Below are 112766 nucleotides of genomic sequence, written 5' to 3' on the forward strand. Positions count from 1 at the left end.
GTAGCCGAGTACTCTATCCAGCTGAGCTATGAGTCCGCGATTGGTAGTTTTAGACCAGTTACCACTGGTTGATTGAAGCAGCCTTGCAAACAAAGCCACTTCAAAAGTGGCGGACTCAGCAGGATTCGAACCTGCGACCGCTCGGTTCGTAGCCGAGTACTCTATCCAGCTGAGCTATGAGTCCGTGTCCTGCCGCGCATTATAGGTCGCTGAAACATTTTTGCAAGAACGTTTTCGTTTAAAAACAACTACTTAGCGTTCCTACCGTTTACAGCGCCCTACGCAAATAATGGCGGTGAAGGGGGGATTCGAACCCCCGATACCCTTATGAGGTATACTCCCTTAGCAGGGGAGCGCCTTCGGCCACTCGGCCACCTCACCGCAACACGAGGCGAATATTAAACAGGATCTTCCTCGCTTGCAACCCTTTTTTTTAAAAAAACTTCAAAAGAATTAAAGGCTTGGCTCCTCGTCCTTCTCTTTCTTGATCCGCAGGTAGATTTCCTCGCGGTGAACAGCCACTTCTTTCGGGGCGCTGACGCCAATACGCACCTGGTTGCCTTTGACGCCAAGCACCGTCACGGTGATCTCGCCGTCTCCAATGATCAGGCTCTCGGCGCACCGACGAGTCAGAATCAACATAGCTTTCTCCTTACGCAAAACATTCAGGGGTAACAGTCTTTGGTATCAGGGCCTGGTCGTGGACGACGACGAAGCCCCGGTTACTCGCCACACAGGGCAGGACAGGCCATGCGTGGCGAGCAGAAACGCGAAGGGCGCGGCAAGCCGCGCCCTTCCTGGCAGCGCCTTACTCGCCCTGTCGCACAGGTGCGTCGAGCTCGAACGCGGTGTGCAGCGCGCGCACGGCCAGCTCCAGGTACTTCTCTTCGATCACAACCGAAACCTTGATTTCGGAGGTGGAGATCATCTGGATGTTGATGCTCTCCTTGGCCAGCGCTTCGAACATGCGGCTGGCAACACCGGCGTGCGAACGCATGCCGACGCCAACGATCGAGACCTTGGCGATCTTGGTGTCGCCGATCACTTCACGGGCACCGATTTCGCGGGCAGTGTTTTCCAGCACGTTTTTCGCGCTCTCGTACTCGTTGCGGTGTACGGTGAAGGTGAAGTCGGTGGTGTTATCGTGGGCAACGTTCTGCACGATCATGTCGACTTCGATGTTCGAAGCGCTGATCGGGCCGAGGATCTTGAAGGCCACACCTGGGGTGTCCGGCACGCCGCGAATGGTCAGCTTGGCTTCATCACGGTTGAAGGCGATACCGGAAATGATCGGCTGTTCCATGGATTCCTCTTCATCAATGGTAATGAGGGTACCCGGACCCTCCTTGAAGCTGTGCAGCACGCGCAGCGGTACGTTGTACTTGCCGGCGAACTCCACCGAACGGATCTGCAGCACCTTGGAACCGAGGCTGGCCATTTCCAGCATCTCTTCGAAGGTGATCTTCTCCAGGCGACGGGCCTGTGGCACAACGCGCGGGTCGGTGGTGTAGACGCCATCGACGTCGGTGTAGATCTGGCACTCGTCAGCCTTCAGCGCCGCCGCCAGGGCCACGCCAGTGGTGTCGGAGCCGCCACGGCCCAGGGTGGTGATGCTGCCGTGCTCGTCGACGCCCTGGAAGCCTGCTACCACGACCACGCGGCCTTCCTTGAGGTCGGCACGAATCTTCTGGTCGTCGATCTGCAGGATGCGCGCCTTGTTGTGCGAGCTGTCGGTGAGGATGCGCACCTGGTTGCCGGTGTAGGACACCGCTGGCACACCACGCTTGATCAAGGCCATGGTCAGCAGGGCGATGGTGACCTGCTCACCGGTCGACACGATCACGTCCAGTTCACGCGGAACCGGCTGATCGGTGATCTGCTTGGCCAGGTCGATCAGGCGATTGGTTTCACCGCTCATGGCCGACAGCACAACCACCAGGTCGTCGCCCGCTTCACGGTGTTTCTTGACCTTTTCGGCTACCTGCTCGATCCGCTCGATGGAACCGACAGAGGTGCCGCCAAATTTCTGTACGATCAACGCCATTTCAATGGTGCCTCAGCCCATACAGGGCCCCAAAAAACAATCCAACATGAAGAGGCCGGCGACTAGACCGCCGGCCCCTTCATCTCAAAGTCCCTGCTCTGCGAATGGCACGGCCAGCGCCAGGGCCTGGTCCAGTGCAGCGACGTCGACGCCACCACCCTGGGCCATGTCCGGACGGCCACCGCCCTTGCCACCCACCGCCGCAGCGGCTTGTTTCATCAGATCGCCAGCCTTGAGTTGGCTGGAGAGGTCTTTGGTCACGCCGGCCACCAGCACAACCTTGCCCTCATGCTCGCTGCCCAGCAGGATCACTGCGTGGCCGAGCTTGTTCTTCAACTGATCGACCAGGGCCAGCAAGGCCTTGCCGTCCTGCCCATCCAGGCGGGCGGCGAGGACCTTGGCACCCTTGACCTCAACAGCCGCGTTGGAGAGATCGTCCCCGGCGGCGCTGGCGGCTTTGGCCTGCAGCTGTTCCAGCTGCTTCTCCAGCTGGCGGTTGCGCTCGAGCACAGCCGACAGCTTGTCGATCAGGTTGTCGCGGTTACCCTTGACCAGTTGCGCGGCTTCCTTGACCTGCTCTTCGGCAGCGTTCAGGTAGGCCAACGCAGCGGCGCCGGTAACTGCTTCGATACGGCGTACGCCAGAGGCCACGCCGCCTTCGCTGATGATCTTGAACAGGCTGATATCACCGGTGCGCTTGGCGTGGATACCGCCGCACAGCTCTACCGAGAAATCACCACCCATGCTCAGCACACGCACGGTGTCGCCGTACTTCTCGCCGAACAGCGCCATGGCACCTTTGGCCTTGGCGGTTTCGATGTCGGTCAGTTCGGTTGTCACCGGGGTGTTTTTGCGCACTTCGCGGTTGACGATGTCTTCCAGGGCCTTGATCTGCTCTGGCTTCAGCGCCTCGAAGTGGCTGAAGTCGAAACGCAGGCGCTGGCTGTCAACCAGCGAGCCCTTCTGCTGTACGTGCTCGCCCAGCACCTGGCGCAGCGCTTCGTGCAGCAGGTGGGTGGCGGAGTGGTTCAGCGAGGTAGCGTGCTGCACGTCGGCATCGACCTTGGCCTCGACCGGCGAACCGATTACCAGCGCACCGCTGGCGACCACGCCGTGGTGCAGGAAGGCACCGCCAGTCTTGGTGGTGTCGCGCACGTCGAAGCGCGCAGCGCCGGCCTGCAGGAAGCCGGTATCACCCACCTGGCCACCGGATTCGGCGTAGAACGGCGTGCGGTCGAGCACGACCACGCCCTGTTCGCCTTCACCCAACTGGTCGACGGCCTGGCCGTCCTTGTACAGGGCGATGATCTTGCCCTGGCCTTCGGTGGCTTCGTAGCCGAGGAATTCAGTGGCGCTGTCGACCTTGACCACGCTGTTGTAGTCCATGCCGAAGGCGCTGGCGGAACGCGCACGCTCACGCTGGGCGTCCATCTCGCGCTCGAAGCCGGCTTCATCGATGGTCAGCTCGCGCTCACGGGCGATGTCGGCAGTCAGGTCCATCGGGAAGCCGTAGGTGTCATACAGCTTGAACACCACGTCGCCCGGTACCACGTCGCCTTTCAGCTGGGCCAGGTCCTGCTCGAGGATGCGCAGGCCTTGCTCGAGGGTCTTGGCGAACTGCTCTTCTTCAGCTTTCAGTACGCGCTCGATGTGCGCTTGCTGGCTCTTCAGCTCAGGGAAGGCTTCGCCCATTTCGGCGGCCAGTGCGGCAACGATCTGGTAGAAGAAGCTGCCCTTGGCGCCCAGTTTGTTGCCGTGACGGCAGGCACGACGAATGATGCGACGCAGCACATAGCCACGGCCTTCGTTGGACGGCAGCACACCGTCGGCGATCAGGAAACCGCACGAGCGAATGTGGTCGGCGACCACTTTCAGCGACGCCTGGCCATCATTGCTGCAACCGATGGCCTTGGCCGCAGCTGCCAGCAAGTTCTGGAACAGGTCGATCTCGTAGTTCGAGTGCACGTGCTGCAGCACGGCGCTGACGCGCTCCAGGCCCATACCGGTGTCCACCGACGGCGCTGGTAGCGGGTGCAGCACGCCGTCGGCGGTGCGGTTGAACTGCATGAAGACGTTGTTCCAGATCTCGATGTAGCGGTCGCCGTCTTCTTCTGGCGAGCCCGGTGGGCCGCCCCAGATGTCCGCGCCGTGGTCGTAGAAGATCTCGGTGCACGGGCCGCACGGGCCAGTGTCACCCATGGTCCAGAAGTTGTCGGAGGCGTAAGGGGCGCCTTTGTTGTCGCCGATGCGTACCATGCGCTCGGCCGGCACGCCAATTTCCTTGGTCCAGATGTCGTAGGCTTCGTCGTCAGTGGCGTAGACGGTGACCCAGAGCTTTTCCTTGGGCAGGTTCAGCCATTGTGCCGACGTCAGGAAGGTCCAGGCGAACGTGATGGCGTCGCGCTTGAAATAGTCGCCGAAGCTGAAGTTGCCCAGCATTTCGAAGAAGGTATGGTGACGCGCGGTGTAACCGACGTTTTCCAGGTCGTTGTGCTTGCCACCGGCGCGCACGCACTTCTGGCTACTGACAGCACGGGTGTAGGCACGCTTCTCCGCGCCGAGGAAGCAGTCCTTGAACTGGTTCATGCCGGCATTGGTGAACAGCAGGGTCGGGTCGTTGTTCGGGATCAACGAACTGGAGGCGACTCGGGTATGTCCCTGCTCTTCGAAGAAGCGAAGGAAGGCTTCACGGATTTCTGCGCTTTTCATAGGTTCTTCCACGGAAACGGCGGCCGTTTGGGCTGATACGTCGAATCGACGAAACGACGGCAAAGGGCGCCATTATATCCAGCCTGAACGGCGGATGCAGTGTGTTTATACGCCCGAAACGGTCAATCGGCATGAAATCGTCATTTCGGACTTCAAAGTGGAGGCTATACGGTTCAGCGCCTCGTCACAACGCCCCCTCCTCGTCCATCTTGCCCCTAGATAAGTACCACGCCTCGCCTGCACAACCCTTTAGCTTTGGCCGCAGCGACAACCGCCGCCCCCCATCCACAGCAAGCGAGCCTTCTCATGCACCCCAACCCCGTCTATTTCATTTCTGGCAGGACCAGCGGTTTTCAACAGCAGGCAGACACGTCCATCGATGGCCAAGCCGTTCATCGCTTCTACGAATACCGGGACGACAAGATAGACGTCCTTCTGGAACAGGTATGGTTTGATCAGGGCCAGATCCCGGGCAAGCACCACATGGTGATTCAGAGCCATGCCTCGGCGGTCGATGTCGACATTTCCGCCTACGACTGCCACCTCAAAGCCATGGTCGGCAACAAGAGGTTCATCCTCGCGCCTACGCACAGACAAACCCTGATCATCAGAACAGCATCGGGTAAGGCCAACGTCCGCGTGGCGAAGGAAGTGACGACGCCTGTGATCATTCAGGCCGCAAAAGGCCGCGCGCACATCACCACCGGCGGCGGCATCACCGAGGTCTTCACCGGCAGTAGCGATGCACAAATCAACGTGGGCCAGGGGCTGACATTCATCAAGCGCGGCTCGGCGAGCGACCGTATCGGCGGTCATATCCAGGGAATCGACGGTCATATCCTGGTCGACGACCCCCATGAATCAGTCATTTATGCCCGTAACCAGGCGGGTGACGCCCGCTTCGAGCAACCCCTCTCTGCCCCGCTCGCCGCACTCGCCAGCCACACACTCGACATAGAAGGCAGCGATACCTTCAAACAGGCCGTCCACAACCACCTGGTGTTTCTTTGCCACACGGATTGCGGCCAGCAACTTCTGACTCAACTGGCGAAACGGTCCTGGATAAGGCTCACCGAAACACAGCTGGCCACCCGTTTCGACGTCTACAGCTCAGACCCGACCGACAATGACCATTTCCTGCGACGAGACAGCAAACTGGAGTGGGTAGCCGGCTTGCCGGCCGAGGGCGGAAACCTGGCATTCAACCTGACGCGCTCGGACAGCGACAATTTGCCGCTGCTCGACTTTTACCGTTGCTTGTGCGAAGCGTACAGCGCCTTCAAAGGTACGACGGTACCTGGCCACACCTCAATCAGCACTATCGATCGCAGGCAGATCCAGGTCGACAACGCACACCTGCAAGCAATTGGCCTGCCGAGCGGCCCTCTGTACGATTTCGACAATAACCCCGACACGGCGCCAACCGACACCAACCCATCACCCTTCAACGAAAACGCGCTGCGAATGGAACTGGGCCTGCCAGTACGCACCTACTACTGAGCGAGCCCATGTGGTGCGCCGGGACGGGCACCACCTCCGCCATCAGCCCAGCCGCTGCCCCGAATCCGGCACAATGAGAATCCCCGCGCGCAGGCCGTTCTTAACCTTGGGGTTGGGGAAGATGATGCGCGCACCCTCCTCCTCGACCACCCAGCGCGTCTCGGCCAAGTCTTCGGCCAGCAGATAACCCTTGCTCAACTCGGAAAAGTTCTCGATGTCCGCGGGCAAATGCAGGTGGAAACTGTCACTGTGCTTGATGATTTCGCGGGCGACGCTGAACAGCTGCAGGCCATCCAGCGAGCCTTCACCCTCTGGCTCGGTGCCTTCGATGATCTGGATCAGGCGCTGCTCCAGCCGGTCGAGGTTGACCTGCTCGTTCTGGCCAAACGGGCGGGCCTTGCCCAGCTCCAGGGTGAAGGCTTCGGCTTCCAGCTGTTCGTAGGTAAAGGCACTGAAAGTGATGGAGGATTTGCTCTGCAGCAGCACCGCCTCCATGCCGGCTGCCGCCAGGCGCGCCAGTTCGCGACGGGAGTGCTTGCGCCCCTCTTTATAGGGGTACAAGGCGAATTGCTCGATCTTCGAACCGCGGATGGCGGTATGCAGGTCGTAATGCAGGCGGCTACGCCCCGGCTTGCTGAAGAACACCCGGGCGAATTGTTCCAGCTCGGCGGCACGCAAGGCTTCGAAACCACTGGAAAGCTCATGGCGGCCATTGAACAGCCGGTTGATGTCCTGCTCGATGAAGCGCTCACCCTTGCGGATCGCCGCTGGGTTGCCGAACAGGAACAGCAGCCGTGCCTTGGGTTTGATCTTGCCGTTGGCCACGCCGTGCAGCAGTCGTTCGAGCAATTCGATCGGCGCCGTTTCGTTGCCATGGATGCCAGCAGACAACAGCAAGTCCAGCCCGCAATCATCGCTTTCGGCAGGGCGCACTTCGAGCGCGCCCTCCCCCAGCCAGCGCAAACGCACGCCCTTGGGTGTCACTTGGGTCTTCTCGGCCGGTTCGTGAACGGTGAGGGTCAGCTCAAGCAATTTGCCAAGGGCGAGCATAGGGGCTTCCTTAGTGGTGGTGGCCGCAGTCGGGGCCATGGACGTGATCGTCGTCTTCGCCAACCTCGGCCGGCTCCATTTCCAGCTGCAGGCTGACCAGGTTGGTGGCCATCGGGCGCAGCAGCAGGTTGGCGTATTCGGTGTCGTCTTCGTCGACGTCCACACCGATCAGCAGCTGGCCACGGCCGTCCTGCTGAATCCACACTTCCTTGCCTTGCCAAACCACGGCAAAGCGGGTGCAGGAGGTTTCCAGCTGGGTGCCGTCTTCATCTTCGAGGATCAGGCGCAGGGCGTCGGTCATTGCAAAGTCTCTCTTCAAGGTTGGCGTTGGAACGGGTATACCGAGCCCAACTTCAGGATCTGGGTCAATTGGTCCAGTGCCGTACGGCATTCCACCAGCAGTTGCGGGTCAGCCAGGTCCGCTTCGCCCAGGCGATCGCGGTAATGCTTGTCGACCCACTGCACCAGGGTGTCGTACAGCGGGGCGGTCATGATAACGCCTTGGTTGACCGCCGCCAGTTCCGATTCCTTCAACGCCACGCGCAAACGCAGGCAAGCCGGGCCGCCGCCGTTCTGCATGCTTTGCTTGAGGTCGAATACCTTGACCTCCTTCACCGGGCCACCCTGGCTGGTCAGCTGGCCCAGGTAGGCCCAGACCCGCTCATTGTTGCGGCACTCTTCCGGCACCACCAGCAGCATGGAACCGTCATCGCGGCTGAGCAGTTGGCTGTTGAACAGGTAGGAGCGCACGGCATCCTCTACCGCCACCGCTGCCCGCGGTACACAGATGGCCTGGAAGTTGCCACCCTTGCTGGCCAGTTTAGCTCGCAGCTGGCCAAGCACCGCGTCGGTCTCGAGGAAAGCGTCCTCGTGGTAGAACAGCACCTCGCCGTTGCCCACCGAAATCACATCGTTGTGGAACACGCCCTGGTCGATCACTGCAGGGTTCTGTTGAGCGTAGACCACCCCGCCATCGCTCAGCCCATGCAGCCGGGCCACGGCCTGCGAGGCTTCCAGGGTTTGCCGGGCCGGGTATTTCTGCGGCGCCGGGTAACGGCTGTCGAACGCACTGCGGCCATAGACGAAGAACTCCACACCCGCGTCGCCATAGGCACGGCAGAAACGCGTGTGGTTGGCCGCGCCCTCGTCACCGAACTGTGCCACGGCAGGCAATGCTTCGTGGTGGGCAAAGTGTTTCTCGTTGTTGAACATGGCGCCCAGCACACGGCTGGTGGTCGGGTGCTCAATGCTGCGGTGATACTTGCAGTTCAGGTTGGCGGCGGTGAAATGCACGCGGCCATCTGCAGTGTCGGCACTGGGGCTGACCGTGGCGGCATTGGCCACCCACATGCTCGACGCCGAGCAACTGGCCACCAGCAGGGGCATGGCCTCTTTGGCAGCACGCTGGATCACCTCGGCATCGCTGCCGCTAAAGCCCAGGCGGCGCAGCGCAGCCACATCCGGTCGTTCTTGGGGCGCCAACACGCCCTGCTTGAAGCCCATGTCGGCCAGCGCTTTCATTTTCGCCAGGCCCTGGCGCGCGGCTTCGCGCGGGTTGGAACCCTGCTGGCTGTTGCTCTGCGAAGCCACGTTGCCGTAAGACAGGCCGCCATAGTTGTGGGTAGGCCCCACCAGGCCATCAAAATTCACTTCATAGGATTTCATCGGCTAGGCTCCGTGACCTGTTGTTATAGGGTGACGCCCGGCGTCAGGGTCGCCGGCAAGGCAAGGCTGGCGGTCTCCAGCGAAGCCACGGGGTAAGCGCAGTAGTCTGCCGCGTAATAGGCACTGGCCCGATGGTTGCCACTGGCACCCACGCCACCGAACGGCGCACTGCTGGCGGCGCCGGTCAGTTGCTTGTTCCAGTTGACGATACCGGCGCGGCTGCGCAGCCAGAAGTACTGGTAGCGGGCACGCGAGTCGGAGAGCAACCCGGCGGCGAGACCGTACTGGGTGTTGTTGGCTTCATCGATGGCAGCATCGAAATCGGCATAACGGATCACCTGCAGCAGCGGGCCAAAGAACTCTTCGTCCGGGCGCTCGGCCACGGCCGTGACATCGACAATGCCCGGGGTCAGCAACGCAGCACCGGCCTGCGGCTGGGTCATTTCCAGCAGCTTCACGCCACCTTTGGCGGCCAGTTCGGCCTGGGCCGTAATCAGCGCACGCGCCGCCTGCAGCGAAATGACCGAGCCCATGAACGGTGCCGGCTGCTCATCGAACGCCCCCACCGTGATGGTTTTGCACACCTCGACCAGGCGCACGATCAGCGCATCACCCCAGGCGCCTTGGGGCACCAGCAGGCGCCGCGCGCAGGTGCAACGCTGGCCGGCGGAGATGAACGCCGACTGGATGATGGTGTACACCGCAGCGTCCAGGTCCCTCACCTCGTCTACCACGAGCGGGTTGTTGCCGCCCATTTCCAGGGCCAGGATCTTGTCCGGGCGACCGGCGAACTGCTGGTGCAGCAGGTTGCCGGTGCGGCTGGAACCGGTGAAGAACAGGCCATCGATCCCCGGGTTGGCGGCCAGTGCCACACCGGTTTCCCGCGCGCCCTGCACCAGGTTCAGCACGCCCGCCGGCAGGCCGGCGGCGATCCAGCAGTTGACGGTCAGCTCGGCAACCTTGGGCGTCAGCTCGCTGGGCTTGAACACCACGCAGTTACCCGCCAACAGCGCTGGCACGATATGGCCATTGGGCAGATGACCGGGGAAGTTGTAGGGGCCGAACACCGCTACCACGCCATGGGGCTTGTGCCGCAGCACGGCCGTGGCGTCGGCCAGCGGGCCGCTCTTTTCCCCGGTGCGCTCGCGGTAGCTTGGTACCGAGATCGCCACCTTGTTGATCATGCTGGTGACTTCGGTCGCCGATTCCCACAGGGGCTTGCCGGTTTCCTCACCGATGCACTGGGCCAAGGCTTCGGCATGCTTTTTCAGCTGCTCGGCGAACTTCTCCAGCACGTCGATACGCGCTTCCAGGCTCAGTTGCGCCCACGCCGGAAAGGTCTGACGGGCTGCCTGGACGGCGGCGTCCACCTGGCTGGCGTCAGCGCCCTGCCCTTGCCAGATGACAGCCTGGGTCACCGGGTTCAGCGACTGCAGGGCTTCGCCCTGCCCCGCCAGCCAATTGCCTGCGATGTAATGCGTGGTCATTTACTGGGCCTCCCGGCTGGCCGATAGCGGCACGGCACGCACGTTGTCGCCGGCACCCATGCGCAGACGCTTGGCGGTCAACGGGTCGACCACCAAGGTACCGGCGGCCAGCCGCGCAGGCGCGGCAGTGATGCGGCAATCGTCGCGTTTGCGGTTGTGGATGATGTAAGGGGTGGCGTCGTCGCCCGGCGTGCCCACCGCCAGCACCAGCGTCTGGCTCTCGCGCACCGCGCGGATCTTGGCGGTATCACACTCGATGGCCGGGCCTGCGTCAAAGATGTCGACATAGCCCTGGTAGTTGAAGCCTTCCTGCTTGAGCATGGCCAGCGCCGGCTCGGTGTCGACGTGCACGCGGCCGATCACGTCGCGCGCCGCCTCGGACAGGAAGCAGGTGTACAGGGGGAACTTGGGCATCAGCTCGGCGATGAACGACTTGTTGCCAACACCGGTCAGGTAGTCCGCCTGGCTGAACTCCATCTTGAAGAAATGCCGGCCAAGGCTTTCCCAGAAAGGCGAACGCCCCTGCTCGTCGGACATACCGCGCATTTCGGCAATTATCTTCTTGCCAAACAGCTCCGGGAACTCGGCAATGAACAGCATCCGCGCACGCGACAGCAGGCGGCCATTGAGCCCGGAGCGGTGATCGCTGCGCAGGAACAGCGAGCACAGCTCGGAATTACCGGTCAGGTCGTTGGCAAGGAACAGGGTGGGGATTTCGCGATAGATCTTGAGCTCCTGCGAAGCGCTGACGGTAAGGCCGACCCGATAGTTGTACCAAGGCTCGCGCAGGCCGACGGCACCGGCGATGGCACTGATGCCGACCACCAGGCCTTCGTCGTTTTCCAGCACGAACAGGTAATCGGTGTCGCCACGCTCGGCTTCGCCACGGAAGCTCTTTTCCGCCCAGCCAACGCGATGCCCCAGGCGTTCTTCGTTGGCCGGCAGCGTGGTCAGCCCGGTGGTACCGGTGCTGCGTGCCAATTCGATCAACGCAGGCAAATCGCTGCTGCGTACAGGACGAACGATCATGCTATCTCCTTGTGCGGCGGCGTCGGCCGGCGCAAAACTCTTCTAACGCATCAATCCCGAAACGTCTGTTACCAGACCTCAGACCGCGACCAGGCGCACGCTGCCGCCCTCGCCCACACCCAGCGCATCGGCCGCCGCCAGGCTCAGGCACACCGGTTTGCCGGGCACCCAATCCAGGTCCAGCAGCACCGCGCGGTAGTCCTGTAACTGGCCATTGCACACCAGGTACGGACGCCCGCCCTTGCCTGGGGCGTCCTCGATTTTCACCGGCGCCGAGCGGCTCTGGGCAATCGAGCGAATGCCAGAGGTGCGCGCATGCAGGGTCGGGCCACCGTCGAAGATGTCGATGTAGTGCTCGGTTTCGAAGCCTTCGCGCATGAGGATGTCGAAGGTGATCTGCGCGCGCGGGTGCACCTGGCCCATGGCTTCCTGCGCCTCATCGGGCAGCAGCGGCACGTAGATCGGGTAGTGCGGCATCAGTTCGGCGAGGAAGGTTCGGCTCTTCAGGCCACACAGGCGCTCGGCGTCGGAGTAGTTGAGGTCGAAGAAATTGCGGCCGATGGCATCCCAGAACGGCGATTCGCCATTCTCGTCGCTGTAGCCGACGATTTCGGTCACTACCGAGTCGGCGAAACGCTCCGGGTGCGCGGCCATGAACAGCAGGCGACCGCGCGAATTGAGCTCGGCCCAGCCGCTGTTCACCAGCTCCGGCAATACATAGAAGCTGGTCAGCAGGCTGTTGCCGGTCAGGTCATGACACAACGACAGCACGTGGATCTTGTTGTGGATCTTCAGCTCGCGCGAGGCGTGCACGAAGGTCTCGTTACGAAAACTATAGAAAGGCTCGGAATACCCAGCCGAAGCGACAATGGCCGAGCAGCCTGCCAGCTTGCCAGTCTCGCTGTCTTCGAGCACAAAGAAATAGCTTTCCTCGCCGTTGAAGCTGACCTCGGCGGCGAAGGAAGTCTCGGAAGCGGCGATCTTGTCGCCCAGGCGAGCAGCGTCGTCCGGCAGCGAGGTGACACCAATGGGGCTGTCTGCAGCCATGCGCTGCACTTCGTTCAGATCAGCCATTTGCGCGGGGCGCATCACCAGCATGGTGTCACTCCTTTGGAATACGGGCCACTCACGGCGGCACGGAAAAACGGCAGGTACACGGGCACCTGCAGTGGAATCGGGTATCGCCGGCCAGGCCCGGGAATGGCCTTTGCCGGCGAAGGTGGCGCAGGCGGATCAGCCCTTGGTCAGGGTGGCCACGGCGCGCTCGAAGCGGTCCAGGCCTTCGTCGATGTCGGCGTCTTCAACCACCAGGCTTGGCGCAAAACGCACCACGTCCGGGCCGGCCTGCAGCACCATCACGCCTTCTTTCTCGGCGGCGTTGAGCACGTCCTTGGCCTTGCCTTGCCAGGCCTCGGTCAGCACGCAGCCGAGCAGCAGGCCGACACCACGCACCTGAGAGAACAGGCTGTACTTCTGGCCAATCTGTTCCAGGCGGGTCTTGAAACGTGTGTGCTTGGCCTTGATGCCGGCCAGGGTTTCAGGGGTATTGACCACATCCAGCACCGCGCAGGCGACGGCGCAGCCCAGCGGGTTGCCGCCGTAAGTGGTGCCGTGGGTGCCGACGGCCAGGTGCTTGGCCAGTTCGGTGGTGGTCAGCATGGCGCCGATAGGGAAGCCACCGCCCAGGCTCTTGGCACTGGTCAGGATGTCGGGCGTCACGCCGTAGTGCTGGTAGGCATACAGCGAACCGGTACGGCCCACGCCGGTCTGCACTTCGTCGAAGATCAGCAGGGCGTTGTGCTCGTCGCACAGCTTGCGAGCGCCTTCCAGGTAAGCCAGGTCTGCCGGTACCACGCCGCTTTCGCCCTGGATCGGTTCAATCACCACAGCGCAGGTCTTGTCGGAAATCTGGGCTTTCAGTGCTTCCAGGTCGTTGTACGGCACGTGGCTGATGCCGGTGATCTTCGGGCCGAAACCGTCGGAGTACTTAGGCTGGCCACCGACGCTGACGGTGAACAGGGTACGGCCGTGGAAGCTGTTCACGGTGGCGATGATTTCGTGCTTTTCCGGGCCAAAGCGGTCATGGGCGACGCGACGGGCCAGCTTGAACGCGGCCTCGTTGGCCTCGGCGCCGGAGTTGCAGAAGAACGCCCGGTCGGCAAAGGTGGCGTCCACCAGCTTGTGGGCCAGGCGCAGGGCCGGCTCGTTGGTGAACACGTTGGATACGTGCCAGAGGGTGTTGGCCTGGTCGGTCAGGGCCTTGACCAGCGCCGGATGGCAGTGGCCCAGGGCATTTACCGCGATGCCACCGGCAAAGTCGATCAACTCGCGACCCGACTGGTCCCACACACGGGAACCCTCGCCTCGCACAGGAATGAAGGCCGCCGGAGAATAGTTGGGGACCATGACCTGGTCGAAATCGGCACGTTGCACCGGGGCTTGCTCAACGGACATCTGAGTCTCCTGAAGAGGAACGCTGGCCTGGAAGTGGGCGAGCGATGGGGGGATTGTAAGGACTGATCCGCGCCTGTCCTTGCGGCCAAGCGACAACTTGTTACAGCGCAAAACCCAGTTTTGACAAGGCTTTCGGCAATGCGACAAACACTGTCGCAATCGCGCAGTGTACGGGAGAGAGGATGCTGGGTGAACGGGTGTTCACATAGGTTTGTGGGAGACGGGGATGTTCGGCGATGTTGATGTGTTGCCTGTGAGATCGAGCACCGCGCGGGCGGCGCTCGATTTCCGCCCCACCATCACCCCCAAGGCATACACCCCGGGCCCCACGCATCATCAGCCCTTTTCGGCAGGCGCCGAGCTCAGTTCGAACGGGCTGCTGCTACGCCGCTGGTTGCGGTCTTCCCGTGGCGTGGCGCCAAAGAAGTTGCGATAGGCACTGGAAAAATGCGGCCCCGAGGAGAAGCCACAGGACAAGCCGATCTGGATGATCGACTTGCTGGTCTGCATCAGCATCTGCCGCGCCTTGTTCAGCCGCAGCTCCAGGTAGTACTGGCTCGGCACGCGGTTCAGGTACTGCTTGAAGATGCGCTCCAGCTGCCGACGCGACACGCACACATGCTGGGCAATCTCGTCAGTGGTCAGCGGCTCTTCGATGTTGGCCTCCATCAACAGCACCGCCTGGGTCAGTTTGGGATGGCTAGAACCCAGGCGGTTCTGCAGCGGAATGCGCTGACGCTCGCCACCCTCGCGGATGCGCTCCACCACCAGCTCTTCCGACACTGCCCCCGCCAGTTCCGCCCCGTGATCACGGGCCAGCACTGCCAGCAACAGGTCGGCCACGGCGATGCCGCCACAGGCAGTCATGCGATCACGATCCCAGTCGAACAAGTGACTGGTGGCAATGACCTTGGGGAAGCGTTCGGCAAAATCGTCCTGCCAGCGCCAGTGCACCGCAGCCCGGTAACCGTCGAGCAGGCCCAGCATCGCCAGCGGATACACCCCGGCAGCCAGGCCACCGACCGTGCAGCCACTGCGCGCCAGCTGCTTGAGCGCAGTCGACAAAGCAGCCCCTACCGCCGCAGGCGGCTCGTCAGCGAGCAGGAACAGTTTGTGGCAACCCTCCAGGCGGCCGGTCCACGGCTCGCCCGGCAGGCGCCACTCCCCCTCTGGCGCGGGCTCTGCCTGCAGGAAGGCCAGTTCGTAGACCACATCCGGATGCACCCGCTGCGCCACCTGCAACACTTCCTCGGCCAGCGCCAGGGTCAAGGGCCTGGTGCTGGGCCAGATGAGAAAACCGATTCGCTGGGTGGTCATAGGGTGCGGTCCGAAACCTGAGGTCGTTCGAGTCTGTGCGCCGGGTCAGGCTGCGCTCGCAGCGCAGCATGCCCTATTCTGGTGCAAAAATGCAGCTTTTACTTCAGGCTGCCGGAGAGGAACTGCTTCAGGCGCTCCGACTGCGGGTTGGCCAATACTTCGCGTGGGCAGCCCGCCTCTTCCACCAGACCTTTGTGCAGGAACACCAGCTGATTGGAGACCTCGCGAGCAAAGCCCATTTCGTGGGTCACCACCACCATGGTCCGGCCTTCCTGAGCCAGCGCCTGCATGACCTTGAGCACATCACCCACCAGCTCCGGGTCTAGCGCCGAAGTCGGCTCGTCGAACAGCATAACCTCTGGCTCCACGGCCAGGGCCCGGGCAATTGCCACACGCTGTTGCTCACCACCCGACATATGCCCGGGGAAGGCGTCCTTGCGGTGGGAGACACCCACCTTGGCCAGGTAGTGCTCGGCCTTTTCAACGGCTTCTTTCTTGCTCATGCCCAGCACGTGTACCGGCGCCTCGATCACGTTCTCCAGCGCCGTCATGTGCGACCACAGGTTGAAGTGCTGGAACACCATCGACAGGCGCGAGCGCATGCGCTGCAACTGACGCGGGTCGGAGGCCTTCAGCGCGCCGTCCTTGCCGGCCACCAGCTTGAGCTCTTCGTTGTTGAGCAGGATCTTGCCGGCGTGCGGCTGCTCCAGCAGGTTGATGCAGCGCAGGAAGGTCGACTTGCCCGAACCACTGGAGCCGATGATGCTGATGACGTCGCCGGCCTTGGCCGCCAGGGAAACACCCTTGAGCACTTCATGGCTGCCGTAGCGCTTGTGCAGGTCTTGGACTTCGAGTTTGTACATGCTGTCGATTCTCACAAAGCGGTCAGTGCTTGCGCGGCGCCAGGTAGCCGAGCCAGCGGCGTTCGGCCATCTTGAACAGGCGCACCAGGATGAAGGTCAGGCACAGGTAGAACACGCCCGCCGTGATGTAGGCCTCGAAAGGCAGGTAGTACTGGGCATTGACCGTGCGTGCGGCACCGGTGATGTCGATCAGGGTGACGATCGACGCCAGGCTGGTGGTCTGCAGCATCATGATCACTTCGTTGCTGTACTGCGGCAGCGCCCGGCGCAGGGCCGATGGCAGCAGGATGCGCCGGTACATCTTCATGCGCGACATGCCCATGGCCTTGGCCGCCTCGATCTCGCCGTGGGGCGTGGCCTTGAGGCTGCCGGCGATGATTTCTGCGGTGTAGGCACTGGTGTTGACACCGAACGCCAGGCAGGCGCAGAACGTGGCGCTGGACAGCAGCGGCCAGGCGAAGCTTTCACGTATCGCCTCGAACTGCGCCAGGCCGTAGTAGATCAGGAACAGCTGCACCAGCATCGGCGTGCCGCGAATCACGTAGGTGTAGAGCCACGCCACGAGATTGACCACAGGCTGCTTCGACACGCGCATCAGGCCTAGCGGAATGGCCGCCAACAGGCCGAAGAACAGCGAAATCGCCAGCAACTTGAGGGTGGTCAGCAGGCCGCCGAAGTACAACGGCAATGCCTCCCAGACGACGTTGTAGTCGAAGATCATAGTTCAGCCACCTTGACGCCCACCGAGTAGCGGCGCTCGAGATACTTCAGGGCCAGCAGCGAGACGCTGGTCAGCACCAGGTACAGGGCCGCCACCGCCAGGAAGAAGGTGAAAGGCTCGCGGGTGGCGTCGGCCGCCTGCTTGGCCTTGAACATCATGTCCTGCAGGCCGACGACCGAAATCAGCGCGGTGGCCTTGGTAAGCACCAGCCAGTTGTTGGTGAAACCCGGGATCGCCAGGCGAATCATTTGCGGCACCTGGATGCGGAAGAACACCTGGCGGTTGCTCATGCCATACGCCACGCCCGCTTCGGCCTGGCCCTTGGGAATACCGAGGAAGGCACCGCGGAAGGTTTCTGACAGGTACGCGCCAAAGATGAAGCCCAGCGTGCCGATACCCGCCGCCAGCGGGTTCAGGTCGATGTAGTCTTCGTAGCCGAGCAGCGGTGCCACCCGGTTGATGATGTCTTGCCCGCCGTAGAAAATCAGCAGGATCAGGACCAGGTCCGGAATACCACGGATAACGGTGGAATACAGATCGCCCAGCCAGGCCAGCCAGCGCACCGGCGACAAGCGCAGCGCCACACCGATCAGGCCGAGCACGATGGCCAGGGCCATCGACGACAGGGCGAGCTGCAGCGTCAGCCACGCCCCGTCGAGGATGACTGCCCCGTAGCCTTTCAACATGATGAGGTCCTCGACCTAGAGAATGAAAAATGGTGCAAACCTCAGAGCCTCTGCTGTTTGCACCATTGCACAGGTGAAACCCGATGTCTTAGTTCGAGTCTGGACCGTAGATGTCGAAGTTGAAGTACTTCTTCTCGATTTCTTTGTACTTGCCGTTGGCACGGATGGCGTCGATGGCCGCGTTGATGCGCTCGACGTTCGCCTTGTCACCCTTGCGCACGGCAATGCCGATACCGTCACCGAAGTACTTGGCGTCGGTGAAGGCCGGGCCTACGAAGGCAAAACCCTTGCCGGCGTCGGTCTTGAGGAAGCCGTCTTCCAGCAGGGTGGCGTCAGCCACGGTGCCGTCGAGGCGGCCGGCTGCCACGTCCAGGTAGATTTCGTTCTGGGTGCCGTAAGGCACCACGGTGGCACCTTTGGCGCCCAGCACTTCCTTGGCGAAGCGGTCATGGATCGAGCCGCGCTGCACGCCGATCTTCTTGCCTTTGAGCTCATCCAGGCTTTCGCTGACAGCGGTGCCGTCCTTCATGACCAGGCGCGCCGGGGTCAGGTAGTAGCGCTTGGTGAAGTCGACCGACTTCTTGCGGTCTTCAGTGATCGACATGGACGACAGAATGGCGTCGATCTTGCGCACTTTCAGCGCCGGGATCAGGCCGTCGAACTCCTGCTCGACCCAGGTGCACTTGGCTTTCATCTGTTCGCACAGGGCGTTGCCGATGTCGTAGTCGAAACCGGCGATGCTGCCATCGGGCTGCTTGAAGGCGAAGGGTGGGTAGGCAGCTTCAATGCCGATTTTCAGGGGTTTTTCATCGGCCTGCGACACCAGGGAAAACACAGACAGCGCCAGGGCGCCAAGCAGTGCGAGCTTCTTCATCAGGTAACTCCATCGGTACGGGGCAATACAAGGCAGGTAACAACTGCCCGATATGCGAATGGGTACAACGCGAGCCGCGCAGGGTTCGACCAAGGTCGCAGACCACGAGCGAGTGAGTGGCATTTTAGCGACAGCCCGGTAGTCGATATTTCTTCAAAGCGACAACTACTTACAGAAGCGCTTGAAACCGCTGCGGGCGATGTTGACAGCCAGTGCAAAATATGCAAAAGCGCAAGAAATAGAACCTATAGACCTAGCAATTCCTGGGCCTATTATTGGCAAAGCCTTGTACTACGGCAAGTGTAGCGTGCTGTGTTGCAAAAAATGGCTACGGGAACGCACCGAAACGGGCCTGATTTGTTTCTTCGCGCCCCGAACTTGTGCAGCACCGGTGACAGAACAGTTACCGATGAATGTCGGGTAACAGTAAAGCAAAAACCCCGCCGGTTGCCCGGGCGGGGTTTAGTCTGGTCGTGGCGTGTGCAAGCAGCCCTGTGGGAGCGGGCGTGCCCGCGAAGCAGTCAACGCGGTGGATGGCACCGGCTGCGCCGGTGTTCGCGGGCACGCCTGCTCCCACATAAAGCCACTCCCACAAGGGCCCGCGCTCTGCCTCGATATCAGGCCGAAGCCAGGTTCATGGCCTTGTGGGTATCGATCAGGTGCTGCACCACACCCGGGTCAGCCAGTGTCGAGATATCGCCCAGCGCATCGTACTCACCGGTGGCAATCTTGCGCAGGATGCGGCGCATGATCTTGCCCGAACGGGTCTTCGGCAGGCCCGGCGCCCACTGGATCACGTCCGGCGAGGCAATCGGGCCGATTTCCTTGCGCACCCAGTTTTTCAGCTCCAGGCGCAACTGCTCACTGGCCTCGATACCGGAATTGAGGGTGACATACACATAGATGCCCTGGCCCTTGATGTCGTGCGGCACGCCAACCACTGCAGCCTCGGCAACTTTCGAATGCGCGACCATGGCGCTTTCGATTTCGGCAGTACCCATGCGGTGACCGGAGACGTTGAGCACGTCATCCACACGACCGGTGATCCAGTAGTAGCCATCTTCGTCGCGGCGCGCACCGTCGCCGGTGAAGTACATGCCACGGAAGGTCTTGAAGTAGGTGTCGACAAAGCGGTCGTGGTCGCCGTACAGCGAACGCGACTGGCCTGGCCAGGAGTCGAGGATCACCAGGTTGCCTTCGGCCGCACCTTCGATCAGGTTACCCAGGTTGTCCACCAGGGCGGGCACCACACCAAAGAACGGGCGGGTTGCCGAGCCCGGCTTGAGGCCGGTAGCGCCCGGCAGCGGGCTGATCAGGATGCCGCCGGTTTCGGTCTGCCACCAGGTGTCGACGATCGGGCAGCGCTCCTTGCCTACAGTCTTGTAGTACCAGTTCCACGCTTCAGGGTTGATCGGCTCGCCCACCGAGCCAAGCAGACGCAGGCTGGAACCATCGGCCCCTTCAACAGCGGCCTGCCCTTCGGCCATCATCGCGCGGATGGCGGTTGGCGCGGTGTAGAGGATGTTGACCTTGTGCTTGTCGACGATCTTCGAGACGCGGGTAATGTCCGGGTAATTCGGCACGCCTTCGAACAGCAAGGTGGTGGCGCCGTTAGCCAGCGGGCCGTAGACGATGTAGCTGTGGCCAGTGACCCAACCGACGTCGGCGGTGCACCAGTAGACCTCGCCCGGGCGATAGTCGAACACGCGCTCATGGGTCAGCGCGGCATACACCAGGTAACCGCCGGTGGTGTGCAGCACACCCTTCGGCTTGCCCGTGGAGCCAGAGGTATAAAGGATGAACAGCGCTTCTTCAGCACCCATTTCCTTTGGCGCGCAGTGGCTGGAGGCCACTTTCATCAGGTCTTCGTACCAGATGTCGCGGTGCTGGTGCCAGGCAATATCACCACCGGTGCGCTTGCACACGATGATCTTCTGCACGCTTTTGGTTTCAGGGTTGGTCAGCGCCAGGTCGACGTTGGCCTTGAGCGGGGTACGACGGCCGCCACGCACGCCTTCGTCGGCGGTGATCACCACCTTGGACTCGCAATCGATGATGCGGCCGGCCAGCGCTTCAGGGGAGAAGCCACCGAACACCACCGAGTGGATCGCACCAATACGGGCACAGGCCAGCATGGCCACCACGGCCTCGGGGATCATCGGCATGTAGATGGTGACCACGTCACCACGGTGCACGTCCTGGCCACGCAGGGCGTTGGCGAACTTGCAGACCTGCTCGTGCAGTTCACGGTAAGTGATGTTGCGGTGTTCGGAAGGGTCGTCGCCTTCCCAGATGATGGCCAACTGATCACCGCGCTCTTCGAGGTGGCGGTCCAGGCAGTTGGAGGAAACGTTCAGAGTGCCGTCGGCGAACCATTTGATATCGACGTGGTGGTCGTCAAAGGAGGTTTGCTTGACCTTGGTGAACGGTTTGATCCAGTCGATACGCTGGGCCTGCTCGCGCCAGAAGCCGTCCGGGTTGATCACCGATTTCTGGTACATGGCCTTGTAGGTGGCCTCGTCGGTCAGGGTAGTGGCCGCAACCTCGGGACGAACGGGATACAGTGGAGCCGCACTCATCTGTGTTACCTCGGTGTAATAGTTGTTTTTGTATGGAACCGTTTGTAACTGTACCAGAGCGACAAAAGCCATTCGACGTTGGTAGTAATTTGGTACGCCCGTTCCGGCAAAGCCCTCTAGCTCGGGCATTACAGCCGATGAGGGCAAAAAAAAAGGGGGTTAACACGGGATTGTTACAGATTCTGTCAAAACACTTTATCAAAAGACCCACTGTTTCGGCCTTGGCCAGCGCCATAAAATTCACCTCGCCAGCAACGGCAAGGCGATTAACAACTGGTAACAGCCCCCACGAAGGCAAGCGTTAATCTCCATCTAATCCCGATAGTTAAAACTAGCAATACTCGCGGCGCCATAAGCGCCGCGTGCCCCCTCACGACCTTAGACAGGTAAATAGAAAATGAAAGCTTTACTGGTATTGGTACTTGGCAGTCTTTGCGGCGCGGCGATGGCCGGCGAAGCCAAAGATGCCGAGCAGATTCCGGTTGAACAGTACAGTTACTCGCAGCACCTGGACATTGCCCGCGTCATTTCCATGAGCGAAGTGCCCAATGTGTGCGAAGTCGTGCCAGCCCGCATGACCTACGAGGACTCCCAGGGCCAGAAGCACATTCTCGAATACCGCGTGATGGGGAACGGCTGCTCCAACGGCTGATACCTTATGAATTGGGGGCCCTGCGGGCCCCTTCGCGGCACAAGGCCGCTCCTACAGGTATTGCGCAATCCTCAAACCCGCGCCGTACCTGTAGGAGCGGCCTTGCGCCGCGAAAGGACTGCGAAGCAGTCCCAAGTTCTTTGCCCGACAACTAATCCGCGGACTTGCCAAGCGAATAATCCCTTAACTTGTTGGCAATTGTCGTGTGCGAAACACCCAATCTTTTGCCCAAAGCCCGACTACTCGAAAACTCCCCCATCAAACTTTCCAGTACCGCCTTTTCAAAGCGCCCGACAATCTGCGAAAGATCCCCTTCCAGCGAAAACTCACCCAACGGTTGCCGCGCGCCATAATCCGGCAAGCGAATATGCTCGCTTTTGACCACGCCGCCTTCACATAAAGAAACCGCCTGGAACAATACGTTTTCCAACTGCCTTACATTACCTGGCCAATGGTATTGCCCAAGTTTGTCCATTGCGGCCGGCGCCAGGCGGGGCATGGCGCAGCCAATCTGCCGGCTGGCCTGATCGAGAAAGTGCTGTACCAGCCCTTCCAGCCCATCCATGCACTCACGCAAAGGCGGAATGTGCAGCGACAATACGTTGAGGCGGTGATACAGGTCCTGGCGAAACTCGCCACGGGCACACAGCTCGGACAAATCCACCTGGGTCGCGCAAATCACCCGCACATCCAGGTAGACCTCTTCATCGCTGCCTACCCGGCGGAAGCAGCCGTCCTGCAGAAAGCGCAGCAGCTTCACTTGCAGGCGCGGGCTCATCTCCCCTACCCCGTCAAGAAACAGCGTGCCGCCAGCGGTCAGCTCCAGCAACCCCAGCTTGCCCTCCGCCCGCGCCCCTTCGAATGCCCCGGGGCCGTAGCCAAACAGCTCGGTCTCGGCCATCGACTCCGGCAACCCGGCGCAATTGAGCGCCATCAGCGGCGACTGTCCGCGCGGGCTGGCCAGGTGGCAGGCGCGCGCCAGCAGCTCCTTGCCGGTACCGGTCTCGCCTTCAATCAGCAAGGGGGCATCCAGCGGTGCCATGCGCCGCGCCTCACGCACCACGGCGGCCATCACCCGCGAGCTCTGGAAGATGCTGTCGAAACCGCGCAGTTCCTGCTTGCGCACGTTATAGATACGCTCGCCGATGCGGTCAGCCCGGTGCAGGGTAAGTACCGCGCCCGCCAACGCCTCACTGTCATCGTGCTCGGACTGCAACGGCGCGATATCGGCCAGGAACACATCGCCTTTGACCTTGATGCGCATGCCGTTGATGCGCGACTTGTTGGCCCGTACCAGCTCCGGCAGGTCGAAGTCTTCCACGTAGCGCGCCAGCGGCATGCCGGGCACCTCGTCCACCCGCACCCCCAGCAGCTGCGCCGCAGTACGGTTGGCGGCGACGATACTGCCGCCCATGTCGATCGACAGCACCGGGAAATCCAGCGCGCCCAGCAGTGCGTTCAGCTCCATGTGCCTGCGCTCGCTGGGCATCAGCCCCACGCGCTTGACGCCGAATACCCCGGCAATCGCCTCGAACTTGGGCCGCAATGCCTGGAACTGCAGGTTGATCAGGTTCGGGCAATGCAGGTAGATGGCGTTGCCGTGGTCGCCGCCCACCTCACCGCGCAGCACGTTGATGCCGTACTCCACCAGCAGATTGAGGATGTCGCGCAGGATGCCAATACGGTTCTGGCAATGCACTTTGATACGCATGAGGGCTCTCGAAGCGCCAATGTTTTTCAACACCGCGCAGAAAATTCGTAAAGATAAGCTGACAAAAACCGCGCAACCATCAGCCAGATGCCTCGGATTTTCCGACACCTGCTCTATTTTGTAAAATTATCGTTACGAAAGTAGGGGTGACGAGCAACTACAAGCCCTGCCATCCATCGTGCAAACCGACCCGGGTGGGGATATTACTTAGGCATGTCCTGCACATAACAAGAAAAGCCCTCACCAGGAGAGCCTCATGAAACAGACGCAATACGTGGCACGCGAGCCCGATGCGCATGGTTTTATCGATTACCCGCAGCAAGAGCATGCGGTATGGAACACCCTGATCACTCGCCAGCTGAAAGTGATCGAAGGCCGCGCGTGCCAGGAATACCTGGACGGCATCGACCAGCTCAAGCTGCCCCATGACCGTATTCCGCAGCTGGGCGAGGTCAACAAGGTGCTGGGCGCCACCACCGGCTGGCAAGTTGCCCGGGTACCGGCGCTGATCCCCTTCCAGACTTTCTTCGAATTGCTGGCCAGCAAGCGCTTCCCGGTCGCCACCTTCATCCGCACCCCGGAAGAGCTGGACTACCTGCAAGAGCCCGATATCTTCCACGAGATCTTCGGCCACTGCCCGCTGCTGACCAATCCGTGGTTCGCCGAGTTCACCCACACCTACGGCAAGCTCGGCCTGGCTGCGACCAAGGAACAACGCGTGTACCTGGCGCGCCTGTACTGGATGACCATCGAGTTTGGCCTTATGGAAACCCCGCAGGGTCGCAAGATCTATGGCGGCGGCATCCTCTCGTCGCCCAAGGAGACCGTCTACAGTCTGTCTGGCGAGCCCGAGCACCAGGCTTTCGACCCGATCGAGGCGATGCGCACGCCGTACCGCATCGACATCCTGCAGCCGCTGTATTTCGTGCTGCCGAACATGAAGCGCCTGTTCGACCTGGCCCACGAAGACATCATGGGCATGGTCCATAAGGCCATGCAGCTGGGCCTGCACGCGCCGAAGTTTCCACCCAAGGTCGCCGCCTGAGCGACCTTGCCGATAACAACTCGAACTGGAAAGACACCCCATGAATGCCTTGAACCAAGCCCATTGCGAAGCCTGCCGCGCCGACGCACCGAAAGTCTCCGACGAAGAGCTGGCCGAGCTGATTCGCGAAATCCCGGACTGGAACATTGAAGTACGTGACGGCCACATGGAGCTTGAGCGCGTGTTCCTGTTCAAGAACTTCAAGCACGCCTTGGCGTTCACCAACGCCGTGGGCGAAATCGCCGAAGCCGAAGGCCACCACCCAGGGCTGCTGACCGAGTGGGGCAAGGTTACCGTCACTTGGTGGAGCCACTCGATCAAAGGCCTGCACCGCAACGACTTCATCATGTGCGCGCGCACTGACAAGGTGGCTGAATCGGCTGAAGGCCGTAAGTAATCGCTTAGAAACTGGGGTCGCTTCGCGCCCTTCGCGGGCTTGCCCGCTCCCACAAAGACGGCGCGCGCCTCTGGTTTTCGCGGTCCCTGTGGGAGCGGGCAAGCCCGCGAAGGGGCGCGAAGCGGCCCCAATTATTTGCAGGAAAAATGTGCGCTGTTCGCCCGCAAAACCGACAAGCGACCGGTAAAAAATCCAAACTGTCATCCAGACTTGTGTATCCTGCCCCAGCTTTGCGAAGCTTCAACCGCGCCTGGCGCAGACTTTTCACTCACACTTGCGAGGAACGACGAGATGCACGAAATCCCGAATCTTCCCTTCCCAAGCCTGAACCCAGAAGAGCCATCCGTGACCGTTCACGCCGAACCGGCAGCAGCCGTCGAGCAGGATAGTGACGATCAATCCAGCGCTGACCAGGAATAACTGCGCATCCCCGACTGTGTGAAAACGGCTGACCTGCGGGCTACCCCCGTCATCACGTTTTCACACCGTCCTGAACACACGTAGGTCCCCATGCCCGACTCACCGCGCCCCCTTGCGGTCACCCTGCAAGTCGTCTCCATCGTCCTCTTCACCTTCATCGGCTACCTGAACATCGGCATCCCACTGGCCGTGCTGCCCGGCTATGTGCATAACGACCTGGGTTTCAGCGCCGTGGTCGCTGGCCTGGTGATCAGCGTGCAGTACCTGGCCACCTTGCTCAGCCGCCCCACCGCCAGCCGCATCATCGACAACCATGGCAGCAAGAAAGCCGTCATGTATGGCTTGGTCGGCTGCGGGCTTAGCGGGGTGTTCATGCTGGCCTGCGCCTTCCTCACCCACCTGCCATGGCTGAGCCTGACCTGCCTGCTGGTAGGCCGCCTGGTGCTGGGCAGCGCCGAAAGCCTGGTGGGCTCGGGCGCGATTGGCTGGGGCATCGGCAGGGTGGGCGCCGAAAACACCGCCAAGGTCATCTCCTGGAACGGCATCGCCAGCTATGGCGCACTGGCCATCGGCGCGCCCCTGGGTGTGCTGATGGTCAAGGGCCTGGGGCTGTGGAGCATGGGCGTCAGCATCATCCTGCTGTGCGCCCTTGGCCTGCTGCTGGCCTGGCCCAAGCAGGCCGCGCCTATTGTCAGCGGTGTACGCCTGCCGTTCCTGCGGGTGCTGGGCAAGGTGTTCCCGCACGGCTCGGGACTGGCCCTGGGCTCGATCGGCTTTGGCACCATCGCCACCTTCATCACCCTGTACTACGCCAGCCGTGGCTGGGCTGATGCGGCGTTGACCCTGAGCCTGTTCGGCGCCAGCTTCATCAGCGCGCGGCTGCTGTTCGGCAACCTGATCAACCGGATTGGCGGGTTCAGGGTGGCGATTGCCTGCCTGTCGGTGGAAACACTCGGGCTGCTGATGCTGTGGCTGGCCCCCAGTGCCGAACTGGCACTGGCGGGTGCAGCACTGAGCGGGTTTGGTTTCTCACTGGTGTTCCCGGCATTGGGCGTGGAGGCGGTGAACCAGGTGTCGGCGGCCAACCGCGGCGCGGCGGTGGGGGCGTATTCGCTGTTCATCGATTTGTCGCTGGGGGTGACCGGGCCACTGGTGGGCGCGGTGGCGGCGGGGTTCGGGTTTGCTTCGATGTTTCTGTTTGCGGCGGCTGCCGCGGCTTGCGGGCTGGTGTTGAGCCTGTATCTGTACCGGCAGGCGCGGAGTAGCCGCAGCCACTAACAAGCGGGGGCGCTTTGCGCCCCATTCGCGGCACAAGGCCGCTCCTACAGGGGGCACGCTACCACTTGTAGGAGCGGCCTTGTGCCGCGAATGGGCTGCAAAGCAGCCCCGAGGCCCTGAAGATTAACGCTGGGCGTACTGCAACACCACTTCCAGCGGATGGCGCATCTTGCGCTCGGTCATGCGCTTGACCTGGCTACGGCACGAGTAGCCCGTCGCCAACGGCTCCCCTTCCTTGTCCAGCTTGGTCGCCCAGCTCTGCTCGAAGATGGTCCGCGATGTCTCCTGGTTACGTGCCTCATGCCCGTAGGTACCGGACATGCCGCAGCACCCCGTCGCCTCGGTCACCAGCTTCAGGCCCAAACGCTCAAACACCTGCTCCCACTGCCGGGTGCTGGCTGGCACGTTGGTCTTCTCGGTGCAATGCGCCATCAGGCGGAAGTTGCCCGGCGCGGTCGGCGCCTGCTCGGGCAGCACATCCATCAGCCACTCCTGCGGCAACAGCACCTTCGGGCAACCTTCCAGCCCTGGCACTTTCTGGTATTCCTGGCGATACACCAGGGTCATCGCCGGGTCCAGGCCCACCAGGGGCACGCCGCAGTCGGCCAGGGCCTTGAGCTGGGTGGCGTTGCGGATCGCCGCCTTGGCGAATGCACCGAGGAAGCCCTGCACATGCAGCGGTTTGCCGTTGGCGCTGTACGGCGCCAGGAACACCCGATGACCCAGGCGGTGGGCCAGGTCGATAAAGGCTGACAGCAGCGGCGTTTCGAAGTAGCGGGTAAAGGCGTCCTGCACCAGCACGATGCTGCGTTCGCGCTGGGCCGGGGTCAGTTCACGCAGGGCCGGCACACTGGCCACGCCAACGCGGCAGCGGGTCAGGGTGGCCTGGAAGTTGAAACGGCTGATCAGCGGGCTGTCGACCATGCCGATCTTGTCGGCCAGCAGCCTGGTCACCCACTTCGAGCCCATCACCGCGTTGTACAGCCCTGGCGCGTGGGCCAGGTACGGAATGCTGAATTCCAGCGAGCCAATCAGGTAGTCACGCAGCGGGCGCTGGTAGCGGCCGTGGTACAACTCGAGGAAGCGTGAACGGAAGTCCGGCACGTTGACCTTGATCGGGCACTGCCCGGCGCACGACTTGCACGCCAGGCATCCGGCCATGGCGTCGTACACTTCATGGGAGAAATCTTCCTGCCCCTGGCTGCGTGCGCGGTTGTTGCGCAGGCGCGCTGGCAGGCCCTTGAGCCACGACACCTTGTTGCGCGCCGCGGCCAGCACGTCGATGTTCGCCTCGCCCTGCAGGCGCAGCCATTCGCGCATCAGCGAAGCACGGCCCTTGGGCGAATGCTGGCGTTCGCGGGTGGCCTTCCACGACGGGCACATGGCGTCGTTGGGGTCGTAGTTGTAGCAGGCGCCGTTGCCGTTACAGTGCACGGCACTGGGGAAGTCCTGCCACACGCGCTCGTCGATGGTACGGTCGAGGTCGCCGCGCAGGGTCACGCCATCGACCGGGGTCAGGCCTTCGGCGCTGCCTGGCGGGGTGCAGATCTTGCCCGGGTTGAGCTGGTTGTGCGGGTCAAAGGCACCCTTCAGGCGCTGCAGCGCCGGGTACAGCTCGCCGAAGTACTCCGGCACGTATTCGGAGCGCAGGCCTTTGCCGTGCTCGCCCCACAGCAAACCGCCGTAGCTTTTGGTCAGCGCCGCCACCGCATCGGAAATCGGCTTCACCAGCGCAGCCTGGGCCGGGTCTTTCATGTCCAGTGCCGGGCGTACGTGAAGCACGCCAGCATCGACGTGGCCAAACATGCCGTAGGTCAGGCCGTAGCCATCGAGCAGCGCGCGGAAGTCGGCGATGTAGTCGGCCAACTGCTCCGGCGGTACCGCGGTGTCTTCGACAAACGGCTGCGGGCGCACCTCGCCCTCGACGTTACCCAGCAAGCCCACCGAGCGCTTGCGCATGACGTAGACGCGAGTGACCGCCTCGGCGCCTTCTGCCAGGGTATGCCCCAGGCGCTCGACGCTGGTGTCCGCCTGCAAGTGTTCGACAAAAGCCTGCACCCGGGCGTTGACCTCGGCCGGCTCGTCGCCACAGAACTCCACCAGGTTGATGCCCAGGGTGGGGCGCTCGGGGTCGGCCGGGAAGTATTCGGCAACGCTGTGCCAGACGATGTCTTTCATCGCCAGCATCAACACCCTGGAGTCGACGGTCTCGATCGACAGTGGCTTGTGTGCCATCAGCGCGTTGGCGTCGCGCAGGGCATCCATGAAGCTGGTGTAGCGCACGTTGACCAGCACCGCGTACTTGGGGATCGGCAGCACGTTGAGCTTGGCTTCGACCACGTAACCCAGCGAGCCTTCGGCGCCACACAGCACGCTGTTGAGGTTGAAGCGGCCCTGCTCGTCGCGCAGGTGCGCCAGGTCGTAGCCGGTCAGGCAACGGTTGAGTTTGGGGAAGGTGGTTTCGATCAGTTCAGCCTGAGTTTCCTGAATCTCGCGGGCCATGCGGTACACCTCGCCGACCCGGCCGGGCGCGGCGCAGGCCTGCTCCAGCGCGGCATCGTCGATCGGCAGGCTGTGCAGGCGCTCGCCACCGAGCAGCACGCTGTGCAGCTCCAGTACGTGGTCGCGGGTCTTGCCATAGGTGCAGCTGCCTTGGCCGCTGGCGTCGGTGTTGATCATGCCGCCGACCGTGGCGCGGTTGGAGGTGGACAGTTCGGGGGCGAAGAACAGGCCGTGCGGCTTGAGCGCCGCATTGAGCTGGTCCTTGACCGTACCGGCCTGCACCCGCACCCAGCGCTCCTCGACGTTGATTTCGAGGATCTTGTTCATGTGCCGCGACAGGTCGACGACGATGCCGTCGGTCAACGACTGGCCGTTGGTGCCGGTACCACCACCGCGCGGGGTCAGCTTGACGTCCTGGAAGCGTGGGTCACCCATCAGCGTGGCAACCCGCGCCACGTCGTCGGCGTCCAGCGGGAACACCGCCGCCTGAGGCAAGCGCTGGTAGATCGAGTTATCGGTGGCCAGCACGGTACGGGTGCCGTAGTCGGCACTGATCTGGCCACGGAAGCCGCTGCTGCGCAGGGCATCGAGGAATTCGGGGTAGTTGGCGCTCGGTGCAACGGTCGGCAGCTGGGCGATCATCGAAGGATGGCCTCTTGATATTGGCTAATTCACGGGATTCCTGTCGCTCCGGCATAGGTGTTGCCATGCCGGGGTGACGTATAGGCCAATGTTCCTGTAGTTTCGCCTCAGGGGCAAACGGATAATCCTGCCGCTATCAATGACTTTTATGAATGAATTACCGCCACCTGACACCGTCCATGTCGCTGCTGCTGGCATTCGAGGCCGCCGCCCGGCATGAAAGCTACACCCGCGCCGCTGCCGAACTGTCACTGACCCAGAGCGCGGTCAGCCGCCAGGTGCAGGCGCTGGAACAACAACTGGGCCTGACCCTGTTTCGCCGCGAAGGCCGCCAGGTGCAGCTGACCGATGTCGGCCGGCTGTACCAGCGCGAGCTCAGCGAGGCATTGGGGCGCATCCGCAGCGCCACCCTGCAGGCACTGGCCTACCAGTCAGGGGTGGGCACCTTGCGCCTGGCCACCCTGCCCACCTTCGGCTCGAAATGGCTGCTGCCGAGGCTGCATGCGTTCTACAGCGCCCACCCGGGCATGCTGGTGCACATTCATTCACGCATCGAAGCCATCAACTTCGACACAAGCGAAATCGATGCCGCCATCGGTGTGGCCAGCCATGATCTGCCGGGGCTGATCTGCCATCGCCTGCATGCCGAGGAACTGGTGGTGATCCTGCCGCCGGAGGCCGGTGCAGATAGCCAGGGCTGGAGCCCGGCAAGGATCAGTGAAGAGGTGCTGCTGAATGTGGCAAACAACCCCCATGCGTGGGGCGAGTGGTTTTCACACCATGGCCTGCCGCACCGGTCGATGCGCCTGGGGCCGAGCTTTGAGCTGACGTCGCACCTGATTCAGGCCGTACGGGCCGGGATTGGTATCGGCCTTGTGCCGCGCATTCTGGTAGAGGAGGAGTTGGCCAAGGCAGAGCTGTACAGCCCTGGGGTGGCATTTGCCAGCCAGCGTAGTTACTACCTGATCTATCCGCCCCGGAATGAGGCCTTGCCGTCGTTACGGGCATTCAGGGGCTGGTTGCTGGAGCAGATCTGAAGGATACGTTGCCTGTGCCGGCCTCTTCGCAGCGCAAGGCTGCTCCTACACATGGAACGGCGTTCGCCTGTAGGAGCAGCCTTGTGCTGCGAAGAGGCCGGCACAGACAACAAAAAACCCCAAGTCAGTCGCCTGACTTGGGGTTTCTGCTGACTACGTTGCCGAGTTACTTGGCTGCGGTACCCGCAACCCCACCGGCATTCATCCTGCGGCGCGGCTTGACCATGTAGACAACGAACATCGCAAACAGCCACACCGGGATCGCATACACCGAAACCTGGATGCCCGGGATCATCAGCATGATGCCCAGAATCAGCACCACGAAGGCCATTACCACGTAGTTGCCATAGGGATACCACAGCGCCTTGAACAGCGGCTTCTGGCCAGTACGGTCCAGGTGCTGACGGAACTTCAGGTGGGAGTAGCTGATCATCGCCCAGTTGATCACCAGGGTAGCCACTACCAGCGACATCAGCAGCTCCAGGGCGTTCTGCGGCATCAGGTAGTTGAGCAGCACGGCGACAAAGGTAACGGCAGCCGACACCAGGATCGCACGCACTGGCACGCCACGCTTGTCGACCTTGGCCAGCGATGCCGGGGCATCGCCCTGCTCGGCCATGCCCAGCAGCATGCGGGCGTTGCAGTAGGTGCCGCTGTTGTACACCGACAGCGCGGCGGTCAATACCACGAAGTTCAGCAGGTGGGCGGCCACGTCACTGCCCAGCAGCGAGAACACCTGCACGAACGGGCTGCTGCCGTAGCTGCCACCCGAGGCATCGATGCTGGCGACCAGGTTGTCCCACGGGGTCAGCGACAGCAGCACCACCAAGGCACCGACATAGAAGATCAGGATGCGGTAGATGACCTGGTTGATCGCCTTCGGGATCACGGTCTTGGGCTTGTCGGCCTCGGCAGCGGTGAAGCCAAGCATTTCCAGGCCACCGAAGGAGAACATGATGAACGCCAGGGCCATGACCAGCCCGCTGACACCGTTCGGGAAGAAGCCGCCATGGGACCACAGGTTGGCGATGGTGGCGTCCGGGCCACCGCTGCCGCTGGTGAGCAGGTAGGCACCCAGGCCGATCATGCTGACGATGGCCACGACCTTGATGATGGCAAACCAGAATTCGGCTTCACCGAAGAACTTTACGTTCATCAGGTTGATGGCGTTGATCAGCACGAAGAACGCCGCCGCCGTGACCCAGGTAGGGATCTCCGGCCACCAGTAGTGAACATACTTGCCGACCGCCGAAAGCTCCGACATGCCCACCAGGATGTACAGCACCCAGCAGTTCCAGCCCGACAGAAAGCCGGCGAAACCACCCCAGTAAGTGTGGGCAAAGTGGCTGAACGAGCCGGCCACCGGCTCTTCGACAATCATTTCGCCAAGCTGGCGCATGATCATGAAGGCGATGAAGCCGCAAATGGCGTAGCCAAGGATCATTGACGGGCCGGCGGATTTCATCACGCCTGCCGAGCCGAGGAACAGGCCGGTACCAATCGCACCACCAAGGGCGATCAACTGGATGTGGCGGTTCTTCAGGCCCCGCTTGAGCTCGCCTGAATGCATGTTTTGTCCACTCATGAACGAAGTCACCTGCATTGTTTTTATCTGTGACGGAATCGGACCCACCGCGCTCGTGGCGCAGCGGAATGGGCAAGGTGGTTACCTTGGGTTTCTTGACCTCAGGTGCCGCCGGAGCGGGTCAACCAGGCGTGATCAAGAGTGCGCGGTACGCAAGAGGGTCACAGGTAAAACGCGGCGCACTGTATACCCCTGCAAACGCGCAGGCGTCAACGCGTTGCGTCCTTCCATCCGGAAAAAACGCAGCGATCCTGTGGTGTGGGCCTTGAAAGGCGGAGTGATCGGCGTACATGGCGCCTCCATTTGTTGTTTTGTCAGCCCGGCTCTGTGGACGGGCTCTTGCACACGGCAATGGCGGCTATAACACCGTGGGGACGGGGGTTTGGGCAAGGGTGGGAGGGCCCAGGACAGCGGCTTTGGCACCTGGACGCCGGCAAGGTTTGTTTACACGATTGGGCTTGATCTGAAATGCGGACTGAAAACGGCTACATTCGTATAAATTTCTTTACAGGGCGGTTCAGGAACTTGCCAGTCGTCCGAAAAATCTTTTTTGTTCAATATCTTGGGGCCGCTTTGCGGCCCTTTTCGCGGCACAAGGCCGCTCCTACAATGGCCGCGCAAGACCTTATAGACCGGTCGTATGGGCTGCAAAGCAGCCGCCAATTCCCACAGGCATAAAAAAACCAGCCCGAAGGCTGGTTGCTTGATTACCACATTGGCTTATCAGCCACGCGGCTTGCCGCGACCACGGCCTGCCGGCTTGTCACCCTCAGGCTTGCCCGGGCGCTTGCGCATATCGCTTGGGCGCTCGGCCACCGTGCTGCCACGGTTAGGTTTACGCGGAGCCTCTTCACGCGGCTGACGCGCCGGGCGCTCGCCAGTGGCGGCACCTTCGTGAGCCGGGCGCAGGTTGCGCACGCGCTCGCCACGGCCCAGCGGGCGGGTCGACTTGCGCTGCAGGCGCTCCATCTTGTCCTTGGCCTTGAGCTTCATGGCAGGCAGCGCCACTGGCTGCAGGCCCACTTCGGCAGCCAGGATGTCGATTTCGCCCTGGGTCATTTCACGCCAGCGGCCCATCGGCAGGTCGGAGTTGAGGAACACCGGGCCGAAACGCACGCGCTTCAGGCGGCTGACCACCATGCCCTGCGATTCCCACAGGCGACGTACTTCACGGTTACGGCCTTCCATCACCACGCAGTGGTACCAGTGGTTGAAGCCTTCGCCTCCTGGTGCCTTCTGGATGTCGGTGAACTTGGCCGGGCCGTCTTCCAGCATTACGCCGGCTTTCAGGCGCTCGATCATCTCGTCGTCGACCTCACCACGCACACGTACCGCGTACTCACGGTCCATCTCGTAGGACGGGTGCATCAGGCGGTTGGCCAGCTCACCGTCGGTGGTGAACAGCAGCAAGCCGGTGGTGTTGATGTCGAGGCGGCCGATGTTGATCCAGCGGCCTTCTTTTGGCCGTGGCAGGCGGTCAAACACGGTCGGACGGCCTTCCGGGTCGTCACGGGTGCAGATTTCGCCATCGGGCTTGTTGTACATGATCACCCGGCGAGTGGCCTCGGCGGCCTCTTCGCGCTTGATCAGCTTACCGTCTACGGCAATGGCGTCGTGCAGGTCGACGCGCTGGCCAAGGGTGGCTGCGACGCCGTTGACCTTGATGCGGCCCTGGCTGATCCAGGCCTCGACGTCACGGCGCGAACCCACGCCAATGCGCGCCAGCACTTTCTGCAGCTTTTCGCCGGATGGCGGGGTGATTTCGGTATCTTGCAGGTCTTGCTCACTCATCTGGGCACCTCCCGGTGTAGGAATGAAAACAGGTTCTTGGCGACGAACGCGCCAAAAGGCCGCGCATCATACGCGGTTCGGCAATGGAACGCACTGGAGGTTAGAGGGTTTTGCAAGTATTGGGAGCGGTTTCAGCCTAGTGGTCTTGTGTTGAGCTCACTGGCCCTATCGCCGGCACTGCCAAAAGAAGAATCAGGGCTGTAACTTGCCCTCTTCTTCCACGGAAGCCTCTGGCTCCTCCTCGCGCAAGTCATCAAAATCGATCTTCAGCCCCTCCTCCATGGCATCAAGCTCCACCAGCAAGCTACGGAAGCTGGTTTCGTCCTTAGGCTCTTCAACCTCTTCGTCCCCAAGGCTGGCATCCGCCAACGCCTGCAGGTGCGCCGGCACGGGCGCGTCATCCGGGTCGAGCAGCGGCTCCGGCTCCATTTCGCGCAACTCTGCCAAGGCCGGCAGCTCATCCAGGCTCTTTAGGTTGAAATGGTCGAGAAACCCTTTGGTGGTGGCAAACATCGCTGGCCGCCCGGGCACTTCGCGGTAGCCAACCACACGAATCCACTCGCGCTCGACCAGGGTTCTGATGATGTTGCTGTTCACCGCAACGCCCCGTACGTCTTCAATCTCGCCACGGGTGATGGGCTGGCGGTAGGCGATCAGGGCCAGGGTTTCGAGCAGCGCGCGCGAATAACGCTGCGGGCGCTCTTCCCACAGGCGCCCAACCCAGGGCGCAAAGTCTTCGCGGATTTGCAGGCGGTAGCCGCTGGCCACTTCCTTGAGTTCGAAGGCACGGCCGCTGCACGACTTGCCAAGCACCTCAAGGGCCTGCTTGAACACGTGGGGCTCAGGGCGCTCGCCCTCTTCGAGCAGCTCGTACAGGCGCTCCAGGGATTGCGGCTTGCCCGAAGCCAGCAAAAAAGCTTCGATCAGTGACGCCAGGTCGCGGGGGTCATTCAGGTTCATCAGGTTCTTCAACAAGCGCTGGGCGAAGCCGCACGTGGATGGCGGCGAAGGGTTCATTCTGCACCAGTTCGATCAGCGATTCCTTCACCAGTTCGAGCACCGCCATGAAGGTCACCACCACACCCAGCTTGCCCTCTTCGGCGGCAAACAGCGCGCCGAACGGCACAAAAGCACCGCCCTTGAGGCGCTCCAGCACCTGGCTCATGCGCTCGCGGGTAGACAAGGTCTCACGGCTGATCTGGTGGCTTTCGAACAGGTCGTTGCGGCGCATTACCTCGGCCATGGACACCAGCAGCTCTTCGAGGCTGACCTGCGGCAACAGCTTGCGCACCTTGGCCTGCGGTGCTTCCAGGCGCGGCACCACGACATCGCGGCCCACCCGTCGCAGTTCGTCGATGCCTTCGGCTGCGGCCTTGAAACGCTCATACTCCTGCAGGCGGCGGATCAGCTCGGCGCGCGGGTCGCCCTCCTCCTCCTCGACATCGGCTGAACGGGGCAGCAGCATGCGCGACTTGATCTCGGCCAGCATGGCGGCCATCACCAGGTACTCGGCGGCCAGCTCCAGGCGCACGCTCTTCATCAGCTCCACATAGCCCATGTACTGGCGGGTGATTTCCGCCACCGGGATGTCGAGGATGTCGATGTTCTGCTTGCGGATCAGGTACAGCAGCAGGTCCAGCGGCCCTTCGAAGGCTTCGAGGATGACTTCCAGGGCATCCGGCGGGATGTACAGGTCCAGCGGCATTTCGGTCAGGGCTTCGCCGTAGACCAAGGCCAGTTGCAGCTGCCGAGGCGACTCGGCCTGCTCAGCCGGTGCCTCGGGCGTTTCCACCTGGCTCACGCGCTGACCAGAAACGGCGTGGGGTCGCCGCAGCCCTCGCGGATCAGTTCCGGCTCATCGCCGGACAAGTCGATGATGGTCGACGCCTTGAGGTCGCCGAAACCGCCGTCGATCACCAGGTCGACGTGGTGCTCCAGCCGCTCACGGATTTCGTGAGGGTCGGTCATCGGCTCGCTGTCGCCCGGCAGGATCAGGCTCACGCTCATCAGCGGCTCGCCCAACTCGGCCAGCAAGGCCAGCGTGATGGCGTGGGCCGGTACGCGCAGGCCAATGGTGCGACGCTTGTCATGCAACAGCAGCCGCGGCACTTCACGGGTGCCGTTGAGGATGAAGGTATATGGCCCCGGCACATGCGCCTTGAGCAGACGGAAGGTGCCGGTGTCCACCTTGGCGTACAACCCCAGCTGAGACATGTCACAGCACATCAGGGTGAAGTTGTGCGTCTTGTCCAGCCCGCGCAGGCGACGCACCCGCTCAATCGCCGCCTTGTCACCCATCTGGCAGCCCAGCGCGTAGGCCGAGTCGGTCGGGTACACCACCACGCCACCCTTGCGGATGATCTCGACGGCCTGTTTTATCAGGCGCGCCTGGGGGTTCTCCGGATGAATCTGGAAAAATTGGCTCACGTAGTCATCCTGTTCATAGCGCCAAAGGCTGTTCATGGCTGAATCGACGCCACAGAGGTGGCAGGTCCTCGGGCAAAGGCCGGTAGGCACCGATCTCTCCCCAGGTGCCGGGGCCGTGGAAGTCACTGCCAGCGCTTGCCAGCAGGCCGAACTCACGCGTAAGGATGGACATCGTGCCCACCTGCTCGGCCGGCATCATCCCGTTGACCACCTCAAGTGCCTGCCCACCTGCCTGAATATAGTCGGCAATCAGCCTTCTGCGCTTGCTGCGGGTCAGGTCGTAATGCATCGGGTGGGCCAGGCTCACCCATGCTTTGGACTGGCGCAGGGTGGCGACAGTTTCGTCGAGGGTCGGCCAGTGCTGCTTGACGTCGCCCAGCTTGCCGGCACCCAGCCATTTGCGAAACGCCTCACCACGGTCCTTGACGTGCCCGGCACGCACCAGGTACTCGGCAAAATGCGGGCGCGCCGGGGCGTTGCCGCTGTCGCCCAGTTCGTGCTGAACGGCGCGGGCGCCCTCCAGCGTGCCGGGCATGCCTTTGGCGGCCAGCCGCTTGTCGATTTCTTCGGCGCGCAACCAACGCCCCCGATGCAGTGATTCAATCGCTGCCAGCAAGGGCGGCGCGTCCAGCGGGAAGTCATAACCCAGCACATGGATGGTCGCGCCACCCCAGGTGCACGACAATTCCACCCCGCTGACCCAATGCATGCCCCGTTCAGTGCAGGCCTGGCGTGCTTCGACCAGGCCTTCGAGGGTGTCATGGTCAGTCAGTGCCAGCGTTTGCACCCCGTGCTCATGGGCCCGGGCAACCAGTACCGAGGGCGACAGGGCGCCGTCGGAGGCCGTACTGTGACAGTGCAGATCAACATTCATGGAGGAGCGCTTTCGCTGGAATCGATGTTTGTTATTATGCCGTCACATCCCGATTCTGGCTGCCATTGTGAAACAATTCATCGATTTCATCCCGCTGCTGCTGTTCTTCATCGTCTACAAGCTGGACCCGCGCCCCATGGAAGTCGCCGGCCACAGCTTCGAATTCGGCGGTATCTACAGTGCCACGGCCATGCTGATCATCAGCTCGCTGGTGGTGTACGGCGCGCTGTTCCTGCGCCAGCGCAAGCTGGAAAAGGGCCAGTGGCTGACCCTGGTGGCCTGCCTGGTATTTGGCGGCCTGACCCTGACCTTCCACAGTGAAACCTTCCTCAAGTGGAAAGCGCCGGTGGTGAACTGGCTGTTCGCCTTGGGCTTTGCCGGCAGCCACTTCATCGGTGACCGGGTGCTGATCAAGCGCATCATGGGCCATGCCCTGACCCTGCCCGATGCCGTCTGGTCCCGGCTGAACGTTGCCTGGATCGGCTTCTTCCTGTTCTGCGGCGCGGCCAACCTGTTCGTCGCCTTCACCTTCCAGGACTTCTGGGTCGACTTCAAGGTGTTCGGCAGCCTGGGCATGACCGTGATCTTCCTGGTGGCGCAAGGCGTGTACCTGTCGCGCCACCTGCACGACGACCCTTCCATTACCAAACCCAAGGATTGACATGCTCTACGCCATCATCGCCAGCGACGTCGCAAACTCCCTGGAAAAGCGCCTGGCTGCCCGCCCGGCGCACATCGAACGCCTGCAGCAGCTCAAGGCCGAAGGCCGCGTGGTGCTGGCCGGCCCACACCCAGCCATCGACAGCAACGACCCGGGCGAAGCCGGTTTCAGCGGTAGCCTGATCGTTGCCGAATTCGAATCGCTGGCTGCGGCGCAGGCCTGGGCCGATGCCGATCCTTACATTGCTGCAGGCGTGTACGACAAAGTCGTCGTCAAGCCGTTCAAGCAAGTACTTCCTTGACCTGAAACTGAGTCGCCTTCCTCGCGGGCTTGCCCGCGAAGAAGGCGACGCGGTACCCGCAGTTATACGATTGCCATCAGTCTGCGGTATCTTTGCCACTGGCGGGCCGAATAGCCGCCGTCAATGGTTGAATTGAGTGAGTCATGAGCGAGCTGTTACTGATTGATGATGACCAGGAGCTGTGCGAGCTGCTCGGCAGCTGGCTGACCCAGGAAGGGTTCACCGTGCGTGCCTGCCACGATGGCCAGAGCGCACGCCAGGCCCTGGCCGAATACGCGCCGGCGGCCGTGGTACTGGACGTGATGCTGCCCGATGGCAGCGGCCTGGAGCTGCTCAAGCAATTGCGCAGCGAGCATACCGAGCTGCCGGTACTGATGCTCTCTGCACGGGGTGAGCCGCTGGACCGCATTCTCGGCCTGGAACTGGGCGCCGACGACTACCTGGCCAAACCTTGCGATCCGCGCGAGCTCACAGCCCGCCTGCGGGCAGTACTGCGCCGCAGCCACCCCACCGCCACCACCAGCCAGGTGGAACTGGGCGACCTGGTGTACAGCCCGGCACGTGGCGTGGCCAGCATCGACGGCCGTGAAATGACCCTGACCCTGTCGGAAAGCCGCATTCTTGAAGCCCTGCTGCGCCAACCCGGCGAACCGCTGGACAAGCAGGAGCTGGCGCAGATCGGCCTGGGCCGCAAACTGACCCTGTACGACCGCAGCCTGGACATGCATGTCAGCAACCTGCGCAAGAAGATCGGCCCACATGCCGATGGCCGTCCACGCATCGTGGCGCTGCGTAGCCGTGGCTATTACTACTGCCTCTGACCATCTTTACCGAGCCTTTACCATCCGCTGACTGCGCTTGACGGTGATCTCCCTAGACTGTGCTCATCCGGTAACCACCGGCCTATGAAAGGAGAGACACCATGCGCAAGACCCTTATCGCCCTGATGTTCGCCGCCGCCCTGCCGACCGTGGCCATGGCCATGCCTGAAGGCGGCCCGCGTCACGACGGCCCGCATCATCGCGGTGATGCGCCTTTCCATCAACTGGACCTGAGCCGCGACCAGCGCCAGCAGATCGGCAAGCTGATGGGCGAGCAGATGCAGCAGCGCCGTGAAATCAACGAGCGCTACCTGGCCAAGCTGCCAGCCGCCGACCAGAAAGCCATGAAGGACGAGCTGCAAGCCAGCCGCGACAAGACCGACACCGCAGTGCGCAATCTGCTCAAACCTGAGCAGCAGAAGAAGTTCGACGAACTGCAAAAGGAACGCGCCGCAAAGAAAGCCGAGTGGCAGGAGTTCCAGGCCTGGAAAGCTGAAAAAGGCACCAAGGCTCAGTAAGCTGTACGCCCGATGCCCGGCCCGTTTCCCGCGGGCCGGGCTTTTACCGTTTACAGGAGGTGCACTTGCGTTCACTGTTCTGGCGCATTCTGGCCAGTTTCTGGCTGGCCATTACCCTGGTCGCAGGCCTGTCGATCCTGCTGGGCCACATGCTCAACCAGGACGCCTGGATCCTTAGCCGCCACCCGGGCCTGAATACCCTGGCCAGCAAGTGGGCCAAGCATTACGAGCAGGAAGGCCTGGATTCGGCGCAGCACTTTCTGGAACGACGCAAGGATCGCTACAAGATCGACGTGCAGGTGCTCGACGACAGTGGCGAGGCCGTGGTGCCCGGCACCTTCCCACGCCGTGCGGCAGCCTTCGAGGCACGCCAGCACAATGACGAGCGGCGCCTGCCATGGCGCCGGCTGACCGAGGAATACACCAGCCCCGAGACCGGCGATACCTACCTGCTGATCTACCGCATTCCCCATCCGGCGCTGGATGCCTGGCACCGCGAAAGCCTGATGTGGCCGCTCAGTGCCTTGGGGATTGCGCTGGTGGTACTGACCCTGTTCAGCCTGCTGGTCACCCTGTCCATCACCCGCCCGCTAAGCCGCCTGCGCAGCGCGGTGCATGACCTGGGCCAGACCACCTACCAGCAGAACAGCCTGGCGCAACTGGCGGCCCGGCGTGACGAGTTTGGCGTGCTGGCCAAGGACTTCAACAAGATGGGCGCGCGCCTGCAAAGCACCATTGGCAGCCAGCGCCAGTTACTGCGCGATGTATCCCATGAGCTGCGCTCGCCGCTGGCCAGGCTGCGCATCGCGCTGGCCTTGGCCGAGCGCGCCGGGCCCGAGCAGCGCGACACTTTGTGGCCGCGCCTGACCCGCGAGTGCGACCGCCTGGAAGACCTGATCAGCGAAATCCTTGCCTTGGCCCGGGTCGATGCCGAGCAGGCGCATGCCGAGCCGGTCGACCTCAATGCCCTGCTCGGCAGCGTACGCAAGGACGCCCTGCTCAGCGCACCAAACCAGGACGTGCGCCTGGAGGCGCAGCCGGGGTTGACCCTGCAAGGTTGGCCAACGCTGATCGAACGCGCCGTGGACAACCTGCTGCGCAATGCCCTGCGCTTCAACCCGTCGGGTCAGCCGGTGGAAGTGAGCGCCGCGCGTGAGCAGGACCGCATCGTGATCAGCGTGCGTGACCATGGGCCCGGGGCGGCAGCCGAACACCTGCAGCAGCTGGGCGAACCGTTCTTCCGCGCACCGGGGCAGGACGCGCCGGGGCATGGCCTGGGGCTGGCGATCGCGCGCAAGGCGGCAGAGCGCCATGGCGGGAGTCTGGTGCTGGACAACCATCCACAGGGGGGCTTTGTGGCCAGGCTGGAGTTGCCCTTGGCTGAAGCTACTGGCAGTTGATGTGATCTTCGCGGGTGAACCCGTTCCCACAGGGACTGTGCAAGCCTTGAAACTTGCGCCGTACCTGTGGGAGCGGGTTCACCCGCGAAGAGGCCGGAAGCCTCAATGGATCAATCAGCCTGAAACGGATTATTCGCCCCAGGCGCTGACGAACTCGGCAGTGTCCAGCACCGGCGCCGTACGCGGCTCAGTCAGCGGCGTGCCGACATACAGGTAGCCGATCAACTCTTCGTTCTCGGCCAGCCCCAGGCCCTTGTGTACATGAGCATCAAACGCCATGTCCCCGGTGCGCCACACCGCCCCGACGCCTTGCGCATGCGCGGCAATCAGAATGCCGTGGGCTGCACAGCCCGCGGCCAGGCGCTGCTCGGACTTGGGCACCTTGAAGTGGTCCTGCAGCTTGGCAATTACCACGATCAGCAACGGCGCCCGCAGTGGCATCGCACGGGCTTTGTCCAGCGCTGCCTGGCTGGCATCGCCCTTGTTCTGCACGGCCTCAGCGAACAGCTCGCCCAGCTTTTCACGGCCCTGGCCTTCGATGGTGAGGAAACGCCATGGCCGCAGCTGACCATGATCCGGGGCGCGCAAGGCAGCCTGGAACAGCGCCTCGCGCTGGGCGGCATTGGGTGCCGGTTCGGTCAGGCGTGGCACGGAAACACGGTTGAGCAATGCGTCGAGAGCCTCCATCGGCTACCCTCCTGGCAGTTGAATGTGCGGCCATTCTAGCGTTTACATCACCAGACCCATAGGTAGAATGGCGCCCTTCCGTTTCAAGTCAGAGCAGATCACATGGCGTTGCCGACCTTAAGGATCATTGGTTTCATCATCGGCATCTTCCTGATTACCCTCGCCGTCGGCATGGCCGTGCCCATGGCAACCCTGGTGATCTTCGAGCGCACCGGTGACATGCCGTCCTTCCTCTGGTCGAGCCTGATCACCTTCATCGCCGGCCTGGCCCTGGTGGTACCGGGCCGCCCTGAGCATGTGCACCTGCGCCCGCGTGACATGTACCTGCTAACGGTCAGCAGCTGGCTGGTGGTGTGCGTGTTTGCCGCCTTGCCGTTCCTGCTGACCCAGCACATCAGCTACACCGATGCCTTCTTCGAGAGCATGTCGGGCATTACCGCTACCGGCGCTACCGTGCTCAGCGGGCTCGATACCATGTCCCCGGGTATCCTCATGTGGCGCTCGATGCTGCACTGGCTGGGCGGCATCGGCTTCATCGCCATGGCGGTAGCGATCCTGCCATTGCTGCGCATCGGTGGCATGCGCCTGTTCCAGACCGAATCGTCCGACCGTTCGGAAAAGGTAATGCCGCGCTCGCACATGGTCGCCAAGTCGATCGTCGGGGTGTACGTCGGCTTCTCGATCCTCGGCGCGCTGGCCTTCTGGTGGGCGGGCATGAGCCCGTTCGATGCAATCAACCACGCCATGTCGGCCATCTCCACCGGTGGTTTCTCCACCTCCGACCAGTCGCTGGCAAAATGGGATATACCGGCCGTGCACTGGGTCGCGGTGGTGGTCATGATCATGGGCAGCCTGCCGTTCACCCTTTATGTAGCCACCCTGCGCGGCAACCGCAAGGCGCTGATCCGTGACCAGCAGGTGCAGGGTTTGCTGGGCATGCTGCTCGTTACCTGGCTGGTGCTGGGCACCTGGTACTGGTACAGCACCAACCTGCACTGGCTCGACGCCCTGCGCCACGTGGCGTTGAACGTGACCTCGGTGGTCACCACCACAGGCTTCGCCCTGGGCGACTACAGCCTGTGGGGCAACTTCTCGCTGATGCTGTTCTTCTACCTGGGCTTCGTCGGCGGCTGCTCCGGCTCAACGGCAGGCGGTATCAAGATTTTCCGCTTCCAGGTGGCCTACATCCTGCTCAAGGCCAGCCTCAACCAACTGATCCACCCACGCGCGGTGATCAAGCAGAAATACAATGGCCACCGGCTCGACGAAGACATCGTGCGTTCGATTCTGACGTTCTCGTTCTTCTTCGCCATCACCATCTGCGTCATGGCCCTGCTGCTGTCGTTACTGGGCGTGGACTGGATGACCGCATTGACCGGTGCAGCCGGCACGGTGTCGGGTGTGGGCCCGGGCCTGGGTGAAGTGATCGGCCCGTCGGGCAACTATGCCACGCTGCCTGACGCAGCCAAGTGGATCCTGGCGGCGGGCATGCTGCTTGGCCGCCTGGAAATCATTACGGTGCTGGTGCTGTGTATGCCGGCGTTCTGGCGTCACTGACCACTTCGGGATCCGCGCCCAGGCGGGCGCGATACTCGCTGGGGGTAACATCGAACCAGCGGCGGAACGCCCGGTAGAAGTTGCTGGGGTCGGCAAAACCCAGCAGGTAGGCGGTTTCCAGCAGTGTCATGCCCGGCTGGGCCAGGTATTGTTCGGCCAGCTCGCGACGGGTGTCATCGAGCAACGTCTGGAAACTGGTGCCCTCCTCCTGCAGCCGCCGCTGCAAGGTGCGCTGCGACAGGTGCAGGGCCTGAGCCAGGGTTTCGCGCTTGGGCTCGCCCTGCGGCAGGATGCGGCACAACACCTGGCGCACGCGGTGGGTAACCCGGCTTTCGGAAAAGCGTGCCAGGTACTCCCCGGCAAAACGGTCGTGCAACACCGCCATGGCCTCGTTGGCAGTCGGCAGCGGCGCTTCCATGTCGGCCCGCTCGAATACCAGCGCATCGTGCGGCGCACCGAACACCAGGGGTGAATGGAACGCCACCTTGTAGGGCTCGACATTCTTTGGCTGCGGCCCCTGCACCAATACCCGGCGCGGCTGCACCGGCCGACCGCTGAGCCATTTGCACAACGCCAGCGCACAGGCCAGCGATGCTTCGGCACTGTGCCGGGTCGGCGGCAAGTGGTCACCATGCACCGTCAGGATCAGCGAGTAGCCTTCGGCGCCAAGGACAAAACTGAGGTCGGAGCTTTCGGCGATGATGCGCTGGTAACGCACCAGGCGCTGGAAACCCTCGGCCAACGTGCGGCTGGACATCAATGCATAGCCCACCACATGGAACGACGCAGGGCGTACCACCCGCGCCATGTTCAGGCCGATGGCTTCATTGCCCGACAACTCCACCGCCAACTGCCAGAGCCGGGTCATGGAGTCCTGCGGGAAACGTGCATCGGGGTCGTCAAGGGCAGCGAAGTCCAGCCCCAGCTGCTTGAACATGGACGGGCAGTCCAGTCCTTCCAGTTCGAGTGCCTTCACAATCCCTGATGCCCAACTGGCTGACGTGGTTCTTTCGCTCATGACAGGCTTCTTTTTACCGACCGCTCCTGCGGTGAACCCCAAGGATACTCATTTGGCGCCTATTGTCACTGATAGGCCCCGTCAGTCACTCTAGACTCGAATCAGGCTCCACGCCGTGCATCTTGTCCAGAAGTATTAATCCCGGAGCACTGCCATGAACCGCACAGCGCAGTATCGCAGTTTTGCCGAGTTCTACCCCTACTACCTGGGGGAGCACAGCAATCCCACCTGCCGCCGGCTGCACTTTGTCGGCACCAGCCTGGTGATTGCCCTGCTGGCCTATACCATCGGCAGTGGCAAATGGTTGCTGCTGCTGGCCGTGCCCCTGTTTGGCTACGGCTTTGCCTGGGTCGGGCATTTCTTTTTTGAAAAGAACCGGCCGGCGACCTTCACCTACCCGCTGTACAGCCTGGCCGGGGATTTCGTGATGTTCAGGGATATCCTGCTGGGCAAGATCAGCCTGTAGATTCAGCAGCCCCACGGCCCTCAAGCCCTACGCCGGCTCGCGCAACGCCGCCACCGCCTGCGCTTCCCGCGCCTGGGCGTCGGCCAGCCGGTACAGCTCGATGCTGCCATCCCAGTGCTCGATCAGCGCCGTGCACGACTCCACCCAGTCCCCGCAATTGAGGTACTCCACCTCCCCCACCTTGCGGATCTCGGCATGGTGGATATGCCCGCACACCACCCCATGAAAGCCACGCCGGGTGCACTCGTGGGCAATGGCATCCTCGAAGTCGCTGATGAAGTTCACCGCGCCCTTGACCTTGTGCTTCAGGTACGCCGACAGCGACCAGTAACCATAGCCATACCGCGCACGCCAGTGGTTGAGCCAGCGGTTGAGCACCAGGGTGAACTCATAGGCACGGTCACCGAGAAAGGCCAGCCAGCGGTGGTAACGGGTAATCACGTCGAACTGGTCGCCATGGATCACCAACAGGCGTCGCCCATCGGCGGTCAGGTGCTCGGCTTCATCCACCAGCTGGATGTTGCCCAGGATCAGCCTGGAGTATCGGCGCAGGAATTCGTCATGGTTGCCGGTGACGTAGATCACCTCGGTACCGCGCTTGCTCATGGTCAGCAGGCGACGGATCACGTTGGTGTGGGCTTGCGGCCAGTAGATGCCGCCGCGCAGTTTCCAGCCATCGATGATGTCACCTACCAGGTACACACGGTCGGCCTGGTAACCCTTGAGGAACTGCGAAAGGTGTTCGGCCTGGCAGTCGCGGGTCCCCAGGTGCACATCGGAGATCCACAAGGTACGCACGCGTTGCTTGCGCGAGGGACGGGAGAGTTCGGCATGGGTCATGGACAGGCTCCGGCGCAGTTTGCTGGAGACTGGCAGGCGCGCATGACAGCGCCGTGGCAAAACGGTTACGAGTGATGGCCTGCAGGGAATGAGGCACAATGCGCATCTGCCCTGCGAGGACACCCCCATGACCGCCGGCCCGATCCTCTCGCTGCGCCACTATCGCGACAGCCTGATCGCCCACAGCCACGAACACCCGCAACTGGTGTTTGGCCTGCGCGGCCGCCTGGAGTTCGAGGTGCAGGGGCAAGGCGCCGGGATCGACCGGCAGGGGCTGGTGGTGGTACCGGCGGGCGCGCATCACACCTGCGCCAGCGATGCCGGCAGCCACTGCCTGGTGCTAGATGTGCCTGGGGAGCAGTGGCTGTACGAGCAGTTGGGCGAGCATGCCGACGCCAGCCGCCGCCTGCTCGACCGCCCCGCCGCGCTGGGCCTGGACAACCGTCAGCAGCAGTTGGTCGACTGGCTGGCGGCCAGCCCCATGGACGACCCGCTGATTGCCCGGCAAGGCGCAGCGCTGTTGTTGGCAAGCCTGAACCCAACGGCGGCAGCCAACGTGCGCCCCAGCCAGCGCTTGCCTTATGCCGCGTTCGATGCGCACATCGAGCAACATGCTGCCTACCCACTGCAGGTGGCCGACCTGGCGCGGCTGGCCGGGCTGTCCAGTGCCCGGCTGCACGCGCGTTTTATCGCGGAATGCGGGATGACGCCGATGGACTACATTCGCCAGCGGCGGTTGCTGAAGGCGCGGCGGCTGGTGATGCAGACCTTGTTGCCGATGGGGGAAATTGCGGCGCAGGTGGGGTATGGCTCGCAGAGTGCGTTTTCAGCGGCGATGTTGCGGGCGTTCGGGTGTGCGCCAAGGGCTTTGCGGCGAGAGCCTGGCGACAACTGACAGCAGTCTTGCGACAGAAATCGTTGGCCTGTGGTTTTACACTTTGCCAGTGCCGGCCTCTTCGCAGCACAAGGCTGCTCCTACAGGGCCTGTACGTATTCTGTAGGAGCAGCCTTGTGCTGCGAAGAGGCCGGCACAGTCGATAAAGATCTTGAGCAAGGACCACCATGAACCACCGCACTGCATTGGGCGCCCTGCACATTGGCGCACTGTTCTTCGGCCTGACCGGCGTCTTCGGCAAACTGGCCGCCAGCGCCAGCCCGGCGATCATCGTGTTCGGCCGCGCCGCCTTCGCCGTACTCGCCCTGTCCCTGTTCGCCAGCCTGACCGGCCCGGGCTGGCAACGCCTGAGCAGCCAGGACATCCGCCGCCTGCTGCTCGGCGGTGTGCTGCTGGCCGGCCACTGGGTCAGTTTCTTCATCGCCGTCAAAGTCGGCGGCGTGGCCATCGCCACCCTCGGCTTCGCCAGCTTCCCGGCCTTCACCGTCATCCTTGAAGGCGTGCTGTTCCGCGAACGCATCCGCCGCAACGAGGCCGTGCTGGTAGTGTTGGTCAGCATCGGCCTGATACTGGTCACGCCGGCCTTCGACCTGGCCAGCGAGGCCACTGGCGGCCTGCTCTGGGCACTGCTTTCGGGGTTGCTGTTCTCGCTGCTGTCCCTCACCAACCGCGCCGGCTCCGGGCGTTTGCCAGCGGTACAGGCTGCACTGTGGCAGAACCTGGTGGTAGGCCTGTGCCTGCTGCCGTTTGCAGCACCCGGCCTGGCAGGCGTGGCCGCCATGGACTGGCTATGGATCGCCCTGCTCGGCATATTCTGCACCGGCGTGGCGCACAGCCTGTTCGTCGCCAGCCTGGCAGTGATCAAGGCGCGCACCGCCGCCGTGGTATTCGGCATGGAGCCAGTCTACGGCATTGCCGTGGCCTGGGCGGTGTTCGCCGAAACCCCGACCCTGCGCATGCTGCTGGGCGGCGCGCTGATCATCTTCGCCATCGTGCTGTCCAGCCGCATGGCCACCGAGCAACCGCCCAAGCAGCGGCCTCTGGCCGAGAGCGCCTGATCAGCGGTCGTTGTGGCCAAGGTCACGCTGCGGGTCGATCTGGTCGCGCACCCGCTGCTTCAGCACCTTGGCTTCGGGGAAACCGCCGTCGGCCTTGCGCTCCCAGATCTGCACGCCATTGCAAGTGATGCGGAAGACGCCGCCGGTACCCGGCTCCAGCGCCACCCGGCCAAGATCGTCGGTGAAGGTGCTGAGCAGCTCCTGGGCCAGCCAGGCAGCACGCAGCAGCCATTGGCACTGGGTGCAATAAGTAATGACGATTTCGGGCTTGTTGTCGGCCATGCTGAGGCATCTCCAGGTGAGGGGCCGCTTATACTAGCGGTCTTTAGCCCACGGTTTGAGACTCACGATGCGCCGTTTGCTGTTCTGTTTCATCCTTGTTCTCACCTCGCTTACGGCCATCGCCGCCGAATCTGCCAGGCCAAAGGTCGGCCTGGTGTTGTCGGGCGGCGCGGCCCGTGGCCTGGCCCACATTGGTGTGCTCAAAGCCCTGGAAGAACAGGGCGTGCGCATCGACGCCATCGCCGGCACCAGCATGGGCGCAGTGGTCGGCGGGCTGTATGCATCGGGCTACAGTGTCGAAGAGCTGGAAAAACTCGCCACCACCCTCGACTGGCAACAGGCGCTGTCCGATGCCCCGCCGCGCAAGGACGTGCCGTTCCGGCGCAAGCAGGATGACCGCGACTTCCTGGTCAAGCAGAAGCTCAGCTTTCGTGACGACGGCAGCCTGGGCCTGCCGCTGGGGGTAATCCAGGGCCAGAACCTGTCACTGCTGCTGGAAAGCAAACTGGCGCACACCGCCGACACCCGCGACTTCGACAAACTGCCCATACCCTTCCGCGCGGTGGCCACCGACATCGCCAGCGGCGAAAAAGTGGTATTCCGCCGCGGTCACCTGCCCCAGGTAATCCGTGCCAGCATGTCGATCCCCGCCGTGTTCGCCCCGGTCGAACTGGACGGCCGCCTGCTGGTGGACGGCGGCATGGTCGACAACATCCCGGTGGACGTGGCCCGGGAAATGGGCGTGGACCTGGCCATCGTGGTCGACATTGGTACCCCGCTGCGCGATCGCAAGCAATTACTGACCGTTGTCGACGTGCTCAATCAGTCGATCACCCTGATGACCCGGCGCAATTCGGAAGAACAACTGGCCAGCCTGCACCGTGACGACATCCTCATCCAGCCATCGCTGACTGCCTTCGGCGTGACCGACTTCGGCCGTGCACGGGACATGATTGACGCCGGTTACCGCGCCACCCGGCTGCTCGACCCACGCCTTGCCGCCTTGCGCCAGCCCGAGGGCGACAGCAGCCTGGCCGCGGCCCGCTCGCCGCGCCAGCGCACGCCGGTAATCACCGCGATCCGGATCGAGAACGACTCCAAGGTCAGCGATGACGTGATCCGCTCGTACATCCGTCAGCCGATCGACGCACCGCTGGAGCTGGACCGCCTGCAGACCGACATGGGCACGCTGTACGGCCTGGACTACTTCGACCGGGTGCAGTACCGCGTGGTGCACAAGGGCAACGACAACACCCTGGTGATCAACGCTCGCGGTAGACGCGGCGGCACCGACTACCTGCGCCTGGGCCTGAACCTGTCGGACGACCTGCGCGGTGACAGTGCCTTCAACCTGGGCGCCAGCTACCGGGTCAACGGCATCAACAGCCTGGGTGCGGAATGGCTGACCCGTGGCCAGATCGGCGACCAGCAAGAACTGTACAGCGAGTTCTACCAGCCGCTGGACGTGGGTTCGCGCTACTTCATCGCGCCGTACCTGGACGTCAGCTCACAGAATATCGAAGCCACCCTGGACAACGACCCCGTCGCCGAGTACCGCCTGGAGCGCTACGGCTTTGGCCTGAACGTTGGGCGGCAGATTGGCACCAACGGTGAAGTACGCCTGGGCGTGGGCAAGGCCTGGGGCGAGGCCGAAGTGCGCATCGGCGACCAGGACCTGCCCAAGGTCAGCTTCAATGAAGGCTTCTATGAGCTGAAATACTCGTTCGACACCCTCGACAACGTGTATTTCCCGCACAGCGGTGAGGACATCAGCCTGACCTTGCGCAAGTACGACAAGTCGCTGGACTCTGACCAGGATTACCGGCAGTGGCTGTTCAACCTGGACAAGGCCATCAGCAGCGGGCCGAACACGTTCGTGCTGGGCGGGCGCTACGGCCGCACGCTGGATGACACCGAAGTGGTGACATCGAGCTTCGTGATGGGTGGGGCGCGTGAGCTGTCAGGCTTCCGCCAGGACTCGGTATCGGGGCAGAACGTGAGCCTGCTGCGCATGGTCTACTACCGCAGGCTGACGCCACGGGCCTACGTACCGCTGGACTTCCCGCTGTACATTGGCGGGTCGCTGGAGCGTGGGCGCGTGTGGAACAACGACAACGAGTTCGACAGTGGCTACATCAACGCGGCGAGTATCTTTCTGGGGCTGGAGACGCCGCTGGGGCCGCTGAACCTCAGCTATGGCACTAACAGTGCACATCAGCAGGCGGTGTACCTGAACCTTGGGCATACTTTCTGAATCGTCGGGGGCTGCTTTGCAGCCCCAGGGGCCTCAGGATTTTTCGAGGTTGGCCAGGATCGTGGCATGCACGCGCATGCACACCTGCAACTCTGCCTCGTCCACCCCGGTAAACAGCTCCACCCGCAGTTGATTGGCGATGGTTTCGATCTGGTCGATCAGCGGCTTGGCCGGCGGGCACAGCAAGATCTTCTTGGCTCGTCGGTCTTCTAACACGGCCTGCCGGCGCACCAGCCCTTGGGCTTCCAGGCTGTCGAGCAGGCGCGCCAGGGTCGGGCCTTCGACCCCCACGCTTTGGGCCAGCTCACGCTGGGTGGGGGCTTCTTCGAACCGCGCCAGGTGCAGCAACACCAGCCAGCGCGCCTGGGACAGGTTCAGCCCGGCCAGGCGGCGGTCCAGCTCGGCACGCCAGCCCCGGGACATCTGGGCCAGCTGCATGCCGAAGCGGTGTTGGTTGTCGGTCAGGGGCATAAGCAACTCATTGAACAGATCTAATTATTAGGCAGCTAACCATGACCTGCCCCACGAGGCAAGGCTCGCGCCCTCCTCATTGTTCGATAATCGTCAAAAAGCATGACAAAGGTCAGCAGATGGCGGTTCTGCCCTCGATCTGCATGCCAGTCACATCTCGAACTCGGCCGCCAGCGCCGCACGCACGCAATACAGCACACCCTCCGGCACACGGCCCGCAAACTGCGGCGCAATGGCCGACACCGGCGGCAGCTCGCCCTCGCCATCCAGGAAGGCATCCTGCACTTCCATCAGCAGGTCTTCCGGCAGGTCGAGGGCCTGGTCGAGGCTCAGCTCCTGGCGGCCCAGCGCCTCGGCCAGCAGGCTATACACGTTCTTCTCGCTGCAGTTGAGCTGCCCGGCGATCTGCGCCGGGGTCATGCCGGCCCGGGCCAGGCTGACCAGTTCGTGGCGCAGGTCGAGCACCACTTTCGGCGCCTCTTCGGTGCCACCGCTGCTGTTCAGCACTTCGAGAAACGCCTGGCCGTAGCGTTCCAGCTTGCGCGCGCCCACACCGCTGACCTGGGCCATGTCGCTGAGGCTGACCGGCTGGCTGCGCAGCATTTCCAGCAGCGTCGAGTCGGGGAAGATGACATAGGGCGGCACACTGTGCTCCTCCGCCAGCTTGCGCCGCAGGGTACGCAGCGCTTCCCACAGCTCGCGCTCTTCGGCACGCACCAACTGGCTGGCAGGGCTGCCGCCACCGGACGACGAGGACTTGGCCGTGGTCTGCGGCTTGAGGTCGCGACGCAGTTGCAAGGTCACCTCGCCGCGCAGCAGCGGCCGGCAGCTGTCGGACAGGCGCAGCCCGCCGTAGCCTTCCAGGTCGATGTCGACCAGGCCGCGCGCTACCAGTTGGCGGAACAGCGATCGCCATTCGACCTCGGCCAGGCCCTTGCCGACGCCGAACACCGACAGCTTCTCGTGGCCGAAATTGCGCACCTTCTCGTTGTCCTTGCCCAGCAGCACATCGACCAGGTGGCCCACGCCATAGCGCTGGCCCGTACGGAACACCGCCGACAGTGCCTGACGGGCCGGCTCGGTGGCGTCCCAGGTCTGGATGTTGTCGACACAGTTGTCGCAGTGCCCGCACGGCTGTTCGAGGGTTTCGTCGAAATAGGCCAGCAGCGACTGGCGACGGCAGCGGGTTTCTTCGCACAGCGCCAGCATGGCGTCGAGCTTGTGCTGCTCGATGCGCTTGTGGCGCTCGTCACCTTCGGAGTTCTGCAGCATCTGCTTGAGCATCACCATGTCTTGCAGGCCGTAGGCCATCCAGGCATCGGATGGCAGGCCGTCACGGCCGGCACGGCCGGTTTCCTGGTAATAGGCCTCAAGCGACTTGGGCAGGTCGAGGTGGGCAACGAAGCGCACGTTGGGTTTGTCGATGCCCATGCCGAAGGCAATGGTGGCGACCATGATCAGCCCTTCCTCGTTGAGGAAGCGGTGCTGGTTGGCCGAACGGGTCTCGGCGGCCAGGCCAGCGTGGTACGGCAATGCCGGGAAGCCCTGTTCACAAAGGAAGGCAGCGGTTTCGTCGACCTTCTTGCGCGACAGGCAGTAGACAATGCCGGCGTTGCCGCGGCGCTCGCCGAGGAAGGCCATCAGCTGCTTGCGCGGCGCTTCCTTGGGTACGATGCGGTAGAAGATGTTCGGCCGGTCGAAGCTCGACAGGAAGCGCTCGGCGCCTTGCAGGTGCAGGCGCTGGACGATCTCTTCGCGGGTTCGCATGTCGGCGGTGGCGGTCAGCGCGATGCGCGGCACATGCGGGAACAGCTCGGCCAACTGCCCCAGCTGCAGGTATTCGGGGCGGAAATCGTGGCCCCATTGCGACACGCAGTGCGCCTCGTCGATGGCAAACAGCGAGATATCCAGCTCGCGCAGGAAGTCGAGCATACGCGGCTGCACCAGGCGCTCGGGCGCCAGGTACAGCATCTTCACTTCGCCACGGCGCAGGCGCCCGGCCAGTTCACGCTGCTGCTCCGCCGTCAGGGTCGAGTTCAGGGCGGCGGCCGATACACCCAGTTCGTCCAGCGTGGCGACCTGGTCGTCCATCAGCGCAATCAGCGGCGAGACCACTACCGTCAGGCCCGGGCGCAGCAGCCCCGGCACCTGGAAACACAGCGACTTGCCGCCACCGGTGGGCATCAGCACCAAGGCGTCGCCGCCATTGGCCACGCATTCGATGATTGCTGCCTGGCGCCCACGGAAACTGTCGTAGCCGAAAATGTCCTTGAGAACGCGCTGAGCCTGTTCGAGCATGTGCAACTCCACAAATCGCCGTACCATCCTGGATACAGGCTGGACGAAAAACCCGCTCCGCACACGCCAAATGCGTAAGCGGTTTTTGCCAGGCGCCGATAAAATCCGCCCCTGGATGAAAAATCGCGGAGTATACCGCAGCACTGCACCGCACAGGGCACCACGGCGATAGACGTTCCCTTTACCCCGCTACCCTTGCTTGGTGCTAGAATTCGGTATCGTTTATTCCCCAAGGTAGCCCTGTAATGTCCTTCGCCGAGCAACTGACCCGCCTGCAAGCCTTCCTCGACGCCGACGAGCTGCACGAAGAGGCGCTGGACTACGTCGCCGCCCACGGCTACCTCACCGCCCTGTCGATCAACGCCGAGGACGTGCCCGAGCGCGAATGGATCGATGCCCTGTTCGCCGAAGAGCCGCACTACGCCAGCGAGGCCCAGCGCACCGAAATCGAAGCCACCCTGGTGGCGTTGAAAGCGCACATTGCCCGCCAGCTGGCCAGCGACGAAGAATTCGACCTGCCATGCGACCTGGACCTGACCGACGAGCCGGACGATTCCGACCTGCGCGGCTGGTGCATCGGCTTCATGGAAGGCGTGTTCCTGCGTGAAGAGGCCTGGTTCGAGAACGCCGAAGAAGAAGTCAGCGAGATGCTGCTGCCGATCATGGTTGGCTCGGGCCTGTTCGACGAACAGCCAGAGTTCGCGGACATCGCCAGCAATGCCAACCTGCAGGACGACATGATCGTACAGATCCCCGAGGCGCTGAGCGCACTGTTCCTGCTGCTGCACGCTCCTGACGAAAAACCGGCGCTGCTCAAGCCACGCCACCACTAAGTCGCCTGTGCGCTACCTGCTGCTGGCCATAGGCTGGCTCAGCGTTGCGCTGGGGGTGTTGGGGATTTTCCTTCCGGTATTGCCCACCACCCCGTTCCTGCTATTGGCGGCGGCCTGCTTTGCCCGCAGCTCGCCGCGCTTTCACCACTGGCTGGTCCATCACCCGAAGCTCGGGCCGTGGATCCGCGACTACCTTAGTGGTGAAGGCATCCCCCTCAAGGGCAAGGTCTACGCCATCGGCCTGATGTGGGCCAGCATCGGCCTATCGTGCTATCTGGTGCCCCTGTTCTGGGCGCGCGCCTTCATGTTGACCAGCGCTGTGCTGGTAAGCCTGTATATCGTCAGACAGAAAACCCTGCACACAAGAAAGTGACATTTTTTTGTCGCCAAATATCACTTTCGCCTAACTGACGTTTTCTTTATCCGAAATGGTTCTGGAACCGCCTAAAAGCCTTATAAATACTGGCTTTAGCGGCTTATTGCTCGTTCGCCCTCGACATGTTTTGTCGTCATTGTTAGACAATATATGTCTTATATGGCAATTTGATATGAATAAATCTTCTTATCTATCGCGTTGAATGTACTTAGCTGTGTTGTTAAAAACCTGCAACACTATACGCGATAATTTTTCGTCATTTTTTTGGCGAGCAGCAGGATCAATTCCAGGATCAGGGAGATGTACCCATGCGCGTTTTGAACCCCATCACCAGTGCATTACTGTTGGCCCTGGCGAGTGCCAACGTACAGGCGATGTCGATCACCGAGGCCGTCCAGAGCGCCGTGGACTACCACCCGCAGGTCAGCTCCAATCGCAACAGCAAGCTGTCGGCCGATGAAGACGTCAAGTTTGCGCGTGGTGGCTACTACCCTTCCGTGGATTTGGTTGCTGGCTATGGCCGCCAGCGTTCGGACAACGCTACCACCCGTGCCGAGGGTAACCACAACAAGGAAACCCTCAACTACACCCAGTCCGAGCTGCGCCTGCGGCAGATGATTTTCGACGGTTTCAACACCGCGAACGAAGTGGGCCGCACTGAAGCGGTGTCCACCTCCCGCGCCTACTACACCCAGGCCGTTGCCCAGGATGTTGCCCTGCGTGCGACCGAGGTGTACCTGGAAGTGCTCAAGCGCCGCGAGCTGGTGACCCTGGCCAAGAACAACCTGCAAGCCCACCTGCGCGTCAACGACCAGATCGGCCTGCGTAACGAGCGCGGCGTCGGCAGCACCGCCGACCTTGACCAGTCCCGCGCACGTCGCGCCCTGGCGGAAAACAACCTGGACACCGCCGAAGTCGACCTGGCCGATGCCGAGGCCAACTTCTTCAGCGTGGTCGGCCGTGCCCCGGACGAGCTGGAAAGCCCGGCGAGCATCAAGGGCGAGGTGCCTGAGACCCTCGACGGCGCGCGCGACAGCATGCGCCAGAACAACCCTTACATCAAATCCGCCCAGGCTGACGTCAACGCCGCCGAGCAGCAATACGAAGTTGGCAAGTCGACCTTCTACCCGCGCTTCGACGCCATTCTGGCAACCGGTGCCAATAACAACACCGGCGGCGAAAAAGGCCACAACAACAACGACTGGCAGGCCGGTGTAGAGATGAACTACAACCTGTTCCGCGGCGGCAGCGACAAGGCCCGCCTGCAGTCTGACGCGCACAAGATCAACCAGGCCCTGGACATCCGCAACAACGCCCTGCGTGAGCTGACCGAAAACCTGAGCCTGGCGTGGAACGCCATGAACAACGCCAGCAAGCAGCTGCCGACCGCGCGTGAATACGCCGAGACCACCAAGCGCGTGCGTGCCGCCTACCAGGACCAGTTCGGTCTGGGCCAGCGTACCCTGCTGGACGTGCTGGACAGTGAGAACGAGCTGTACAACGCCGATCGTCGCTACACCGAAGTACGCTACACCGAGGAGTTCTCGCGCTACCGCGTGCTGGCGACCATGGGTGAGCTGCTGAGCAAACAGCGTATTTCGCTGCCGCCAGAGGCGCTGGCTACCACCGAGGTGCGTACCGAGGCGCGTTTGCCTGAGATGCGTTGATCGGCTTTAGATTTTGGGGCCGCTTTGCGGCCCATCGCGACACAAGGCCGCTCCCACAAGCGTTGCGCGCATGCCGCCCTTTGCGGGGTCTTCTGTAGGAGCAGCCTTGTGCTGCGAATGGCCTGCAAAGCAGCCCCCGGCCCTCACTCGACCCCGTGGTTGCGCTGGAACGTCTCCACCCCCATGGCCCTGATCTGCCCCTCGATCAACGCCTCGAACGGCGCCAGCAGTGCATCGAAGCAGGCCGGTTGCTCCAGCGCATTCAAAGCCCCCACCACCGCCTCGATAGTCGACAGCGCCCCCGCCTCCGGCGCCTTGCGCAGCCGATAACGCGAAGGCGCGACTGCCCCCAGCGTCACCCGTGGCAACCCCTCCAGTAGCGGGTTCATGTACAGCAGCTTGCGCGCCTTGCGCCAGGTGCCGTCGGGCACGATCAGCAGCAACGGTGTGTCATCGATCTTGCCATAGGCCGTCAGCACCTGAGCGTCATCGCCCGGGAACAGCAGGGCCGGCCGGTAACCAGGCGTTGCCAGCCATTCAGCCAGGTCATCAAATACCTCGCCTACCCGCAGCTCGGCGTTGTTCAGGCCAAGGGCAGCAAGGCGCGCAGTGTTCAGGGCATGGGCGGTTTCACTGGGGTGCTGCAGCAGGATGACGCGGGTGCGGCTGTCGAGCGCGGGGATCAGTGGGCAGAGGCAATGGTCGAGCGGGCGCTGGCAGCGCTCGCAGCGGGGTCTGGGCATGGGGTTCTCCTTGGCGGGAACAGTTTGCCACAGAACCGCGGCCCGCTTTGCGGGCCATTCGCAGCACAAGGCTGCTCCTACAGGAGATCGCGATGGCTTTGTAGGAGCAGCCTTGTGCTGCGAATGGGCCGCAAAGCGGACCCAGCGATTTCAGCGGTTGAAGCGCTCCGCCAAGCTATGCAGGTACTCGGCCATGCGCTCCAGGTCCTGGCTGATTTCTGCCCCCTGCCTGGCCTGCCCGGCACTCTGGTCACACAGCTGGGCAATCCTCACGATCTGCTGGTTGATGTCCTCGGCCACATGGCTCTGCTGCTCCGACGCCGTCGCCATCTGCTGGCTCATGCCGGTGATGCGGCTGACCGCCTGGGCAATCCCGCTCAAGGCCGCCTGCACCGCCTCGACGCTGTGCACGCTGTCCCGCGAGATCTGTTCACCCCGGTTGGCGGTGCTCACCGCCCGCTCTGCTCCTGCGCGCAACGAGGCAATGATGTGGTGAATCTCATCGGTGGATGCGCGGGTCCGCTGGGCCAGCGAACGCACTTCATCGGCCACCACGGCAAACCCCCGCCCCTGCTCACCTGCGCGTGCCGCCTCGATGGCAGCGTTGAGCGCCAGCAGGTTGGTCTGCTCGGCAATCGAGGTAATCACATCGACCACGCTGCCGATGGACTGGGTCTGCTCGGCCAGCGCATTGACCGCCTGACCGATGTCGTTGACGGCATCACTCATGCTGCCCATGGCTTTAAGGCTTTGCAGCGCCAGCTCGCTGCCCTGCTGCGCCAGCTGGTCGGCATCGCCGGCCGCATGCGCCGTGCTTTGCACGTTGTGGGTGACCTGCTGGATGGTCGCCGCCATCTGCGCAATGGCCGTGGCCGACTGGTCGGTCTCGCTGCGCTGGCGGTCGAGCATCTGCGCCTGGGCATCGGACAGATCGGACGACTGCGCGGCCCGCGACTTCACCCCGACCCCGGCGTCCACCAGGCGGGTCAGGGCCGTTTGCAGGCGCGCTTCCTCGCTGATGATGGCCAGGTCAAGCTGGCCCAGCAGGCCCGGGTTGTCGCTGTAGGTCAGCGCCACCAACGGGCTGGTGAAGGCTTTGGGGTGCTCGGCCAACGTGCGGCGGATAGCCTGGTTCTGCCGGTGCTCGACCAGGTACCAGGCCAGCAGCAGGCTCGCCATCAGGATCCCAAGCGCTGCATAGGGCGGCAGCCACAGGTAACCGGCCGCCGACAGCAGGCCCGCGCCGATCAGCGGCCAGCCATGGCCCAACCCATGCCCCAGCCGCGCGACCCACGGCGCGGCTGCACGGTCGGCCCGCAGGCGCGCATACAGCGCCTCGGCGCGGCGGATCTGCTCGCGCGTGGGTACCGAGCGCACCGACTCGTAACCACTGATGCGGCCCTGCTCGTAGATTGCCGTGACGTAGGCGCTGACCCAGTAGTAGTCGCCGTTCTTCGCCCGGTTCTTGACCACCCCCATCCACGGTTTGCCCTGCTTGATCGTCTCCCACATATGCCCGAAAACCGATGGCGGCATATCCGGGTGGCGCACCAGGTTGTGGGGTTGGCCGACCAGCTCGTCGTAGGTAAACCCGCTGATCGCCACGAAGGCTTCGTTGCAGTAAGTGATGCGGCTGTTGAGGTCAGTCGTGGAAATCAGGCGTTGATCGCTGGAGAAGGTTCTTTCGTGCTCAGTGACGGGCAAATTCATGCGCATCTGGGCGATCCTTGCAGGATGAAATAAGGGAAAAATCATCAGCGCAAGTTGATATGTAGCAGAGCGCTATCAGGTTAGCGGTCAGCTTTTGCCGGAATTTAACACCGCCCGACGGAATGCATGAATGTGTCGCGCCTCAGCCCACGTTCAGCTGGCTTTTGAGCAGGTCGCGGAAGGTCTGGATCAAGGGTTCACGGCTACGCCCACGGCGAATGATCAGCGAAAACGGGGCCTGGTAGCCGAAGGTCGACGGCGACAGCACGCGCAAGTCGCCCTTGTCGACCCAGGCCTGGGCGTAGTGTTCGGGCAAGTAGCCGATATAGGCCCCGGAAAGGATCAGGATCAGCTGCGCCTCCATGCTTTCAACCGTCGCCGCACTGTGCTTGAAGCCATGCCGGGCCAGTTCGGCCTGGCTCCAATAACCACGCCCGACCATGCGCTGCTGGGTAACGACCTGCTCGGGGATGCGACGCTCGTTATACAACGGGTGGCGGCTGCTGCAGTACAGCCAGTGCTGTTCACGGTACAACGGCTGGTAAAGCAGGCCGCTCATGCGCGAGGAGAACGCACCAATGGCCAGGTCCAGGCGGTTGTCCTGCACCCCCAGTTGCAGCTCGTAAGGGCTGGACACCGACAGGTGCAGGTGCACCGCCGGGTGCTCCTGGCTGTAGGCGCCGATGGCTTCGGCCAGCGGCAAGGCCCGGTCGCCGACCGTGGAGTCGATAACCCCGAGGTTGAGGGTGCCACGCAACTCGCCCTTGAGGGCAGCGGCATACTGCTCGAAGCCATCCAGTTCGGCCAGAAGCCGCAGGGTTTCCTGGTGGAACAGCTCGCCCTTGCTGGTCAGGCTGAAACCGCCACGGCCGCGGTGGCACAGCACGATGCCCAGCGCGCCTTCCAACTGGCTCATGTAGGTGCTGATGGCCGAGGTCGACAGGTTCAGCTCGCGCTGCGCGTTGGCGAAGCCCTGGTGGCGCGCCACGCTGATGAAGATGCGCAGCAGTTTCAGGTCGGGCAATGTCGAGGCCATGGTGCAACGGTTCCGCAAGGGTATTTGCGCGCAGTCTAACCGCTCTGCCGGCCTTTAGTTCAGAAATTCCTGAACTAAGTATTTGTCGGTAGCGATTCTTCCGCGGCACTACCTTGAGCAGACTTGGCCGAAATGTCCCTGCCCGCCGGCAAAACCACACTTGAAAGGCGCGCGGCGGCACAGGTTCGAACAAACAAAACAATCGACCGACTGATGAGGCCCACCGTGGACAAGACTCTCCACCAACCACTGGGCGGCAACGAAATGCCGCGTTTCGGCGGCATCGCCACCATGCTCCGTCTCCCCCACCTGCAAAGTGCCCAAGGCCTGGATGCTGCCTTCATCGGCGTGCCCCTGGACATCGGTACCTCGCTGCGCTCTGGCACCCGCTTCGGCCCACGGCAGATCCGCGCCGAATCGGTGATGATCCGCCCGTACAACATGGCCACCGGTGCCGCCCCGTTCGACTCGCTGTCGGTGGCCGACATCGGTGACGTGGCGATCAACACCTTCAACCTGCTGGACGCCGTGCGCATCATCGAAGAAGCGTATGACGAGATCGTCGAGCACAACGTCATCCCGATGACCCTGGGCGGTGACCACACCATCACCCTGCCGATCCTGCGTGCGCTGCACAAGAAGCACGGCAAGATCGGCCTGGTGCACATCGATGCCCACGCCGACGTCAACGACCACATGTTCGGCGAAAAGATCGCCCACGGCACCACCTTCCGCCGCGCCGTGGAAGAAGGCCTGCTTGATTGCGACCGCGTGGTACAGATCGGCCTGCGCGCCCAGGGCTACACCGCCGATGACTTCAACTGGAGCCGCCGCCAGGGCTTCCGCGTGGTTCAGGCCGAAGAGTGCTGGCACAAATCGCTGGAGCCACTGATGGCCGAAGTCCGGGAAAAGGTCGGCGGCGGCCCGGTTTACCTGTCGTTCGACATCGACGGCATCGACCCGGCCTGGGCGCCCGGTACCGGCACTCCGGAAATCGGCGGCTTGACCACCATCCAGGCGATGGAGATCATTCGCGGCTGCCACGGCCTGGACCTGATCGGCTGTGACCTCGTCGAAGTCTCCCCGCCTTACGACACCACCGGCAACACCTCGCTGCTCGGCGCCAACCTGCTGTTCGAGATGCTCTGCGTGCTACCAGGCGTCGTGCGTCGTTAATACCGCTACACCCCGGCAGGAGCCATGAGGGAGGGCCACAGAGGCCCGCCAACAACACGACAAGACCGCCGGGCGCCGCAAGCCGCCCGCGTGGTCGATCTCGCCATAATAAAGATAATCGGGAGACCCCCAATGGCCTTGGACATCATTGTTGTAATGATCTATACCGCCGGCATGCTCGGGCTTGGCTGGTATGGCATGCGGCGCGCAAAAACCCATGAAGACTACCTGGTAGCCGGGCGCAACCTGGGCCCTGTGCTGTACATGGGCACCATGGCCACCACCGTGCTCGGTGGCGCTTCCACCGTCGGCACCGTGCGCCTGGGCTACGTCCATGGCATTTCCGGCTTCTGGCTGTGCGCAGCCCTGGGCCTGGGCATCATCGCCATCAACCTGTTCCTGGCCAAACCGTTGCTGCGCCTGCGCATATTCACCGTGACCCAGGTGCTTGAGCAACGCTACAACCCCACCGCACGCCAGGCCAGCGCCGTGATCATGCTGGCTTACGCACTGATGATCGGCGTCACCTCGACCCTGGCCATGGCCACCGTATTGCAGGTGCTGCTGGATCTGCCGTTCTGGGCTTCGCTGCTGCTCGGCGGCGGTGTGGTGGTGCTGTACTCCACCATTGGCGGCATGTGGTCGCTGACCCTGACCGACATCGTCCAGTTCGTGATCAAGACCGTCGGCCTGATGTTCATCCTGCTGCCGGTGTGCCTGTACAAGGCCGGTGGCTGGGACACCCTGGTGGCCAAACTGCCAGCGGCCAGCTTCCAGCTGACCACCATTGGCTGGGACACCATCATCACCTACTTCCTGATCTACTTCTTCGGCATCCTCATCGGCCAGGATATCTGGCAGCGGGTGTTCACCGCGCGTGACGAAAAGGTCTGCCAGCGTGCCGGTACCGTTGCCGGTGTGTACTGTGTGGTGTACGGCCTGGCCTGCGCCGCCATCGGCATGGCCGCGCATGTGCTGATGCCCGACCTGGCCAACCCGAACAACGCCTTTGCCGAGATGATCAAAAGCACCCTGCCCGATGGCATCCGTGGCCTGCTGATGGCCGCAGCCCTGGCAGCCATGATGTCCACCGCCAGTGCCGGCCTGCTGGCCGCCTCGACCACCGTGACCGAAGACCTGCTGCCCAAGCTGCGTGGCGGCAAGCAGTCGAGCCTGGGCATGAGCCGCCTGTTCACCCTGCTCACCGGCCTGGTGGTGCTGGGCATCGCGCTGATGGTGAACGATGTGATCAATGCACTGACCCTGGCCTACAACCTGTTGGTCGGTGGCATGCTGATCCCGCTGATCGGGGCGATCTTCTGGAAGCGTGCGACCACCGCCGGCGCGATTGCCAGCATGTCGCTGGGCTTTGCCACCGCGCTGCTGTTCATGTTCAAGGACGGGCTGGAAGCCAACACGCCGATCTACTACAGCCTGGCGATCGGCTTGGTGAGCTTCGTAGCGGTTAGCCTGATGTCGCGCAAACCAGTCGGTGCGGTGAATCTGGCCTGACCATTAGCCTGAAGCGGCCCTATCGCCGGCAAGGCAGTTCCCACAAAGAATGCACAGGGCCTGAGGCTTGCGCAGTATCTGTAGGAGCTGGCTTGCCGGCGATAGGGCCAGAAGAGATAACCATCAACTCTCGGACACAAAAAGGCCGCTACACCCACCCAGGTGCAGCGGCCTTTTTGTTCAATCAGCGACGACGCGGTTGGCGTTTGCGCTGCTCTTCGTCAGTCGGGATCGGCACCGGCTGCAAGGGTGGTGGAATCAGCCCCAGGGCGACCGCCAGGTCGTGGAGCCAGTTGGACAGTGGTTTATTCATAATGCCCCCTTGACGGGTCAGCCTCACGGCGAATCAATCCTGGGATGTTTCATACAGATCATAGCCTGATGTCCTGTATTACGCATGCCTATGCTCTTACAGATAAGGGCCATTTTGACGCGGATCAAGCCGTAGCGGCGCATTCCGACGACTGGTTAATCGTTTCGCATTGTTGCAGGTCGATCCACGCCTGCAAATTCGCCCCACGCATACCCTGGCGCCACATCAGCCAGGTGACCGCCTGATCGAACGGCGCCTGCAGCGGGTGCACCCTTACCTGGGTGCGCCCAGGCAGGCTGTCGAGCATCGACTGGGCCATCATCGCCACGCCTGCACCGGCGATCACGCAGGCCAGCATGCTCTGGTACGACTCAATCTCCATCACCCGGCCCATCGGCGTGTGGGCATGGGCATACCACGCCTCCAGGCGCATGCGGTACGAACAGCCCTGGCGGAAGGTGAACACCGCCTTGCTCGCCACATCCTTGGCAGTGTGCACCGCTGGGTGCTCGGGGCTGGTGATCAGCACCAGCTGCTCTTCGCACAGCGGCACGCCATCCAGCCCGGCCAGGCTCGGCGGGCCATCTACCAAGGCAGCGTCCAGTGTGTGGCCAAGCAGGCCTTCAAGCAACTCGCCGCTAGGCGCTGCGCGCACCTGCAGGTTCACCGCGGGGTAGGCCTGGTGATAACGCGCCAGCAACGCTGGCAGGTGGGTCGCAGCGGTGCTGTACATGGTCCCCAGCACGAAGTCGCCGGCCGGCTGGCCGCCGCGCACAGCGGCCAGCGCCTCGTCGCGCAAGGCCGACAGGCGGTTGGCGTACTCCAGCAGCACCTTGCCGGCCGGCGACAGCTGCAGGCGCTGGCGCTCACGCAGGAACAACTCGACACCCAGTTGCTCCTCAAGCTGGCGCAAACGCGTCGACAGGTTCGATGGCACACGGTGCAAGCGTTCGGCGGCACGGGTGACCGAGCCTTCCTCGGCCACGGCCTGGAAGATACGCAGCTGGCTGAATTCCACAGCATTCTCCAAAACAGAACAACTTTATCATCATTATTCAATTTTATTGAAAATGAAACCGCCCTAACCTGCCAGTCATCGCTTACATCCGTGCAGGAGACCTGTCATGTCGCCCCTCATTCAACTGCTGGCCAGCGCCGTGGCGCTGATGATGGCCATGGGCATCGGCCGTTTTGCCCTCACCCCCCAACTGCCGCAACTGATCGCCGAAGGCCAGTTCGACCTGACGGTCGCCGGGCTGGTCGCGGCCGCCAACTACCTGGGCTATTTCATTGGCGCGGTGGACGCCATGTTCGCCCGCTCACCCGGCCAGGTGCGCCTGCGCCTGGATGGGGGGCTGTGGCTGTGCGTGCTGCTGACCCTGGCCTCATGGGCCGCCGACGGGTTCTGGAGCCACCTGCTGCTGCGCTTTGGCACCGGCGTGGCCAGTGCCTGGGTGCTGGTGATGATCACCAGCCTCAGCCAACAGGTGGCCAACGCACACAATCACCAACGGCTGGGTGCCCTGGTGTTTGCAGGGCCCGGCCTGGGCATCGCCGTGACCGGCCTGTTGGCACTGGTGGCGCACTTGGCTGGGCTGGGCTCGGCAGCACTGTGGCTGATCTATGCCGTGGCCGCGCTGGTGATGCTGCTGGCCGTGCGGCCTTGGTTGCCACGCGTTATACAAGCTGCGCCAACCTCATCGCCCTCGCACCCGGGCCCGACCCGCAGCGTCGGCATTGGCCGCCTGGCGCTGGTATACGCGCTGTACGGCGTGGGTTACATCCTGCCAGCCACCTTCCTCTCACAGATGGCCAACCAGCAGTTTCGCGGGCAGTGGATGGCCGACCTGTTCTGGCCGGCGTTTGGCCTGTCGGCAGCGCTGGGAGTGATGCTGGTGAGCCTGCGCCGTGGTGGCCGCACCTCGACCTGGCTCACCGCCACCTTGTGGTTGCAAGGGCTTGGCGTGCTGGCCTGCCTGATGGGCGGGGGTATCGGGTTGGCGCTGGGAGTGGTGCTGTGTGGCGGGCCGTTCCTGGCCTGCATGCAACTGGTGATGCAACGCTCGCGGGAGTTGGCACCGCATGCCACACAACGCAATGCCGGGCTGCTGACCGCGTGCTTTGCCCTGGGGCAGTTGAGCGGGCCGTTGTTGGCTGCGGTCAGTAGCCATTACAGCGGCGGCCTGCAGCCGGCGTTAGTGCTGGCGGCGGTGGGGCTGGGGCTGGCGGGCGTGCTGGTCATGACCAGTGGGCAGAGCACTCAAGGTTGCCAGCCAGTAGCCCGTACAGCCTGAGCAGCTGATTTTGCCTGCACGGGCACTATCGCCGGCAAGCCAGCTCCCACAGGTATACGTACCACTTCAAGGCCTGATGTACTCCTGTAGGAGCTAGCTTGCCGGCGATGGGGCCAGCACAGGCAACCTTCAACCCACCAGCTTGCGCAGTTGTTGCTTCACCCAAGGCTCGGCACTCACCAGAACCACGCCCAGCAACACCAACAGCGCGCCGATCACGAAATTGACGCTCAACGGCTCATCCAGCAGCAGCACCCCAAAGGTCACCCCGAACAGCGGGGTAATGAACGAAAACACCGCCAGGTTGGACGCCAGGTATTTGCGCAGCAACCAGAACCAGGTCAGGTAACTGATGAACGACACCACAACCCCCTGGAACAGCACACTGCCCATCGCCAAGGGTGTCAGCGATACAGCGCCGATCTGCCCGCTAAGCAAGGCAATCAGCAACAGGCCTGCAAAACCTACCGCCAGCTGATAGAACAAGGTCAAGGTAGCCGGTGCTTCCGACAGCCGCGAGCAGCGCACCACGACTGTGGTAGCGCCCCAGGCCAGCCCGGCGATCACGCCAAAGGCATCGCCCAGCAGCATCCGGCCATCCATTTCCTCGAACGACATGCCGCCAGCAAACGCCATGGCTATGCCGCCAAATGCCAACAAAATCCCCAGCCACTGCAAAAAACGCAGCCGCTCGCTGGGTAGCCGGAAGTGCAGGCCCAACGCGGTGAACACCGGTGCGGTATAGAGAAACACCGACATGTGCGCCGCCGACGTCAGCTTCAGGCCTTCGGCGATGAACAGGAATTCCACACCGAACAGCCCGCCCGCGAGCAAACCCGCGCGCCATGTGCTGCCGACCTGATCCCAGCCACCGCGCCAGCACAGCATCAGCGCCACCAGCACAGCTGCGATGCCATTGCGCAGCGCGGCCTGCATCACCGGCGCGATGTCGACGGCGGCGGTCTTGATCAGCACCTGCTGGCAACCCCAGATCAGGCACAGCCCCAGCATCACCTGAAAGGCAAAGGCGTCAGGGTTCTTGCGGACCGCGCTCATAGGCGGGCCTGTGGGGTGATAGAAGGCATGGGCAAAGGCTCGGCAGTATTCAGAAGCTACCGATTATCGGGTTTCCCTACCCGCTCTTGCCAGCCTCAAAACGACCTCAAGCGATCTGCGCCTTCGAAGACACCTGTTCGAAGGTTGCCTCATCCAGCGCATCCGCCTGTTCGTCCAGCACCTGGCGCGGGTGTTCGAAGCCCGGGATGCTGCTGTCGATCAGGCTCAACAAGCGTAACCCGCGCTCGGTCAGCACGAAGTTTTCGCCATTGCCGCCCTCTTCTTCCGGGCGGCTTTCGATGAAGCCACGCTCGAACAGCAACTTTTCATACTCGCAAGCATGGGTTTTAAGGTGGTCCAGGTCCCCCACCGGCTCACCTTTGGCGGCCTGCGCCGCGGCGTGCTGTTCGGCATAGGGGCGTGGCGTAAAGCTGTGACCGGCGCCGTTCTGCACTTCGTGCAGCAAACGTTCGATCAGGTCCCAATCGTAGGCGATGCTCATGGCTACGGGCTCCTGCTGTGGACGGAATGGGTACACAGGTTGGGACCTGCCGGCGCAAGCGGTGTTCCGAGAGATGAAGGCTGGATGGATGCCACGGTCTGAAGCCGCGCAGGCAGCAATAGACAGAAACCATTTGCTGTCTCGTCTTGTGTAGTTTAAAAACTACATTCACTTGATGAAGAAACCCGAATCCAGATTCTGCGTTCGTGGAGGATGCAAAATGACTGAAACCTTCTCTGAATTCGATCCTGCCGCGTACCTCACTACACCTGAAGCAATCGCGCAGTTCATAACCGATGCACTTGAAACCGGCGATGCCAGCTATGTCGCTAAAGCTGTCGGCGTGGTTGCACGCGCCAAGGGCATGAGCGAACTGGCGAAAGAGACTGGGCTGTCCCGAGAGCAGCTTTACAGGTCATTCAGCGAGCATGGCAATCCTACGCTGAAGTCGTTTCTGATCGTGATGAAGGCGTTGGAAATAGACATGACGGCGCGGCCTCACCTCGCCAGGGGATAACGCTTCTGCGCCATCGGTCGCCAAGGCTGAACTTGCTTGCCGCCGCAATGTTCCACCGCGCATAGCCACCTCTAGAGGTAAAAAGGATGAAACCGCTGCTGCCGATTACCTGCGTCATTGCACTGTCCTGCGCCCTGCCCGCCTGGGCCTGCACACCGGAGGAAGCCACGCAGAAACGTGAAGAGCTGGCCGGGTTGGTTACCCAGTTGACCGAGCAGAACCCGCAGAAGGCCAAGGAGATCAACGACGAGCTTCAAGGGATGGATCTAGGGACGGCGAGCAAGGACTTGCCCGACAAGTGCCAGCTGATAGACCAGCGGATCAAGGAACTGAAAACGGCGGAGAAGAAGGCTGATTGACCGGTTGCCTTCGATGGCTCCATCGCCGGCAAGCCAGCTCCCACAGGTCCCGCTGAATTCAGCATCTGGGTTTCCTGTGGGAGCTGGCTTGCCGGCGATAGGGCCTTGATAGCTACTTATTCAGCAGCAGGCTTGCGCTTTTTCAGCGGCGCCAGGCCGTCAGCGCTGGCCAGAGGTGCATTGGCCCGCGGTTTGGCGGTTGGCTTGCGCTTGGCGGCAGCTTTCTTGTCGCCGGTTTTCTTGTCAACTTTCTTCTTCTTGGCGCCAACAGCCTTGCCCGAGGCCTTGACCTTCTTCGGCCCGCTGTAGGTGCCTTTCACTTCCTTGATCACACGGCGCTCGAACTGCTGCTTGAGGTAGCGTTCGATGCTCGACATCAGGTTCCAGTCGTTGTGGGTGATCAGCGAGATCGCCAGGCCTTCGCCACCGGCACGGCCGGTACGGCCCACGCGGTGTACGTACTCGTCACCGCTGCGAGGCATGTCGAAGTTGATCACCAGGTCCAGGCCGTCGATATCCAGGCCGCGAGCCGCCACGTCGGTAGCCACCAGCACCTTGGAGCTGCCCTGCTTGAAGCGCTCGATGGCCAGTTTGCGGTCTTTCTGGTCCTTCTCGCCGTGCAACACGAAAGCCTTCACGTCCTTGGCCACCAGGTGACCGTAGATGCGGTCGGCCATGGCGCGGGTGTTGGTGAAGATGATCGCCTTGTCGAAGGTTTCGTTGGCCAGCAGCCACTGCGCGATGTGCTCTTTGTGCTGGTCGTGGTCGGCGGTGATGATCTGCTGGCGGGTGCCTTCGGCCAGCTGCGAGACGCTGTTGAGCATCAGGTGCTCAGGGTCTTTCAGCACCTTGCCGATGATATCGCGCAGGGCAGCGCCACCGGTGGTGGCGGAGAACAGCAGGGTCTGCTCGCGGTTCTCGCACTCCTTGCACAGGCGCTCCATGTCTTCGGCAAAGCCCATATCCAGCATGCGGTCGGCTTCGTCGAGGATAAGTACCTGCACGTGGGACAGGTCGAGGTTGCCGGCGTTGAGCTGCTCAAGCAGGCGGCCCGGGGTGCCGATCAGCACGTCCGGCACCTTGCGCAGCATGGCGGCCTGCTCCTTGAAGTCTTCGCCGCCGGTCACCAGGCCCGCCTTGATGTAAGTGAACTGCGAGAACAGCTCCACCTGCTTCAAGGTTTGCTGGGCCAGCTCGCGGGTCGGCAGCAGGATCAGCGCACGGATCTCGACGCGCCCGCCTTTCAGGTCGACCAGGCGGTTGAGCAGCGGCAGTACGAAGGCCGCCGTCTTGCCACTGCCGGTCTGCGCAGTCACACGCAGGTCGCGCCCTTGCAGGGCCAGGGGGATGGCCGCGGCCTGCACCGGGGTCGGCTCGACAAATTTAAGCTCGGCCACGGCTTTAAGCAGGCGTTCATGCAGGGCGAATTGGGAGAACACGGAGGTAACCTCAGGCAAGTGCGGGAAATTCAGTTGCATAGGGTAACGTTTTCTGCCGCCTTAGCCGAATTTCTTTTGGCAACTTTGTCGCCATCCGCGCTCTAATGGCACCTCGTTTCACAACAAGACTGTACCCAAACCCATGGATATACAACGAATCTGGCGTGACTCCCTCGACCTGTGGGGCACCCTCGACCAACACCCCATGCTGCACGCGGCCATCGGCCTGGCGGTGCTGCTGCTGATTTCCCTGGTGGTCGGCCGCCTGGCGCGGTTCCTGATGCTGCATGGCGCCCGTCTGCTGGCCCGCCAGCCTGCCCTGAAGTGGCTGGACGACCTGCGCCATAACAAGGTGTTCCACCGCCTGGCGCAAACCACGCCCTCGCTGGTGCTGCAGTTTGGCCTGAAGCTGGTGCCGGAGCTGTCCGACACTGCCCAGCACTTCCTGGGCAATGTCGCCCTGGCCTTTACCCTGCTGTTCATGACCATGGCACTGTCGTGCCTGCTGGATGCACTGCTCGACATCTACGCCCGCACCGAACACGCCCGCACACGCTCCATCAAGGGCTACGTGCAACTGGCCAAGATGATGCTGTGGATCTTCGCGTCCATCGTCATCGTCGCCACCCTGATCGACCGCTCGCCGCTGTTGCTGCTGTCCGGTCTGGGTGCCATGTCGGCGGTGCTGCTGTTGGTGTACAAGGACACCCTGCTGTCGTTCGTCGCCAGCGTGCAACTCACCAGCAACGACATGCTGCACGTGGGTGACTGGATCGAAATGCCGCAGGTGGGTGCTGATGGTGACGTAGTGGACATCACCCTGCACACGGTGAAGGTGCAGAACTTCGACAAGACGATTGTCTCCATCCCCACCTGGCGCCTGATGAGCGAGTCGTTCCGCAACTACCGCGGCATGCAGCAGTCCGGTGGCCGGCGGATCAAGCGCAGCCTGTTCATCGATGCAGCCGGGGTGCGTTTCCTCACCCGCGAAGAGGAGCAGCGACTGAGCCAGGTACAGTTGCTGGGCGACTACCTGGCCGGCAAGCGCCAGGAGCTGCAGAACTGGAACGAAGCCCTGGGGCCTGTCGCCGAGCTGGCGGCCAACCGCCGCAAGCTGACCAACATCGGCACCTTCCGCGCGTTTGCCCTGGCCTACCTGAAAAACCACCCCAACGTGCACCCGAACATGACCTGCATGGTGCGGCAGATGCAGACCACGGCCGAAGGCGTGCCGCTGGAGATCTACTGCTTCACCACTACCACGGTGTGGGCGGACTATGAGCGGATTCAGGGGGATATCTTCGACTATTTGCTGGCGGTGTTGCCGGAGTTCGGGTTGAGCCTGTATCAGCAGCCCAGTGGCAATGACATGCGGGTGGGGTTGAGTGGGCGTGCGGCGCAAGAGCCTGTGTCGCGTCGGCTGGAAGAGATGAGCGAGGTTTGAGATTGCCGGGGCTGCTTTGCAGCCCATTCGCAGCACAAGGCTGCTCCTACAAGATGTACGCGTTCCCTGTAGGAGCAGCCTTGTGCTGCGAATGGGGCGCAAAGCGCCCCCGAATCACCCCGCGTAACCTAGCAGGTACAACAGCCCGGTCAAGGTCACCAGCGATGCCACGGTCGACAACAGGATCGTCCGGGAAATCAGCCCCGCCTCGCGGTTGTAATACTCCGCCAGCATGAACGGCCCGGTGCCGGTCGGCAGGGCCGCCAGCAGCACCGCCGAAGCCGCCCACATGCTCGGCAGGCTGAATACCTTGTATGCCAGCACCCAGGTCAACGCCGGCTGCCCCACCAGCTTCAAGCCCACCAGTGGCCACGGGCTGGCTTGCGCACCCGCACGCTTTTCTGCCAGGAATGCACCCAGCGATACCAAGGCGCACGGCGTGGCGGCTAGCGCCAGCATGTCCAGAAAATGCAGCACCGGCTCGGCCAGCCCCAACCCGCTCATGGCCCAGCCAGCCCCCGCCAGCGGCGAAATCACCAGCGGGTTCTTCGCCAGCGCCTTGCCAACGACCACCACGGCGCGACCGATACGCCGCTCCTCCTGTAGCCCGACTTCGATCAGGGTCAGCGAAATGGCGAACACCAGGCACACCACGATCAACGATGAAATCAGCGCCGGCTGCAAGCCCGCCTGGCCGAACAGCAGCAGGCACAACGGGATGCCTATATAGCCGGTGTTGGCGTACCCCGCACTGAGCCCGTCGATGCTAGATGCTACCAGGCCATGGCCGCTGTTCAGGCGCCACAACAGCGTGACCACGAACATGGCCAGGGCGCCCGTGCCAAAGGCCGCGATGAACCCCGGGTGCCAAATCTCGCTCCAGGTGGCAGTGGCCGTTACCTTGAACAGCAACGCCGGCAGGCACAGCCAGACCACCATCTTGTTGATTTCGGCGGCGGCCTTGTCACCCAGCTTGTTGGTCTTGCGGCATAGATAACCGACCAGGATCAGGGCGAAGATCGGCGCAACAATGACGAAGATGGTGTGCATGTCAGGCCTTGTTGGCCAGCGGAGCCTGCGCGCGTGCGCCCAACCGGCTCAGCCACACCGACGCCAGGATGATCCCGCCGCCAATGAACAGCCGCCCTAGCGGCTCGTGCTGGTTCCAGATCAGCAGGTTCAACAGCAACCCCACCGGCACATGCAGGTTGTTCATGACCGCCAGTGTGCCGCCAGAAACCATGCACGCGCCCTTGTTCCACCAGTACAGGCCCAGCGCCGTCGGGCATAGGCCCAGGAACAGCAGCACCAGCCATTGCACATCGGTACTCGGCAGGTGCTGGGCATTGCCGAACAGCAGGAAGGCCGGCAGCACCACCAGCAAGGCCCCCAAGTAGAAGTAGCCAAAACGGGCGTAGTGCGGCAGGTCACTGGGGTTGCGCGCGACCAGGTGGCGGTACAGCACCTGGCCGGCGGCATAGGTGAAGTTGGCCAGTTGCAGCAACAGGAAGCCGATGAAGAACTCGCCGCTGATGCTGTCGAAGCGGATCACCGCGGCACCGGCTACCGCCACCAGCGCAGCCAGCAGTGCCCATGGGTTGAAACGCCGGTTCATGGCGTCTTCGATCAACGTCACGTGCAACGGCGTGAGGATGGTGAATAGCAGCACCTCTGGCACCGTGAGTACGCGGAAGCTCAGGTACAGGCAGACGTAGGTGATGCCGTATTGCAGGGCACCGATCAACAGCATCGAGCGCATGAAGCGCGGTTCGACCTGGCGCCAGCGGGTCAGGGGCAGGAATACCAGGCCGGCCAGCAGCACCCGTGCGAGCACGGCGAAGTAGCTGTCGACGTGCCCGGCTAGGTACTCGCCGATCAGGCTGAAGGAAAACGCCTGGATCAGCGCGACGATTATCAGGTAGCCCATGGTTGCCTCTCGTAATCAAGGCCGCGACCTTAGCGGGTTGCGGCGAATGAGTTCAACCATGAGGAATGTAGGGGTGACGGCGAACGCGGTCTTTGTGGGAGCGGCATTGTGTCGCGAAAGGGGTGCGAAGCGCCCCCAGGATTTCTGCACAGCAGCACATATTGCCGGGGCTGCTTTGCAGCCCTTTCGCGACACAAGGCCGCTCCTACACAGAGCACAAGCAGACCGCATATGCACAAAAAATAAAAAAGCCCGGCCATTGGCCGGGCAGTACACCCAAAGGAGCAAAAACAGGTGTCAGGGTTGGGAATTCGTGAAGCCTCAGGCCACCGCCGCCAGCCTGGCCTTGGCCTGGTTGACACCTTTCTCGTGGAACTCGCCGCTCATGTTCAGGCCTTCGGCATGGATGAAGTCGACATCGTGAATGCCGATGAAAGCCATCACCTGGCGCAGGTACGGTTCCTGGTGGTCGCTGGTAGCGCCGGCATGGATACCGCCGCGGGCAGTCAGGACGATGGCGCGCTTGCCGGTCAGCAGGCCCTGCGGGCCAGTGGGGGTGTACTTGAAGGTGATGCCGGCACGCAGCACGTGGTCCAGCCAGGCCTTGAGGGTGCTGGGGATGGTGAAGTTGTACATGGGTGCGGCCATCACCAGCACGTCGGTAGCCAGCAATTCATCCGTCAATTGGTTGGAACGGGCCAGCGCATCCAGTTCGGCGGCGCTGCGCTGTTCTTCGGGCTTCATCCAGCCACCCAGCAGGTTGGCGTCCAGGTGCGGCACCGGGTCTACGGCCAGGTCACGCACAGTAATCTGATCAGCCGGGTGAGCGGCCTGCCATTGCTGGATGAAATCACGGGTCAGCTGACGGGAAACGGAATCCTGCTGGCGGGCGCTGCTTTCAATGATCAGTACGCGGGACATGGGGTGCCTCCATCGGCAAAAGGGTGCGATTCGATGGAGGTGAGATTAAGGCTTGACCTATCGATAAAAAAGCGTAAAAAGTGGGTTCAATCAATCGATTAATCAGTTTTATTCCGCGCTGCAGTTCAAGGCGATCCGCAGTTTGATGATCTGCCGATTGAATTTGGCGGTGACATCGACGCTTTTGCCGGCCGGAACGTTCACCCGGCGTACCCGCGGTGCTTCCGGGCCATTGCGAAAGGTGACCTTGCACGCCGCCGGTACTTGCCCATAGTTGTTCAGGGTAATGGCGCCAATGTCGTAGGCCGTGTCATAGGCGGTGTAGTCGAGCTTGACCCCGGTCAGTTCCTTCTCCACGTCGATGGGATAAGCCATGGCCCCGAGGGGCAGGCACATCAGTATTGCCGCACAACATTTCTTCATGGGCCGCTCTCCTTGAAAGAGCGCAGCTTAGGACAACAGGAGCGAAAGATGAAAGCGCCGCGCGTAACCCTTGACCAGTGGCGGACCCTGCAAGCAGTGGTCGATCACGGTGGGTTTGCCCAGGCCGCCGAGGCACTGCACCGTTCGCAGTCCTCGGTCAGCTACACGGTGGCCCGCATGCAGGAACAACTGGGCGTGCCATTGCTGCGCATCGACGGCCGCAAGGCGGTACTCACCGAGGCGGGCAACGTGCTGCTGCGCCGCTCACGCCACCTGGTCAAGCAGGCCAGCCAGCTCGAAGACCTTGCCCACCACATGGAACAAGGCTGGGAAGCCGAAGTGCGGCTGGTGGTCGATGCCGCCTACCCCAGTGCGCGGCTGGTACGTGCCCTGGCCGCGTTCATGCCGCAAAGCCGCGGCTGCCGGGTGCGCCTGCGTGAAGAAGTATTGTCTGGCGTAGAAGAAGTGATGCACGAAGGTATCGCCGACCTGGCCATCAGCAGCTACAGCATTGGCGGCTACCTGGGCGCCGAGCTGAGCGCGGTGGAGTTCGTCGCCGTCGCCCACCCCGAACACAGCCTGCACCGCCTGGGCCGGGAACTCACCTTCCAGGACCTGGAAAGCCAGCTGCAGGTAGTTATCCGCGACTCCGGCCGCGCACAACCACGCGACGTCGGCTGGCTGGGTGCCGAGCAGCGCTGGACCGTGGGCAGCCTGGGCACTGCCGCCACCTTTGTCAGCAGTGGCCTTGGCTTTGCCTGGCTGCCCCGGCACATGATCGAGCGCGAGCTGACTGAAGGCGTGCTCAAACCGCTGCAGCTGGATCAGGGTGGCAGCCGTCACCCACTGTTCTACCTTTATTCGAGCAAAGAGAAGACCCTGGGCCCGGCCACGCAGATTCTCATCGACCTGCTGCGCAACTTCGACACCGCGCCACTGGACGTGCCCTTCGCAGCCCCCCCGCAAGCCTGAGAGGACCGCGCCCATGGCCTATTTCGAACACGAAGGATGCGCACTGCATTACGAGGAATATGGCCAGGGCGAACCCTTGGTGTTGCTGCACGGCCTGGGCTCCAGCTGCCAGGACTGGGAGTTGCAGGTGCCGGTGCTCAGCCGTCATTACCGGGTGATCCTCATGGACATCCGCGGCCACGGTCGCTCCGACAAGCCCCGGGACGGCTACCAGATCGCCACCTTCAGTGCCGACCTGCTGGCCCTGCTCGAACACCTGCACACAGGCCCGGTGCACTTCGTTGGCCTGTCCATGGGCGGCATGGTGGGTTTTCAGTTCGCTGTAGACCACCCTCAATGGCTGCGCAGCCTGTGCATCGTCAACAGCGCCCCCGAGGTCAAGCGCCGCACCCGTAGTGACTGGGCCTGGTGGCTCAAGCGCTGGGGCCTGGCGCGCCTGCTCAGTGTCGAAACCGTCGGCAAGGGCCTGGCCGAGCGCCTGTTCCCCAAGCCCCATCAAGCAGACCTGCGGCAGAAGATGGCCCAGCGTTGGGCGCGCAATGACAAACGCGCCTACCTCAAGAGCTTCGACGCCATCGTCGACTGGGGCGTGCAGGAACGCATCGGGCAGATCCACTGTCCTACCCTGGTGATCGCCGCCGACCACGATTACACCCCGATACAACTGAAAGAGCGTTACGTGGCCCTGATGCCGAACGCCAGGCTGGTCGTTGTCGACGATTCCCGGCACGCTACGCCCCTCGATCAACCCGAGGTCTTCAACCAGACCCTGCTGCAGTTCCTTGCAGCCGCTTCCACCTCTCAAGGATCTTTGAGCCCATGCTGAAAAAACTCCTGCTCACCGCCTGCTCGGTCGCCTTCGCCACCAGCGTCATGGCTTCCGACAAGACCCCGCACGTCAGGCTCGACACCAGTTTCGGCCAGGTCGAAATCGAGCTGAACGCCGAGAAGGCGCCGATCAGTACCAAGAACTTCCTCGAGTACGTCGACAGCGGCTTCTACAACAACACCATTTTCCACCGCGTGATCCCCGGCTTCATGGTCCAGGGCGGCGGCTTTACTGACCAGATGGTACAGAAGAACACCAACGACCCGATCAAGAACGAGGCCAGCAATGGCCTGCTGAACACCCGCGGCACCCTGTCGATGGCGCGCACCTCCAACCCGAACTCCGCCACCAGCCAGTTCTTCATCAACGTAGCCGACAACGATTTCCTCAACCCGGGGCGCGACGCCGGGTACGCCGTGTTCGGCAAGGTGACCAAGGGTATGGACGTGGTCGACCAGATCGTCAACTCGCAAACCACCACCAAAAAAGGCATGCGTGATGTACCGGCCGACCCGGTCTACATCAAGTCGGCCAAACGCATCGACTGACCGCAGGCTGCACAGGGACGTGCAACCGCCTGAGGGCCGGATGGAACAGGAGTGTCGTTACCCATGCTGTACCGTCGTTTTGAACAGCTGATCGATATCTTTCGCGAAGCACCCAGTGAATCGCCCCCCACCACCGTGTGGCCGTTCTACCTGTATTACCTGCGCCAGGTCTGGCCCAGCTTCCTCGCCCTGCTGGTGGTCGGCCTGTTCGCCTCGCTGATCGAGGTGGCGATGTTCAGCTATCTCAGCCGCATCATCGACCTGGCCCAGGGCACGCCGAATGCCAGCTTCTTCAGCGAGCACAGCGGTGAACTGATCTGGATGCTGGTGGTGATCCTGCTGCTGCGGCCGTTGTTTTTTGGCCTGCACGACCTGCTGGTACACCAGACCATCAACCCCGGCATGACCAGCCTGATCCGCTGGCAAAACCACACCTATGTGCTCAAGCAGAGCCTGAATTTCTTCCAGAGCGACTTCGCCGGGCGCATTGCCCAGCGCATCATGCAGACCGGCAACTCGCTGCGTGATTCTGCCGTGCAGGCGGTGGACGCGTTGTGGCATGTGCTGATCTATGCGATCACCTCGCTGGTGCTGTTTGCAGAAGCCGACTGGCGCCTGATGCTGCCGCTGCTGGTCTGGATCGCCGGCTACATCGCCGCGCTGTTCTACTTCGTGCCACGGGTCAAGGAGCGCTCGGTGATCTCGTCCGACGCTCGCTCCAAGCTCATGGGGCGTATCGTCGACGGCTATACCAACATCGCGACGCTGAAGCTGTTCGCCCACACCGACTACGAGCAGCAGTACGCACGTGAGGCGATCCGCGAGCAAACCGAGAAAACCCAGCTGGCTTCACGGGTAATTACCAGCATGGACGTGGTCATCACCACCCTCAACGGCCTGCTGGTGGTCGCCACCACCGGCCTTGCCCTGTGGCTGTGGAGCCAATCGCTGATCACCGTGGGTGCCATCGCCCTGGCCACTGGCCTGGTGATCCGCATCGTCAACATGTCGGGCTGGATCATGTGGGTGGTCAACGGCATCTTCGAGAACATCGGCATGGTCCAGGACGGCCTGCAGACCATCGCCCAGCCGGTTACCGTCACCGACCCGCCCAACGCGCCGGCGCTCAAGGTCAGCCGCGGCGCGGTGCATTTCGATGATGTCGACTTCCACTATGGCAAGGGTGCCAACGTGATCGAAGGGCTCGACCTGAACATTCGCCCGGGCGAAAAAATCGGCCTGATCGGCCCGTCGGGCGCGGGCAAGTCGACGTTGGTCAACCTGCTGTTGCGCCTCTATGACGTGCAGGGCGGGCGCATCCTCATCGATGGCCAGAATATTGCCGAAGTCAGCCAGGCCAGCCTGCGCGCGCAGATCGGCATGATCACCCAGGACACCTCGTTGCTGCACCGCTCGATCCGCGACAACCTGCTGTATGGCCGCCCCGGCGCCAGCGAGGCGGAGTTGCACGAAGCGGTTCGCCGCGCCCGCGCCGACGAGTTCATCCCTCAACTGTCGGACGCCCAAGGCCGCACCGGCTTCGATGCCCATGTGGGTGAGCGCGGGGTCAAGTTGTCGGGCGGCCAACGCCAGCGCATCGCCATTGCCCGGGTGCTGTTGAAGAACGCGCCGATCCTGATCATGGACGAAGCCACTTCAGCGCTGGACTCGGAGGTGGAGGCGGCCATCCAGGAAAGCCTGGAGACGCTGATGCAAGGCAAGACGGTGATCGCCATTGCCCACCGGCTGTCGACCATTGCCCGGATGGACCGCCTGGTGGTGCTGGACAAGGGCCGGATTGTCGAAAGTGGCAGCCACGCTGAGTTGCTGGAGCAACAAGGGTTGTATGCCCGGTTGTGGCACCACCAGACCGGGGGCTTTGTCGGGGTCGACTGACTCCTGCACCGGCCTCTTCGCGGGCTTGCCCGCTCCCACAGGATCACCGCAGGCTGTCAGAACTGTGCAATACCTGTGGGAGCGGGCAGGCCCGCGAAGAGGCCGGCACAGGCAACACAAAATGCTCAGTCCCGGCGGTAGGGCAACATCCCCCTCGCCTCCTCGGCATACCCCTTGACCCCTTCGCGCTCCTGCAGCAGGAAATCCTCCACCGCCCGCCGCAACCCCGGGTGCAGCAGGTAATGCCAGGACCGCGTCAACACAGGCTCAAACCCGCGTATCAACTTGTGCTCGCCCTGTGCCCCGGCATCGAAACGCTGGTAACCCTCGGCAATGGCAAAGTCCATGCCCTGGTAGAAACACGTCTCGAAATGCAGCCGGTCGAACTCATCCAGGCAGCCCCAGTAGCGGCCAAACAGGCTATCGCCGCCCACCAGGCTCAAGGCCATGGCCACATCACGCCCACCCTGGCGGGCCATCACCACGCGCACCGCCTCGGGCATGCGCTCGGCCAGCAGACTGAAAAATTCGCGCGTCAGGTAGGGGGCACGACGGCGCACCGCATAGGTGTTGGCATAGCACAGAAAGACGAAATCCCACTGTGCCTCGTCCAGTTCATCACCGCGGTACCAGCGGAAGTCGATACCCTGCCCCGCCACCTGCTCGCGCTCCTTGCGCATCTGCTTGCGCTTGCGCGAGCTCAGGCTGTCGAGAAAATCCTGGAAGTCGCGATAGCCCCGGTTTTGCCAGTGGAACTGACAGCCCAGGCGCTCCAACCACCCTGGCAGGCCCGCTAACTGCGCGTCCAGCGCCGGGTCGGTGAAGTTGATGTGCGCACTGGAAAGTCCGCCCTTGCCCAGATACTCCGGCAGGGCCTGCAGCATAAGCAAACCGTCAGCCGGGTCGGCCGTCAGCAGGCGTGGGCCGCTGACCGGGCTGAACGGCACAGCGCCGAGCAGCTTGGGGTAGTAGGCAATACCGGCCCGGTCACAAGCATCGGCCCAGCCGTGATCGAACACATACTCGCCAAACGAGTGCCACTTGCGGTATGCCGGCAGCAGCGCCCGTACCCGCCCGTCACGCTCCAGCACCAGGTGCTCGGCGGCCCAGCCGGTGTTGCGCTGCACACTGCCGCTGTCTTCCATCGCGCTGAGGAAGGCATGGCGCAGGAACGGTTGGCCCGCCGGCACCAGGGCATCCCAGGTGGCCGCCGGAAAATCACGCAAATGGGCAAGGCTATACAGGCTGGTCACGGTTTCGGCTCGCTGTCTGAAGGCGTTCAGTATCCCCAAGGAACGCTCCGCACTCAAATGACGAAAGCCGGGCTGATCCTTTTACTCTCAATTACTTAACAACAGTGCCACTAATTAGACATTAATCTGTCATTGGCCCCCGCAATACTTGCGCCTGTTTTCCGGAACCCCAGAACCTGTCTATTCAGGCCCTTTCCGAAGACATGCCAACGCAGGGGCAGGCGCTTGAGCCTCCCCCATTTTTTTTCAGTAGGGAGAACCTTATGCGTCTTGTTTCTACACTTACCGGAGTGAGCCTCACCGGCATGATGCTGGCTCTGAGCGCCCCGGCCAGTGCTGCTGTCGACGCCAAGCTGCTCGAAATGCTCCGCGCCAACGGCTCGATCAACCAGGCGCAGTACAACGAACTGCAGGGCGACCTGGCAAAAGAAACCAAGGAAAAGGCCGACCAGAAAGCTCAGTCCGAACGTATGAGCTCCTTTGAACAAAAAGTGGCATGGGCCGCCAAGACCCAGATCAAGGGTGACGTGCGCCTGCGTTACGAAGACGTCAACGTCGATGACCCGAACAGCAGCAGCGGCAACCAGGACCGCCAGCGAGTGCGTGCCCGTGTCGGCTTCTACAGCGAGATCAACCCGCAGGTCGACGCCGGCGTTCGTATAGCCACCGGCAGCAGCGCCGACCGGCGCTCGACCAACCAGAGCCTCGACAACTACTTTGACAAGAAGTCGCTGTGGGTCGACCTCGCCTACCTCGACTGGCACCCTACTGCAGTCCCTAACCTGCACCTCATTGGCGGCAAGATGCCACAGCCTTGGGTAAGCATGGGCGACATCATCTGGGATAGCGACATCAACCCGGAAGGTGTGGCTGCCACTTACAAGGCTGACCTGGGCGGAGCCGAAGTCTTTGCCAGCGCGGGTCAGTACACCCTGAAAGACAACGTCGATGGTGATGGTGTCCAGTACAAGCACGATGCGCAGGTTTACCACGGCCAGTTGGGCGCCAAGTTCGCCCCTGCTGACGTGCTCAAGCTCACCGTGGGTGCCAGCATCTATGGTTACGACAACGACAAGGAAGCAGCCATCCTGCAGTCGTTCGGCAACACCACCAACGAGTTCAATCTGGTGGAAGGCTTTGGCCAGATCGATTTCACCGGCTTGGCCATTCCATTGTCGGCCTATGGTCAGTATGTGAAGAATACCGAGAGCACCGATGGCGAAGATCAAGCCTGGCTGGCTGGTTTGAAAACCAAGGTGGGAGCCTGGAGCCTGGACTACAACTACCGCGATGTGCAGCGTAACGCGGTGGTCAGCCTGTTCACCGATTCGGACTTTGGCAACGGCTTCACCGGTTCGCGTGGTCACAAGTTCAAGGTCGGTTACGAGATCGACAAGAACTTCTCCCTGGGTGCTGCCTACCTGATGGCCAAGACAGATCTGTCGCAGCTGCCGAACAGCAATGCTGACGTAGACACCCTGCAGGTGGACCTGGAAGCCAAGTTCTAAGCGGCAACCTCTCTGCTTCACGCTGAAGCGGGAAACGCCGACCCCATCCGGCGTTTCCCGCTTTTTTTTGCCTGTGAAATTGTAAGGGGCTGCTTTGCAGCCCATTCGCAGCACAAGGCTGCTCCTACAGGGGGACGCGATCCCTTGTAGGAGCAGCCTTGTGCTGCGAATGGGCCGCAAAGCGGCCCCGGCTATCTCGGATCAGATCAAGCAATCAACGCTTGCGCAGAATCACGCTACCAATCGAATACCCCGCACCAAACGAACTCAACACGCCCAGCGAGCCCTTGGCCAGGTCATCCTGGTACAGGTGGAAGGCAATCACCGACCCCGCCGAACTGGTGTTGGCATAACGGTCGAGAATCACCGGTGCATCCTCCTCGGCCACTTCACGCCCCAGCAGCTTCTTGACGATCAGGTGGTTCATGCTGAGGTTCGCCTGGTGCAGCCAGAAGCGCTTCACATCGCTCGGTTGCAGGCCGTTTTCCTGCAGGTGCTCACCGATCAGCTCGGCCACTTTCGGGCACACCTCGCGGAACACCTTGCGGCCTTCCTGGATGAACAGTTTGTCTGCCGCACCCTCACCCTCTTCCGCCGCACGGTTGAGGAAGCCGAAGTTGTTGCGGATGTTGTTGGAAAACTCGGTCCACAACTTGCTGCTGACGATGTCGAACTGATGCGCCGAGGTGGCCTGGTCGGCACGCTCGATCAGCACCGCCGTGGCGGCATCACCGAAAATGAAGTGGCTGTCACGGTCACGGAAGTTCAGGTGGCCAGTGCACACCTCCGGGTTGACCATCAGTACCGCGCGCGCCTGGCCCAGGGCCACACTGTTGGCGGCGGTCTGGATGCCGAAGGTGGCCGACGAGCAGGCCACGTTCATGTCGAAGGCAAAGCCCTGGATGCCCAGCGCCTGTTGTACTTCGATAGCAATGGCCGGGTATGGGCGCTGCAAGTTGGAGCAGGCGACGATCACCCCGTCGACATCGGCAGCCGTGCGGCCGGCGCGCTCCAAGGCCTGGCGAGCGGCGGCCACGGCCATTTCGCAGAGCACCGACGGTTCGTCGTTGGAACGCTCTGGCAGGCGTGGCTTCATGCGCTGGGGGTCGAGGATGCCGGCCTTGTCCATGACGAAGCGGCTCTTGATGCCCGAGGCCTTTTCGATGAATGCCGCGTCGGACACCGGCGCCGCTTCGACTTCACCGCGCTCGATGGCGGCGGCGTTGTCCTGGTTGAATTGCTGCGACCAGGCGTTGAAGGAGGCCACCAGTTCTTCGTTGGAAATGCTCTGGGCCGGGGTAAACAGGCCGGTGCCGCTGATCACGACGTTATGCACGGTCGTTCCTCTGGTCAAAGGCCATCGCCACGGGGCGCTGGCTGGAAATATGGCAGGTTAATGGCACTTTAGTGCCAATTCAGGGGTGTACGCTCACCCCTGTGGGAGCGGGCGTGCCCGCGAAGGGCCGCAAAGCGGCCCCAAATTGCACCAATATTGCCACAACTGTAGAAGTTTAGCCTTCCACCTGACTCCACTGTTTGCTCAGTCGCTTGTCAGAAATCGGCACCTTGGTCCCCAACTGCTGGGCAAACAACGACACCCGATATTCCTCCAGCCACCAACGGTACAAAGCCAGTTGCTCATCACGCTTGCCCTCTTGGGCATGCTTGTCGGCACGGGCCTTGTACTGCGCCCACAGGTTGGCCAGTTCGCCGGACCAGACCCGGTCCTTCTGTACTTGCGAACCCAGCTTCTCCAGGCGCAGTTCCACCGCCTTGAGGTAGCGTGGCAGCTCCTTGAACCACGCCGCAGGCGTTTCGCGCACAAAGCCCGGGTACACCAGGTTGCTTAGCTGCTGCTTGATGTCGTTCAGCGCCACCGCCTGGCTCAGGTCGATCTTGCCCTTGAAGCGCTTCTGCAGGCCATGCCAGAGCTTAAGCACCTCCAACGTCAGCCGCGCCAGGCGCTCGGCATGCTCGGCCCAGCTGCCGCGCTTGCGTTCAGCCAGCCCGGCCAGGGCCGCGCCATCACGAGGCAGTGGTTGTTCTCCCTCGAGAATGCAGCTGTCCAGGCTGGCCAGCAGAATGTCTTCGACCAGCGCCTCGACCCGGCCCATGTCACGGTACAGCAGGCCCAGTTCGGTCAGCCCCGGCAGCTTGCCGCGCAGGAACTTGGCCGGCTCGGCCAGTTGCTGCAGCAACAGCCGTTGCAACGCGCGGCGGTGCTGGAACTCGGCTTCGGCCTGGGTCGAGAAGCGCCCTTCGCGCACGGTGCCGTTGTCTTCGACCAGCGCCGGGTACACGGTCATCGACAGGCCGGCAATCTTCTGCTGGGCGGTCTGTTTCACTTCGCTGAAGGCTTTGGCCTGTACCGGCTGTTCGCTTTTGGCATCACGCGGCACAGCCAGCGCTGCCTGGCTGGCAGCGGCAAAGCGGGCGGTCAGCTCGGCCAGGTCGCGGCCTTCGCCAAGGAACTTGCCTTGGCCATCGACCACTTCGATGTTCATCCGCAGGTGGCCTTCGACCAGCTTGACCGATTCGTCCCAGGCCTCATCGGACACCCGCGCACCGGTCATGCGCAACAGCTCCTGGCCCAGGGCCTGCGGCAGCGCCCCTTGGCCGAACGTCATGCGCGCCAGCGAGGCCTTGACGAAGTCCGGCACCGGCACGAAGTTCTTGCGCAGGGCCTTTGGCAGGTTGCGCACCAGCGCCACGCACTTGGCTTCCAGCAGGCCCGGCACCAGCCATTCCAGGCGTTCACCGGGCAGGCTTGGCAACAGCGGTGCCGGCACCCGCACAGTCACGCCGTCACGCGGGTGGCCGGGCTCGAAATGGTAGCTCAGCGGCAGGCGCAGCTCGCCCACCTGCATGCTGTCGGGGTACTGCGCTGCGGTCACTTCGCTGGCCTCGCGGGCCAGCACGTCTTCCTCGCGCATGATCAGCAGGTTGGCGTCCTTCTGGCTGCCCATGCGGTACCAGCTGTCGAAGGTCGCGGTCTGGTGGATTTCCGCCGGCAGGCGCGCTTCGTAGAAGGCGTACAGCGTTTCTTCGTCGGCCAGGATGTCGCGCCGGCGGGCCTTTGCCTCCAGCTCGTCAAGCTCCTCAAGCAGGCGTTTGTTGGCAGTCAGGCACTTGGCTCGCGACTGGATTTCGCCCCCCACCAGGCCTTCGCGGATAAACAGCTCGCGCGAGGTAACCGGGTCGATCGGGCCGTAGTGCACCGGGCGGCGGCCAACCAGAATCAGGCCGTACAAGGTGATCTGCTCATAGGCCACCACCTGCCCGCGCTTTTTCTCCCAGTGCGGTTCAAAGTGGTTCTTCTTGACCAGGTGGCCGGCCAGCGGCTCGATCCAGTCCGGCTCGATCTTGGCCACCATGCGCGCATACAGCTTGGTGGTCTCGACCAGTTCGGCGGCCATTACCCACTGCGGGCGCTTGCGCCCCAGGCCCGACGACGGGTGTACCCAGAAGCGCCGTTGGCGGGCACCCTGGTAGTCGCCCTCTTCGGTCTTCTGGCCGATCTGGCTCAGCAGGCCACTGAGGATGGCCTTGTGCATCTTCAGGTAGTCGGACGGTTCCTTGTTCACCGTCAACTGCAGCTCACGGCAGATCAGTGCCAGCTGGCGGTGGGCATCGCGCCATTCACGCAGGCGCAGGTAATTCAGGAAGTTCTTGCGGCACCAGTTGCGCAGCGGGTTGGCCGTCAGCGCCTGGCGCTGCTCTTCGAAACCACGCCACAGGTTGACCAGCGCGGCGAAGTCGGAGTCCACGTCCTTCCACTGTGCGTGGGCCTGGTCGGCGGCCTGCTGGCGCTCCGGCGGGCGTTCGCGCGGGTCCTGCACCGACAGCGCACTGGTGACGATCAGCACTTCCTGCAAGCTGCCCAGGCGTGCGCCTTCAAGCAGCATGCGGCCCAGCCGTGGGTCCACCGGCAGGCGCGCCAGCTGGCGGCCGATCGGGGTCAGCTGGTTCTCGCGGTTGACCGCCGACAGCTCTTGCAACAGGTTGAAGCCATCGCTGATGGCCTTGCCATCCGGCGGCTCGATGAACGGGAAGGCATCGATCGCGCCCAGGCGCAGGTGCAGCATCTGCAGGATCACCGCCGCCAGGTTGGTGCGCAGGATCTCAGGGTCGGTGAACGCGGGCCGGCTGTTGAAATCTTCTTCGCTGTACAGGCGTACGCAGATGCCGGGCTCGACCCGGCCGCAGCGGCCTTTACGCTGGTTGGCACTGGCTTGGGACACCGCCTCGATGGGCAGGCGCTGCACCTTGGCGCGGTAGCTGTAGCGGCTGATGCGCGCGGTACCGGTGTCGATCACGTAGCGGATGCCAGGCACGGTCAGCGAGGTTTCGGCAACGTTGGTGGCCAGCACCACGCGGCGCCCGGTGTGCGGTTGGAAGATGCGCTGCTGCTCGGCCGGCGACAGGCGCGCGTACAACGGCAAAATCTCGGTGTGGCGCAGCTGCGCCTTGCGCAAAATCTCGGCGGCATCGCGGATTTCCCGCTCGCCCGGCAAAAAGATCAGCACATCGCCCGGGCCCTTGCCCTCACTGCGCTCATGGTGCGCCAGCTCATCCAGGGTGGCGAGGATAGCCTGGTCGACGGTGAGGTCGTCTTCGATCTGGTTGCCTTCCTCGTCCTGCTCGCTGGTCAGCGGGCGGTACCAGGTTTCTACCGGGAAGGTGCGCCCGGACACCTCGATGATTGGCGCGTTATCGAAGTGCCTGGAGAAGCGCTCCAGGTCGATGGTCGCCGAGGTGATGATCAGCTTCAGGTCCGGCCGACGATGCAGCAGGGTCTTCAGGTAGCCGAGCAGGAAGTCGATGTTCAGGCTGCGCTCGTGGGCTTCGTCGACAATGATGGTGTCGTAGCGCTCCAGCAGGCGGTCGTGCTGGGTTTCGGCCAGCAGGATGCCGTCGGTCATCAGCTTGACCAGGGTGTTGGAATCGCTCTGGTCTTCGAACCGCACCTGGTAGCCGACCAGCCCGCCCAGCGGCGTGCCCAGCTCCTCGGCGACCCGCGCCGCCACGCTGCGCGCGGCGATCCGGCGCGGCTGGGTGTGGGCGATCAGGCCATGGCTGCCACGGCCCAGCTCCAGGCAGATTTTCGGCAGCTGGGTGGTCTTGCCCGACCCGGTTTCGCCGGCGATCACCAGCACCTGGTTTTCGGCCAGGGCCTTCTTGATTTCATCACGCTTGGCGGCGATCGGCAGGTTGTCGTCGTAGCGCACGGTCGGCACGCTCTGCTGGCGCGCGGTGACCTGGGCGCAGGAGTCCTGGACCTTTTCCACCCACTGCGCCAGCTTCGCCTCGTCGGGGCGCTTGCGCAGTTCGTGCAGCTGCCGGCGCAGGCGATGGCGGTCGGCGATCATGGCGTGGTCGAGGTTTTGCAGCAGTTTGTCGATGGCGTGGTCAGTCATGGGGCTTTTTAGTGATGCAGGTGAGCCTGCTTTTTCATGATCGGCATTCGAAGGATGCGCGATTGTCGCAGATTTGGGCCTACTTTGCTGTCCAGGCTGGCACGGTCCCTGTAGGAGCGGCCTTGTGCCGCGATGGGCTGCGGCAGCAGCCCCAGGATTTGCGCCCCAGCACACATTGCCGGGGCCGCTTTGCGGCCCATTCGCGGCACAAGGCCGCTCCTACAGGGATCGCGTAGCGGCTGAAAGTTTAGCAAGGGCATATGTAAAGGTTGCCATTCACTGCTTTAATCAACCTTACGCCGCATGTGAGTATCAAAGGCATGACTCCCGTCCAGCCCATCGCGCCACCGTCCTCCCGCCCTTCGCTCCCGAAGGCCCGGAGCCGCGCCGGGGAAAATCCGCTGGTTCACATCATCCTCGCCTTCTGGGCTTTGTGGCACTGCCGCCACGCGCGCCCACCGGACACCTCGCTCACGCCATTGTGACCAAACCCGGCCTCCTTCTGGCCGTTTGACTCAACTGGGCCGCCTGCTTGTGCGGTGGCCCTGTGCGCCCGTGAGCGAATCAATCATGCACTTTGCACCCGTAGAGCAGGCTTCCCGTTTCCTGGCCGAAAACCCCGATATCGAGCTGTTCGAGCTCTTTATCCTCGACGCCAACGGCGTACCGCGCGGCAAGCTGTTGCACCGCGAGGAACTGCTGGCCGTTTACCAGACCGGCCGGCCGCTGCCCAGCACCATCCTCGGCCTGACCCTGAACGGTGACGACGTAGAAAACTCGGGCCTGGTGTGGGACGTGGGCGACATCGACTGCCGCGCCTACCCGCTTGAAGGCAGCCTGGTGCGCTTGCCCTGGCGCCGGGTGCCAACCGCTGCCGTGCAGGTCAGCATGCACCCGAGCGAAGGCCTGCCGGCCAGCATCGCCGACCCGCGTCATGTGCTGCTGCGCACCATCGAAGCGCTGAAAGCCGACGGCTACCACCCGGTAATGGCCTGCGAGCTGGAATTCTTCCTGCTCGACCAGCAACGCGATGCCCAAGGCCGCCCGCAACCGGCGCTGGACAACGACGGTGGCCGCCCGCGCGCCACTCAGGTCTATGGCCTGCGTGAACTGGAGCAGATCGAACCGTTTCTTGCCGACCTGTACGCCGCCTGCAAGGCCCAAGGCATTCCGGCGCGTACCGCCATTTCGGAATACGCCCCAGGCCAGGTGGAAATCACCCTGGAGCACGGCGATGCGCTGCAGGCGATGGACCAGGCCGTGCGCTACAAGCGCCTGGTGAAAGGCGTGGCCCATGCCCACGGCATGCAGGCCTGCTTCATGGCCAAGCCGTTTGCCAACCTGGCCGGTACCGGCATGCACATGCATCTGAGCCTGGCCGACAGTGCGGGCAACAACCTGTTCGCCAGTGAAGACAAAGCCGGCACCCCGCTGCTGCGCCAGGCTGTGGCCGGCATGCTGCGCCACCTGCGCGACTCGCTGCTGCTGTTCTGCCCCAACGCCAACTCGTTCCGCCGCTTCCAGGCCAACAGCTATGCGCCGCTGGCGCCGACCTGGGGCGTGGACAACCGCACCGTGAGCCTGCGTGTGCCAGGCGGCCCGGCCAACAGCCGGCATGTGGAACACCGCATTTGCGGCGCCGATGCCAACCCCTACCTGGCCGCAGCGGCCATTCTCGCCGCCAGCCACCGGGGCATCCGCGAACAGCTGGACCCGGGCGCACCGGTGGAAGGCAACGGCTATGCCCAGGCCACCGAACACCTGCCCACCGACTGGCTGACTGCCCTCGATGCCCTGCAACATTCCCATTGGGCCCGCGAAGCATTGGGCGAAGACTTCCTTGGCGTGTACCTGAAGGTCAAACGCGCCGAGTACCGCCAGTTCATGGCCGAAGTCAGCGAGCAGGACTGGCGCTGGTACCTGCACCAGGCCTGAGCCCCTACATAACAAGGAACACCCATGAACGCAGCATTCAACAAAGGCCCGGCGCAACGTGCGCCGTCCTACTACAGCGCCACCCTCAACGACCACACCGAGTACCCGCAACTCAAGGGCACGGTGCAGGTGGACGTGGCCATCATCGGTGGCGGCTTCACCGGCGTCGCCACGGCGGTGGAGCTGGCCGAGCGAGGCCTGAAGGTGGCTATCGTCGAAACCAACCGCATCGGCTGGGGCGCCAGCGGGCGCAATGGCGGCCAGGTCACCGGCAGCCTGTCGGGCGACGAGGCCATGCGCACGCAGATGCGTAGCCACCTGGGCGCCGACGTCGACGATTTCATCTGGCACCTGCGCTGGCGCGGGCACCAGGTGATCGAACAGCGCGTGGCGCGCTATGGCATCGACTGCGACCTCAAGCACGGCCACCTGCATGCGGCGATGAAGCCCTCGCACATGGACGAGCTGCGTGCCTTCGAGGCCGAGGCCCGCCGCCGCGGCATGGGCGAGCAGGTGCAATTGCTCGACCGCGCGGCAGTGGCCGAGCACCTGCAGAGCCCGCTGTACCTGGGCGCGTTGAAGAACCTGCGCAACCTGCACCTGCACCCGCTTAACCTGTGCCTGGGTGAGGCCCGCGCTGCCCACAGCCTGGGTGCGCTTATCTTCGAGAACTCCGAGGTGCTGGACATCGTCCACGGCCCGCGCCCGGCGGTGGTTACCGCCCATGGCCGGGTCGAGGCACGCCAGGTGATGCTGGCCGGCGATGTGTACCACAAACTGGAAAAGCGCCAGCTCAAGGGCAAGATATTCCCGGCCATGGGCGGCATCGTCACCACCGCGCCGCTGGGTGAGCTGGCCGAGCAGATCAACCCGAAGGACCTGGCGGTGTACGACTGCCGCTTCGTGCTCGATTATTACCGCCTGACCGCCGACAAGCGCCTGCTGTTCGGGGGCGGCGCCAACTACTCGGGGAAGGATTCACGCGACATCGAAGGCGAACTGCGCCCGTGCATCGAACGCACCTTCCCGGCCCTCAAAGGCGTGCCCATCGAGTTCCAGTGGAGCTGCGCCATGGGGATCGTGGTCAACCGGATCCCGCAGCTGGGCAAGCTGTCGGACAACGTGTGGTACTGCCAGGGTTATTCGGGGCACGGCATTGCCACCAGCCACATCATGGGCGAGATCATGGCCGAAGCGTTGACCGGGACACTGGAAAAGTTCGACACCTTTGCCCAGTGCAAGCATGTGCGGGTGCCGATGGGGGATTTGCTGGGCAACCCACTGCTGGCGGCGGGGATGTGGTACTACCAGATGCTGGAAAAACTGCGCTGAGCCTGAAAGCGGTGCAACCTCTGTAGGAGCGGCCTTGTGCCGCGAAAGGGCCGCAAAGCGGCCCCAGGGTCTCAGCCGGAATGCTGAAATTGCTGGGGCCGCTTCGCGGCCCTTTCGCAGCACAAGGCTGCTCCTACAGGGACCGCGCTGGCGGGGCGTCAGGCGATCTTCTTCAAGCCCTGCTTCTTGAGCTCTTCATCGCGCAGCTCGCGGCGCAGGATCTTGCCCACGTTGGTGGTCGGCAACGAATCGCGGAACTCGATCAGGCGCGGCACCTTGTAGCCGGTAACGTTGGCACGCATGTGCTCCATCACCTGCTCCTTGGTCACGGTCATGCCCGGCTTGACCACGATGAACACCTTGATCACTTCACCCGACTTCTCGTCCGGCACACCAATGGCTGCGCACTGCAGCACACCTGGCAAGGCCGCCAACACGTCTTCCAGCTCGTTAGGGTACACGTTGAAGCCCGAGACCAGGATCATGTCCTTCTTGCGGTCTACGATGCGCATGTAACCGTCGGCCTGGATCAGGGCGATATCGCCGGTCTTCAACCAGCCTTCGCTGTCGAGGATCTCGGCGGTGGCGTCTTCGCGCTGCCAGTAGCCCTTCATCACCTGCGGGCCCTTGACGCACAACTCGCCCACCTCGCCCAGCGGTAGCTCGTTGCCGGCGTCGTCGATGATCTTGCACAAGGTCGATGGCACCGGAATGCCAATGGTACCCACCTGGTTCGCTTCTGCTGGGTTCACCGCTGCCACCGGGCTGGTTTCGGTCATACCGTACCCTTCGCATATGGCGCAGCCGGTAACGGCCTTCCAGCGCTCGGCCACGCTCAATTGCAGGGCCATGCCGCCCGACAGGGTGATTTTCAACGACGAGAAGTCCAGCGCACGGAACGCCTCGTTGTTGCACAGGGCAACGAACAGGGTGTTAAGGCCGACAAAGCCGCTGAACTTCCACTTGCCCAGTTCCTTGACCATGGCCGGCAGGTCACGCGGGTTGCTGATAAGCACGTTGTGGTTGCCGATCAGCATCATCGCCATGCAATGGAAGGTGAAGGCGTAGATGTGGTACAGCGGCAGCGGGGTGATGAGGATTTCGCAGCCTTCATGCAGGTTAGAGCCCATCAGTGCACGGCACTGCAGCATGTTGGCCACCAGGTTGCGGTGGGTCAGCATAGCGCCCTTGGCCACGCCGGTGGTGCCACCGGTGTACTGCAGCACGGCCACGTCGTTGGCCTGCGGGTTGGCCTCGGTCACCGGCTGGCCCTTGCCCAGGGCCAGGGCGTCGTTGAAGCGCACGGCCTGCGGCAGGCTGTAGGCCGGCACCATCTTCTTCACGTACTTGATCACGCTATTGATCAGCAGGCGTTTGAGCGGCGGCAGCAGGTCGGCCACTTCGGTGACGATGACGTGCCTGACCTGAGTCTTGGGTACCACCTTCTCGGCCAGGTGAGCCATGTTCGCCAGGCACACCAAGGCCTTGGCGCCGGAGTCGTTGAACTGGTGTTCCATCTCCCGCGCGGTATACAGCGGGTTGGTGTTGACCACGATCAACCCGGCACGCATGGCACCGAAGACCGCGACCGGGTATTGCATGACGTTGGGCAGTTGCACGGCAATGCGGTCACCGGGCTTGAGGTCGGTATGCTGCTGCAGCCAGGCGGCAAACGCCCCCGACAGCGCATACAGCTCGCCATAAGTGATAGTCTTGCCCAGGTTGCTAAAGGCCGGTTTGTCGGCAAAGCGTTGGCAGGATTGCTTGAGTACTGCCTGGATATTGGGGAATTCGTCAGGATTGATTTCCGCCGTAATCCCGGCTGGGTACTTATCCTTCCAAAAATTTTCGATCATGGAAGCCCACTCCTTCAGCAACAGCGAAGTTCGATTGGCGCGTCGATGCGCTTATTATTGATATGAGACGGCGGTTCGTTGCAAACCGGATCGTCTGAAAGCGGGCCGAGAGTAACAGCTTTGCCTGGGGTCGCCTAGAGGCCAAAACAGGCCTTGCAGTCACAAAAATGACTCAATGAACAATACAGGTCATTTTTAGAGTTTTTAACCAAAATGTCGCAGATCAGGCTGAAACAGGCCTGTTAGACCACCTTCAAGGCATTCGCGGGTGAACCCGCTGCCACAGGGGACCGCACAAAGCTTGGAGGCTGTGCAGTACCTGTGGGAGCGGGTTCACCCGCGAAACAGCCAACATAGACTCAAGCTATGTCCCGCAACTCCCGCCGCAGGATCTTGCCCACCGGCGTCATCGGCAACGAATCACGCAGCACGATGTGCTTGGGTACCTTGTAGCCGGTGAAGTTGGCTTTGCAGTAGGCCTTGAGCTCATCCACGCTCACCCCGCCCTCGCGCGGCACCACAAACAGCTTCACCGCCTCGCCTGAGCGCTCGTCCGGCACGCCGATGGCTGCACAGTTGGCAACCTTGGGGTGGCCCATCACCACGTCCTCGATCTCGTTGGGGTACACGTTGAAGCCCGAGACGATAATCATGTCCTTCTTGCGGTCGACGATGCGGGTGAAACCGTCCGGGTCGATCACCGCGATATCCCCGGTCTTGAACCAGCCGTCCGCATCCAGCGCTTGAGCAGTGGCCTCAGGCTGCTGCCAGTAACCCTTCATCACCTGCGGGCCCTTGATGCACAACTCGCCCCGCTCGCCCAGCGGCAATTCGTTGCCGTCATCGTCGATAACCTTGAACGCGGTACCCGCCACCGGGATGCCCACGGTGCCCAGGCGCGCCAGCTGGCCATAGGGGTTGGTGCTGGCCACCGGCGAGGTTTCTGTCAGGCCGTAGCCTTCGACAATGCGGCACCCGGTAAGGGCCTCCCAGCGTTCGGCAGTGGCCTTGACCAGCGCCGTGCCGCCGGAGTTGGTGACCTTCAGCGCCGAGAAATCCAGCTGGCGGAAACCGGGGTGGTCCATCAGCGCGACAAACAGGGTGTTCAGCCCCAACAGCGCCGAGAAACGCCACTTGCCCAGCTCCTTGATGAAGCCGGGGATGTCACGTGGGTTGGTGATCAGGACGTTGTGGTTGCCGGTGACCATCATGCACATGCAGTTCGCAGTGAAGGCATAGATGTGGTACAGCGGCAGCGGCGCGATCATCACCTCCTGGCCGTCCTTGAGCAGCTTCTGCCCGTCGGGGCCGTGCTGCGAGAAGCAGGCGAGCACCTGCAACATGTTGGCCACCAGGTTGCCATGGGTGAGCATGGCGCCCTTGGCCAGGCCAGTGGTGCCGCCGGTGTACTGCAGCACGGCAATGTCGTCCAGGCTCAACGGCACCGGTTTGGGCGACTGCTCGCGGCCTTGGCGCAGCACCTGCTTGAACGATATCGCCTGGGGCAGCTGGTAGGCCGGTACCATCTTCTTCAGCTTGTCGACCACGGTGTTGATCAGCCAGCCCTTGGCGGCGGGCAACAGGTCGCCCATCTTCGCCTCGATCAGGTACTCGATGCCAGTATCGGGCAGCACCTCCTGCACACGCTTGCCAAACATGTTCAGGTACACCAGCGCACGTGCGCCACTGTCCTTGAACTGGTGGCGCATTTCGCGCTCGGTGTACAGCGGGTTGGTGTTGACCACGATCAAGCCGGCGCGCATGGCACCAAAGACGGCGATCGGGTATTGCAGCACGTTGGGCATCTGCACCGCGATGCGGTCGCCCGGCTTGAGGTCGGTGTGCTGCTGCAACCAGGCAGCAAATGCTGCCGAATGTCGCTCCAGCTCCGCGTAGGTCAGGGTCACGCCCAGGTTGCTGAACGCCGGGCGGTCGGCAAAGCGCTTGCAGGAGCGCTCGAACACCTCGACGACCGAGGTGTAGGCATTGATGTCGATGGTGGAAGGCACGCCCGCCGGGCGCTTGTCATTCCAGAAGTCGGCTTGCATTTATTATTGTTCCTCTGCCTGGACCTGCACTGCGTCCTTTAGTCCTTTACCTGATCGCCTGCTGGCGAAAAGGCGTTGATCCGACGTTAGCAGGTAAGCCCAAGGCGGCATATACGCCAAGTGCCGCCATTAACATTGTGAATCTTATTTGTGCCCTTCCTGCAATCCGGCCGGTTGTGCATACACTGTTCGGGAACCGCGCGCACAAGGACCCGCCATGCCCCACGACGCCTTCTGGCTACCCGCCAGCGAGCACTGCAGCCTGCACGTGCACCAATGGCTGCCGGCCACACCGGTAAAAGCCGTGGTGCTGCTGGCCCATGGCATGGCCGAGCATGCCGGGCGCTACCAGCGCCTGGGCCGTGCCCTGAGCGAGGCAGGCTTTGCCCTGTTCGCTGCCGACCAGCGCGGCCACGGGCGCACCGCCGAGCTGGGCAGCCTCGGCCTGTTCGCCCGCCATCATGGCTGGAATGCCGTAGTCAACGACCTTGGGCTGCTGGCCCAGCACATCGGGCAGCAGTTCCCGGGCACACCGTTGTTTCTGTTCGGCCACAGCATGGGCAGCTACATCGCCCAGGCTTACCTGCTGCACCACAGCGCCAGCCTTCACGGGGCGATTCTCAGTGGCTCCAACTACCAACCGGCGGCGCTGTATCGCGTGGCGCGGCTGATTGCCAGGCTGGAGGCCTGGCGCCAGGGGCCGCAGGGCAAGAGTGCGCTGATCGAATGGTTGTCGTTCGGTTCGTTCAACAAAGCGTTCAAGCCCAACCGCACGGCGTTCGACTGGCTTAGCCGCGACCCAGCCGAGGTCGACCTGTACGTCAGCGACCCGTTGTGCGGCTTTCGCTGCAGCAACCAGCTGTGGCTCGACCTGCTCCAAGGCTTGGCGCAAATCAGCCAGCCGAGTAACCTCGCGCAGATCGATCCGAACCTGCCCATGCTGGTAATCGGTGGTGAATGTGATCCGGTCAGTGCCGGCAAGCGTCTCACCCATTTGGCCGACGCTCTGCGCGCGACCGGCAATCGACATGTACAGCTGCGCGTCTATCCTGAGGCGCGGCACGAAGTACTCAACGAAACCAACCGTGACGAGGTCACCGCCGATATTCTCGGCTGGCTTGAACAGGCGCTGGCCCTTGGCCGCCCTGTGCGCAGTGAATGATAGCCGCCCTCGCCCAACGCTTAAGGAAGCACCGATGTCCCAGGTCACCAACACGCCTTACGAAGCCCTCGAAGTTGGCCAGACGGCCGAGTACAAGAAGTCCGTTGAAGAACGCGACATCCAGCTGTTTGCTGCGATGTCCGGTGACCACAACCCGGTTCACCTGGATGCCGAGTTTGCCGCCAAGAGCATGTTCCGCGAGCGTATTGCCCATGGCATGTTCAGCGGCGCGCTGATCAGTGCTGCAGTGGCCTGCACCCTGCCTGGCCCTGGCACCATCTACCTGGGCCAGCAGATGAGCTTCCAGAAGCCGGTGAAAATTGGCGACACCCTGACCGTGCGCCTGGAGATTCTCGAGAAGCTGCCCAAGTTCAAGGTGCGCATCGCCACCAATGTGTACAACCAGAACAATGAGCTGGTGGTGCAGGGTGAGGCCGAGATCCTGGCGCCGCGCAAGCAGCAGACAGTCGAGCTGGTGTCGCCGCCGAATTTCGTCGCCAGCTGAAGATTGATGTAGATCGCACCGGCCTCTTCGCGGGTAAACCCGCTCCCACAAGTACAGCACAATGCTCAATCTGTGCTGATCCTGTGGGAGCGGGTTTACCCGCGAAAAGGCCAGCGCAGCCGACATCACTCGATGACTTTCAACCGCTGTTCGATATGCCGCCGCTCCGGCGCCTGCCGGGTTAGCGCCAGCGCCTGCCGCCACGCCGCACGCGCCTCCTCCACCTGCCCCAGCTGATAATGCAGCTCGGCCCGCGCCGCATGCGCCAGGTGATAGTCCAGCAGTTCCCCCCGCGCCAGTATCCCTTCGACCTCCCGCAGGCCAACTTCCGGCCCGTCCCGCTTCGCCAGCGCCACCGCCCGGTTCAGCTCCACCACCGCTGACGGCCAGTGCCGCTGCAACACGTCATACAGCCCGACAATCTCCGTCCAGTCAGTCTCTTGTGCCGTAGCTGCTTCAGCGTGCACCGCAGCGATCGCCGCCTGTACGGTGTAGGCGCCAAATGCCCGGCTTTGCAGGGCCTGGCGCACCAGCTCGCAGCCCTCGTCAATGCGTTTCCGGTCCCACAGGCTGCGGTCCTGCTGTTCCAGCACCACCAGGTTGCCGTGGGCATCGGTTCGCGCCTGCTGCCGGGACGCCTGCAGCAGCATCAAGGCCAGCAGGCCGATCGCCTCCGCATCAGGCAACAATTGCACCAGCAGCCGCGCCAGGCGAATGGCTTCATCGCTCAGTTCCTGCTGCAGCAGTGACTCGCCCGAGGACGCCGAATAGCCTTCGTTGAATACCAGGTAGATCACCCGCAACACGCTCTCCAGGCGCTCGGGCAGCTCGTTCAGTTCCGGCACCTGATACGGGATGCCAGCGTCGCGGATCTTGGCTTTGGCGCGGACGATGCGCTGGGCGATGGTGGCCGGGCTTTGCAGGAAGGCGCGGGCAATCTGCTCGGTGGTCAGGTCGCAGACTTCGCGCAGGGTCAGCGGCACCTGGGCATCGGCTGACAGCGCCGGGTGGCAGCAGGTGAAGATCAGCCGCAATCGGTCATCCGCCAACAACTCTTCTTCACTGGGGTCGTGTGCCTGGCCGTCGAGCAGCATGCTCAGGTCTGCCTGAGAGCGGTCGAAACGGGCCCGTCGGCGCAACGCATCGATGGCCTTGAAACGCCCGGTGGAAACCAGCCAGGCCCGTGGGCTATCGGGGATACCATCGCGCTGCCAGCGCTCGACGGCGATGAAGAAGGCATCATGCATGGCCTCCTCTGCCAGGTCGAAATCACCCAGCAGGCGGATCAACGTCGCCAGGATGCGTCGCGAATCCCGCCGGTACACGGCCTCGACTTCGGCACGCACCTGCGCCAGTGCCGTCATCAGTCGGGCATCCGCTGGGTCACCACCTCCACCAGGCGGTCCAGGCTTTCTCCCCAGCCCTGGTAGAAGCCCATTTCCTCATGGGCCCGGCAGTCAGCGGCATTCCAGTGCCAGGCGCGGGCGGTATAGCGGGTTTTGCCCTGCTCCTCGTCAAAGCTGATGACGGCAGTCATGAAGGCCTTGTCCGACGGCACCCAACCGGGGCCAAAGGCATCGGTGAACACCAGCCGGCGCGGCGCGGCAATTTCCAGAAAAACGCCCTGGGTCGGGTATTCACTACCATCCGGCGCCCGCATCAGGGTGCGGAATACCCCCCCAACCCACAACTGCATCTCGCACTCCGGGGTGGTCATGCCCTGCGGCCCCCACCACTGCATCAGCCACTGGGGTTCGGTCCAGGCGCGAAACACCTTGGCCGGCGGTGCGTCGATCAGGCGGCTGATGGACAACTCGTGTTGTGCTTGCGCGGGGTGTGCAAGGCTCATGCTGATGGTTCTCCGTAGCTGTCAGGGTTGCAGTTCGCGCACCGGTCGCACCTCGACACTGCCGACCCGTGCCGCCGGGATGCCCTTGGCGATGTTCAGCGCTTCGTTCAGGTCGCGGGCTTCCACCAGATAGAAGCCGGCGAGTTGCTCCTTGGTTTCGGCAAACGGGCCGTCGGTTAGGCTCATGTGCCCGTTACGCACCCGCACCGTGGTGGCGGTTTGCACAGGCTTGAGCGCCTCGGCCGCCAGCATTCGCCCAGAGCCATGCACGGCTTCGGCGTAGGCCATGCATTCGGCGTCTTCCGGGCTGTCGAGCAGGCTATGCAGCAGCCCCTCGTCACAATAGACCAGGCACAGGTATTTCATGATCGCCTCCAGGGCATCGGCAAAGTGCGTTTGGCGATAACGGCTCAGGGCTTGAGATCGAACAGGGCTTTTTGCGTTTCCATGTCAAAAGGCGCCGACCAGTGTTCGTGGATCACCTGCCACTGGTCACCTTTCCGACGATAGCCCACGGTGGCGCGCATGAAGCCGCACTGGCTTTCGTCGTCGCCCGGGCCGCAGCGGTTCAGCCAGTGGGCCAGGGCCAGGTCGCCCGCGGCATGTACGGTGAGTTCGGCCAGTTCGAAGACCATGGGGCCGGTGCACATGCCCATGCACATTTCCCAGTGCGCCGTGTAGGCGGCTTTGCCTTTGAATTGCAGGGCCTGGATGGCATCGAAGGCAACGATGTCATCGGCATAGGGGGCGGTGATATTGGGGATGTCACGATCGCGCACGGCCTGCATCCAGCGTTCGATCAGTTGGCGGATCTCGGTTTCGGCTGCGGTGCTCATCGGGGTGCCTCCGACAGTACGTAAGGTTTTGACACGCAGTGCGGCGTGCCTTCACCTATGGTCGAACGGAGAGCGGAGGAATCGACAGGCCTTGGTAACTATTCTGTTCAGTGACGGCAGGATATTACCTATGCGCTGCGTTAGAGCAGCGTGGCTCAGGCCATCGCGGCTTGTTCAAATACCTCATCAGCCCACTGATTCAGGCTTTTACCGGCAGCACGGGCAGCGACACTCGCCGCAGCATGAACCTCAGGCCGAATTCTCAGCATGACCTTACCCGAAGCAGGCTTCTCCGGAGTAATGCCCTGCTCTGCACAATCGGCCAGGTAATCCTCCAGTGCATCGCGGAACGCTTCATGCAATTCGGGCACCGACCTTGCGTGAAAACTGATGATGTCTCGCATACCGAGCACACGGCCGACGAAAATGTCATCACGCTCGTCGTACTCGATACGAGCGGCGTAGCCTTTGTAGCGCATGCAACTCATGTCCTGACCCCTGCCCGTAATAGAAATTCGCGAGCTTCTTCAATCTGATACCGCTTGGCTTCTTTACCTGGATGAGGCCGGTGACACCTCCAGCAGTGCTCACCAAGCAGCAGCTTGACCCTTGAGCCTTGCCGCTCCTGCACCTGGCCACCGAGATGGAGTATCAATGCCTCAATTTCGGAAAAAGCCAACGACGCCGTTGTCGGCGTTCGGAAAATTGCGTCGAGAATTTTGCGGTATCGAGTGTTCATCGAAAAATGCTATCAAATTAAGATAGCACTTTTTCCTCGATATTCATTCAGGATTTTACATTGCCGAGCTGTAAGACCGCTGATGGCCCTCTAGCCTGGGGAAGCAAGAGAGCCATCAATCTTTGACAAGGCCCGATCAACCCTGCTGACAACCCTCACCCATGGCCCGATACTGGATGGTGTGCACCTGGCCCTGGTGGTCTTCGTAGGTCATGGTCGCAGGCACCACTTCGCAGACATTGGGGATGGTCGAGAGGTTGATCACCCGTTTGATGTCCAGGTTCATGGTGTAGTCGTACTGCTGTGCCACAGGCTGGCTGGAGACAGGTTGGGCCTCGTCGGCAAGGGCGAACGAGGACAGACCGACCAATGCAAGAATCAGTAATGGTTTCATGTGGGTTTGCCTTTTGAGCATTCAAGCTGATCGATTGACTTCTGATGCCGTCAATGGCGCGGAGAAGTTGCCATCTACGGTGAAGATGGCACGAAGTACCGATCCCGCTTCGTACTGCCAGGGGGGATGAGTAAAATTTTACTCCCGGTTCGCAATAGTTGAACCCTGAAGTCGGATATTCACCCTTGCCGTATTTGCAACAATCTGCGTCAAATTGGCCGCAAAATCTCACGCCAGAGCCTTTGGCGAGCTTTCAGGGCAGGACCCGCCATCTCATTAAAAAATATTCACTGCTCGAAACTCTCGGCCACAGAACGCCGGCTGCTGGACCACTTTTACCGCCAACAGGGCTCGCGCATGCGGGCTGCGGGCGACGCTGAACTGTGGGTGGCAAGGGCCCCGGGCATCGTTGCAGGCTTGAGCCTGAGTGGGGTGGGTGAAGGCTTTTGGTTGACGGGACTGTTCGTGGACCCGCAGCAGCGTGGCCAAGGCGTGGCCGGGCAATTGATCGAGGCGGCGCTGGAACAGGAAAAGGGACCAACCTGGCTGTTCTGCCACCCGGACCTGGTGCCGTTTTATGCGCGCCTGGGTTTCCACATGGCCGTGCAACTGCCCCAAACCCTGGCCGGTCGCCTACAGCGCTACCAGCGTAGCAAACGCCTGATAGCGCTACAGCGGGGTCAGTCGTCGCTGAGCTCAAGCCCGGGGAACAGCACCTCGGTGTAGCCGAACTTGGCAAAGTCCTGAATACGCGACGGGTACAGCCGGCCGATCAGGTGGTCGCACTCATGCTGCACGACCCGCGCATGAAAGCCGTCGGCAAAGCGGTTGATCGGGCTGCCCTGGGGGTCGACCCCTTCGTAGCAGATATGCTTGAAGCGTGGCACCACACCCCGCAGGCCCGGTACCGACAGGCAACCTTCCCAGCCGTCCTCCACTTCAGTGGACATCGGCGTGATGACCGGGTTGATCAAAATGGTCTGCGGCACCGCTTCGGCATCCGGGTAGCGCTCGCTGCGCTCGAAGCCGAAAATCACCAACTGCAGGTCGATACCAATCTGTGGCGCGGCCAGGCCTACGCCGCCCACATGGCGCATGGTTTCGAACATGTCGTCGATCAATTGCTGCAGTTCGGCAGTACCGAGCATGTGCTCGGGCACTGGCGGGGCGATGCGCAGCAGGCGTTCGTCGCCCATCTTTAAAATGTCACGGATCATCTGGGGTTCGGCTCGGAAGGTTGGTGCTGGCTCGGTTGCGGGTGTTCATGGCCCAGCACGGTGATGGTTTCCGGGGCCTTGTGCCCTTCGAAATCCTTCTCGCCAGGGTTCTTGCCCTCGCTCGACATGTGCTCGATCACCGCATTCATCTCCGCGCCCAGCAGCAACACGGCGGCGGAAATATAGAAATACAGCAACAGCACGATGATTGCACCAATGCTGCCGTACATGGCGTTGTAGTCGGCGAAGGTTTTCACGTAGTAGGCAAAGCCCAGTGACGCCACGATCCACACCACCACCGCCAGCACCGAGCCGGGGGTGATGAAGCGAAACTTCTGTTTTACGTCAGGCATCACGTAGTAGATCAGGGCCACCGCCACCATCAGCAATATGATGATCACCGGCCAGCGCAGAATGGTCCAAAGCGTGACAATGAACTCCTGCATGCCGATCTGGGCGGCGATCCATTCCATCACCTGCGGGCCCAGCACCATCAGCGCTGCGGCCGCCAACAGCATGCCAGCCAGGCCGATGGTGTAGAAAATGGAAAGCGGGATACGCTTCCACACCGGGCGGCCTTCGGGCACATCGTAAGCAGCGTTCATCGCGCTCATCATCAGGCGCACGCCAGCCGACGCGGTCCACAAGGCAATCACGATACCCACCGACAACAGCCCGCCCTTGGACTGCTGCAACTGGTCGATCACCGGGTTGACCTGTTCCAGTGCCTGAGGTGGCAGCACCAGTTCCGATTGCAGGCGCAGCCACGAAAAGAAGTCCGGCAAATGCAGGAAACCAATCAGGGCAATGAGGAACAGCAAGAAAGGGAACAGCGAGAACAGCGCCTGGTAAGCCAGCGCGGAGGCGTAGGTGGACATCTCGTCATCAAGAAATTCCTTGACGGTACGAACCAGCACGCGATGCAAGGGCAGGCCCTGCAGGGCGGAAAAAATCATAGCGTCTCCTTTCGCCGCTCGATCGATTCAACAGACAAGTCTAATAGACCATACCGCTGCTGTGCTGCTCCCGGCCAATGCATCAAAATTGTGTAAGCCTGTATCAGCCTCTTCGCGAGCACGCCCGCTCCCACAGTCAGGTACTTGTGGGAGCGGGCGTGCCCGCGAAGAGGCCGGTTCAGGTTGCCTCAAATCAAGGCTTCTTCACTGCATCCTTTACATCGCCCTTGACCTGCTGCGCCTCGCCTTTAAGCTCCTGCGCCTTGCCTTCGGCGCGCAGCTTGTCGTTGTCGGTCACCTTGCCAACACCCTGTTTCACGTTGCCGATTGCTTCGTTGGCCAGACCTTTCGCTTTGTCTTTAGTACCGCTCATGGCAAAACTCCTGCAAATGGAGACACGTGAACCGTGTCGACAGAAGGTGGACCCACTACCCTCGCCGGGAGTTTCAACGGATTTTCCAGTCACAAGCCGAGCGGTAAAACTGCGGGCGAATACCGCACCAAATCACCCCGGCGCACCTACGCAGCTGGCATCGCTGCCCTAAAATGCCCGCAAACGTCCGCCCAGAGCAGGCTGACACTCGATAAAAACAATGTTTTCCGGATACCCGCACCCATGCGTCTGATGCCTGCGCTGGTGGCCTTGCTGCCACTGCTCCCCCTGCCCGCCCTGGCCGCCGCACCGGCCAACCCCGAAACCCTGCGTGTCGAGCGCTACGCTGACGACGACCAACCGGGCTCGCTGCGCTGGGCCATCGAAACCAGTAACCAGAACCCCGGCCACTACAGCATCGACATTGCCGCCGTCGGCAAGCCGCCCTACGTGATCCGCCCCAGCCGTGCGCTGCCGGAAATCAAGGGCCCGGTGCGCATCACCGGCCTGCCTTGGGCCCGCGATGGCCAATACATCGCCATCGACGGTTCGGCCTACATCAAGGACCAGGGCGTACGTACCTGCCCCGGCGCCCTGCCCGGCCAGTTCGGCACCAACGTGCGCACCACCACCAACCCCGGGCTGGTGCTGCGCGACACCCAGGGCGTGCACCTGAGCGGCCTGGAAGTGCGCAACTTCTGCATCGGCATCCTGGTCAACCGCGCCAGCGGCAACGTGATCGAAGACAACCGCATCGTCGCCAACAAAGGTGGCGCGGGCATCATGCTGACCGGTGACGACGGCGCGGGTAACCCCACCGCCACCACCACGAACAACAACAAGGTGCTGCGCAACCAACTGATCGACAATGGCGACGGCCTGGAGCTGACCCGCGGAGCGGCATTCAACCTGGTGGCCGACAACCTGTTCCGCTCCACGGCGGCCAACCCCGAACCCTCGCAGGGTATCGAGATTCTGCTGGGCAACGACAACAGCGTGGTGCGCAACCGCTTCGAGAACTACTCCGACGGCCTGCAGATCAACTGGGGCAAGCGCAACTACCTGGCGGCCAACACCTTCAGCGGCAACTCGATCGGCGTCAGCGTCACCGGCGAGGGCAACATCCTCGACGGCAACCTGATCCACGGCAACCGCATCGGCGTTGCACTGCGCCCGGAACCGGATGCTACCGCCACGCGCCTGAGCGGCAACCGCATCTGGGGTAACAGCCAGGATATCCGCCGCTGTGAAGCGGGCGGTTCGTGCGTGCCGGGCCAACGCACCGGCGCCATCGTGTTTGGCGTGCCTGCGCAGGCGCATGCGCTGTATGTAGGTTCGCGCGGGGTGGGCGCCGACTTGCCGAAGAAAGACCAGGCGATCATCTGCAATGCCAACGGCGAGCCCAAGCCTTGCCAGCCGCTGCCCAACCATAACCAGCAGGCGCCAAGGCTGATTGCGCTGGAAGGCAATGTGTTGCGCGGTGAAGTACAGGGGCCGGAGTCGAGCCTGCTGCGGGTGGAGTTCTTTGGCAATGCCGAGGCCGATGGCAGCGAGGCGGAGCAGTACCTCGGGAAGGTGCTGGTGAACAGTGACAAGCAGGGGCAAGCCCGGTTCGCACAAGTGCTGGAGAACATCGGCGGGTTGCGCAGCTTTACCGCGACCGTGACCACTGCCGATGGGGCAACCTCCGAGTTGAGCCAACCTGTTCGGCGCTAACAACACCGACCCTCATCGGTTAATACGGCCGTTGTAGGAGCGGCCTTGTGCCGCGAAGGGGCTGCAAAGCAGCCCCAAGGTTCTAGCATCCGAGCCAATATTGCCGGGGCCGCTCCGCGGCCCTTTCGCGGCACAAGGCCGCTCCTACACTGACCGCGTCAGCCCCAACGCAAAGGTCTTCATCAAACCTTGCCCCGCCCCGTGCCACCCCTCACAATGCAGGCCTTCATAGCGTCAACCCGCAGGAACCTGCATGAAACTCGACAAACCCGCCGCCATCGCCCGGCGCAACGAAGCATTGGCCAAGCCGGTGCTGAACAGCAGCAACACCCTGTTCGCCATCCTGGACAACAAACGCAACCTGTGGTGGTTCGAAGTGCCCGTGAAGCTGCTGGGCAAGGGCCAGGCCGACTGGGTCAACCTGCTGCTGCACACGCCAGAGAGCGATGAGCTGCAGCACCTGAAAGTGCCCACCAACTTCCTCAAGGCTCACCTGGAGCAGATGGAAGTGCGCAAGCCCGGCAAGCGGCGCTCCACCATCAGCCTGGCCCTCAGCGCCGACCGCGACTCGCTGCTGCGCGACACCCGTCCGGGTGGCGAGCAGCTGGACTTCCGCAACTTCGTACAGCCGTAAGGCCGTCAGGCCTTTTCGATACGATCGTCATGGATGACGATCAGGCCCTGCTTGAACAACGCGCCGATGGCCTTCTTGAAGTTGCCCTTGCTGACGTTGAACAGCTTGCTGATCAGGGCCGGGTCGCTCTTGTCGCACACGCCCAACACCCCACCTTCAGCCTCCAGGCGCGCCATGATCTGCTCTTGCAGGCTGTCGGCCAGGGCCGCACCTACCGGTTGCAGGCTCAGGGCGATCTTGCCGTCGTGGCGCACTTCCTTGATGAAGCCCTTCTCATGCATGCCCGAACGCAGGAACTTGAACACCTCGTTCTTGTGGATCAGGCCCCAGTGACGGTTGTTGATGATGGCCTTGAAGCCCATCGGCGTTTCGCCGGCCACCAGCAACTCGACCGGTTGCCCGACTTTGTAGTCGGCCGGGGTGACGTCGAGGTAACGGTCCAGGCGTGACGTGGCGGTGATGCGGCGGGTGCGCTTGTCGAGGTAGACGTGCACCACGCAGTAATCGCCGATCTTCAGCTGCCGTGCCTCTTCCGAGTACGGCATCAGCAGGTCCTTGGGCAGGCCCCAGTCCAGGAAGATGCCGGCACCGTTGATGTCCTTGACCTTGAGGCTGGCAAACTCACCCACCTGCACCTTGGGCTTTTCGGTGGTGGCGATCAGCTGATCTTCGCTGTCCAGGTAGATGAATACGTTCAGCCAGTCATCCACCTCGGTTTCGGCGTTTTTCGGGATGTAGCGCCCCGGCAGCAGGATCTCGCCATCGGCGCCGCCGTCCAGGTACAGGCCGAAGTCCACGTGCTTCACGATTTGCAAACTGTTGTAACGCCCAAGCAGAGCCATTTCTGATGATCCTCAAGACAAGGGGGCTATTTTCCAGACAGACACGGGGTGGTGTCAAAGCTTCCGGACGGTTGCCCCTTTGTGCTTGAGCTTTCGGGGCGATGGATCAGAAATCGTAGCGCAGGTTCAGCATGGTGTTACGCGGGGCACCGTAGTGGGCGTAGCTACCGGCCATGCCTGCGTAGTACTTCTCATCGAACAGGTTGTTCACGTTGAGCGTGGCCGACAAGTTGTCATTGATCTGATAGCGGGCCATCAGGCTGGCAACCGTATAGTCATCTTGCGTCACCCGCGTGTTCAAGCGCACATACGACAGCGACGAACTCGAATTCCAGCTTGCGCCACCGCCAATGGTCAGTTTGTTCCAGTCACCCTGCAGGCGGTAAGTTGTCCACAAACGGAAGGTGTACATGGGGAGCTGAGTATTCTGACGATTGCCATCGGAATCTTCTGTGCGTGAATGGCTGTAGCCTGTCTGGATGTTCCAACCCGGTAGTACTTCACCAGCCAATTCAAGGTCAATGCCCTTGGTTTCCGCACCATCAATGGCCCGATAGGCTTGAGTATGATTAGGTGTCTCGTTGGTGCCATCTACGACTGCGAAATTATCGCGCTGAATGAAGTACACCGCCGCATTGGCATTCAAGCGCCCGCCATAAAACTCACCTTTCCAGCCCAGCTCGTAGTTTTTGCCAACTACAGGTTCGAGGGTCTGCCCGGAAACATCTTCCGAAGACTGCGGCTTGAAGATGTCGGTGTAACTGGCATAGACAGACTGCTCATCCGTGAGGTCGTAGACGATGCCAGCATAAGGGGTGACAACGCCATTTTCGCGTATCTTGGTTGGTGGCGTCCGAGTGGTACTTGTCAGCACGTTGAGCGAATAATCGTAGTTGTACTTGGAAACACGAGCTCCGAGAATTAAGTGCAAGTCTTCAGTAACGTTGAATCTGCCTGCGAGGTAGTACCCGCTCTGCCGGCTAGCGACGTTGTAATCCAGAAAAGGCACGTAGCTGTTGTCAGCAGGCCTCGACATCTGGTTATTCCAGTTGTAATAGTCAATTGTTGTAGAAGGCGCATCGGATTCGTCGTGCTGGTTTTCGTAATCCTGGAAGTTGTAACCCATGATCAATTCATGGCGCTGCCCCAGCAGCTCAAATGGACCTTGAAGCGTCACGTCGACACCTTTCTGGGTCTGAGTGGCCTTGGCCCTGGCCGGGATGATCGGTACAGCACCGGTTGCCTGGTTGATATAGGCAACGTTTGTTGTCGTACGCAAATAGGCGGAATCGGTATCGCGGTCCACATCCATGTAGTTGGCAGCGATCTTGAACTGCCAGTCATTGGCCAGTTCTTGCTCAAGACCGAACGTGTAATTGGTGGTCTCTATTTCGTCGTACATCCAGCGTGCGCCAGAGCTTTTTGAGCGAGAAAAATCAGTAGGCTGTCCGTTACTGAACAGCATGGGAACGCCCGGTCCCCCATCGGCCCGATACTTCTGGCGATCAATGCTGAAGCGGCCAACCGTAGTGTCGCTCAGGTCTGCCTCAACCACGCCATAGACCAGATCACGTAGCTGTGGCGGGTAACACGGGGGGGCATGGGGGGCTCCTTCAAAGGCCAGTGGTGGCGGTTTGCAGGAGGGGTCGTGTGAACCCGGAAAACCGACAATGCAAACGAGAAATATTTTAAAAAACTGTTTCCTGCACTATGGGGTCGCTTTGCGACCCTTCGCGGGCATGCCCGCTCCCACATTTACTGCAACAGCCTTGCCCCCAGTGGGAGCGGGCGCGCCCGCGAAGGGCTGCGCAGCAGCCCCAATCCCAGGTTCAGGCTAAAGGCCGCACCCGCACCCAGAACCGGGTACGTGTCTCGATCCGCACCGGCAGCGCCTGTGCAATCGCCTCCAGCGCCCGCGCCGTATCGTCCAGCGGGAAGGCCCCGGAAAGGCGCAGGTACGCAACCTCCCTGGCACACTCGATAAAGCCCGGGCGATAACGCTGCAATTCGTCCAGCACCCGGCCGAGCGGCCAGTTGTCTATTACCAGCCGGCCATTCACCCACTCGTCCCTGTTGGGGTCGAGCGCCTGTGGTTCGGGCAATGGCCCAGCCCCGAAGCGCAAGCTCATGCCCGCCTCTACCCGCAACGGCTCGGCATCTGCCCGGTTGCGCACGGCAACAGCGTGTTCCAGCACATCCAGTTCGGTCTGCCCGTCCAGTTGGCGCACGACAAAACGCGTACCCAACGCGCGCATCTCGCCCTGCTGGCTGCGCACACTGAGAGGTCGTGCATCCTTGGCTGTGGTCACCATGATTTCCCCGGCGCGCAGGATGATCAGGCGCTGGTGGTGGTCGTAGCGGATGTCCACGGCACTGGCCGTGTTCAGGGTGAGCTGGGTGCCATCTTCCAGGCGCAGCTGCCGCCGCTCGCCCGTGGCCGTGCGCACATCGGCCAGCCACAGCGGCGTCTGCCGGTAGCCAGTCCAGGCCAGGCCCGACACACCAAGGCCCAGCACCAGGCCCTTGAGCACGGTACGCCTGCCTGCCAGTGGTTGTTCCACCACCAACGTGCGCTGCGCCACGGTCGCCGGCACGCTGCACAGCTCGGCGTGAAAGGCCTCCAGCCGCTGCCAGGCCCACTGATGAACAGGGTCGCCCTGGTGCCACGCCTGCCAACGCTGATACAGCGCCGGGTAGTCCGCCCCGGCACTCAAGCGGGCATGCCACTGCGCCGCATCGCGCAGCGCCTGGCGTTGCTGCGCCGGGCTCACAGCTCGGCATCCAGCGCGAACAGCAGGCACTGTTCGGTGGCCTTGGCGATGTATTTGGTCACCGAACTTACAGACACCCCCAGGCGCTCGCCGATTTCGGCATAGCTCAAGCCTTCGAGGTGCGACAGAAACAGCGCCTGGCGCACCTTGTGGTTCAGGCCGTCCAGCATGGCATCGAGCTGCAACAAGGTTTCCAGCAGGATCACCCGTTGCTCGGCAGACACCTCCAGCAACTCCGGCTCCAGTGCCAACGCCTCCAGGTAGGCCTGCTCAAGCGAGCGCCTGCGCAAATGGTCGACCATCACCCGCTTGGCCACCGTCGCCAGAAAATTGCGTGGCTCACGCAACGGGTGGGCCACCGTGCTGGCGATCAGCCGCACGAAGGTGTCCTGGGTCAAGTCCGCCGCCCGCTCCCGGTCGCCCAGGCGCCGGCGCAGCCAGCCTTGCAGCCAGCCGCTGTGGTCGCGGTACAGGCAGTGCATGTCATCGTGCGGTGCAGGCGGGACCTTGTACACGCAATCATCCTTGTAACGATGCGGATAAGAATTAGTCGCAATAATAGTGTGATTGCCAATGGAAGGGAATCGCCATTGCTGCGATGCAATGGAACCCTGCGGCTAACCTTACCTCTACCGATTGGCCGCCACTGCAAGGAACAGCACATGCCTGCACGCCTGTCCAAAACCCTGCTTATCACCCTCGGCTTCGCCCTGGCCCTGGCCGCCTGCAGCCGTATCGACCTGGCCTACCGCAACCTGGACCGCCTGGTGCCGTGGTCGCTGGGTGATTACCTGGACATGAACAGCGAGCAGAAGGCCTTGCTCGACGACCGCTTGCGCGAACACCTGGCCTGGCATTGCAAGACCCAGCTGCCCGGCTACATCGACTGGCTGGACCGGGTACGCGGCATGGTCGCCGATGGCCAGGTGACCGACCAGGCTCTGCAGCAACGTACCCGCGAGGCCCGTGAGGCGATTGGCCGGGTGGCAGAGGAGATCACCCCGTCGGCCACCGAACTGTTGCGCGGCATGAGCGACAGCCAGGTGGCAGAAATGCGCGAGGCGTTCCGCGAGGACATCAGCGAACGGCAGAAAAAATACGTGGATACCCCGCTGCCCAAGCAGGTCGCCCGGCGTAGCGAACGTATGGAGAAACGCCTGACTCCGTGGTTTGGCGAGTTGACCGCAGCACAGAAGCAGCGGGTGCAGGCCTGGTCCGCAGCACTGGGCGACCAGAACCGCGAATGGATCGCCAACCGCGCCCACTGGCAGCAGCAATTGTTGCTGGCGATGAACCAGCGCAACGACGCCAGCTTCGAGCCACGCCTGGCGACGCTGCTGCAACGCAAGGAAAGCTTGTGGACGCCTGAATACCGCTCAGCATTTCAAAATACCGAACAACAGGCGCGCAGTTTGCTGGTGGACCTGGTGCAGCAGAGTACGCCGCAGCAGCGACGGTTCTTGCAAGAAAAGCTGGGCAAGGTGCGCACGGACTTCAGTGAGTTGAAGTGTTTGAAGGGGTAATTGCGAACACCAGGTCCGGCCTCTTCGCGGGTAAACCCGCTCCCACAATGACCCCGCTGGTGTCGAATCCTGTGCTGTTCCTGTGGGAGCGGGTTCACCCGCGAAGAGGCCGGGCCTGGTAAAGCACGATTACCGGGCCTTGCGCCGGTAGGGAAACACATCAATCACCTTCCCCTCGCGAATTGCCGCCTGCAGCCCCTTCCAGTAATCCGCGTCATACAACTCCCCATGCAAGCGGCTGAACAACCGTCGCTGGCCAATATCGGCAAACAGGAACGGCGGAAACTCTTCGGGGAACACGTCATGCGGCCCGATCGAATACCACGGCTCGCCCGACATCTCGTCCTCCGGGTAACGCGGTGGCGGGATATGGCGGAAGTTTACCTCGGTCAGGAAGCTGATCTCGTCGTAGTCGTAAAACACCACCCGGCCATGGCGGGTAACGCCAAAGTTCTTCAGCAACATGTCGCCGGGGAAAATGTTTGCCGCCGCCAGCTGCTTGATGGCCAGGCCGTAATCCTCCAGCGCCTCCAGCACCTGGCCTTCGCTGGCATGCTCCAGGTACAGGTTCAATGGCGTCATGCGCCGCTCGGTCCAGCAGTGACGGATCAGTACCGTGTCACCCTCCAGTATTACCGTCGACGGCGCCACCTCCAGCAGTTCGGCCAGGCACTCCGGCGCGAACTTGCCCTGTGGGAAGCGAAAATCGGCAAACTCCTGGGTATCGGCCAGGCGCCCCACGCGGTCGACGCTTTTCACCAGCCGGTACTTGTCGATCACCGTCGCGCGGTCGACGGTTTTCGATGGCGAGAAGCGGTCCTTGATGATCTTGAACACGGTGTTGAAGCCCGGCAGGGTGAACACGCTCATGACCATACCGCGCACCCCAGGCGCCATGACAAAGCGGTCTTCGCTGCCGGCCAGGTGGTTGATCAGCGCCCGGTAGAACTCCGACTTGCCGTGTTTGTAGAAACCGATGGAAGTGTACAGCTCGGCAATGTGCTTGCCCGGCAAAATGCGTTTGAGGAAGTTGACGAACTCTGCCGGCACCGGCACATCGACCATGAAATAGGAGCGGGTGAAGGAAAAGATGATCGACACCTCGGCCTCGTCCGTGATCAGGCCATCGGCCTCGATACCATGCCCTTCGCGGTGCAGCAGCGGTATCACCAGCGGCCACTGCTCATCGCTGTTGTACAGCCGGCCGACCAGGTAGGCACCCTTGTTGCGGTACAGCACCGGCGAAAACAGCTCCACCGCCAGCGTCGGGTCTTTGCAAACCCAATCCGGCAGGCACTCGCGCAGTTGCTCTTCAAGGCGCGACACGTCGCTTTCAAGGTCGCCATAGGCGAATGCGTAGTCGGAAAGAATGGTCCGCAGCAGGCCCTGAAGATTGCCATCGGGGCGGTAGGTACAGGTTTGTGTGGCACGCTGGTGGCTGCGGATGGACGGCCGGGTGGTGTGGATGAACATGCAGCCGTCGCTGATCTGGTCATGGCTGAACAGGCTGCAGAACAACGAGTTGTACCAGGTCTCGGACAATTCATCGTCCAGGCGCGGGTCGATCAGGCGTATGTAGGCACTTTTCACCAGAGGCCACTGCTCGACCTCCAGCAGCACCTCGTCATCGAACGCATCACGCAACCAGCCGTTGACCTCGCCGACCTTCTGTTCGTAAAGGTTGATCCGAGCGGCGGCTGCCCGCTGGCTGTCTTGCCAACGCGCCTGCTCGAAGCGCTCGCGGGCGCCGAGGGTGATGCGGCGGAAATGCTCGCGATAGTCGTCGAAGCCATCGAGGATCATCCGGGCGATCTCGCCGGCAGGCCAGTGCTGGGTCATGCAGGACACCTCGGTGCGGGGTGAGATAGACAGCTTAGTCGCACTATCGAGGGTGTGGAGCCTGTGCCGGCCTCTTCGCGGGTAAACCCGCTCCCACAGGTAAAGCACGGCACTTGAAGCTTGTGGTGTACCTGTGGGAGCGGGTTCACCCGCGAAGGGGCCGGGACAGGATTGCACCGCAAGAAAGCGCAAGAATCCCCCCGCCCCCTGGCGTACACTCGCGCCCTGCCCTGTACCCGGAGACCGCCGTGAGCCCCATCGCCCTAGCCCGCCTGCTGACACTTGCTGCCGTCTGGGGGGCGAGCTTTTTGTTCATGCGCATCATCGCCCCCGAGCTGGGCACGGTGCCGACCGCATTCTTCCGTGTGTCCATTGCCTGCCTGGGGTTGATCGGCATCGTCGCGGCCGCCCGCGTGCGGTGGGACTTCCAGGGCAAGCTGGGTGCCTGCCTGGTGCTGGGCATGATCAACTCCGGTATCCCGGCCACCTTCTATTCCGTTGCCGCTCAGGTATTGCCGGCCGGCTACTCGGCGATCTTCAACGCCACCACACCACTGATGGGCGTGCTGATCGGCATGCTGTTCTTCCGCGAGCCCATGACCCTGCCCAAGATGTGCGGCATCTTCCTTGGCCTGTTTGGCGTCGGCATCCTCAGCGGCGCCGGGCCAGTGGCGCTGGACATGGCCCTGGTGCAAGGCGCCCTCGCCTGCCTGGCGGCCACCACCTGCTACGGCTTTGCCGGCTTCCTTGCCCGCCGCTGGGTCAGCGGCCTGGACAGCCGCCTGTCAGCGCTGGGCAGCATGCTCGGCGCCACCTTGCTGCTAAGCCCACTGTTCGCCTGGAGCGCGCTGAGCCAGCCACCCGCCAGCTGGGGCGGCTGGCAGGTGTGGCTGTCGCTGCTGGGCCTGGGGCTGTTGTGCACGGCGTTCGCCTACATCCTGTACTTCCGCCTGCTGGAAGAAATCGGACCGGTAAAGGCCAGCACCGTGACCTTCCTGATCCCAGTGTTCGGTGTATTGTGGGGGGCGTGGCTACTGGACGAGTCGCTGTCCATGGGGCACCTGTACGGCGGCTTGCTGATTGGCATGGCACTGTGGCTGGTGCTGCGCCCGGCGCGCAACTGAAGCGGGGCAGACGATGAACAGCGTGTACAAGAAGGTCTTGTTCCGCCTGGAACAGGACGAAAACGGCTACCCACCTGCCTCAGTCGAGGGCCTGTGGGCCAAGGCTGTGGAAGGCGGCTATACGGTCGACAACATCCCCTTCCATGTCTACGGCATTGCCCCGGGTGATGTGATTGCCACCCGTGAAGAAGACGGCGAAACCTGGTTCGATGCACTGTGCAGCAGCAACGGCAGCTCGGTGTTCCGGGTGCTGGTAAAGCCCCCGGAAACTCTGGACCAGGTACGTGCGGCCTTACAGGACTTCGGCTGCAACTGCGAAACCGAGCAGGCCGTGAAGATGCTGGCTGTCGAGGTCCCGACGCAACGTTCGCTCGACACACTGCTCTACTACCTGCTCACCCAGCGCGAAGCCGGCCTGCTGGACTTCGAGGAAGGCGTATTACGCCACACCATCCCCGAAGAATTCCGCTAGGGCCTACGCCTGGGCAAGGCGCGCGGCGGGCTTGCGAAACACGAACAGCAGGCCCACCACGATCAACCCCATGCCCAGCAGGCTGAGCGGTGCCAGGCGGTTGCCGAAGATCAGGAAGTCCATCACAGCAGTGACTGCCGGCACCAGGTAGAACAGGCTGGTGACATTGACCAGGTTGCCCTTGGCGATCAGCCGGTACAGCAACAAGGTCGCCAACAAAGAGACCACCAGGCCCATCCACAGCAGCGCGCCGACAAAGCCGCCGGTCCACTCGACATGCAGCGGTTGCAACGGTGCGAACAGCGCGCACATGGCAAAGCCGGCCAGGTACTGCAACGGCAGCGTGCCCATGGGGTTGTCGGTGATGCGCTTTTGCAGGATCGAACCCAGGGTCATGCTGGCCAGCGCCAGCAGGGCAAACAGCATGCCTGCCAGCGACACCCCGCCCAGGTTGATGCCCTGGTACACCACCATGATCAAGCCGCCCAGCCCCAGACCCAGCCCGAACAAACGGCTCCAGGAGCGTTGGCGCTCCATCAGCACCACGGTAAGGATCGGTTGTACCCCCATGACCGTGGCCATGACGCCAGGGGTGACATGGGTGTTGAGCGCCAGCAAGTAGAAGATCTGATAGGCGCCAAGCAGCACACACCCGGTACCCAAGGCACGCAGAATCGCCCCACGGGTGCGCGGCCAGCGCAGCCCCAACAGCGGGCCGATCAACAACAGGCCGGCCAAGGCCAGCGTCGAACGCAACAGCAGGAAGGCGAACGGGCTGGCATGCGCCAGGCCCAACTTGGAGACGATTGCACCGCTGCTCCACAGCAAGACGAACAGGCTGGTAGTGGCCGCCGAGGCCACGGAAGTTTTGGAAAAGACAGACATGTATGCACCTGTATTCGGGCAAAAAGCCGAACGGTGGGCGTGAACTTCAGCAGGGGAAGTAGCCGACCGTGTTCAGTAGGTTGCGTGTGCGAAGCGGGTCGGCAAGAAGCCGATCAGCCCAGCACGACCACGCAAGGAGGCGGAGCTACGCCGCCTACGACGCCACTGACAGGTGGTGGGTAGTGACTGATCATGACCGGCTGCTGACTGCCACGCACAAC

103 protein-coding genes and 3 tRNA genes (1 of these 106 only partly in view) are annotated in these 112766 nt (G+C 62.5%); 40 read left to right on the forward strand and 66 right to left on the reverse strand.

Going from position 1 to position 112766, the window contains the following annotated elements; genetic code table 11:
* The 6 genes from E8E78_RS27090 to alaS form a co-directional block, all read right to left on the reverse strand.
* Positions 1-36 (reverse strand) — tRNA-OTHER (locus E8E78_RS27090) (it extends 83 nt beyond the left edge of the window).
* A gap of 71 nt (positions 37-107) precedes the next feature.
* Positions 108-184: transfer RNA gene (locus E8E78_RS27095), tRNA-Arg, on the reverse strand.
* A gap of 106 nt (positions 185-290) precedes the next feature.
* A tRNA-Ser gene (locus tag E8E78_RS27100) sits at positions 291-381 on the reverse strand.
* A 72-nt stretch (positions 382-453) separates the two neighbouring features.
* Complete coding sequence (csrA, locus tag E8E78_RS27105; protein WP_003254503.1) at positions 454-642, reverse strand: carbon storage regulator CsrA; 189 nt, start codon at positions 640-642, stop codon at positions 454-456.
* 166 nt (positions 643-808) lie between these two features.
* A complete protein-coding gene (locus tag E8E78_RS27110) occupies positions 809-2044 on the reverse strand; it encodes an aspartate kinase (protein WP_016498499.1) in 1236 nt (411 codons plus the stop codon).
* A gap of 84 nt (positions 2045-2128) precedes the next feature.
* Positions 2129-4753, reverse strand: a complete 2625-nt coding sequence (gene alaS / locus E8E78_RS27115; RefSeq protein WP_049275815.1) for an alanine--tRNA ligase — start codon at positions 4751-4753, stop codon at positions 2129-2131.
* 306 nt (positions 4754-5059) lie between these two features.
* On the opposite strand from alaS, the gene E8E78_RS27120 reads away from it, so the two are divergent.
* A complete protein-coding gene (locus tag E8E78_RS27120; RefSeq protein ID WP_059394757.1) occupies positions 5060-6253 on the forward strand; it encodes a M91 family zinc metallopeptidase in 1194 nt (397 codons plus the stop codon).
* Between the two features lie 42 nt (positions 6254-6295).
* Here the strand turns inward: E8E78_RS27120 and astE are convergent, their stop codons facing one another.
* From astE to acs, 13 genes are all read right to left on the reverse strand, one after another.
* Entirely contained in the window at positions 6296-7303 is a 1008-nt protein-coding gene (gene astE / locus E8E78_RS27125) for a succinylglutamate desuccinylase (RefSeq protein WP_049275818.1), read from the reverse strand.
* Between the two features lie 10 nt (positions 7304-7313).
* On the reverse strand, positions 7314-7604 hold the full coding sequence (locus E8E78_RS27130) for a hypothetical protein (RefSeq protein WP_016488488.1): 291 nt from the start codon (positions 7602-7604) through the stop codon (positions 7314-7316).
* Positions 7605-7618: 14 nt separating this feature from the next.
* Positions 7619-8968 (reverse strand): N-succinylarginine dihydrolase, encoded by a 1350-nt coding sequence (gene astB / locus E8E78_RS27135; RefSeq protein WP_049275819.1) that lies wholly within the window; start codon positions 8966-8968, stop codon positions 7619-7621.
* Between the two features lie 23 nt (positions 8969-8991).
* The gene (gene astD, locus E8E78_RS27140; protein ID WP_280314422.1) at positions 8992-10455 is read right to left on the reverse strand and encodes a succinylglutamate-semialdehyde dehydrogenase; all 1464 of its coding nucleotides are present in this window, start codon (positions 10453-10455) and stop codon (positions 8992-8994) included.
* On the reverse strand, positions 10456-11484 hold the full coding sequence (gene astA, locus E8E78_RS27145; protein ID WP_016498492.1) for an arginine N-succinyltransferase: 1029 nt from the start codon (positions 11482-11484) through the stop codon (positions 10456-10458).
* A gap of 78 nt (positions 11485-11562) precedes the next feature.
* Positions 11563-12582, reverse strand: coding sequence for an arginine/ornithine succinyltransferase subunit alpha (gene aruF, locus E8E78_RS27150; protein ID WP_016488492.1), 1020 nt, complete (start codon positions 12580-12582; stop codon positions 11563-11565).
* A 135-nt stretch (positions 12583-12717) separates the two neighbouring features.
* Positions 12718-13938, reverse strand: coding sequence for an aspartate aminotransferase family protein (locus E8E78_RS27155; protein WP_016498491.1), 1221 nt, complete (start codon positions 13936-13938; stop codon positions 12718-12720).
* Positions 13939-14274: 336 nt separating this feature from the next.
* Positions 14275-15255 (reverse strand): transcriptional regulator ArgR, encoded by a 981-nt coding sequence (argR, locus tag E8E78_RS27160; RefSeq protein ID WP_016498490.1) that lies wholly within the window; start codon positions 15253-15255, stop codon positions 14275-14277.
* Positions 15256-15353: 98 nt separating this feature from the next.
* A complete protein-coding gene (locus E8E78_RS27165) occupies positions 15354-16118 on the reverse strand; it encodes an ATP-binding cassette domain-containing protein (protein ID WP_016498489.1) in 765 nt (254 codons plus the stop codon).
* 22 nt (positions 16119-16140) lie between these two features.
* Entirely contained in the window at positions 16141-16839 is a 699-nt protein-coding gene (locus E8E78_RS27170) for an ABC transporter permease (RefSeq protein ID WP_280314426.1), read from the reverse strand.
* The gene (locus E8E78_RS27175) at positions 16836-17525 is read right to left on the reverse strand and encodes an ABC transporter permease (protein ID WP_016498487.1); all 690 of its coding nucleotides are present in this window, start codon (positions 17523-17525) and stop codon (positions 16836-16838) included. Before E8E78_RS27175 ends, E8E78_RS27170 begins: the two co-directional genes overlap by 4 nt.
* A gap of 88 nt (positions 17526-17613) precedes the next feature.
* Positions 17614-18399 carry an ABC transporter substrate-binding protein gene (locus tag E8E78_RS27180; RefSeq protein WP_049274969.1) on the reverse strand — a complete coding sequence of 262 codons (786 nt, stop codon included), beginning with the start codon at positions 18397-18399 and terminating at the stop codon, positions 17614-17616.
* A 617-nt stretch (positions 18400-19016) separates the two neighbouring features.
* The gene (gene acs / locus E8E78_RS27185; protein ID WP_016498485.1) at positions 19017-20978 is read right to left on the reverse strand and encodes an acetate--CoA ligase; all 1962 of its coding nucleotides are present in this window, start codon (positions 20976-20978) and stop codon (positions 19017-19019) included.
* A gap of 397 nt (positions 20979-21375) precedes the next feature.
* Here acs and E8E78_RS27190 point away from each other — a divergent pair, with 397 nt between their 5' ends.
* The gene (locus tag E8E78_RS27190) at positions 21376-21630 is read left to right on the forward strand and encodes a DUF2790 domain-containing protein (protein WP_003254526.1); all 255 of its coding nucleotides are present in this window, start codon (positions 21376-21378) and stop codon (positions 21628-21630) included.
* A gap of 151 nt (positions 21631-21781) precedes the next feature.
* On the opposite strand, the gene E8E78_RS27195 is transcribed toward E8E78_RS27190, so the two are convergent.
* Complete coding sequence (locus E8E78_RS27195) at positions 21782-23341, reverse strand: sigma-54-dependent phenylalanine hydroxylase transcriptional regulator PhhR (RefSeq protein ID WP_016498484.1); 1560 nt, start codon at positions 23339-23341, stop codon at positions 21782-21784.
* Positions 23342-23597: 256 nt separating this feature from the next.
* Between E8E78_RS27195 and phhA the strand changes: the two genes are divergently transcribed.
* The 3 genes from phhA to E8E78_RS27210 all read left to right on the forward strand — a co-directional run bounded on the left by phhA (position 23598) and on the right by E8E78_RS27210 (position 26481).
* A complete protein-coding gene (gene phhA / locus E8E78_RS27200) occupies positions 23598-24386 on the forward strand; it encodes a phenylalanine 4-monooxygenase (RefSeq protein ID WP_016498483.1) in 789 nt (262 codons plus the stop codon).
* Positions 24387-24426: 40 nt separating this feature from the next.
* On the forward strand, positions 24427-24783 hold the full coding sequence (locus tag E8E78_RS27205) for a 4a-hydroxytetrahydrobiopterin dehydratase (RefSeq protein WP_016498482.1): 357 nt from the start codon (positions 24427-24429) through the stop codon (positions 24781-24783).
* A 510-nt stretch (positions 24784-25293) separates the two neighbouring features.
* Positions 25294-26481 (forward strand): MFS transporter, encoded by a 1188-nt coding sequence (locus tag E8E78_RS27210; RefSeq protein ID WP_084967286.1) that lies wholly within the window; start codon positions 25294-25296, stop codon positions 26479-26481.
* A gap of 123 nt (positions 26482-26604) precedes the next feature.
* On the opposite strand, the gene E8E78_RS27215 is transcribed toward E8E78_RS27210, so the two are convergent.
* Positions 26605-29625, reverse strand: coding sequence for an FAD-binding and (Fe-S)-binding domain-containing protein (locus E8E78_RS27215; RefSeq protein ID WP_059394753.1), 3021 nt, complete (start codon positions 29623-29625; stop codon positions 26605-26607).
* A 152-nt stretch (positions 29626-29777) separates the two neighbouring features.
* Between E8E78_RS27215 and E8E78_RS27220 the strand changes: the two genes are divergently transcribed.
* Complete coding sequence (locus tag E8E78_RS27220) at positions 29778-30662, forward strand: LysR substrate-binding domain-containing protein (RefSeq protein WP_016498479.1); 885 nt, start codon at positions 29778-29780, stop codon at positions 30660-30662.
* Between the two features lie 166 nt (positions 30663-30828).
* On the opposite strand, the gene E8E78_RS27225 is transcribed toward E8E78_RS27220, so the two are convergent.
* From E8E78_RS27225 to E8E78_RS27250, 6 genes are all read right to left on the reverse strand, one after another.
* Positions 30829-32247: an amino acid permease gene (locus E8E78_RS27225; protein ID WP_162465267.1), complete on the reverse strand. Its 1419-nt coding sequence runs from the start codon at positions 32245-32247 to the stop codon at positions 30829-30831.
* 723 nt (positions 32248-32970) lie between these two features.
* A complete protein-coding gene (gene rluB, locus E8E78_RS27230; protein ID WP_016498477.1) occupies positions 32971-34038 on the reverse strand; it encodes a 23S rRNA pseudouridine(2605) synthase RluB in 1068 nt (355 codons plus the stop codon).
* A gap of 192 nt (positions 34039-34230) precedes the next feature.
* Positions 34231-34998, reverse strand: a complete 768-nt coding sequence (gene scpB / locus E8E78_RS27235) for an SMC-Scp complex subunit ScpB (RefSeq protein WP_063423038.1) — start codon at positions 34996-34998, stop codon at positions 34231-34233.
* Positions 34985-35710: a ScpA family protein gene (locus E8E78_RS27240; protein ID WP_274138477.1), complete on the reverse strand. Its 726-nt coding sequence runs from the start codon at positions 35708-35710 to the stop codon at positions 34985-34987. The genes scpB and E8E78_RS27240 overlap by 14 nt, the downstream gene beginning before the upstream one ends.
* 125 nt (positions 35711-35835) lie before the next feature.
* Positions 35836-36465: an L-threonylcarbamoyladenylate synthase gene (locus E8E78_RS27245; protein ID WP_041167971.1), complete on the reverse strand. Its 630-nt coding sequence runs from the start codon at positions 36463-36465 to the stop codon at positions 35836-35838.
* 13 nt (positions 36466-36478) lie between these two features.
* Positions 36479-37339 carry a PHP domain-containing protein gene (locus E8E78_RS27250; RefSeq protein ID WP_049275734.1) on the reverse strand — a complete coding sequence of 287 codons (861 nt, stop codon included), beginning with the start codon at positions 37337-37339 and terminating at the stop codon, positions 36479-36481.
* Between the two features lie 67 nt (positions 37340-37406).
* On the opposite strand from E8E78_RS27250, the gene E8E78_RS27255 reads away from it, so the two are divergent.
* The 5 genes from E8E78_RS27255 to E8E78_RS27275 all read left to right on the forward strand — a co-directional run bounded on the left by E8E78_RS27255 (position 37407) and on the right by E8E78_RS27275 (position 41040).
* Positions 37407-38000, forward strand: coding sequence for a septation protein A (locus tag E8E78_RS27255; protein ID WP_041167641.1), 594 nt, complete (start codon positions 37407-37409; stop codon positions 37998-38000).
* A gap of 1 nt (position 38001) precedes the next feature.
* Positions 38002-38301 (forward strand): YciI family protein, encoded by a 300-nt coding sequence (locus E8E78_RS27260; RefSeq protein ID WP_012273585.1) that lies wholly within the window; start codon positions 38002-38004, stop codon positions 38299-38301.
* 143 nt (positions 38302-38444) lie between these two features.
* Complete coding sequence (locus E8E78_RS27265) at positions 38445-39122, forward strand: response regulator transcription factor (RefSeq protein ID WP_016498471.1); 678 nt, start codon at positions 38445-38447, stop codon at positions 39120-39122.
* A 101-nt stretch (positions 39123-39223) separates the two neighbouring features.
* Positions 39224-39640 carry a Spy/CpxP family protein refolding chaperone gene (locus tag E8E78_RS27270; protein WP_016498470.1) on the forward strand — a complete coding sequence of 139 codons (417 nt, stop codon included), beginning with the start codon at positions 39224-39226 and terminating at the stop codon, positions 39638-39640.
* 59 nt (positions 39641-39699) lie between these two features.
* Positions 39700-41040 (forward strand): HAMP domain-containing sensor histidine kinase, encoded by a 1341-nt coding sequence (locus tag E8E78_RS27275; protein ID WP_280314437.1) that lies wholly within the window; start codon positions 39700-39702, stop codon positions 41038-41040.
* A gap of 129 nt (positions 41041-41169) precedes the next feature.
* On the opposite strand, the gene E8E78_RS27280 is transcribed toward E8E78_RS27275, so the two are convergent.
* Entirely contained in the window at positions 41170-41727 is a 558-nt protein-coding gene (locus E8E78_RS27280; RefSeq protein WP_016498468.1) for an NAD(P)H nitroreductase, read from the reverse strand.
* Positions 41728-41829: 102 nt separating this feature from the next.
* Between E8E78_RS27280 and E8E78_RS27285 the strand changes: the two genes are divergently transcribed.
* Positions 41830-43284: a TrkH family potassium uptake protein gene (locus E8E78_RS27285; RefSeq protein ID WP_049275125.1), complete on the forward strand. Its 1455-nt coding sequence runs from the start codon at positions 41830-41832 to the stop codon at positions 43282-43284.
* Here E8E78_RS27285 and E8E78_RS27290 read toward each other — a convergent pair.
* Positions 43241-44302 carry an AraC family transcriptional regulator gene (locus E8E78_RS27290; protein ID WP_049275127.1) on the reverse strand — a complete coding sequence of 354 codons (1062 nt, stop codon included), beginning with the start codon at positions 44300-44302 and terminating at the stop codon, positions 43241-43243. The genes E8E78_RS27285 and E8E78_RS27290 overlap by 44 nt on opposite strands.
* 154 nt (positions 44303-44456) lie before the next feature.
* Here E8E78_RS27290 and E8E78_RS27295 point away from each other — a divergent pair, with 154 nt between their 5' ends.
* Positions 44457-44768, forward strand: coding sequence for a DUF962 domain-containing protein (locus E8E78_RS27295; protein ID WP_016498465.1), 312 nt, complete (start codon positions 44457-44459; stop codon positions 44766-44768).
* 27 nt (positions 44769-44795) lie between these two features.
* On the opposite strand, the gene E8E78_RS27300 is transcribed toward E8E78_RS27295, so the two are convergent.
* A complete protein-coding gene (locus tag E8E78_RS27300) occupies positions 44796-45608 on the reverse strand; it encodes a UDP-2,3-diacylglucosamine diphosphatase (RefSeq protein ID WP_059394747.1) in 813 nt (270 codons plus the stop codon).
* 127 nt (positions 45609-45735) lie between these two features.
* On the opposite strand from E8E78_RS27300, the gene E8E78_RS27305 reads away from it, so the two are divergent.
* On the forward strand, positions 45736-46503 hold the full coding sequence (locus E8E78_RS27305; protein WP_049276725.1) for an AraC family transcriptional regulator: 768 nt from the start codon (positions 45736-45738) through the stop codon (positions 46501-46503).
* 167 nt (positions 46504-46670) lie between these two features.
* The gene (locus tag E8E78_RS27310; RefSeq protein ID WP_049276726.1) at positions 46671-47561 is read left to right on the forward strand and encodes a DMT family transporter; all 891 of its coding nucleotides are present in this window, start codon (positions 46671-46673) and stop codon (positions 47559-47561) included.
* Here the strand turns inward: E8E78_RS27310 and E8E78_RS27315 are convergent, their stop codons facing one another.
* Positions 47562-47843 (reverse strand): SelT/SelW/SelH family protein, encoded by a 282-nt coding sequence (locus E8E78_RS27315; RefSeq protein WP_059394746.1) that lies wholly within the window; start codon positions 47841-47843, stop codon positions 47562-47564.
* 67 nt (positions 47844-47910) lie between these two features.
* Here E8E78_RS27315 and E8E78_RS27320 point away from each other — a divergent pair, with 67 nt between their 5' ends.
* Positions 47911-50097 carry a patatin-like phospholipase family protein gene (locus E8E78_RS27320; protein ID WP_059394745.1) on the forward strand — a complete coding sequence of 729 codons (2187 nt, stop codon included), beginning with the start codon at positions 47911-47913 and terminating at the stop codon, positions 50095-50097.
* Between the two features lie 33 nt (positions 50098-50130).
* Here the strand turns inward: E8E78_RS27320 and E8E78_RS27325 are convergent, their stop codons facing one another.
* Entirely contained in the window at positions 50131-50568 is a 438-nt protein-coding gene (locus E8E78_RS27325; protein ID WP_016498459.1) for a MarR family transcriptional regulator, read from the reverse strand.
* A gap of 150 nt (positions 50569-50718) precedes the next feature.
* Positions 50719-52866 carry a DNA helicase RecQ gene (recQ, locus tag E8E78_RS27330; RefSeq protein WP_016498458.1) on the reverse strand — a complete coding sequence of 716 codons (2148 nt, stop codon included), beginning with the start codon at positions 52864-52866 and terminating at the stop codon, positions 50719-50721.
* Between the two features lie 245 nt (positions 52867-53111).
* On the opposite strand from recQ, the gene E8E78_RS27335 reads away from it, so the two are divergent.
* The 3 genes from E8E78_RS27335 to E8E78_RS27345 all read left to right on the forward strand — a co-directional run bounded on the left by E8E78_RS27335 (position 53112) and on the right by E8E78_RS27345 (position 55742).
* Complete coding sequence (locus tag E8E78_RS27335) at positions 53112-53699, forward strand: YecA family protein (RefSeq protein WP_010955200.1); 588 nt, start codon at positions 53112-53114, stop codon at positions 53697-53699.
* A 7-nt stretch (positions 53700-53706) separates the two neighbouring features.
* A complete protein-coding gene (locus E8E78_RS27340) occupies positions 53707-54072 on the forward strand; it encodes a YbaN family protein (protein WP_016498457.1) in 366 nt (121 codons plus the stop codon).
* Between the two features lie 311 nt (positions 54073-54383).
* On the forward strand, positions 54384-55742 hold the full coding sequence (locus E8E78_RS27345) for a TolC family outer membrane protein (protein ID WP_049277198.1): 1359 nt from the start codon (positions 54384-54386) through the stop codon (positions 55740-55742).
* Between the two features lie 143 nt (positions 55743-55885).
* Here the strand turns inward: E8E78_RS27345 and E8E78_RS27350 are convergent, their stop codons facing one another.
* From E8E78_RS27350 to E8E78_RS27360, 3 genes are all read right to left on the reverse strand, one after another.
* Positions 55886-56485 (reverse strand): DTW domain-containing protein, encoded by a 600-nt coding sequence (locus tag E8E78_RS27350; protein ID WP_280314449.1) that lies wholly within the window; start codon positions 56483-56485, stop codon positions 55886-55888.
* Positions 56486-56635: 150 nt separating this feature from the next.
* The gene (locus tag E8E78_RS27355; RefSeq protein WP_059394744.1) at positions 56636-58201 is read right to left on the reverse strand and encodes a PAS domain-containing methyl-accepting chemotaxis protein; all 1566 of its coding nucleotides are present in this window, start codon (positions 58199-58201) and stop codon (positions 56636-56638) included.
* A gap of 136 nt (positions 58202-58337) precedes the next feature.
* Entirely contained in the window at positions 58338-59231 is an 894-nt protein-coding gene (locus E8E78_RS27360; protein WP_016498453.1) for a LysR family transcriptional regulator, read from the reverse strand.
* A 225-nt stretch (positions 59232-59456) separates the two neighbouring features.
* Here E8E78_RS27360 and speB point away from each other — a divergent pair, with 225 nt between their 5' ends.
* Both speB and E8E78_RS27370 read left to right on the forward strand, forming a co-directional pair.
* Positions 59457-60407 (forward strand): agmatinase, encoded by a 951-nt coding sequence (gene speB / locus E8E78_RS27365; RefSeq protein ID WP_016498452.1) that lies wholly within the window; start codon positions 59457-59459, stop codon positions 60405-60407.
* Positions 60408-60539: 132 nt separating this feature from the next.
* Positions 60540-61919 carry a sodium:solute symporter gene (locus tag E8E78_RS27370; RefSeq protein WP_016498451.1) on the forward strand — a complete coding sequence of 460 codons (1380 nt, stop codon included), beginning with the start codon at positions 60540-60542 and terminating at the stop codon, positions 61917-61919.
* 184 nt (positions 61920-62103) lie between these two features.
* Here the strand turns inward: E8E78_RS27370 and E8E78_RS27375 are convergent, their stop codons facing one another.
* Both E8E78_RS27375 and E8E78_RS27380 read right to left on the reverse strand, forming a co-directional pair.
* A complete protein-coding gene (locus tag E8E78_RS27375) occupies positions 62104-62232 on the reverse strand; it encodes a PA1414 family protein (RefSeq protein WP_009683677.1) in 129 nt (42 codons plus the stop codon).
* Positions 62233-62356: 124 nt separating this feature from the next.
* Positions 62357-63250, reverse strand: a complete 894-nt coding sequence (locus E8E78_RS27380) for a LysR family transcriptional regulator (protein WP_059394743.1) — start codon at positions 63248-63250, stop codon at positions 62357-62359.
* A gap of 106 nt (positions 63251-63356) precedes the next feature.
* Here E8E78_RS27380 and E8E78_RS27385 point away from each other — a divergent pair, with 106 nt between their 5' ends.
* On the forward strand, positions 63357-64526 hold the full coding sequence (locus tag E8E78_RS27385) for an MFS transporter (protein ID WP_280314454.1): 1170 nt from the start codon (positions 63357-63359) through the stop codon (positions 64524-64526).
* A 129-nt stretch (positions 64527-64655) separates the two neighbouring features.
* On the opposite strand, the gene E8E78_RS27390 is transcribed toward E8E78_RS27385, so the two are convergent.
* Both E8E78_RS27390 and E8E78_RS27395 read right to left on the reverse strand, forming a co-directional pair.
* Entirely contained in the window at positions 64656-65582 is a 927-nt protein-coding gene (locus E8E78_RS27390; RefSeq protein WP_174371489.1) for a DMT family transporter, read from the reverse strand.
* Between the two features lie 106 nt (positions 65583-65688).
* Positions 65689-66084, reverse strand: coding sequence for a hypothetical protein (locus E8E78_RS27395; protein ID WP_016498447.1), 396 nt, complete (start codon positions 66082-66084; stop codon positions 65689-65691).
* A gap of 220 nt (positions 66085-66304) precedes the next feature.
* Here E8E78_RS27395 and E8E78_RS27400 point away from each other — a divergent pair, with 220 nt between their 5' ends.
* Together E8E78_RS27400 and E8E78_RS27405 are read left to right on the forward strand one after the other, a co-directional pair.
* On the forward strand, positions 66305-66601 hold the full coding sequence (locus tag E8E78_RS27400) for an addiction module antidote protein (protein ID WP_049274460.1): 297 nt from the start codon (positions 66305-66307) through the stop codon (positions 66599-66601).
* Positions 66602-66687: 86 nt separating this feature from the next.
* A complete protein-coding gene (locus tag E8E78_RS27405; RefSeq protein ID WP_049274459.1) occupies positions 66688-66960 on the forward strand; it encodes a hypothetical protein in 273 nt (90 codons plus the stop codon).
* Between the two features lie 116 nt (positions 66961-67076).
* Here the strand turns inward: E8E78_RS27405 and E8E78_RS27410 are convergent, their stop codons facing one another.
* Entirely contained in the window at positions 67077-68438 is a 1362-nt protein-coding gene (locus tag E8E78_RS27410; protein WP_019473861.1) for a DEAD/DEAH box helicase, read from the reverse strand.
* A 103-nt stretch (positions 68439-68541) separates the two neighbouring features.
* Between E8E78_RS27410 and E8E78_RS27415 the strand changes: the two genes are divergently transcribed.
* Complete coding sequence (locus tag E8E78_RS27415) at positions 68542-69843, forward strand: mechanosensitive ion channel family protein (RefSeq protein ID WP_049274457.1); 1302 nt, start codon at positions 68542-68544, stop codon at positions 69841-69843.
* A gap of 114 nt (positions 69844-69957) precedes the next feature.
* Here the strand turns inward: E8E78_RS27415 and E8E78_RS27420 are convergent, their stop codons facing one another.
* The 4 genes from E8E78_RS27420 to E8E78_RS27435 all read right to left on the reverse strand — a co-directional run bounded on the left by E8E78_RS27420 (position 69958) and on the right by E8E78_RS27435 (position 73114).
* Positions 69958-70893 (reverse strand): AEC family transporter, encoded by a 936-nt coding sequence (locus E8E78_RS27420; RefSeq protein WP_049274455.1) that lies wholly within the window; start codon positions 70891-70893, stop codon positions 69958-69960.
* 1 nt (position 70894) lies between these two features.
* A complete protein-coding gene (locus tag E8E78_RS27425; protein ID WP_049274453.1) occupies positions 70895-71770 on the reverse strand; it encodes a carboxylate/amino acid/amine transporter in 876 nt (291 codons plus the stop codon).
* A gap of 321 nt (positions 71771-72091) precedes the next feature.
* Positions 72092-72691, reverse strand: a complete 600-nt coding sequence (locus E8E78_RS27430; RefSeq protein WP_061203413.1) for an FMN-dependent NADH-azoreductase — start codon at positions 72689-72691, stop codon at positions 72092-72094.
* Between the two features lie 108 nt (positions 72692-72799).
* Positions 72800-73114 (reverse strand): hypothetical protein, encoded by a 315-nt coding sequence (locus E8E78_RS27435; RefSeq protein WP_012051530.1) that lies wholly within the window; start codon positions 73112-73114, stop codon positions 72800-72802.
* Positions 73115-73162: 48 nt separating this feature from the next.
* On the opposite strand from E8E78_RS27435, the gene E8E78_RS27440 reads away from it, so the two are divergent.
* From E8E78_RS27440 to E8E78_RS27455, 4 genes are all read left to right on the forward strand, one after another.
* Positions 73163-74086, forward strand: a complete 924-nt coding sequence (locus E8E78_RS27440; RefSeq protein ID WP_016498438.1) for a LysR family transcriptional regulator — start codon at positions 73163-73165, stop codon at positions 74084-74086.
* Positions 74087-74099: 13 nt separating this feature from the next.
* The gene (locus E8E78_RS27445) at positions 74100-74912 is read left to right on the forward strand and encodes an alpha/beta hydrolase (protein ID WP_016498437.1); all 813 of its coding nucleotides are present in this window, start codon (positions 74100-74102) and stop codon (positions 74910-74912) included.
* Positions 74906-75463 (forward strand): peptidylprolyl isomerase, encoded by a 558-nt coding sequence (locus E8E78_RS27450; RefSeq protein ID WP_049274451.1) that lies wholly within the window; start codon positions 74906-74908, stop codon positions 75461-75463. The genes E8E78_RS27445 and E8E78_RS27450 overlap by 7 nt, the downstream gene beginning before the upstream one ends.
* A gap of 63 nt (positions 75464-75526) precedes the next feature.
* Entirely contained in the window at positions 75527-77359 is a 1833-nt protein-coding gene (locus E8E78_RS27455; RefSeq protein WP_049274450.1) for an ABC transporter ATP-binding protein, read from the forward strand.
* A gap of 125 nt (positions 77360-77484) precedes the next feature.
* Here the strand turns inward: E8E78_RS27455 and E8E78_RS27460 are convergent, their stop codons facing one another.
* Positions 77485-78612, reverse strand: a complete 1128-nt coding sequence (locus E8E78_RS27460; RefSeq protein WP_049274465.1) for a GNAT family N-acetyltransferase — start codon at positions 78610-78612, stop codon at positions 77485-77487.
* A 263-nt stretch (positions 78613-78875) separates the two neighbouring features.
* On the opposite strand from E8E78_RS27460, the gene E8E78_RS27465 reads away from it, so the two are divergent.
* On the forward strand, positions 78876-80120 hold the full coding sequence (locus tag E8E78_RS27465; RefSeq protein ID WP_019473637.1) for a putative porin: 1245 nt from the start codon (positions 78876-78878) through the stop codon (positions 80118-80120).
* Positions 80121-80334: 214 nt separating this feature from the next.
* Here E8E78_RS27465 and E8E78_RS27470 read toward each other — a convergent pair whose 3' ends face one another.
* Both E8E78_RS27470 and hrpA read right to left on the reverse strand, forming a co-directional pair.
* Positions 80335-81456 (reverse strand): beta-ketoacyl-ACP synthase III, encoded by a 1122-nt coding sequence (locus E8E78_RS27470; protein ID WP_049277974.1) that lies wholly within the window; start codon positions 81454-81456, stop codon positions 80335-80337.
* A 175-nt stretch (positions 81457-81631) separates the two neighbouring features.
* The gene (gene hrpA, locus E8E78_RS27475) at positions 81632-85537 is read right to left on the reverse strand and encodes an ATP-dependent RNA helicase HrpA (RefSeq protein WP_049273340.1); all 3906 of its coding nucleotides are present in this window, start codon (positions 85535-85537) and stop codon (positions 81632-81634) included.
* A 570-nt stretch (positions 85538-86107) separates the two neighbouring features.
* On the opposite strand from hrpA, the gene E8E78_RS27480 reads away from it, so the two are divergent.
* Both E8E78_RS27480 and E8E78_RS27485 read left to right on the forward strand, forming a co-directional pair.
* Positions 86108-87472: a glutamine synthetase family protein gene (locus tag E8E78_RS27480; protein WP_049276585.1), complete on the forward strand. Its 1365-nt coding sequence runs from the start codon at positions 86108-86110 to the stop codon at positions 87470-87472.
* A gap of 24 nt (positions 87473-87496) precedes the next feature.
* Complete coding sequence (locus E8E78_RS27485) at positions 87497-88804, forward strand: FAD-binding oxidoreductase (protein WP_049276581.1); 1308 nt, start codon at positions 87497-87499, stop codon at positions 88802-88804.
* Between the two features lie 158 nt (positions 88805-88962).
* On the opposite strand, the gene fadD1 is transcribed toward E8E78_RS27485, so the two are convergent.
* Together fadD1 and fadD2 are read right to left on the reverse strand one after the other, a co-directional pair.
* Positions 88963-90660 carry a long-chain-fatty-acid--CoA ligase FadD1 gene (gene fadD1 / locus E8E78_RS27490; protein WP_016498428.1) on the reverse strand — a complete coding sequence of 566 codons (1698 nt, stop codon included), beginning with the start codon at positions 90658-90660 and terminating at the stop codon, positions 88963-88965.
* Positions 90661-91019: 359 nt separating this feature from the next.
* On the reverse strand, positions 91020-92708 hold the full coding sequence (fadD2, locus tag E8E78_RS27495) for a long-chain-fatty-acid--CoA ligase FadD2 (RefSeq protein WP_049276580.1): 1689 nt from the start codon (positions 92706-92708) through the stop codon (positions 91020-91022).
* A 217-nt stretch (positions 92709-92925) separates the two neighbouring features.
* On the opposite strand from fadD2, the gene E8E78_RS27500 reads away from it, so the two are divergent.
* Together E8E78_RS27500 and E8E78_RS27505 are read left to right on the forward strand one after the other, a co-directional pair.
* Positions 92926-93870 carry an alpha/beta hydrolase gene (locus tag E8E78_RS27500; RefSeq protein WP_049276579.1) on the forward strand — a complete coding sequence of 315 codons (945 nt, stop codon included), beginning with the start codon at positions 92926-92928 and terminating at the stop codon, positions 93868-93870.
* A 34-nt stretch (positions 93871-93904) separates the two neighbouring features.
* A complete protein-coding gene (locus tag E8E78_RS27505; protein ID WP_049276578.1) occupies positions 93905-94375 on the forward strand; it encodes a MaoC family dehydratase in 471 nt (156 codons plus the stop codon).
* A 125-nt stretch (positions 94376-94500) separates the two neighbouring features.
* On the opposite strand, the gene E8E78_RS27510 is transcribed toward E8E78_RS27505, so the two are convergent.
* The 7 genes from E8E78_RS27510 to E8E78_RS27540 all read right to left on the reverse strand — a co-directional run bounded on the left by E8E78_RS27510 (position 94501) and on the right by E8E78_RS27540 (position 98193).
* Positions 94501-95739, reverse strand: a complete 1239-nt coding sequence (locus tag E8E78_RS27510; protein WP_049276577.1) for an RNA polymerase sigma factor — start codon at positions 95737-95739, stop codon at positions 94501-94503.
* The gene (locus E8E78_RS27515) at positions 95739-96224 is read right to left on the reverse strand and encodes an SRPBCC family protein (RefSeq protein ID WP_049276576.1); all 486 of its coding nucleotides are present in this window, start codon (positions 96222-96224) and stop codon (positions 95739-95741) included. Before E8E78_RS27515 ends, E8E78_RS27510 begins: the two co-directional genes overlap by 1 nt.
* A 21-nt stretch (positions 96225-96245) precedes the next feature.
* Positions 96246-96590, reverse strand: a complete 345-nt coding sequence (locus tag E8E78_RS27520) for a YciI family protein (RefSeq protein WP_049276575.1) — start codon at positions 96588-96590, stop codon at positions 96246-96248.
* Positions 96591-96634: 44 nt separating this feature from the next.
* Positions 96635-97060, reverse strand: coding sequence for a nuclear transport factor 2 family protein (locus E8E78_RS27525; RefSeq protein ID WP_016498422.1), 426 nt, complete (start codon positions 97058-97060; stop codon positions 96635-96637).
* A gap of 155 nt (positions 97061-97215) precedes the next feature.
* Entirely contained in the window at positions 97216-97548 is a 333-nt protein-coding gene (locus tag E8E78_RS27530; RefSeq protein WP_016498421.1) for a type II toxin-antitoxin system HicB family antitoxin, read from the reverse strand.
* On the reverse strand, positions 97545-97799 hold the full coding sequence (locus tag E8E78_RS27535; RefSeq protein ID WP_080889178.1) for a type II toxin-antitoxin system HicA family toxin: 255 nt from the start codon (positions 97797-97799) through the stop codon (positions 97545-97547). The genes E8E78_RS27530 and E8E78_RS27535 overlap by 4 nt, the downstream gene beginning before the upstream one ends.
* A gap of 136 nt (positions 97800-97935) precedes the next feature.
* On the reverse strand, positions 97936-98193 hold the full coding sequence (locus tag E8E78_RS27540; RefSeq protein WP_041167635.1) for a DUF2790 domain-containing protein: 258 nt from the start codon (positions 98191-98193) through the stop codon (positions 97936-97938).
* A gap of 321 nt (positions 98194-98514) precedes the next feature.
* On the opposite strand from E8E78_RS27540, the gene E8E78_RS27545 reads away from it, so the two are divergent.
* Positions 98515-98919 (forward strand): GNAT family N-acetyltransferase, encoded by a 405-nt coding sequence (locus tag E8E78_RS27545; RefSeq protein ID WP_162838447.1) that lies wholly within the window; start codon positions 98515-98517, stop codon positions 98917-98919.
* Here the strand turns inward: E8E78_RS27545 and def are convergent.
* From def to E8E78_RS27560, 3 genes are all read right to left on the reverse strand, one after another.
* The gene (gene def, locus E8E78_RS27550; protein ID WP_016498418.1) at positions 98874-99410 is read right to left on the reverse strand and encodes a peptide deformylase; all 537 of its coding nucleotides are present in this window, start codon (positions 99408-99410) and stop codon (positions 98874-98876) included. The genes E8E78_RS27545 and def overlap by 46 nt on opposite strands.
* On the reverse strand, positions 99407-100366 hold the full coding sequence (locus tag E8E78_RS27555) for a YihY/virulence factor BrkB family protein (RefSeq protein ID WP_016498417.1): 960 nt from the start codon (positions 100364-100366) through the stop codon (positions 99407-99409). The genes def and E8E78_RS27555 overlap by 4 nt, the downstream gene beginning before the upstream one ends.
* Before the next feature lie 193 nt (positions 100367-100559).
* On the reverse strand, positions 100560-100739 hold the full coding sequence (locus E8E78_RS27560; protein ID WP_016498416.1) for a CsbD family protein: 180 nt from the start codon (positions 100737-100739) through the stop codon (positions 100560-100562).
* A gap of 243 nt (positions 100740-100982) precedes the next feature.
* Between E8E78_RS27560 and E8E78_RS27565 the strand changes: the two genes are divergently transcribed.
* Entirely contained in the window at positions 100983-102455 is a 1473-nt protein-coding gene (locus E8E78_RS27565) for a NosD domain-containing protein (protein WP_049276573.1), read from the forward strand.
* 253 nt (positions 102456-102708) lie between these two features.
* Positions 102709-103089, forward strand: a complete 381-nt coding sequence (locus E8E78_RS27570; protein ID WP_016498414.1) for a hypothetical protein — start codon at positions 102709-102711, stop codon at positions 103087-103089.
* Positions 103090-103094: 5 nt separating this feature from the next.
* Here E8E78_RS27570 and E8E78_RS27575 read toward each other — a convergent pair whose 3' ends face one another.
* From E8E78_RS27575 to E8E78_RS27590, 4 genes are all read right to left on the reverse strand, one after another.
* A complete protein-coding gene (locus E8E78_RS27575) occupies positions 103095-103931 on the reverse strand; it encodes a S1-like domain-containing RNA-binding protein (RefSeq protein WP_016498413.1) in 837 nt (278 codons plus the stop codon).
* A 106-nt stretch (positions 103932-104037) separates the two neighbouring features.
* Complete coding sequence (locus tag E8E78_RS27580; protein ID WP_280314488.1) at positions 104038-105486, reverse strand: TonB-dependent receptor; 1449 nt, start codon at positions 105484-105486, stop codon at positions 104038-104040.
* Positions 105487-105760: 274 nt separating this feature from the next.
* Positions 105761-106702 carry a FecR domain-containing protein gene (locus E8E78_RS27585; protein WP_049276572.1) on the reverse strand — a complete coding sequence of 314 codons (942 nt, stop codon included), beginning with the start codon at positions 106700-106702 and terminating at the stop codon, positions 105761-105763.
* A complete protein-coding gene (locus tag E8E78_RS27590) occupies positions 106699-107217 on the reverse strand; it encodes a sigma-70 family RNA polymerase sigma factor (protein ID WP_114942483.1) in 519 nt (172 codons plus the stop codon). Before E8E78_RS27590 ends, E8E78_RS27585 begins: the two co-directional genes overlap by 4 nt.
* Positions 107218-107364: 147 nt before the next feature.
* Between E8E78_RS27590 and E8E78_RS27595 the strand changes: the two genes are divergently transcribed.
* The gene (locus tag E8E78_RS27595; RefSeq protein WP_049276571.1) at positions 107365-108225 is read left to right on the forward strand and encodes a DUF6279 family lipoprotein; all 861 of its coding nucleotides are present in this window, start codon (positions 107365-107367) and stop codon (positions 108223-108225) included.
* 129 nt (positions 108226-108354) lie between these two features.
* Here the strand turns inward: E8E78_RS27595 and aceK are convergent, their stop codons facing one another.
* The gene (aceK, locus tag E8E78_RS27600; protein ID WP_059394739.1) at positions 108355-110064 is read right to left on the reverse strand and encodes a bifunctional isocitrate dehydrogenase kinase/phosphatase; all 1710 of its coding nucleotides are present in this window, start codon (positions 110062-110064) and stop codon (positions 108355-108357) included.
* Between the two features lie 248 nt (positions 110065-110312).
* On the opposite strand from aceK, the gene E8E78_RS27605 reads away from it, so the two are divergent.
* Both E8E78_RS27605 and E8E78_RS27610 read left to right on the forward strand, forming a co-directional pair.
* On the forward strand, positions 110313-111188 hold the full coding sequence (locus E8E78_RS27605) for a DMT family transporter (RefSeq protein ID WP_016498407.1): 876 nt from the start codon (positions 110313-110315) through the stop codon (positions 111186-111188).
* A 13-nt stretch (positions 111189-111201) separates the two neighbouring features.
* Positions 111202-111660 carry a DUF4265 domain-containing protein gene (locus E8E78_RS27610; RefSeq protein ID WP_049276569.1) on the forward strand — a complete coding sequence of 153 codons (459 nt, stop codon included), beginning with the start codon at positions 111202-111204 and terminating at the stop codon, positions 111658-111660.
* Between the two features lie 3 nt (positions 111661-111663).
* Here E8E78_RS27610 and E8E78_RS27615 read toward each other — a convergent pair whose 3' ends face one another.
* Positions 111664-112545: a DMT family transporter gene (locus tag E8E78_RS27615; RefSeq protein ID WP_049276568.1), complete on the reverse strand. Its 882-nt coding sequence runs from the start codon at positions 112543-112545 to the stop codon at positions 111664-111666.
* Positions 112546-112766 lie beyond the last annotated feature (221 nt).

This window comes from Pseudomonas sp. BN505 (genome assembly GCF_029873175.1).
Lineage (GTDB): Bacteria > Pseudomonadota > Gammaproteobacteria > Pseudomonadales > Pseudomonadaceae > Aquipseudomonas > Aquipseudomonas putida.

Excerpts from the sequence above, each read along its gene's own strand:
- E8E78_RS27525 (WP_016498422.1), bottom strand. The coding sequence starts at position 97,060 with ATGAGCACCGCAGCCGAAACCGAGATCCGCCAACTGATCGAACGCTGG.
- scpB (WP_063423038.1), bottom strand. The coding sequence starts at position 34,998 with ATGAACCTGAATGACCCCCGCGACCTGGCGTCACTGATCGAAGCTTTT.
- E8E78_RS27280 (WP_016498468.1), bottom strand. The coding sequence starts at position 41,727 with ATGGAGGCTCTCGACGCATTGCTCAACCGTGTTTCCGTGCCACGCCTG.
- rluB (WP_016498477.1), bottom strand. The coding sequence starts at position 34,038 with ATGAGTGAGCAAGACCTGCAAGATACCGAAATCACCCCGCCATCCGGC.
- aruF (WP_016488492.1), bottom strand. The coding sequence starts at position 12,582 with ATGCTGGTGATGCGCCCCGCGCAAATGGCTGATCTGAACGAAGTGCAG.
- E8E78_RS27310 (WP_049276726.1), top strand. The coding sequence starts at position 46,671 with ATGAACCACCGCACTGCATTGGGCGCCCTGCACATTGGCGCACTGTTC.
- E8E78_RS27520 (WP_049276575.1), bottom strand. The coding sequence starts at position 96,590 with ATGAAATACCTGTGCCTGGTCTATTGTGACGAGGGGCTGCTGCATAGC.
- E8E78_RS27315 (WP_059394746.1), bottom strand. The coding sequence starts at position 47,843 with ATGGCCGACAACAAGCCCGAAATCGTCATTACTTATTGCACCCAGTGC.
- astD (WP_280314422.1), bottom strand. The coding sequence starts at position 10,455 with ATGACCACGCATTACATCGCAGGCAATTGGCTGGCGGGGCAGGGCGAA.
- E8E78_RS27535 (WP_080889178.1), bottom strand. The coding sequence starts at position 97,799 with ATGAACACTCGATACCGCAAAATTCTCGACGCAATTTTCCGAACGCCG.
- acs (WP_016498485.1), bottom strand. The coding sequence starts at position 20,978 with ATGAGTGCGGCTCCACTGTATCCCGTTCGTCCCGAGGTTGCGGCCACT.
- E8E78_RS27210 (WP_084967286.1), top strand. The coding sequence starts at position 25,294 with ATGCCCGACTCACCGCGCCCCCTTGCGGTCACCCTGCAAGTCGTCTCC.
- astB (WP_049275819.1), bottom strand. The coding sequence starts at position 8,968 with ATGAAATCCTATGAAGTGAATTTTGATGGCCTGGTGGGGCCTACCCAC.
- E8E78_RS27290 (WP_049275127.1), bottom strand. The coding sequence starts at position 44,302 with ATGAGCGAAAGAACCACGTCAGCCAGTTGGGCATCAGGGATTGTGAAG.
- E8E78_RS27455 (WP_049274450.1), top strand. The coding sequence starts at position 75,527 with ATGCTGTACCGTCGTTTTGAACAGCTGATCGATATCTTTCGCGAAGCA.
- E8E78_RS27175 (WP_016498487.1), bottom strand. The coding sequence starts at position 17,525 with ATGTTGAAAGGCTACGGGGCAGTCATCCTCGACGGGGCGTGGCTGACG.
- E8E78_RS27355 (WP_059394744.1), bottom strand. The coding sequence starts at position 58,201 with ATGCGCATGAATTTGCCCGTCACTGAGCACGAAAGAACCTTCTCCAGC.
- E8E78_RS27375 (WP_009683677.1), bottom strand. The coding sequence starts at position 62,232 with ATGAATAAACCACTGTCCAACTGGCTCCACGACCTGGCGGTCGCCCTG.
- E8E78_RS27540 (WP_041167635.1), bottom strand. The coding sequence starts at position 98,193 with ATGAAACCATTACTGATTCTTGCATTGGTCGGTCTGTCCTCGTTCGCC.
- E8E78_RS27505 (WP_049276578.1), top strand. The coding sequence starts at position 93,905 with ATGTCCCAGGTCACCAACACGCCTTACGAAGCCCTCGAAGTTGGCCAG.
- E8E78_RS27435 (WP_012051530.1), bottom strand. The coding sequence starts at position 73,114 with ATGAAGAAATGTTGTGCGGCAATACTGATGTGCCTGCCCCTCGGGGCC.
- E8E78_RS27320 (WP_059394745.1), top strand. The coding sequence starts at position 47,911 with ATGCGCCGTTTGCTGTTCTGTTTCATCCTTGTTCTCACCTCGCTTACG.
- E8E78_RS27450 (WP_049274451.1), top strand. The coding sequence starts at position 74,906 with ATGCTGAAAAAACTCCTGCTCACCGCCTGCTCGGTCGCCTTCGCCACC.
- E8E78_RS27180 (WP_049274969.1), bottom strand. The coding sequence starts at position 18,399 with ATGAAGAAGCTCGCACTGCTTGGCGCCCTGGCGCTGTCTGTGTTTTCC.
- E8E78_RS27485 (WP_049276581.1), top strand. The coding sequence starts at position 87,497 with ATGAACGCAGCATTCAACAAAGGCCCGGCGCAACGTGCGCCGTCCTAC.
- E8E78_RS27325 (WP_016498459.1), bottom strand. The coding sequence starts at position 50,568 with ATGCCCCTGACCGACAACCAACACCGCTTCGGCATGCAGCTGGCCCAG.
- E8E78_RS27270 (WP_016498470.1), top strand. The coding sequence starts at position 39,224 with ATGCGCAAGACCCTTATCGCCCTGATGTTCGCCGCCGCCCTGCCGACC.
- E8E78_RS27295 (WP_016498465.1), top strand. The coding sequence starts at position 44,457 with ATGAACCGCACAGCGCAGTATCGCAGTTTTGCCGAGTTCTACCCCTAC.
- E8E78_RS27415 (WP_049274457.1), top strand. The coding sequence starts at position 68,542 with ATGGATATACAACGAATCTGGCGTGACTCCCTCGACCTGTGGGGCACC.
- E8E78_RS27425 (WP_049274453.1), bottom strand. The coding sequence starts at position 71,770 with ATGGGCTACCTGATAATCGTCGCGCTGATCCAGGCGTTTTCCTTCAGC.
- E8E78_RS27430 (WP_061203413.1), bottom strand. The coding sequence starts at position 72,691 with ATGTCCCGCGTACTGATCATTGAAAGCAGCGCCCGCCAGCAGGATTCC.
- E8E78_RS27595 (WP_049276571.1), top strand. The coding sequence starts at position 107,365 with ATGCCTGCACGCCTGTCCAAAACCCTGCTTATCACCCTCGGCTTCGCC.
- E8E78_RS27190 (WP_003254526.1), top strand. The coding sequence starts at position 21,376 with ATGAAAGCTTTACTGGTATTGGTACTTGGCAGTCTTTGCGGCGCGGCG.
- E8E78_RS27445 (WP_016498437.1), top strand. The coding sequence starts at position 74,100 with ATGGCCTATTTCGAACACGAAGGATGCGCACTGCATTACGAGGAATAT.
- E8E78_RS27395 (WP_016498447.1), bottom strand. The coding sequence starts at position 66,084 with ATGAGCATCGCCTACGATTGGGACCTGATCGAACGTTTGCTGCACGAA.
- E8E78_RS27440 (WP_016498438.1), top strand. The coding sequence starts at position 73,163 with ATGAAAGCGCCGCGCGTAACCCTTGACCAGTGGCGGACCCTGCAAGCA.
- E8E78_RS27130 (WP_016488488.1), bottom strand. The coding sequence starts at position 7,604 with ATGACCGACGCCCTGCGCCTGATCCTCGAAGATGAAGACGGCACCCAG.
- E8E78_RS27530 (WP_016498421.1), bottom strand. The coding sequence starts at position 97,548 with ATGAGTTGCATGCGCTACAAAGGCTACGCCGCTCGTATCGAGTACGAC.
- E8E78_RS27220 (WP_016498479.1), top strand. The coding sequence starts at position 29,778 with ATGAATTACCGCCACCTGACACCGTCCATGTCGCTGCTGCTGGCATTC.
- astE (WP_049275818.1), bottom strand. The coding sequence starts at position 7,303 with ATGCTCGCCCTTGGCAAATTGCTTGAGCTGACCCTCACCGTTCACGAA.
- E8E78_RS27110 (WP_016498499.1), bottom strand. The coding sequence starts at position 2,044 with ATGGCGTTGATCGTACAGAAATTTGGCGGCACCTCTGTCGGTTCCATC.
- E8E78_RS27560 (WP_016498416.1), bottom strand. The coding sequence starts at position 100,739 with ATGAGCGGTACTAAAGACAAAGCGAAAGGTCTGGCCAACGAAGCAATC.
- E8E78_RS27250 (WP_049275734.1), bottom strand. The coding sequence starts at position 37,339 with ATGAATGTTGATCTGCACTGTCACAGTACGGCCTCCGACGGCGCCCTG.
- E8E78_RS27410 (WP_019473861.1), bottom strand. The coding sequence starts at position 68,438 with ATGCAACTGAATTTCCCGCACTTGCCTGAGGTTACCTCCGTGTTCTCC.
- E8E78_RS27555 (WP_016498417.1), bottom strand. The coding sequence starts at position 100,366 with ATGATTTTTTCCGCCCTGCAGGGCCTGCCCTTGCATCGCGTGCTGGTT.
- E8E78_RS27610 (WP_049276569.1), top strand. The coding sequence starts at position 111,202 with ATGAACAGCGTGTACAAGAAGGTCTTGTTCCGCCTGGAACAGGACGAA.
- E8E78_RS27350 (WP_280314449.1), bottom strand. The coding sequence starts at position 56,485 with ATGCCCAGACCCCGCTGCGAGCGCTGCCAGCGCCCGCTCGACCATTGC.
- E8E78_RS27260 (WP_012273585.1), top strand. The coding sequence starts at position 38,002 with ATGCTCTACGCCATCATCGCCAGCGACGTCGCAAACTCCCTGGAAAAG.
- E8E78_RS27515 (WP_049276576.1), bottom strand. The coding sequence starts at position 96,224 with ATGAGCCTTGCACACCCCGCGCAAGCACAACACGAGTTGTCCATCAGC.
- E8E78_RS27335 (WP_010955200.1), top strand. The coding sequence starts at position 53,112 with ATGTCCTTCGCCGAGCAACTGACCCGCCTGCAAGCCTTCCTCGACGCC.
- E8E78_RS27345 (WP_049277198.1), top strand. The coding sequence starts at position 54,384 with ATGCGCGTTTTGAACCCCATCACCAGTGCATTACTGTTGGCCCTGGCG.
- E8E78_RS27370 (WP_016498451.1), top strand. The coding sequence starts at position 60,540 with ATGGCCTTGGACATCATTGTTGTAATGATCTATACCGCCGGCATGCTC.
- E8E78_RS27120 (WP_059394757.1), top strand. The coding sequence starts at position 5,060 with ATGCACCCCAACCCCGTCTATTTCATTTCTGGCAGGACCAGCGGTTTT.
- csrA (WP_003254503.1), bottom strand. The coding sequence starts at position 642 with ATGTTGATTCTGACTCGTCGGTGCGCCGAGAGCCTGATCATTGGAGAC.
- E8E78_RS27205 (WP_016498482.1), top strand. The coding sequence starts at position 24,427 with ATGAATGCCTTGAACCAAGCCCATTGCGAAGCCTGCCGCGCCGACGCA.
- E8E78_RS27405 (WP_049274459.1), top strand. The coding sequence starts at position 66,688 with ATGAAACCGCTGCTGCCGATTACCTGCGTCATTGCACTGTCCTGCGCC.
- fadD1 (WP_016498428.1), bottom strand. The coding sequence starts at position 90,660 with ATGATCGAAAATTTTTGGAAGGATAAGTACCCAGCCGGGATTACGGCG.
- E8E78_RS27615 (WP_049276568.1), bottom strand. The coding sequence starts at position 112,545 with ATGTCTGTCTTTTCCAAAACTTCCGTGGCCTCGGCGGCCACTACCAGC.
- E8E78_RS27390 (WP_174371489.1), bottom strand. The coding sequence starts at position 65,582 with ATGAGCGCGGTCCGCAAGAACCCTGACGCCTTTGCCTTTCAGGTGATG.
- aceK (WP_059394739.1), bottom strand. The coding sequence starts at position 110,064 with ATGACCCAGCACTGGCCTGCCGGCGAGATCGCCCGGATGATCCTCGAT.
- E8E78_RS27400 (WP_049274460.1), top strand. The coding sequence starts at position 66,305 with ATGACTGAAACCTTCTCTGAATTCGATCCTGCCGCGTACCTCACTACA.
- E8E78_RS27465 (WP_019473637.1), top strand. The coding sequence starts at position 78,876 with ATGCGTCTTGTTTCTACACTTACCGGAGTGAGCCTCACCGGCATGATG.
- E8E78_RS27500 (WP_049276579.1), top strand. The coding sequence starts at position 92,926 with ATGCCCCACGACGCCTTCTGGCTACCCGCCAGCGAGCACTGCAGCCTG.
- E8E78_RS27300 (WP_059394747.1), bottom strand. The coding sequence starts at position 45,608 with ATGACCCATGCCGAACTCTCCCGTCCCTCGCGCAAGCAACGCGTGCGT.
- E8E78_RS27510 (WP_049276577.1), bottom strand. The coding sequence starts at position 95,739 with ATGACGGCACTGGCGCAGGTGCGTGCCGAAGTCGAGGCCGTGTACCGG.
- hrpA (WP_049273340.1), bottom strand. The coding sequence starts at position 85,537 with ATGACTGACCACGCCATCGACAAACTGCTGCAAAACCTCGACCACGCC.
- E8E78_RS27225 (WP_162465267.1), bottom strand. The coding sequence starts at position 32,247 with ATGAGTGGACAAAACATGCATTCAGGCGAGCTCAAGCGGGGCCTGAAG.
- E8E78_RS27285 (WP_049275125.1), top strand. The coding sequence starts at position 41,830 with ATGGCGTTGCCGACCTTAAGGATCATTGGTTTCATCATCGGCATCTTC.
- E8E78_RS27195 (WP_016498484.1), bottom strand. The coding sequence starts at position 23,341 with ATGCGTATCAAAGTGCATTGCCAGAACCGTATTGGCATCCTGCGCGAC.
- recQ (WP_016498458.1), bottom strand. The coding sequence starts at position 52,866 with ATGCTCGAACAGGCTCAGCGCGTTCTCAAGGACATTTTCGGCTACGAC.
- E8E78_RS27570 (WP_016498414.1), top strand. The coding sequence starts at position 102,709 with ATGAAACTCGACAAACCCGCCGCCATCGCCCGGCGCAACGAAGCATTG.
- astA (WP_016498492.1), bottom strand. The coding sequence starts at position 11,484 with ATGATCGTTCGTCCTGTACGCAGCAGCGATTTGCCTGCGTTGATCGAA.
- E8E78_RS27165 (WP_016498489.1), bottom strand. The coding sequence starts at position 16,118 with ATGTACAAACTCGAAGTCCAAGACCTGCACAAGCGCTACGGCAGCCAT.
- E8E78_RS27155 (WP_016498491.1), bottom strand. The coding sequence starts at position 13,938 with ATGTCCGTTGAGCAAGCCCCGGTGCAACGTGCCGATTTCGACCAGGTC.
- phhA (WP_016498483.1), top strand. The coding sequence starts at position 23,598 with ATGAAACAGACGCAATACGTGGCACGCGAGCCCGATGCGCATGGTTTT.
- E8E78_RS27360 (WP_016498453.1), bottom strand. The coding sequence starts at position 59,231 with ATGGCCTCGACATTGCCCGACCTGAAACTGCTGCGCATCTTCATCAGC.
- E8E78_RS27170 (WP_280314426.1), bottom strand. The coding sequence starts at position 16,839 with ATGATCTTCGACTACAACGTCGTCTGGGAGGCATTGCCGTTGTACTTC.
- E8E78_RS27420 (WP_049274455.1), bottom strand. The coding sequence starts at position 70,893 with ATGCACACCATCTTCGTCATTGTTGCGCCGATCTTCGCCCTGATCCTG.
- E8E78_RS27480 (WP_049276585.1), top strand. The coding sequence starts at position 86,108 with ATGCACTTTGCACCCGTAGAGCAGGCTTCCCGTTTCCTGGCCGAAAAC.
- def (WP_016498418.1), bottom strand. The coding sequence starts at position 99,410 with ATGATCCGTGACATTTTAAAGATGGGCGACGAACGCCTGCTGCGCATC.
- fadD2 (WP_049276580.1), bottom strand. The coding sequence starts at position 92,708 with ATGCAAGCCGACTTCTGGAATGACAAGCGCCCGGCGGGCGTGCCTTCC.
- E8E78_RS27305 (WP_049276725.1), top strand. The coding sequence starts at position 45,736 with ATGACCGCCGGCCCGATCCTCTCGCTGCGCCACTATCGCGACAGCCTG.
- E8E78_RS27215 (WP_059394753.1), bottom strand. The coding sequence starts at position 29,625 with ATGATCGCCCAGCTGCCGACCGTTGCACCGAGCGCCAACTACCCCGAA.
- E8E78_RS27565 (WP_049276573.1), top strand. The coding sequence starts at position 100,983 with ATGCGTCTGATGCCTGCGCTGGTGGCCTTGCTGCCACTGCTCCCCCTG.
- E8E78_RS27385 (WP_280314454.1), top strand. The coding sequence starts at position 63,357 with ATGTCGCCCCTCATTCAACTGCTGGCCAGCGCCGTGGCGCTGATGATG.
- E8E78_RS27575 (WP_016498413.1), bottom strand. The coding sequence starts at position 103,931 with ATGGCTCTGCTTGGGCGTTACAACAGTTTGCAAATCGTGAAGCACGTG.
- argR (WP_016498490.1), bottom strand. The coding sequence starts at position 15,255 with ATGACCACCCAGCGAATCGGTTTTCTCATCTGGCCCAGCACCAGGCCC.
- E8E78_RS27265 (WP_016498471.1), top strand. The coding sequence starts at position 38,445 with ATGAGCGAGCTGTTACTGATTGATGATGACCAGGAGCTGTGCGAGCTG.
- alaS (WP_049275815.1), bottom strand. The coding sequence starts at position 4,753 with ATGAAAAGCGCAGAAATCCGTGAAGCCTTCCTTCGCTTCTTCGAAGAG.